The sequence below is a fragment of the Rhodococcus sp. PAMC28707 genome (genome assembly GCF_004795915.1).
Lineage (GTDB): Bacteria > Actinomycetota > Actinomycetes > Mycobacteriales > Mycobacteriaceae > Rhodococcoides.
Genome location: NZ_CP039253.1, coordinates 57,672 through 173,014, shown reverse-complemented (window position 1 = coordinate 173,014; position 115,343 = coordinate 57,672). Strand labels below are relative to the sequence as shown.

The 115,343-nt window shown below is 62.1% G+C and carries 101 protein-coding genes and 1 tRNA gene (2 of these 102 cut by a window edge); 63 read left to right on the top strand and 39 right to left on the bottom strand.

Annotated elements, in window-relative coordinates; translation table 11 throughout:
* The 9 genes from carB to E5720_RS00685 all read left to right on the top strand — a co-directional run.
* On the top strand, window positions 1–1,734 hold the 3' portion of the coding sequence (gene carB, locus E5720_RS00725) for a carbamoyl-phosphate synthase large subunit (RefSeq protein ID WP_136169079.1). 1,632 nt of this gene lie to the left of the window's left edge; 1,734 of the gene's 3,366 nt are visible here — the last part of the coding sequence; the start codon falls outside the window, past its left edge; its stop codon occupies window positions 1,732–1,734.
* On the top strand, window positions 1,731–2,555 hold the full coding sequence (gene pyrF / locus E5720_RS00720) for an orotidine-5'-phosphate decarboxylase (RefSeq protein ID WP_136169078.1): 825 nt from the start codon (window positions 1,731–1,733) through the stop codon (window positions 2,553–2,555). The genes carB and pyrF overlap by 4 nt, the downstream gene beginning before the upstream one ends.
* Window positions 2,556–2,709: 154 nt before the next feature.
* Entirely contained in the window at window positions 2,710–3,030 is a 321-nt protein-coding gene (gene mihF, locus E5720_RS00715; RefSeq protein WP_084348990.1) for an integration host factor, actinobacterial type, read from the top strand.
* A 30-nt stretch (window positions 3,031–3,060) separates the two neighbouring features.
* Window positions 3,061–3,657 (top strand): guanylate kinase, encoded by a 597-nt coding sequence (gene gmk / locus E5720_RS00710; protein WP_136169077.1) that lies wholly within the window; start codon window positions 3,061–3,063, stop codon window positions 3,655–3,657.
* Window positions 3,658–3,794: 137 nt separating this feature from the next.
* Window positions 3,795–4,100, top strand: a complete 306-nt coding sequence (gene rpoZ, locus E5720_RS00705) for a DNA-directed RNA polymerase subunit omega (protein ID WP_084348816.1) — start codon at window positions 3,795–3,797, stop codon at window positions 4,098–4,100.
* A 24-nt stretch (window positions 4,101–4,124) separates the two neighbouring features.
* Window positions 4,125–5,366, top strand: coding sequence for a bifunctional phosphopantothenoylcysteine decarboxylase/phosphopantothenate--cysteine ligase CoaBC (coaBC, locus tag E5720_RS00700; RefSeq protein WP_136169076.1), 1,242 nt, complete (start codon window positions 4,125–4,127; stop codon window positions 5,364–5,366).
* Window positions 5,367–5,559: 193 nt separating this feature from the next.
* A complete protein-coding gene (gene metK, locus E5720_RS00695; RefSeq protein ID WP_136169075.1) occupies window positions 5,560–6,774 on the top strand; it encodes a methionine adenosyltransferase in 1,215 nt (404 codons plus the stop codon).
* 48 nt (window positions 6,775–6,822) lie between these two features.
* Window positions 6,823–8,847: a primosomal protein N' gene (locus E5720_RS00690; protein ID WP_210729927.1), complete on the top strand. Its 2,025-nt coding sequence runs from the start codon at window positions 6,823–6,825 to the stop codon at window positions 8,845–8,847.
* Window positions 8,848–8,968: 121 nt separating this feature from the next.
* Window positions 8,969–9,820, top strand: coding sequence for a cyclase family protein (locus E5720_RS00685; protein ID WP_136169074.1), 852 nt, complete (start codon window positions 8,969–8,971; stop codon window positions 9,818–9,820).
* On the opposite strand, the gene E5720_RS00680 is transcribed toward E5720_RS00685, so the two are convergent.
* Window positions 9,736–11,550 carry a GGDEF domain-containing protein gene (locus tag E5720_RS00680; protein WP_247596113.1) on the bottom strand — a complete coding sequence of 605 codons (1,815 nt, stop codon included), beginning with the start codon at window positions 11,548–11,550 and terminating at the stop codon, window positions 9,736–9,738. The genes E5720_RS00685 and E5720_RS00680 overlap by 85 nt on opposite strands.
* Before the next feature lie 268 nt (window positions 11,551–11,818).
* Here E5720_RS00680 and fmt point away from each other — a divergent pair, with 268 nt between their 5' ends.
* The 19 genes from fmt to E5720_RS21545 all read left to right on the top strand — a co-directional run bounded on the left by fmt (window position 11,819) and on the right by E5720_RS21545 (window position 31,356).
* On the top strand, window positions 11,819–12,742 hold the full coding sequence (gene fmt, locus E5720_RS00675; RefSeq protein ID WP_168708256.1) for a methionyl-tRNA formyltransferase: 924 nt from the start codon (window positions 11,819–11,821) through the stop codon (window positions 12,740–12,742).
* Entirely contained in the window at window positions 12,739–14,274 is a 1,536-nt protein-coding gene (locus E5720_RS00670) for a transcription antitermination factor NusB (protein WP_136169073.1), read from the top strand. The genes fmt and E5720_RS00670 overlap by 4 nt, the downstream gene beginning before the upstream one ends.
* Before the next feature lie 67 nt (window positions 14,275–14,341).
* On the top strand, window positions 14,342–14,725 hold the full coding sequence (locus E5720_RS00665; RefSeq protein WP_136169072.1) for an MmcQ/YjbR family DNA-binding protein: 384 nt from the start codon (window positions 14,342–14,344) through the stop codon (window positions 14,723–14,725).
* Window positions 14,726–14,735: 10 nt separating this feature from the next.
* Window positions 14,736–15,416 carry a ribulose-phosphate 3-epimerase gene (gene rpe / locus E5720_RS00660; RefSeq protein ID WP_136169071.1) on the top strand — a complete coding sequence of 227 codons (681 nt, stop codon included), beginning with the start codon at window positions 14,736–14,738 and terminating at the stop codon, window positions 15,414–15,416.
* Between the two features lie 11 nt (window positions 15,417–15,427).
* A complete protein-coding gene (ribD, locus tag E5720_RS00655) occupies window positions 15,428–16,456 on the top strand; it encodes a bifunctional diaminohydroxyphosphoribosylaminopyrimidine deaminase/5-amino-6-(5-phosphoribosylamino)uracil reductase RibD (RefSeq protein ID WP_136172330.1) in 1,029 nt (342 codons plus the stop codon).
* Between the two features lie 73 nt (window positions 16,457–16,529).
* Window positions 16,530–17,141 carry a riboflavin synthase gene (locus E5720_RS00650; RefSeq protein ID WP_136169070.1) on the top strand — a complete coding sequence of 204 codons (612 nt, stop codon included), beginning with the start codon at window positions 16,530–16,532 and terminating at the stop codon, window positions 17,139–17,141.
* Window positions 17,142–17,211: 70 nt separating this feature from the next.
* Window positions 17,212–18,465: a bifunctional 3,4-dihydroxy-2-butanone-4-phosphate synthase/GTP cyclohydrolase II gene (locus E5720_RS00645; RefSeq protein ID WP_136169069.1), complete on the top strand. Its 1,254-nt coding sequence runs from the start codon at window positions 17,212–17,214 to the stop codon at window positions 18,463–18,465.
* Complete coding sequence (gene ribH / locus E5720_RS00640) at window positions 18,462–18,959, top strand: 6,7-dimethyl-8-ribityllumazine synthase (RefSeq protein ID WP_136169068.1); 498 nt, start codon at window positions 18,462–18,464, stop codon at window positions 18,957–18,959. The genes E5720_RS00645 and ribH overlap by 4 nt, the downstream gene beginning before the upstream one ends.
* Window positions 18,956–19,423, top strand: a complete 468-nt coding sequence (locus E5720_RS00635) for a PH domain-containing protein (protein WP_136169067.1) — start codon at window positions 18,956–18,958, stop codon at window positions 19,421–19,423. Before ribH ends, E5720_RS00635 begins: the two co-directional genes overlap by 4 nt.
* 51 nt (window positions 19,424–19,474) lie before the next feature.
* A complete protein-coding gene (gene uvrC / locus E5720_RS00630; protein ID WP_210729926.1) occupies window positions 19,475–21,583 on the top strand; it encodes an excinuclease ABC subunit UvrC in 2,109 nt (702 codons plus the stop codon).
* Window positions 21,584–21,650: 67 nt separating this feature from the next.
* Entirely contained in the window at window positions 21,651–22,517 is an 867-nt protein-coding gene (gene rapZ / locus E5720_RS00625) for an RNase adapter RapZ (protein WP_247596265.1), read from the top strand.
* Window positions 22,514–23,539, top strand: coding sequence for a uridine diphosphate-N-acetylglucosamine-binding protein YvcK (yvcK, locus tag E5720_RS00620; protein WP_136169066.1), 1,026 nt, complete (start codon window positions 22,514–22,516; stop codon window positions 23,537–23,539). Before rapZ ends, yvcK begins: the two co-directional genes overlap by 4 nt.
* Complete coding sequence (whiA, locus tag E5720_RS00615; protein ID WP_084348827.1) at window positions 23,530–24,513, top strand: DNA-binding protein WhiA; 984 nt, start codon at window positions 23,530–23,532, stop codon at window positions 24,511–24,513. Before yvcK ends, whiA begins: the two co-directional genes overlap by 10 nt.
* 189 nt (window positions 24,514–24,702) lie before the next feature.
* Window positions 24,703–25,722 (top strand): type I glyceraldehyde-3-phosphate dehydrogenase, encoded by a 1,020-nt coding sequence (gap, locus tag E5720_RS00610; RefSeq protein ID WP_136169065.1) that lies wholly within the window; start codon window positions 24,703–24,705, stop codon window positions 25,720–25,722.
* 5 nt (window positions 25,723–25,727) lie between these two features.
* Entirely contained in the window at window positions 25,728–26,939 is a 1,212-nt protein-coding gene (locus E5720_RS00605; protein ID WP_136169064.1) for a phosphoglycerate kinase, read from the top strand.
* A 3-nt stretch (window positions 26,940–26,942) separates the two neighbouring features.
* On the top strand, window positions 26,943–27,728 hold the full coding sequence (gene tpiA, locus E5720_RS00600) for a triose-phosphate isomerase (RefSeq protein ID WP_136169063.1): 786 nt from the start codon (window positions 26,943–26,945) through the stop codon (window positions 27,726–27,728).
* Between the two features lie 183 nt (window positions 27,729–27,911).
* A complete protein-coding gene (gene secG, locus E5720_RS00595; RefSeq protein WP_084348831.1) occupies window positions 27,912–28,145 on the top strand; it encodes a preprotein translocase subunit SecG in 234 nt (77 codons plus the stop codon).
* 70 nt (window positions 28,146–28,215) lie between these two features.
* Window positions 28,216–31,038 (top strand): phosphoenolpyruvate carboxylase, encoded by a 2,823-nt coding sequence (ppc, locus tag E5720_RS00590; protein ID WP_136169062.1) that lies wholly within the window; start codon window positions 28,216–28,218, stop codon window positions 31,036–31,038.
* A 144-nt stretch (window positions 31,039–31,182) separates the two neighbouring features.
* Window positions 31,183–31,356 carry a hypothetical protein gene (locus E5720_RS21545; RefSeq protein WP_168708255.1) on the top strand — a complete coding sequence of 58 codons (174 nt, stop codon included), beginning with the start codon at window positions 31,183–31,185 and terminating at the stop codon, window positions 31,354–31,356.
* A gap of 32 nt (window positions 31,357–31,388) precedes the next feature.
* On the opposite strand, the gene pgl is transcribed toward E5720_RS21545, so the two are convergent.
* Genes pgl through tkt form a run of 5 tightly spaced genes read right to left on the bottom strand, consistent with a single transcriptional unit; the run spans window position 31,389 to window position 37,819 of the window.
* A complete protein-coding gene (gene pgl, locus E5720_RS00585; RefSeq protein ID WP_136169061.1) occupies window positions 31,389–32,135 on the bottom strand; it encodes a 6-phosphogluconolactonase in 747 nt (248 codons plus the stop codon).
* A complete protein-coding gene (gene opcA, locus E5720_RS00580) occupies window positions 32,128–33,036 on the bottom strand; it encodes a glucose-6-phosphate dehydrogenase assembly protein OpcA (protein WP_348769853.1) in 909 nt (302 codons plus the stop codon). The genes pgl and opcA overlap by 8 nt, the downstream gene beginning before the upstream one ends.
* Window positions 33,033–34,589, bottom strand: coding sequence for a glucose-6-phosphate dehydrogenase (zwf, locus tag E5720_RS00575; protein ID WP_136169059.1), 1,557 nt, complete (start codon window positions 34,587–34,589; stop codon window positions 33,033–33,035). Before zwf ends, opcA begins: the two co-directional genes overlap by 4 nt.
* 3 nt (window positions 34,590–34,592) lie before the next feature.
* Entirely contained in the window at window positions 34,593–35,717 is a 1,125-nt protein-coding gene (tal, locus tag E5720_RS00570) for a transaldolase (RefSeq protein WP_136169058.1), read from the bottom strand.
* Window positions 35,718–35,722: 5 nt separating this feature from the next.
* Window positions 35,723–37,819, bottom strand: coding sequence for a transketolase (tkt, locus tag E5720_RS00565; RefSeq protein ID WP_136169057.1), 2,097 nt, complete (start codon window positions 37,817–37,819; stop codon window positions 35,723–35,725).
* A gap of 319 nt (window positions 37,820–38,138) precedes the next feature.
* On the opposite strand from tkt, the gene E5720_RS00560 reads away from it, so the two are divergent.
* Window positions 38,139–39,161 (top strand): heme o synthase, encoded by a 1,023-nt coding sequence (locus E5720_RS00560; RefSeq protein ID WP_136169056.1) that lies wholly within the window; start codon window positions 38,139–38,141, stop codon window positions 39,159–39,161.
* Window positions 39,162–39,309: 148 nt separating this feature from the next.
* Complete coding sequence (locus E5720_RS00555; RefSeq protein WP_136169055.1) at window positions 39,310–39,705, top strand: hypothetical protein; 396 nt, start codon at window positions 39,310–39,312, stop codon at window positions 39,703–39,705.
* A 96-nt stretch (window positions 39,706–39,801) separates the two neighbouring features.
* On the opposite strand, the gene E5720_RS00550 is transcribed toward E5720_RS00555, so the two are convergent.
* The 4 genes from E5720_RS00550 to mptB all read right to left on the bottom strand — a co-directional run bounded on the left by E5720_RS00550 (window position 39,802) and on the right by mptB (window position 44,274).
* Window positions 39,802–40,800 (bottom strand): heme A synthase, encoded by a 999-nt coding sequence (locus tag E5720_RS00550; protein ID WP_136172328.1) that lies wholly within the window; start codon window positions 40,798–40,800, stop codon window positions 39,802–39,804.
* Between the two features lie 80 nt (window positions 40,801–40,880).
* Window positions 40,881–41,681, bottom strand: coding sequence for an ABC transporter permease (locus tag E5720_RS00545; protein WP_136169054.1), 801 nt, complete (start codon window positions 41,679–41,681; stop codon window positions 40,881–40,883).
* Window positions 41,678–42,622, bottom strand: coding sequence for an ABC transporter ATP-binding protein (locus E5720_RS00540; RefSeq protein WP_136169053.1), 945 nt, complete (start codon window positions 42,620–42,622; stop codon window positions 41,678–41,680). Before E5720_RS00540 ends, E5720_RS00545 begins: the two co-directional genes overlap by 4 nt.
* Window positions 42,619–44,274, bottom strand: a complete 1,656-nt coding sequence (mptB, locus tag E5720_RS00535) for a polyprenol phosphomannose-dependent alpha 1,6 mannosyltransferase MptB (protein WP_247596264.1) — start codon at window positions 44,272–44,274, stop codon at window positions 42,619–42,621. Before mptB ends, E5720_RS00540 begins: the two co-directional genes overlap by 4 nt.
* A gap of 282 nt (window positions 44,275–44,556) precedes the next feature.
* Between mptB and E5720_RS00530 the strand changes: the two genes are divergently transcribed.
* From E5720_RS00530 to E5720_RS00500, 7 genes are read left to right on the top strand one after another with little or no spacing between them, the layout of a single operon-like run.
* A complete protein-coding gene (locus tag E5720_RS00530; protein ID WP_247596263.1) occupies window positions 44,557–45,333 on the top strand; it encodes a metalloregulator ArsR/SmtB family transcription factor in 777 nt (258 codons plus the stop codon).
* The gene (sufB, locus tag E5720_RS00525; protein WP_084348843.1) at window positions 45,330–46,793 is read left to right on the top strand and encodes a Fe-S cluster assembly protein SufB; all 1,464 of its coding nucleotides are present in this window, start codon (window positions 45,330–45,332) and stop codon (window positions 46,791–46,793) included. Before E5720_RS00530 ends, sufB begins: the two co-directional genes overlap by 4 nt.
* 36 nt (window positions 46,794–46,829) lie before the next feature.
* A complete protein-coding gene (gene sufD / locus E5720_RS00520; RefSeq protein ID WP_136172326.1) occupies window positions 46,830–48,017 on the top strand; it encodes a Fe-S cluster assembly protein SufD in 1,188 nt (395 codons plus the stop codon).
* A 42-nt stretch (window positions 48,018–48,059) separates the two neighbouring features.
* Window positions 48,060–48,836, top strand: coding sequence for a Fe-S cluster assembly ATPase SufC (sufC, locus tag E5720_RS00515; RefSeq protein WP_136169051.1), 777 nt, complete (start codon window positions 48,060–48,062; stop codon window positions 48,834–48,836).
* Window positions 48,837–48,838: 2 nt separating this feature from the next.
* Window positions 48,839–50,113: a cysteine desulfurase gene (locus E5720_RS00510; RefSeq protein ID WP_136169050.1), complete on the top strand. Its 1,275-nt coding sequence runs from the start codon at window positions 48,839–48,841 to the stop codon at window positions 50,111–50,113.
* A 1-nt stretch (window position 50,114) separates the two neighbouring features.
* Window positions 50,115–50,591 carry a Fe-S cluster assembly sulfur transfer protein SufU gene (sufU, locus tag E5720_RS00505; protein ID WP_136169049.1) on the top strand — a complete coding sequence of 159 codons (477 nt, stop codon included), beginning with the start codon at window positions 50,115–50,117 and terminating at the stop codon, window positions 50,589–50,591.
* Window positions 50,588–51,028, top strand: coding sequence for a metal-sulfur cluster assembly factor (locus E5720_RS00500; RefSeq protein WP_247596112.1), 441 nt, complete (start codon window positions 50,588–50,590; stop codon window positions 51,026–51,028). The genes sufU and E5720_RS00500 overlap by 4 nt, the downstream gene beginning before the upstream one ends.
* A gap of 136 nt (window positions 51,029–51,164) precedes the next feature.
* Here the strand turns inward: E5720_RS00500 and E5720_RS00495 are convergent, their stop codons facing one another.
* From E5720_RS00495 to E5720_RS00485, 3 genes are read right to left on the bottom strand one after another with little or no spacing between them, the layout of a single operon-like run.
* Window positions 51,165–52,148, bottom strand: a complete 984-nt coding sequence (locus tag E5720_RS00495) for a Ku protein (protein ID WP_136169048.1) — start codon at window positions 52,146–52,148, stop codon at window positions 51,165–51,167.
* 45 nt (window positions 52,149–52,193) lie between these two features.
* The gene (locus E5720_RS00490; protein ID WP_136169047.1) at window positions 52,194–53,360 is read right to left on the bottom strand and encodes a lycopene cyclase family protein; all 1,167 of its coding nucleotides are present in this window, start codon (window positions 53,358–53,360) and stop codon (window positions 52,194–52,196) included.
* Window positions 53,357–54,148 carry an SDR family oxidoreductase gene (locus tag E5720_RS00485; RefSeq protein ID WP_136169046.1) on the bottom strand — a complete coding sequence of 264 codons (792 nt, stop codon included), beginning with the start codon at window positions 54,146–54,148 and terminating at the stop codon, window positions 53,357–53,359. Before E5720_RS00485 ends, E5720_RS00490 begins: the two co-directional genes overlap by 4 nt.
* A gap of 207 nt (window positions 54,149–54,355) precedes the next feature.
* Here E5720_RS00485 and E5720_RS00480 point away from each other — a divergent pair, with 207 nt between their 5' ends.
* Entirely contained in the window at window positions 54,356–55,987 is a 1,632-nt protein-coding gene (locus E5720_RS00480) for an ABC-F family ATP-binding cassette domain-containing protein (RefSeq protein ID WP_084348849.1), read from the top strand.
* Window positions 55,988–56,080: 93 nt separating this feature from the next.
* Window positions 56,081–56,341, top strand: a complete 261-nt coding sequence (locus E5720_RS00475) for a helix-turn-helix domain-containing protein (RefSeq protein WP_136169045.1) — start codon at window positions 56,081–56,083, stop codon at window positions 56,339–56,341.
* 12 nt (window positions 56,342–56,353) lie between these two features.
* Here E5720_RS00475 and E5720_RS00470 read toward each other — a convergent pair whose 3' ends face one another.
* Together E5720_RS00470 and acnA are read right to left on the bottom strand one after the other, a co-directional pair.
* Entirely contained in the window at window positions 56,354–56,926 is a 573-nt protein-coding gene (locus E5720_RS00470) for a TetR/AcrR family transcriptional regulator (RefSeq protein WP_084349004.1), read from the bottom strand.
* A 156-nt stretch (window positions 56,927–57,082) separates the two neighbouring features.
* Complete coding sequence (gene acnA / locus E5720_RS00465) at window positions 57,083–59,893, bottom strand: aconitate hydratase AcnA (RefSeq protein ID WP_136169044.1); 2,811 nt, start codon at window positions 59,891–59,893, stop codon at window positions 57,083–57,085.
* A gap of 350 nt (window positions 59,894–60,243) precedes the next feature.
* Here acnA and E5720_RS00460 point away from each other — a divergent pair, with 350 nt between their 5' ends.
* The 8 genes from E5720_RS00460 (at window position 60,244) to E5720_RS00425 (ending at window position 69,125) form a co-directional block, all read left to right on the top strand.
* Window positions 60,244–60,834 carry a DUF6676 family protein gene (locus tag E5720_RS00460; RefSeq protein ID WP_247596111.1) on the top strand — a complete coding sequence of 197 codons (591 nt, stop codon included), beginning with the start codon at window positions 60,244–60,246 and terminating at the stop codon, window positions 60,832–60,834.
* Window positions 60,835–61,311: 477 nt separating this feature from the next.
* Window positions 61,312–62,784 (top strand): NlpC/P60 family protein, encoded by a 1,473-nt coding sequence (locus E5720_RS00455; RefSeq protein WP_210729923.1) that lies wholly within the window; start codon window positions 61,312–61,314, stop codon window positions 62,782–62,784.
* 158 nt (window positions 62,785–62,942) lie between these two features.
* The gene (locus E5720_RS00450; RefSeq protein WP_247596110.1) at window positions 62,943–64,280 is read left to right on the top strand and encodes an AAA family ATPase; all 1,338 of its coding nucleotides are present in this window, start codon (window positions 62,943–62,945) and stop codon (window positions 64,278–64,280) included.
* The gene (locus E5720_RS00445; protein ID WP_136169042.1) at window positions 64,277–65,269 is read left to right on the top strand and encodes a DUF58 domain-containing protein; all 993 of its coding nucleotides are present in this window, start codon (window positions 64,277–64,279) and stop codon (window positions 65,267–65,269) included. The genes E5720_RS00450 and E5720_RS00445 overlap by 4 nt, the downstream gene beginning before the upstream one ends.
* A complete protein-coding gene (locus E5720_RS00440) occupies window positions 65,266–66,258 on the top strand; it encodes a VWA domain-containing protein (protein WP_136169041.1) in 993 nt (330 codons plus the stop codon). The genes E5720_RS00445 and E5720_RS00440 overlap by 4 nt, the downstream gene beginning before the upstream one ends.
* 66 nt (window positions 66,259–66,324) lie before the next feature.
* Window positions 66,325–67,047 (top strand): 3-oxoacyl-ACP reductase FabG1, encoded by a 723-nt coding sequence (gene fabG1 / locus E5720_RS00435; protein ID WP_136169040.1) that lies wholly within the window; start codon window positions 66,325–66,327, stop codon window positions 67,045–67,047.
* 72 nt (window positions 67,048–67,119) lie between these two features.
* Window positions 67,120–67,944, top strand: a complete 825-nt coding sequence (gene inhA / locus E5720_RS00430) for an NADH-dependent enoyl-ACP reductase InhA (protein WP_136169039.1) — start codon at window positions 67,120–67,122, stop codon at window positions 67,942–67,944.
* A 113-nt stretch (window positions 67,945–68,057) separates the two neighbouring features.
* Window positions 68,058–69,125: a ferrochelatase gene (locus E5720_RS00425; protein ID WP_136169038.1), complete on the top strand. Its 1,068-nt coding sequence runs from the start codon at window positions 68,058–68,060 to the stop codon at window positions 69,123–69,125.
* Here E5720_RS00425 and E5720_RS00420 read toward each other — a convergent pair.
* The gene (locus E5720_RS00420; RefSeq protein WP_210729922.1) at window positions 69,122–69,943 is read right to left on the bottom strand and encodes a hypothetical protein; all 822 of its coding nucleotides are present in this window, start codon (window positions 69,941–69,943) and stop codon (window positions 69,122–69,124) included. The two genes, E5720_RS00425 and E5720_RS00420, sit on opposite strands and share 4 nt — an antisense overlap.
* A gap of 75 nt (window positions 69,944–70,018) precedes the next feature.
* On the opposite strand from E5720_RS00420, the gene E5720_RS00410 reads away from it, so the two are divergent.
* The 3 genes from E5720_RS00410 to E5720_RS00400 are packed head-to-tail and all read left to right on the top strand — an operon-like array spanning window position 70,019 to window position 72,498.
* Window positions 70,019–70,828, top strand: coding sequence for a DUF3097 domain-containing protein (locus E5720_RS00410; RefSeq protein WP_136172323.1), 810 nt, complete (start codon window positions 70,019–70,021; stop codon window positions 70,826–70,828).
* Between the two features lie 41 nt (window positions 70,829–70,869).
* A complete protein-coding gene (locus E5720_RS00405) occupies window positions 70,870–71,301 on the top strand; it encodes an NfeD family protein (RefSeq protein WP_136172322.1) in 432 nt (143 codons plus the stop codon).
* Between the two features lie 3 nt (window positions 71,302–71,304).
* Complete coding sequence (locus tag E5720_RS00400; RefSeq protein WP_136169035.1) at window positions 71,305–72,498, top strand: SPFH domain-containing protein; 1,194 nt, start codon at window positions 71,305–71,307, stop codon at window positions 72,496–72,498.
* A gap of 84 nt (window positions 72,499–72,582) precedes the next feature.
* Here E5720_RS00400 and E5720_RS00395 read toward each other — a convergent pair whose 3' ends face one another.
* From E5720_RS00395 to E5720_RS00385, 3 genes are all read right to left on the bottom strand, one after another.
* A complete protein-coding gene (locus E5720_RS00395) occupies window positions 72,583–73,101 on the bottom strand; it encodes a hypothetical protein (RefSeq protein ID WP_136169034.1) in 519 nt (172 codons plus the stop codon).
* Between the two features lie 58 nt (window positions 73,102–73,159).
* Window positions 73,160–73,765, bottom strand: coding sequence for a hypothetical protein (locus tag E5720_RS00390; protein ID WP_136169033.1), 606 nt, complete (start codon window positions 73,763–73,765; stop codon window positions 73,160–73,162).
* Between the two features lie 64 nt (window positions 73,766–73,829).
* The gene (locus tag E5720_RS00385; protein ID WP_136169032.1) at window positions 73,830–74,516 is read right to left on the bottom strand and encodes a TVP38/TMEM64 family protein; all 687 of its coding nucleotides are present in this window, start codon (window positions 74,514–74,516) and stop codon (window positions 73,830–73,832) included.
* A gap of 165 nt (window positions 74,517–74,681) precedes the next feature.
* Here E5720_RS00385 and mutA point away from each other — a divergent pair, with 165 nt between their 5' ends.
* The 3 genes from mutA to meaB are packed head-to-tail and all read left to right on the top strand — an operon-like array spanning window position 74,682 to window position 79,886.
* Window positions 74,682–76,556: a methylmalonyl-CoA mutase small subunit gene (mutA, locus tag E5720_RS00380; RefSeq protein WP_136169031.1), complete on the top strand. Its 1,875-nt coding sequence runs from the start codon at window positions 74,682–74,684 to the stop codon at window positions 76,554–76,556.
* 3 nt (window positions 76,557–76,559) lie between these two features.
* Window positions 76,560–78,848, top strand: coding sequence for a methylmalonyl-CoA mutase (scpA, locus tag E5720_RS00375; protein ID WP_136169030.1), 2,289 nt, complete (start codon window positions 76,560–76,562; stop codon window positions 78,846–78,848).
* A 15-nt stretch (window positions 78,849–78,863) separates the two neighbouring features.
* Window positions 78,864–79,886 (top strand): methylmalonyl Co-A mutase-associated GTPase MeaB, encoded by a 1,023-nt coding sequence (gene meaB / locus E5720_RS00370; RefSeq protein ID WP_136169029.1) that lies wholly within the window; start codon window positions 78,864–78,866, stop codon window positions 79,884–79,886.
* A gap of 49 nt (window positions 79,887–79,935) precedes the next feature.
* On the opposite strand, the gene E5720_RS00365 is transcribed toward meaB, so the two are convergent.
* The 7 genes from E5720_RS00365 to E5720_RS00335 form a co-directional block, all read right to left on the bottom strand.
* Window positions 79,936–80,967, bottom strand: a complete 1,032-nt coding sequence (locus E5720_RS00365; protein ID WP_136169028.1) for a nucleoside hydrolase — start codon at window positions 80,965–80,967, stop codon at window positions 79,936–79,938.
* Window positions 80,964–82,358: a CoA transferase gene (locus E5720_RS00360; RefSeq protein ID WP_247596109.1), complete on the bottom strand. Its 1,395-nt coding sequence runs from the start codon at window positions 82,356–82,358 to the stop codon at window positions 80,964–80,966. Before E5720_RS00360 ends, E5720_RS00365 begins: the two co-directional genes overlap by 4 nt.
* Complete coding sequence (locus E5720_RS00355) at window positions 82,355–83,626, bottom strand: saccharopine dehydrogenase NADP-binding domain-containing protein (RefSeq protein WP_136169027.1); 1,272 nt, start codon at window positions 83,624–83,626, stop codon at window positions 82,355–82,357. The genes E5720_RS00360 and E5720_RS00355 overlap by 4 nt, the downstream gene beginning before the upstream one ends.
* Window positions 83,627–83,681: 55 nt before the next feature.
* Entirely contained in the window at window positions 83,682–84,056 is a 375-nt protein-coding gene (locus E5720_RS00350) for a DUF2784 domain-containing protein (protein WP_136169026.1), read from the bottom strand.
* Between the two features lie 25 nt (window positions 84,057–84,081).
* Window positions 84,082–85,578, bottom strand: coding sequence for a glutamate-cysteine ligase family protein (locus E5720_RS00345; RefSeq protein ID WP_136169025.1), 1,497 nt, complete (start codon window positions 85,576–85,578; stop codon window positions 84,082–84,084).
* A 121-nt stretch (window positions 85,579–85,699) separates the two neighbouring features.
* Window positions 85,700–87,217 (bottom strand): SDR family NAD(P)-dependent oxidoreductase, encoded by a 1,518-nt coding sequence (locus E5720_RS00340; protein WP_247596108.1) that lies wholly within the window; start codon window positions 87,215–87,217, stop codon window positions 85,700–85,702.
* Window positions 87,218–87,341: 124 nt separating this feature from the next.
* Window positions 87,342–87,430, bottom strand: a tRNA-Leu gene (locus E5720_RS00335).
* A 155-nt stretch (window positions 87,431–87,585) separates the two neighbouring features.
* Between E5720_RS00335 and E5720_RS00330 the strand changes: the two genes are divergently transcribed.
* The 3 genes from E5720_RS00330 (at window position 87,586) to E5720_RS00320 (ending at window position 90,394) form a co-directional block, all read left to right on the top strand.
* A complete protein-coding gene (locus E5720_RS00330; protein WP_136169023.1) occupies window positions 87,586–88,947 on the top strand; it encodes a M20/M25/M40 family metallo-hydrolase in 1,362 nt (453 codons plus the stop codon).
* Between the two features lie 17 nt (window positions 88,948–88,964).
* Window positions 88,965–89,495: a YbhB/YbcL family Raf kinase inhibitor-like protein gene (locus E5720_RS00325; protein WP_136169022.1), complete on the top strand. Its 531-nt coding sequence runs from the start codon at window positions 88,965–88,967 to the stop codon at window positions 89,493–89,495.
* A gap of 230 nt (window positions 89,496–89,725) precedes the next feature.
* Complete coding sequence (locus E5720_RS00320; protein WP_136169021.1) at window positions 89,726–90,394, top strand: rhomboid-like protein; 669 nt, start codon at window positions 89,726–89,728, stop codon at window positions 90,392–90,394.
* A 112-nt stretch (window positions 90,395–90,506) separates the two neighbouring features.
* On the opposite strand, the gene E5720_RS00315 is transcribed toward E5720_RS00320, so the two are convergent.
* Genes E5720_RS00315 through E5720_RS00305 form a run of 3 tightly spaced genes read right to left on the bottom strand, consistent with a single transcriptional unit; the run spans window position 90,507 to window position 92,926 of the window.
* On the bottom strand, window positions 90,507–91,580 hold the full coding sequence (locus E5720_RS00315; protein ID WP_136172320.1) for a quinone-dependent dihydroorotate dehydrogenase: 1,074 nt from the start codon (window positions 91,578–91,580) through the stop codon (window positions 90,507–90,509).
* A 41-nt stretch (window positions 91,581–91,621) separates the two neighbouring features.
* Window positions 91,622–91,870 (bottom strand): DUF5703 family protein, encoded by a 249-nt coding sequence (locus E5720_RS00310; RefSeq protein WP_136169020.1) that lies wholly within the window; start codon window positions 91,868–91,870, stop codon window positions 91,622–91,624.
* Between the two features lie 30 nt (window positions 91,871–91,900).
* Entirely contained in the window at window positions 91,901–92,926 is a 1,026-nt protein-coding gene (locus E5720_RS00305) for a hypothetical protein (RefSeq protein WP_136169019.1), read from the bottom strand.
* A 315-nt stretch (window positions 92,927–93,241) separates the two neighbouring features.
* On the opposite strand from E5720_RS00305, the gene E5720_RS00300 reads away from it, so the two are divergent.
* Window positions 93,242–93,595, top strand: a complete 354-nt coding sequence (locus E5720_RS00300) for a hypothetical protein (protein WP_136172319.1) — start codon at window positions 93,242–93,244, stop codon at window positions 93,593–93,595.
* A gap of 8 nt (window positions 93,596–93,603) precedes the next feature.
* Here the strand turns inward: E5720_RS00300 and E5720_RS00295 are convergent, their stop codons facing one another.
* On the bottom strand, window positions 93,604–94,536 hold the full coding sequence (locus E5720_RS00295) for an aldo/keto reductase (RefSeq protein ID WP_136169018.1): 933 nt from the start codon (window positions 94,534–94,536) through the stop codon (window positions 93,604–93,606).
* A gap of 214 nt (window positions 94,537–94,750) precedes the next feature.
* Here E5720_RS00295 and E5720_RS00290 point away from each other — a divergent pair, with 214 nt between their 5' ends.
* From E5720_RS00290 to mshC, 5 genes are all read left to right on the top strand, one after another.
* On the top strand, window positions 94,751–95,593 hold the full coding sequence (locus E5720_RS00290) for an undecaprenyl-diphosphate phosphatase (RefSeq protein WP_210729998.1): 843 nt from the start codon (window positions 94,751–94,753) through the stop codon (window positions 95,591–95,593).
* Window positions 95,594–95,620: 27 nt separating this feature from the next.
* A complete protein-coding gene (locus E5720_RS00285) occupies window positions 95,621–96,310 on the top strand; it encodes a histidine phosphatase family protein (RefSeq protein ID WP_136169016.1) in 690 nt (229 codons plus the stop codon).
* A gap of 71 nt (window positions 96,311–96,381) precedes the next feature.
* A complete protein-coding gene (locus tag E5720_RS00280) occupies window positions 96,382–96,975 on the top strand; it encodes a DUF3090 domain-containing protein (protein WP_136169015.1) in 594 nt (197 codons plus the stop codon).
* A gap of 35 nt (window positions 96,976–97,010) precedes the next feature.
* Window positions 97,011–97,805, top strand: coding sequence for an SCO1664 family protein (locus tag E5720_RS00275; RefSeq protein WP_168708402.1), 795 nt, complete (start codon window positions 97,011–97,013; stop codon window positions 97,803–97,805).
* Window positions 97,806–97,829: 24 nt separating this feature from the next.
* Window positions 97,830–99,071, top strand: coding sequence for a cysteine--1-D-myo-inosityl 2-amino-2-deoxy-alpha-D-glucopyranoside ligase (gene mshC / locus E5720_RS00270; protein ID WP_136169013.1), 1,242 nt, complete (start codon window positions 97,830–97,832; stop codon window positions 99,069–99,071).
* A gap of 66 nt (window positions 99,072–99,137) precedes the next feature.
* Here mshC and E5720_RS00265 read toward each other — a convergent pair whose 3' ends face one another.
* The 9 genes from E5720_RS00265 to E5720_RS00225 all read right to left on the bottom strand — a co-directional run bounded on the left by E5720_RS00265 (window position 99,138) and on the right by E5720_RS00225 (window position 112,860).
* Entirely contained in the window at window positions 99,138–100,367 is a 1,230-nt protein-coding gene (locus E5720_RS00265; RefSeq protein WP_136169012.1) for a DUF2399 domain-containing protein, read from the bottom strand.
* The gene (locus tag E5720_RS00260; RefSeq protein ID WP_136169011.1) at window positions 100,357–104,538 is read right to left on the bottom strand and encodes a TIGR02680 family protein; all 4,182 of its coding nucleotides are present in this window, start codon (window positions 104,536–104,538) and stop codon (window positions 100,357–100,359) included. Before E5720_RS00260 ends, E5720_RS00265 begins: the two co-directional genes overlap by 11 nt.
* The gene (locus tag E5720_RS00255; RefSeq protein WP_136169010.1) at window positions 104,539–105,951 is read right to left on the bottom strand and encodes a DUF2398 family protein; all 1,413 of its coding nucleotides are present in this window, start codon (window positions 105,949–105,951) and stop codon (window positions 104,539–104,541) included.
* Entirely contained in the window at window positions 105,948–107,423 is a 1,476-nt protein-coding gene (locus E5720_RS00250) for a TIGR02677 family protein (protein WP_348769852.1), read from the bottom strand. Before E5720_RS00250 ends, E5720_RS00255 begins: the two co-directional genes overlap by 4 nt.
* A gap of 533 nt (window positions 107,424–107,956) precedes the next feature.
* Window positions 107,957–108,511, bottom strand: a complete 555-nt coding sequence (locus E5720_RS00245; RefSeq protein WP_247596105.1) for a hypothetical protein — start codon at window positions 108,509–108,511, stop codon at window positions 107,957–107,959.
* A gap of 130 nt (window positions 108,512–108,641) precedes the next feature.
* A complete protein-coding gene (locus E5720_RS00240; protein WP_136169008.1) occupies window positions 108,642–108,941 on the bottom strand; it encodes a nitrite reductase (NAD(P)H) small subunit in 300 nt (99 codons plus the stop codon).
* On the bottom strand, window positions 108,938–111,451 hold the full coding sequence (gene nirB, locus E5720_RS00235; RefSeq protein WP_247596104.1) for a nitrite reductase large subunit NirB: 2,514 nt from the start codon (window positions 111,449–111,451) through the stop codon (window positions 108,938–108,940). Before nirB ends, E5720_RS00240 begins: the two co-directional genes overlap by 4 nt.
* On the bottom strand, window positions 111,451–111,798 hold the full coding sequence (locus E5720_RS00230) for a molybdopterin oxidoreductase (protein ID WP_136169007.1): 348 nt from the start codon (window positions 111,796–111,798) through the stop codon (window positions 111,451–111,453). The genes nirB and E5720_RS00230 overlap by 1 nt, the downstream gene beginning before the upstream one ends.
* A gap of 147 nt (window positions 111,799–111,945) precedes the next feature.
* Window positions 111,946–112,860 (bottom strand): PAC2 family protein, encoded by a 915-nt coding sequence (locus E5720_RS00225; RefSeq protein ID WP_136172316.1) that lies wholly within the window; start codon window positions 112,858–112,860, stop codon window positions 111,946–111,948.
* A 172-nt stretch (window positions 112,861–113,032) separates the two neighbouring features.
* On the opposite strand from E5720_RS00225, the gene metH reads away from it, so the two are divergent.
* On the top strand, window positions 113,033–115,343 hold the 5' portion of the coding sequence (metH, locus tag E5720_RS00220; RefSeq protein ID WP_136169006.1) for a methionine synthase. Its footprint extends 1,259 nt past the window's final position; 2,311 of the gene's 3,570 nt are visible here — the first part of the coding sequence; it begins with the start codon at window positions 113,033–113,035; the stop codon falls past the right edge of the window.

The following is a 115,343-nucleotide window of genomic DNA, read 5'->3' as shown; positions in this document are numbered from 1 at the left end:
GCCGCTGAATTCGAAGCGAAGACGCCCTACCACTACGGCACCTACGAACTCGATCCCGAAGCCGAGTCCGAGGTCACCGAGCAACGCGAACGCGACAAGGTCCTCATCCTCGGATCGGGACCCAACCGCATCGGCCAGGGAATCGAATTCGACTACTCGTGTGTCCACGCGGCGCAGACACTGTCCGAAGCCGGGTACGAGACGGTCATGATCAACTGCAACCCCGAAACCGTCTCCACCGACTACGACACGGCCGACCGTCTGTACTTCGAACCGCTCACGTTCGAGGACGTACTCGAGGTCTACCGAGCCGAGGCACAGTCGGGCACGGTAGCGGGCGTCATCGTTCAGCTCGGTGGCCAGACGCCACTAGGCCTGGCGAAACGGCTGAAAGCAGCGGGCGTTCCGATCGTCGGCACCAGCCCGGAAGCAATCGACCTCGCGGAAGACCGCGGTGAATTCGGCCGCGTCCTGAACGAAGCCGGTTTGCCCGCACCGAAATTCGGTACTGCAACGACCTTCGACGGCGCGCGCGATATTGCCGCTCGCATCGGATATCCCGTGCTCGTACGTCCCTCGTACGTTCTCGGTGGGCGCGGGATGGAAATCGTCTACGACGAGCCGTCACTGGCCGGGTACATCGAGCGAGCAACCGAGATCTCGCACGACAGACCTGTTCTCGTCGACCGTTTCCTCGAAGATGCCGTCGAAATCGACGTCGACGCACTGTGCGACGGCACCGAGGTGTACCTCGGTGGGGTAATGGAACACATAGAGGAAGCCGGTATCCACTCCGGCGACTCGGCCTGTGCGCTTCCACCGATCACGCTCGGACGAGCCGATATCGAGAACGTTCGTCGCTCGACCGAACTCCTCGCGAAGGGGATCGGCGTCAAGGGCCTTCTCAACGTTCAGTACGCACTCAAGGACGACATTCTGTATGTCCTCGAAGCGAACCCGCGTGCCAGCCGCACCGTGCCGTTCGTCTCGAAGGCGACGGCAGTGCAACTCGCGAAAGCATGTGCGCGGGTCATGATGGGCGAGTCGATCGCCGATCTACGCGCCAGCGGCATGCTTCCTGCGGTTGGTGACGGCGGGACCACACCGCTCGATGCACCTATCGCCGTCAAGGAAGCGGTGTTGCCGTTCAACCGATTCCGCCGCGCCGACGGCACCGGCGTCGACACTCTGCTGAGTCCGGAGATGAAGTCCACCGGCGAGGTGATGGGAATCGACGCTGATTTCGGCACTGCGTTCGCCAAGAGTCAGACAGCGGCGTACGGATCGCTTCCACTATCGGGCGCTGTTTTCGTATCGGTCGCCAACAAGGACAAGCGTTCCTTGATCTTTCCCGTCAAACGTCTTGCCGACCTGGGGTTCACGATTCTGGCCACCGAGGGAACCGCAGAGGTCCTGCGGCGCAACGGGATCACCTGCGAGCAGGTGTACAAGCAGTCCGGCGAGGAAGTCCCGGAAGGAAAAACGACGATCGTCGCTCGCATACTCGCCGGCGACATCGCGATGGTGATCAACACGCCCTACGGCAATTCGGGTCCGCGCGTCGACGGGTACGAAATCCGGAGTGCGGCCGTGGCGCAGAACATCCCGTGCATCACGACGGTCCAGGGTGCATCGGCAGCAGTGCAAGGCATCGAAGCCTCCATCGCAGGCGGCATCGGAGTTCGCTCGCTTCAGGATCTGCACGCCGCGATGGCCGGACGCGGTCAGGCATGACCGTCGGCGGGTGGTTGGATCGACTCCGCACCGCGACCGCCTCGCGGGGTCGACTCTGTGTCGGCATCGACCCGCATCCGGCACTGCTCGACGCGTGGGGTCTGCCCAGGAACGCCGACGGGCTGGAGACATTCGCGGAGATATGCGTCGAGGCCTTCGTCGGTGAGATCGCCGTCGTGAAGCCCCAAGTCGCATTCTTCGAGGCCTACGGCAGCGCAGGCTTTGCGGTGTTGGAACGCACGATCACGGTGTTGCGGGACGCCGGCACGATGGTGATCGCCGACGCGAAGCGTGGGGATATCGGTACCACCATGCGCGCGTATGCGCAGACATGGTTGGGGGAGGGGAGCCCTTTGTCTTCGGATGCGGTAACGGTATCGCCGTATCTGGGATTCGACTCCTTGACCGAGACGTTCGAGGTGGCTTCGGCTCACGGGAGAGGCGTCTTCGTTCTCGCTCGGACATCGAATCCCGAAGGCTCTTCGGTGCAGTTGGCCGAAAGCAACGAACGATCGGTTGCGCAAGCGATCGTCGACGGATCACGAACTGTCGGTCGTGACGGTCTCGGCACGGTGGGCCTCGTCGTCGGTGCCACCCGAGATCACGGTCTGGACCTCGAGGGCTTCGATGGACCGATTCTCGCACCGGGTCTCGGTGCTCAGGGCGCCGAGGTCGGCGATTTGCGGCATATCTTCGGGGATTGCCTACAGCTGCTGCTGCCCAGTTCGTCCCGCGGAGTGCTTGCTGCCGGGCCGACGGTCGGCGCCCTCCAAGACGCCGCTCGAACGCTGCGCGATGAGATCGAGACTGCATTGGCTTAGCTCACCGGCCGAAAGCGCTCGGCAAAGGGGGTGGGTTCGCGAACTCCGTCGAGCGTGGGTACCGTCGCTGTCGTTGCAGGTTACCGCTGGTATGCCGCAGCCAAGTGCAAGCAAGACCCCTGCACTGTTCACCTTTCGATGTGACGGAGGAAACGTGGCCCTTCCCCAGTTGACCGCAGAGCAGCGAGCAGCCGCTTTGGAGAAGGCGGCCTTCGCCCGTAAAACAAGAGCCGAGCTCAAAGAGCGTCTCAAGCGAGGCGGCACCGACCTGCAGCAAGTGTTGAAGGATGCCGAAACCGACGAGATTCTCGGCAAGATGAAGGTGTCGGCACTTTTGGAAGCACTTCCCAAGGTCGGCAAGGTCAAGGCCCAGGAATTGATGACCGAGTTGGAGATTGCACCGACTCGTCGTCTACGTGGTCTCGGTGACCGACAGCGCAAGGCGCTGTTGACGAAGTTCGATTTCGAAGCCTGAGAGGTCCGACCAGTGGCGGGAGTATCGACCGTGTCCGACAGTGACGCGTCACCGAGTGGGAGGGGTCGGCTCATCGTGTTGTCCGGTCCCTCCGGCGTCGGTAAGTCCAGCGTCGTTCGAGTTGTACGACGGACACTGCCCGAGTTGTGGTTCAGCGTTTCCGTAACCACCCGGGCGCCGCGACCCGGCGAGGTCGACGGCGAGGACTATCACTTCGTGACTGCCGACGAGTTCGATCGCATGGTCGAGGCAGACGAATTACTCGAGTGGGCGAGTGTGCACGGTGGTCTGCACCGCTCCGGCACGCCGGCCGCCCCCGTAGAGGAGGCCTTGGAGCGAGGACATCCGGTGCTGCTCGAACTCGATCTCGCCGGTGCACGTGCCGTCCGGGTGTCCAAGCCCGAAGCTCTGTTGGTGTTCATGGCACCACCTACCTGGGAAGATCTCGTGCAGCGCCTGACGTCCAGGGCGACCGAAGAATCGGATGCTACCGAGCGGCGACTTCAGACCGCACGGGTCGAATTGGCGGCACAGAACGAGTTCGACACGATCATTGTCAATGCCGATGTCGACCATTCGTGCGATGAGTTGGTATCCTTGTTGGTCGGTAGGTCTTCGGTCGGTTGATTCTGGCGTATTCCGGGCGATGTAGAGCCGATTTTTGCCAGCTTCAGCAGTCTTGCACTACCAGCAGTGTGGCTTCGACCAGCAGACAGCACCAGCATTTTTCGCAGCAGTACCGATGCACTTTCAGGAGATCAATAGTGAGCAGCACTTCAGCGGCCGTGTCCGATTTCGACGGATCCAGCGTTCTGCCGGCCTACGACACGCCGCTCGGCATCACGAATCCCCCCATCGACGAACTTCTGGCGCGCACGTCGTCGAAGTACGCTCTCGTGATCTATGCGGCCAAGCGGGCCCGTCAGATCAACGATTACTACAACCAGCTCGGCGACGGCATCCTCGAGTACGTCGGCCCCTTGGTCGAGCCGGGTCTGCAGGAGAAGCCGCTCTCGATCGCACTCCGGGAGATCCATGCCGATCTCCTCGAGCATTCCGAAGGCGAATAAGAACCGCTGGTAAGGAAGCAGCCGTTGCGCGTAGTCATCGGAGTAGGTGGCGGGATCGCCGCCTACAAGAGCTGTTCCCTCATTCGCAGCTTCACCGAGGGTGGACATCACGTTCGGGTGATCCCCACGGAGTCGGCGCTCGAGTTCGTGGGGCGGGCAACATTCGAAGCGCTGTCCGGTAACCCGGTTCACACCGGAGTCTTTTCCGACGTGCCCGAGGTTCCCCATGTTCGGTTGGGGCAGGAGGCCGACCTCGTGGTCGTCGCGCCTGCCACGGCAGACCTGCTGGCTCGGATCGCAGGCGGGCGGGCGGACGATCTCCTGACCGCCACACTCCTGACCGCGCGTTGCCCAGTTGTTCTCGCACCGGCAATGCACACCGAGATGTGGGAGCACCCGGCGACGGTTGCCAACGTCGCCACCGTGCGTGGTCGCGGTGTCACCGTCGTCGAACCTGCGTCCGGTCGTCTGACGGGCCGCGATACCGGAGCGGGTCGCCTTCCGGAACCGTCCGAGATTTTTGCGCTTGCGATGCTGCTGGCCGAGCGATCGGATGCACTCCCGCAAGATCTGTCCGGTCGCCGAGTCGTCGTGACCGCCGGTGGAACCCGCGAACCGTTGGACCCCGTCCGATTCCTGGGCAACCGAAGTTCGGGTAAGCAGGGATATGCGTTGGCCCGAGTGGCAGCTCAACGTGGCGCCGACGTCACCCTGATCGCTGGTTTCACCACCGAACTTCCAGATCCCGCAGCTGTGGACGTCGTGCATGTGAAGACGGCGCGGCAGATGCAGGAGGCGGTGCGCAAATTCGCCCCTGATTCCGACGTGATCGTGATGGCGGCGGCTGTCGCCGACTTCCGTCCGGCAACGATCGCCGCAAGCAAGATCAAGAAGGGTGCCGACGAACCGGATTCGATCCCGCTGGTTCGAAACGACGACATCTTGGCAGGACTGGTCGAGTCGCGTCGTAACGGGGACATTGCACAAGCCACTGTGATCGTAGGGTTTGCTGCCGAGACCGGTGACGAGCAGGGAGACGTACTCACCTATGCGCGAGCGAAGCTCGAACGTAAGGGATGCGATCTGCTCGTCGTCAACGCGGTAGGGGAGGGAAAAGCGTTCGAGGTCGACGACAACGACGGATGGCTGTTGGGATCCGATGGTTCGGAATCGGCGCTCGGAGAGGGTTCGAAAGCTTTGCTTGCGAGCCGCGTCGTCGACGCAGTTGTCGGCATGCTCGCGATCCAGCCTTCGGATCACCGGTGATTCGAAGGGTGCACAGCACGCACCCGCCCGACTAAAGTGACGTGCGCTTCGTGTCGGAATCTGGCTCGGGGCGTCGAACCCATAGTTGTAGTTCAGAGTGTTTCACCAGGTATGTGCTCGAATCGAATGAATGTGATGGCCGACAGGGAGTAATGCTCCTGGCCGGCCGAAAGTACGCGTCGAGAGGAAATCCGTGAGCAAGTCCGGCAGTCGGCTCTTCACCAGTGAGTCCGTGACAGAGGGTCACCCAGACAAAATTTGTGATGCGATCAGCGACTCGATCCTCGATGCACTTCTCACCGAGGATCCTCGTGCACGCGTGGCAGTGGAGACGTTGGTCACGACCGGCCAGGTCCATGTCGCCGGTGAAGTGAATACCACTGCCTATGCAGACATTCCGAGGATCGTCCGCGAGAAGGTCCTCGAGATCGGCTACGACTCCTCTGCCAAAGGCTTCGACGGCAATTCGTGTGGCGTGAACGTTGCGATCGGTGCTCAGTCTCCGGAAATCGCCCAGGGAGTCGATAATTCACACGAGTCGCGAGTCGAAGGACTCTCCGATGACGAGATCGACCGCCAGGGTGCAGGCGACCAAGGGCTGATGTTCGGGTACGCCAATACCGATACCCCAGAGTTGATGCCGCTTCCGATCGCGTTGGCGCACCGCCTCGCTCGTCGATTGACAGAGGTTCGCAAGAACGGCACTCTGCCGTACCTGCGTCCGGATGGTAAGACTCAGGTCACCATCGAATACGACGGTGATCAGGCAGTACGACTGGACACGGTCGTGGTCTCCACCCAGCACGCGGCCGATATCGACCTGGACAATCTGCTGACGCCGGATATCCGCGACCAGGTCCTCAGTGCCGTGCTCGCAGATCTGAACATCCCCACACTCGACACTTCCAACATCAGACTGCTCGTCAATCCCACCGGCAAGTTCGTTCTCGGCGGACCGATGGGTGATGCTGGGCTGACCGGCCGCAAGATCATCGTCGACACCTATGGCGGCATGGCCCGTCATGGCGGCGGCGCCTTCTCCGGTAAAGATCCGTCCAAGGTCGACCGTAGCGCCGCCTACGCGATGCGATGGGTTGCGAAGAATGCTGTGGCTGCCGGACTTGCCGATCGCATCGAGGTCCAGGTTGCGTACGCAATCGGTAAATCGGCGCCGGTCGGTCTGTTCGTCGAGACCTTCGGAACCGAAAAGACCGACCCCGTGCGGATTCAGGCTGCGATCGCCGAGGTGTTCGATCTACGCCCCGGTGCGATCATTCGTGACCTCGATCTGCTTCGTCCGATCTATGCACCGACCGCCGCATACGGTCACTTCGGCCGAACGGACATTTCGCTGCCGTGGGAGTCGATCGATCGTGCCGACAAGCTGCGCGCTGCCGCCGGTCTTTGATATCGGCTTCGGGTACCTCGAGGGAGAGCAGTTCACGGACGGAGTGAGGTGAGCGGCGCAGCGAGAACGGCAGCCGAGGAGCGTCCCATCGCGCGGGTGCTGCCGCTGCTGCCGCTCGCTCACCTCGACCGGGAATTCGACTATCTCGTACCGGCCGAATTCGCCGATAGTGCTCAACCAGGGGTACGGGTTCGAATTCGGTTCGCCGGGAGGCTGGTCGACGGATACATCGTCGAGCGTGTCGAGTCCAGCGATCACACGGGAAAGCTAGGCTGGCTCGACCGTGTCGTCTCTCCCGAGAGGGTCCTGACGCCCGAGATCAGCGCGCTGGTCACTGCCGTCGCCGCGAGATATGCCGGGACGAGAGCCGATGTCCTGCGTCTTGCTGTTCCGCCGCGACACGCCAAGGTCGAAGGGGAGCCTTCTGACGACATGCCGGTCATCGTTGCTCCGGCGATCGATTCGAGTGCGTGGGCGTCGTACACCCACGGCGAGGCTTTCCTCGATGCACTGCGGGCATCGAGGAGTCCGCGGGCGATCTGGCAGGCACTTCCGGGTGAGGATTGGGCTCATCGTATTGCCGAACTCGCCACGGTCACAGCGGCGAGTGGGCGAAGTGTGGTGGTGGTGGTGCCGGATCAACGCGACTTGGATCGCGTAGCGTCGGCCTGCGAGGCGGTGGCCGGCTCGGACGCGGTGATCGCATTGTCCGCAGGTCTCGGACCTGCCAAACGCTACCGACGCTGGTTGGCGGCACTACGACGCGATGTGTCGATCGTCGTCGGCACCAGGAGCGCGGTGTTCGCTCCCGCACGAAATTTGGGTTTGCTGCTCATGTGGGATGACGGTGACGATGGTTACGCTGAACCTCGATCGCCCTATTCACATGCACGGGAGGTGGCGCTGTTGCGGGCGCACGAATGCGGATGTGCGGTCGTATTGGCTGGGCATGCCAGAACTGCCGAGGCCGAGGCGCTCGTGGATTCCGGTTGGGCACACGATCTTCTCGCGCCCCGGGAAGTGGTCCGGGCGCGGCAACCACACGTTATCGCGCTGGCGGACAGTGATCATGCGTTGGCCAGAGACCCGGGGGCACGTGCAGCGCGCTTGCCTGCCATCGCATTCGATGCGGCACGAACAGCATTGGCCGCGAATCTTGCTGTGCTGGTTCAAGTGCCACGCGGCGGGTACGTTCCATCGCTGGCCTGCGGCAAGTGTCGAAATCCCGCGAGATGCCGTCGCTGCAACGGACCGTTGTCATTGCCGTCTGCTCCGGGAGCGGACGGCGCAGGCAGCCCCACCTGCAGTTGGTGCGGCGTCGCCGATACCAACCATCGCTGCACCGTCTGCGGGTCTCGAACCCTGCGGGCAGTTGTCATCGGTGCACATCGAACAGCGGAAGAGTTGGGACGCGCATTTCCTGGCGTGCCGGTCCACACCTCCGGGGGATCATCGGTGCTCGACTCCGTCGCTTCCGGACCGAGGCTGGTCATATCCACTGTGGGAGCCGAACCGACCACGCCCGGTGGGTTCGGTGCTGCTCTACTGCTCGACGGGTGGGCATTGCTCGGCCGCGCCGATTTGCGTGCAGCAGAGGAGACACTTCGCCGATGGATGACGGCCGCAGCTTTGGTTCGGCCCGGTAGCGAGAACGGCCGAGTGGTCGTGGTCGCGGAATCGGAGATTCCGACGGTGCAGGCACTGGTGCGCTGGGATCCGGTCGGGCACGCGCGAAGTCAGCTGGAGGAGCGCATTGAGGTGCGGTTCCCGCCGGCGGTCCATGTTGCGGCGATCGATGGGACGACGGCATCGATCACTGCGCTCGTCGAAGCGGCTGGGCTGGCGGAGGAGGTGGAGGTACTCGGGCCGGTGGATCTCCCTGATGGTCAGCGTGCTCCGGCCGGCGGGGGAGAAGAGGTCCTGCCGGGCGATGTACAACGACTATTGCTTCGGGTGCCCCGTAACGCCGGTGGGGCCCTTGCCCGTTCACTCACAGAGGCGCAGGCCGCCAGGAGTGCCAGGAAGAGTACGTCTTCGATTCGAGTCCAGATCGATCCCATCAGAATCGGTTGAGTAGTCGGTGCGGGAGTGCGACGTCGAGCGCATAGAGTCTGTCTCCTACGGCATTGGGCCAAGTTCTTACGACACTGAGCAAGGGGCAGTTCGGGCCCTGGGACAAGCGAAGGTTCATTCGATGAAAAGACGACAGCTGATTCGACGCGTGGCAACAGGTTTGGCAGTAGTTGCGGGCGCACGTTTGGCGGGTCCCACGCTTGCGCAGGCGGCGCCGGGAACGGGTTCGGCAGATCTTCCCGGGTTCGGGATCCCCTTGGATCGCTTGCTGAAGATCGTCTCGCTTTCCCACGTCAACGACCCGGCCACGACACCGATATTCCCAGGTGATCCCGAGTTCGTTCTGGAGACTGCCGCCACCGTAGCCGAAGACGGGTTCTACATCCAGAACGTCAGAGAAGGCGAACACACGGGTTCACATTGGGGCGCACCGGCTCACTTCCAAGAAGGCGGGCTCACCGCAGACCAACTCGCGCCGGAAGATCTGTTCCTGCCTGCAGTGAAAATAGATGTTCGTGAGAAGTCGGCCGCGAATGCAGATTACGCAGTCACGGTCGCAGACCTTCAGGAATGGGAGACGGTCAACGGCCGTATCCCGTCAGGCGCTGCAGTCCTGTTATGGACCGGGTGGGATGAGCGGTGGGGCTCGGATACGTACGCCAACGCCGATGCGCAGGGTGTGAGCCATCAGCCCGGCTTCTCTGCGGACGCCGCGCAATGGCTCATCGATACGGGCCGACTTGCTGATCGAGGAGCGTTGGGAACCGATACGTTCGGTCCTGATCTCGGCAACGACGAGACCTATCCGGTATCGGTCAAACTGTACGACCGGCGCAGAATCAGTTTGGAAAATCTCACCAACCTGGGTTCTTTGCCGAGCACCGGGGCTCATGTTCTGGTCGGAGGTCCGATCAACCGAGCCGGGTCGGGTTCACCCGCAACGATTTTCGGACTGATCCCGAGGCTTCCCTGATTACCTGAACAGAACGAAATCCGCTGGATGTCAGGGCTGCGGTGGTTCGGCCACCAGTCGAATGCCGCAGCCGTATCGTCCAGGTTGTACACCATCCGCAGAGCGCCGTCGCAATCGTAGGTGAAGACCCCCGCCTTACCGCTCTTCTTTGCCTCGTACATGGCCCGATCCGCACTACGAACCACGGTATCTGCCGTCACGTCGCCGTCGAAAACGTTCAACTCGACCACTCCCACGCTTGCGCCGATCGACACTGTGTAGCCCTCGATTTTTTGCGGCTTACGAAGTGCGTCGACAATCTCTTTCGCGGCGCGGCACCCGGCGTCGATACCCGCGGGAATCAGTACGGTGAATTCGTCGCCTCCGAATCGGGCGACGATGCCCCCATGTTCGCCGCCGTCGACCGCGTCCGCCAACCGATTCGAAAGAATCTCGAGCAAGCGGTCTCCGGCACCGTGGCCGAGGCGATCGTTGATGGCCTTGAAGTTGTCCAAGTCGATCAAGAGCAACACGCCAAGTCGTCCGCTCGTGTTGTGGAGGTCGATCACTGTGCTCAGGTGCTCGTCGAATGCGGATCGGTTGAGCAGGCCGGTCAATCCGTCGTGATGTGCTCGGAAGCTGAGCTCCGCCTGCGCTTCGGACAATCGTCGTAGGAGTGTGTCGTTTTGCAGCAATGTCATTACCTGACGGGCCAGCGAGAGCACCACCACGGCGAAGAACAGTGCGAGCACCACGGTATCGACGGAACCATGGGCCGCCCATTGCGCGCCGAGAAACGTGCCGATCAGCGCGATCAACGCGTAGGGGAGCAATAGTTGCGTTCGATCACTGGCCAACGAAACGAGCGAAGACCGGGGCGATGTGGACCGAGTGCTCGGTCGACCATTCGAATGTTCGATCCGAACCGTACCGTCGGGGCGTCTACCTGTAGGGACGGACGCGGCGAGAGCAACCAGAACGGGTCCTGCGATGAAGCCTGCGTCGGCAACCAACGGCATCTCCTCGGCGCCGATGGCGACGAGGTAGGCATACAGACTGTCCGAGGTTGCCACGCACACGAGTCCGGCGCCGAGCAGCGACAGTTGTGCGCGGTAACGGCGAGGAACGTCAGCGACCACAGCGAGTAGAGCGACCATGACGACAAGTACGAGGTCGGTGATCGGGTACATCGATGCGACGAGAAATCGCAAGGAATTCGTTTCCTCGGATCGTACGACGTGTCCCAACGCGGTGGACCATGACAGTACGAACAGTGAGCCGACGATCACCATGCCGTCGAGCACCGAGGTGATCCAAGCATGAGTGGGGCCGACCGCGGCGCGGCGCGGCGACTGTCCGACGACCGCGAGGAGTGCTGAGACAGAGAAGATCGGAAGCAGAAAGAATCCGATGTCTGCATACGACGGCGACGGCAGTGCCGTGTGAAGAACTGAACGGTACAGAGCCCACGTCATCATCCCTGCCGACCAGCAGGCCATACCCGCAGCCATCAGAACCCGCCACCTTCGCTCGGCTCCGGTGCGATGCCTGGCCGTGTACCAACAGATCGAAGCGGCTGCGGTGCCACAGATCAGTTGTGCGAGGTCGTCCAGGACGACGGAGAGGTCTTTCGGCAGAATTCCGGATGAGACGATGGCGACTACGGCTGCAACGACAGCGAGGTAAGCCGCTGTTCGTCGGAGCACCGAGTATTCGGACTCGGCCGAGGCCGGGGGGCTGGTGATGGCCAAGCTCCCTCCTCTCGTCCGCGGGTTTCTCGGTCCGACCCGGCGACATCGAGATGGTCGAGTCGACGCTCGCTTGCCCGACCAGGCTAGCGGGTGATCGCGGGCGAGTTGTCTTCTCGGGCCGAACGGTGCCGAGTACGTGAAGTCCCGCGCTATAACGATGCAAGACCGACCGGCGCAGGATCGGCGGTTTGTCGGGAAGTGAGCAGATGGTCCCTAGAATAGGGAGTTCGTCGTAAGAGTCGTATTGCCTATTCGTGGGAGCCCACTGGTGCGTGTTGTGTTTGCAGGGACGCCTGAACCGGCGGTTCCTTCGCTGGAACGTCTGATCGCTTCGGACAAGCACGAGGTGATAGCGGTAGTCACCCGACCCGATGCAGCGGCGGGCCGTGGACGCAAACAGGTTCGCTCGCCGATCGGTGTTCTGGCCGACTCACACGGCATCCCGGTCCTGACGCCCACGAACCCCTCTGATCCTGAGTTTCTCGACGCATTGGCGGCATTGGAGCCCGATGTCTGCCCCGTCGTGGCCTACGGCGCCTTACTGCCTCGGCCGGTGTTGAACATTCCCCGATTCGGTTGGATAAACCTTCACTTCTCGCTGCTCCCTGCGTGGCGCGGCGCCGCCCCCGTGCAGGCAGCTATCGCCGCCGGTGACGACGTCACAGGTGCGTCGACCTTTCTGCTCGAGGAAGGGATGGACACGGGGCCGATACTCGGTGTCGTAACCGAAGTGGTTCGGCCGTCGGACACCGCAGGCGAGCTGCTCTCCAGGCTCGCGATCAGCGGCGCGGAGCTGTTGGAAGCCACCTTGGATGCCATCGATGCGGGGGAAGCGTCCGCGCTGCCGCAAAGCGTGGATGGCGTCTCGTACGCCAAGAAGGTGACCGTCGATGCTGCTCGCATCGACTGGACGCGTTCGGCAGCAGCAGTCGAGCGTCAGATCCGAGCAGTCACGCCCAACCCCGGCGCATGGACGACGGTAGGCGATATTCGTATGAAGGTCCTCCCAGTGACCGTGTCGACCGAGAGAATGGAACCCGGACACATCGTTGTACGAAAGGACGGTGTGTACGTAGGTACTGCAAGCACAGCCGTCGTCCTCGGTGACATAGTGCCGCAGGGCAAGAAGCCGATGAAGGCACTCGACTGGGCTCGTGGAGCCCGGCTTACGGAAACGGCAGTGGCGCAATGAGTTCGGAAGACAAGTCCAGTCGCGGCAACGCGGGAGGCGGCCGAAACGAACACGGTGGCCGTCCAGGTAAGCGTCGGCCGACATCTACGGAGTCGTCCGGCACCAACGGTGCGTCCCGACGACCGCAGGGGACATCGCGCGGCGCGGGCACCAACCGGCCTCCGCGGGGAAACGGTCCAGCCGCTGCCGGTGCGGTCGACGCTGCCCGTCTGGCGGCTCGCGACGTTCTCAAAGCCGTTCGGGAGCGCGATGCCTATGCCAACTTGGTCTTGCCTGGCCTGCTACGCGAGCGCAAACTCGATACCCGAGACGCAGCCTTGGCAACCGAACTCGCCTACGGAGCGTCCCGTGCCCGCGGGCTGCTCGACGCCGTCATCGAGAGTGGCTCGGGCCGGTCCATCGCCGATATCGACGGGGGATTGCTCGATATTCTGCGGCTCGGGGCGTATCAACTACTCCGCACCAGAGTTGCACCGCACGCTGCAGTAGCCACTTCCGTCGATTTCGCGCGAGCGGAGTTCGGCAGCGGCAAAGCCGGCTTCGTCAATGCTGTGCTGCGACGAGTCTCGGAGAAGACCGAAGCGCAATGGGTGGAGGAGCTGAGTCCATCCGTAGAACAGGATCCTGTCGGACACTTGGCATTCGAATACGCACATCCCAAGTGGATCGCCCAGGCGTTCGCCGACGCGCTCGGAGCCGACGCCGGTGAACTAGCGGCCGTTCTGGCCGCAGACGATGCGCGTCCTGCCGTGCATCTCGTGGCGCGTCCGGGTGAGATCTCGGCGGAGGAACTGGCTCTCGTCACCGGTGGCGAAGAAGGTCCGTATTCGCCGTACGCGGTACACCTCGACGGCGGGGATCCGGGCAAGCTCGACGCAGTTCGCGAGGGTCTGGCAGGAGTCCAGGACGAAGGTAGTCAGCTTGTTGCCAGGGCGCTGACGCTGGCGCCGCTCGAAGGTCCGGACGGCGGTCGATGGCTCGACCTGTGCGCTGGGCCAGGAGGCAAGGCCGCGCTGCTCGGTGCGCTCGCCGAAATCGACGGTGCACGGGTCGACGCAGTGGAACCGACTCCTCATCGCGCCGAACTGGTCCGAAAGACCACCGCATCACTGCCTGTCACCGTCCACGTCGTCGACGGCCGAGACTCCGGCCTCGACCCCGGATTCGATCGTGTTCTCGTCGACGCCCCCTGCACCGGACTCGGCGCGCTGCGTCGCCGTCCGGAAGCACGGTGGCGTCGCTCACCCAAGGATGTTGCGGCACTGGTCACTCTGCAGAGGGAGCTTCTCGCATCGGCGATCTCACTCGTGCGGCCGGGCGGCGTCGTCGTCTACTCCACGTGTTCGCCGCATCTGTCGGAAACGACCGCTGTCGTCGCCGATGCTGTGCGGCGCCACGGCGTCGAGCAACTGGACACGCGGGAGTTGCTTCCGGATGTTCCTCTGATCGGCGACGGACCCTCGGTGCAGCTATGGCCACACCGTCACGGTACCGACGCGATGTTCATGGCCGCGCTGCGCAAACCGCTCTGACTGGACGGACCGTCCGGTACGTATTCGTCCAAGCGCCGCTGCGATCAGCGGAGGAGACTTATGAACCATGAACATCGGTACTGGTGGTGGTAGCGCCGAAGACGGCGCTACCACGTGGACGAGCGTCGTCGAATTCGCGGAGACGCTGCCGAAAGTGGCGCTCTCGACGTCGTACGGAACTCCTGCCTTGAAGGTTGCCGGCAAGTTGTTCGCCAGGCTGCGCACCGAGGCGGAAGGTGGGCTGCTTCTGGTGTGCCGCCTGGACGAGAAACAAGCGCTTCTCTCCGGCGGGAGTCCGGCGTTCTATACGACCCCGCACTATGACGGGTACGGCTACATCATCGTCGATCTCGATCTTCTCGACCGCGACGAACTGCGGGAGATGATCGTCGCCGCGTGGCGCGACAAGGCAACCCCGACTGCGAGAAAGCAGTACGACGGTACCGACTAGGATCAGTGGTGTGGCAGCTCCGATGATCGCACCGTCCATTCTTTCCGCCGACTTCGCTCGTTTGGGTGAAGAGGCCAATGCAGTAAAGGGCTCCGACTGGTTGCACGTCGATGTCATGGACGCCCATTTCGTACCCAATCTGACACTGGGGCTACCGGTGGTTCAATCGTTGTCGAAGGCCACCGACATTCCGTTGGACTGCCATCTGATGATCGAGGATCCGGCTCGCTGGGCGCCGTCGTACGCCGAGGCGGGTGCCTACAACGTCACGTTTCATGCTGAGGCAACCGACGATCCGATCGCGGTGGCCAAAGACATTCGTGCGGCGGGTGGGAAAGCCGGCCTGGCCGTCAAGCCCGGTACACCCATCGAGCCGTACCTCGAGATCCTCCGTTCGTTCGACACGCTTCTCGTCATGAGCGTGGAGCCTGGATTCGGCGGGCAGTCGTTCATGCCCGAGGTGCTGAGCAAGGCCGGGATCGTCCGATCGCTCGTCGATTCGGGTGAGCTGAAGCTGATCGTCGAAATTGACGGAGGGATCAACGTCGACACGATCGAGCAGGCCGCGGCGGCCGGGATCGACTGCTTCGTTGCAGGCTCGGCGGTCTATGGCACTTCGGATCCAGCAGGCGCGGTCCGTGGCCTACGCGCGCAAGCAGCCCGGGCCTCGAAGCACCTGTCGAACGGATGAGTGTCGCCCGGATGGCTGGTGGCGGTTCCATCTCCATCGACGAGGCGATGCGTATGGCCGTCGGTCACGCCGAGGCAGTCAGAGGCCGAACGAGCCCGAATCCACCCGTGGGTGCGATCATTCTCGATGTCGACGGCGTAGTCGTCGGCGTGGGGTCGACCCAACCTCCGGGTGGTCCACATGCCGAGGTCGTCGCGTTGCGGGAAGCAGGCGAGAAGGCGCGCGGGGGCACTGCGGTGGTCACGTTGGAGCCGTGCAATCACACTGGCAGAACTGGTCCGTGCTCGCGGGCACTCATCGAAGCCGGCATCGCCAAAGTGGTGTTCGCCGTTGCCGATCCCACTCCGTTGGCACAGGGCGGCGCCGACACGTTGATCGAAGCGGGCATGCTCGTAGAGTCGGGAACAGGTGCCGAGACTGTGGCCAAGGGGCCACTGCGTGCGTGGTTACACAAGCAGCGGACCGGCCGTCCACACGTGACCCTGAAGTACGCCGCAAGTCTGGACGGCCGAAGTGCTGCGGCCGACGGCTCCAGTCAGTGGATCACGGGTCCGGCAGCACGTGCCCACGTCCACGAGCAACGATCCACCCTCGACGCCATCGTCGTCGGTACCGGCACGGTAGTGGCCGATGATCCGAGACTGACCGCTCGGTTGCCCGACGGCACCGACTCGCCGCATCAGCCCACACGAGTCGTCGTGGGACTTCGGGAGACAGCCCCTACTGCGCAGGTCCGAAGCTCCGATGCTCCGACCGTGTTCGTGCGGAGCCGCGAGCCGGCCGAGGTGATGCATGCGCTGGCCGAGCACACCGAAGTACTGATCGAAGGTGGACCGACTCTGGCTGGCGCGTTTCTGGCGGCGGGGCTGGTCGACAGAATCGTGGCCTATATCGCTCCGGTCGTGCTGGGATCCGGCGCGGCGGCGGTGGAGAATGCAGGTGTCGGAACAATCACCGACGCCTTGAGGTTTTCTATCGAGAGTGTGCATCCGATCGGAGCCGACATTTTTCTCAGCGCCGTTCCGAACCGACACGCCTGAACCGCACATGCACGCATAGTCCGCTGTAGTAGCGGAACGACAAAGAGATCGACCGGACAGGAGTGAGTACCAAGTGTTCACCGGAATCGTCGAGGAACTCGGCGAGATAATCGGCAGGGAAGACCTTGTCGACTCGGCCCGCTTCACGGTCAAGGGGCCGATCGTGACCTCGGACGCAGGTCACGGCGACTCCATCGCAGTGAACGGGGTATGCCTGACCGTCGTGGATGTGCTGGCGGAAGGCGCATTCACCGCTGATGTCATGCAGGAGACACTCGACAGGTCGTCGTTGCAGCGGCTCGAGGTGGGCAGCCGAGTCAACTTGGAACGTGCCATGGCGATGGGCAAGCGCCTCGGTGGGCACCTGGTACAGGGGCACGTAGACGGGACCGGAACGGTCGTTCATCGTTCGCCGTCGGAGAACTGGACCGTGGTGCGCGTATCGATGCCCACGTCGGTCGCTCGCTATGTTGTGGAAAAGGGCTCGATCACAGTCGACGGAGTGTCGTTGACCGTCTCGGCGCTCGGCAAGGACGAAGGCGGCGAGCACTGGTTCGAGATCTCGTTGATCCCGACCACTCTCGACTTGACGACGTTGGGAAGTGCCGAGGTCGGCGCCCCCGTCAATCTGGAAGTGGACGTCATCGCCAAGTATGTGGAGCGCCTGCAGACCGTAGGCGCCTAGAAAGTACGCTCGAAGGTGCACCCGCACCCTCGGATGCATGGTGGGGTATGACAAGTATGGAGCGCAGGACGTGACAAGGTTCGACAGTATCGAGCGTGCGGTCGCTGACATCGCCGCGGGCAAAGCAGTTGTGGTAGTCGATGACGAGGATCGCGAGAACGAAGGCGATCTCATCTTCGCCGCCGAGAAGGCGACGCCCGAACTCGTCGCGTTCATGGTGCGGTACACCTCCGGATATCTGTGTGTGCCGCTCGCCGGTGAGGACTGTGATCGACTCGGGCTGCCGCCGATGTTCGCCACCAACCAGGACAAACACGGCACTGCCTACACTGTGACCGTCGATGCGCGCGAGGGCATCGGTACCGGCATCTCCGCATCCGATCGTGCAGCGACCATGCGGTTGTTGGCAGACCCGGACACAGGTGCCAACGACTTCACACGCCCTGGTCACGTCGTACCGCTCCGCGCGAAGGAGGGCGGCGTTCTGCGTCGCCCCGGACACACCGAAGCTGCCGTCGACCTCGCACGCATGGCCGATCTGCGGCCGGCGGGCGTCATCTGCGAAATCGTCAGCCAGAAGGACGAGGGCGCGATGGCCCAAACCGACGAACTGCGGGTCTTTGCAGACGAACACAACCTGGCTCTGATCTCTATTGCCGACCTCATCGCGTGGCGCCGTAAGCACGAGAAGCACGTGGTCCGCGTCGCCGACGCACGCATCCCGACCAAACACGGGACGTACCGTGCAGTCGGGTACCAGAGTGTGTACGACGAGGTCGAGCATGTCGCGCTCGTTCGGGGCGATATCGCAGGCCCGGACGGCGACGGAAGCGACGTTCTCGTTCGCGTTCACTCGGAGTGCCTCACCGGCGACGTGTTCGGATCGCTCCGATGTGATTGTGGACCCCAGCTCGATGCTGCGATGGACATGATCGCCGCAGAAGGTCGAGGCGTCGTACTCTACATGCGCGGTCACGAGGGTCGCGGCATCGGTTTGCTGCACAAGTTGCAGGCCTACCAGCTGCAGGACGCAGGTTCGGACACCGTCGACGCAAACCTGCAGTTGGGCCTCCCCGCCGATTCCAGGGATTACGGGATCGGGGCACAAATTCTTGTGGACCTCGGAATCTCGTCCATGCGGTTGCTCACCAACAATCCGGCGAAGCGAGTCGGGTTGGATGGGTACGGGCTCCACGTGACAGAGCGGGTTCCGATGCCGCTCCGTGCGAATGCCGAGAATCTGACATATCTCCGCACCAAACGAGACCGCATGGGACACGACCTTGTCGGTTTGGACGAGTACGAAGCAGGGACCAATCGATGAGCGGCGGCGGCGAACCCGAACTGCAGCTCTCCGGTGCAGGTGACCTGAAGCTGGCGATCGTTGCGGGCCAGTGGCACAAGACGATTTCCGAGGCGCTGCTGGCAGGTGCCAAGCGGAAGGCCGAAGAAGTCGGTATCACCGACGTCACCGTGGTGCGTGTCGCCGGTGCGATCGAACTTCCGGTAGTTGCCCAGGCTCTGGCCAAATCACACGACGCAGTGGTCGCGCTCGGGGTGGTCATCCGTGGTGGTACTCCGCATTTCGAGTACGTCTGCGACGCGGTCACCGCAGGTCTGACTCGGGTTTCGCTCGACGAGAGCACGCCCGTCACCAACGGAGTGCTCACCACGAACGACGAAGCACAGGCACTCGATCGGGCAGGACTCCCAGAATCGAAAGAGGACAAGGGTGCCCAGGCGGTGGCAGCTGCTGTCGACACCGCGCTGACACTCAAGCACCTGCGTCAGCCGTGGACCGACGAGGCGTTCCGATGACCGACGAAGCTCGTTGGGAACTCGAGGTTCGTTCGATCAAGTCCGCCCGGTTCGCGATAGCAGCGGCGGTCGTGCTGCTGGTGTCGCACACCACCGTGGCGATTCTTCTGCGCGTATCGCCAACCGGGGTCTTTTTTCGCACTGCCGATCAGCTTGCACTCGCCGGAATCGGTGTCCTGCTCGCCGGGATCGCGTTGTTGCTGACACGACCGCGCGTGCGAGTCGGTAAAGAAGGCGTCGCCGTTCGCAACATTCTGTCCGAGCGCTTGATCGAATGGGATCTGGTGCGCGGGCTGTCGTTTCCCGACGGCGCAATGTGGGCTCGAGTGGACATCCCCGACGACGAGTTCATCCCGGTGATGGCAATTCAGTCCAACGATCGAGGCCACGCCGTCGATGCGGTGCGGGCGTTCCGTTCGCTCGAAGCCAAGTACACGGGTGCCGACAGGGTGACGGAAGAGTGAGCGAGCAGCGCTGGGCCTGGTTCGTCGGTAGCTGCGACTAGCCTGGGATACGTGTCCGATCCAGCTACGTACCGCCCTGCAACCGGAACTATTCCGGTCGAGCCCGGTGTGTACAAATTTCGTGATCCGCATGGACGCGTCATCTATGTCGGAAAGGCAAAAAGCCTCCGCAGTCGCCTGAACTCGTATTTCGCCGACGTCGCCTCTCTTCATCCCCGCACCCGACAGATGGTGACCACCGCGGCCTCGGTCGAGTGGACCGTCGTGACGACCGAGGTCGAGGCACTCCAGCTCGAATACAACTGGATCAAAGAGTTCGATCCTCGGTTCAATGTTCGCTATCGCGACGACAAGAGCTATCCGATGCTCGCGGTCACGATGAACGAAGAGTATCCACGCCTGTTCGTCTACCGGGGCCCACGACGCAAGGGTGTGCGGTATTTCGGTCCATACGCCCATGCCTGGGCCATCCGGGAAACCCTCGATCTACTGTTGCGGGTATTTCCAGCACGTACCTGTTCGGCCGGAGTGTTCAAGAGGCACAAGCAGATCGGTCGACCTTGCCTGCTCGGGTACATCGACAAGTGCTCGGCACCGTGTGTGGGTCGTGTATCGGCGGACGAGCATCGCACGATCGTCGAAGACTTCTGCGACTTTCTGTCCGGTAAGACCGACAGACTGGTTCGTCAGCTCGAGAAGCAGATGCAGATAGCGTCGGACGATCTGGACTTCGAAACCGCTGCCCGATTGCGCGACGACGTCGGCGCACTGCGTCGCGCGCTCGAGAAGCAGGCGGTCGTGCTCGGTGACGGCACTGATGCCGATCTCGTCGCCTTCGCCACCGATGCACTCGAGGCCGCGGTGCAGGTATTTCACGTTCGCGGCGGGCGTGTGCGAGGCCAGCGCGGCTGGGTCGTGGAGAAGGCAGGCGAGGTGATCGAGCAGCAGGCCGCCGATCAGTCCGACCTACCGGCATTGGTCGAGCAATTTCTCACCCAGTTCTACGGTGAGCAGGCAGCGTTGTCGTCACACGTGCCGGGCAACCGAGACAGTCAGAACGACGACGGCAGTGCCAACGCTGTTCCGCGTGAGGTTCTCGTACCGGTGTTACCCGCCAACGCAGCCGAAGTGCAGCTGTGGCTCAGCTCGCTTCGCGGATCCAATGTGACGCTTCGGGTACCGCAACGTGGGGACAAGAAGGCCCTCGCCGAGACGGTGGAGCGCAACGCAAAGGAAGCGCTTGCGCAACACAAACTCAAGCGTGCAGGCGATTTCACCTCGCGATCTGCCGCCTTGCAAGGAATTCAGGAGGCACTGGATCTGGATTCGGCGCCGCTTCGTATCGAGTGCATCGATATCTCCCACGTGCAAGGGACCGATGTCGTCGCGTCGTTGGTGGTGTTCGAGGACGGGCTTCCACGCAAGAGCGACTATCGGCACTATTCCATCAAGGAAGCGGCTGGAGACGGGCATTCCGACGACGTGGCGAGTATTGCGGAGGTGACGCGCCGTAGGTTCCTGCGTCACAGCTCCGATGCGAGCGGAGCTGGTTCCGGTGGAGATCTCGCGCCCGAGGCGGCGCTCGACCCGCAGACCGGGCGGCCGCGGCGGTTTGCGTACCCTCCTAATCTTTTCGTTGTCGACGGCGGCGCACCTCAGGTCGCTGCAGCGGCCGAGGTTCTCGACGAGCTGGGTATAACCGATGTGGCTGTCGTCGGCTTGGCGAAGCGACTCGAAGAAGTGTGGGTGCCGGGCGAGGTGGACCCGGTCATTTTGCCGCGTACCAGCGAGTCTTTGTATTTGCTGCAACGCGTGCGAGACGAGGCGCACCGGTTCGCGATCACCTTCCATCGCAGTAAGCGATCCAGACGCATGACCGCATCGGCTCTCGACTCGGTCAAAGGACTGGGGGAGAGTCGGCGAAACGCACTCGTGGGGCACTTCGGTTCGGTCGCGAAACTCAAAGAAGCGACCGTTGCCGACATCATCGAGGTGCCCGGTATCGGTGAGATGACAGCCAAAGCTGTGCTCACGGCACTCAGCGGCGAAACGGCTTCCGACGCGCCCGGCGTCGAGGTGGGGGATGATGTCCCCGGTGGCGGCGCGTTCGATGGGGGCGAACGCAGTCGTCAGGAAGCAACTTCGACAGGGCAGGCATGACGTGAGTGAACCCGATATCCAGCATGCCACCGACCAGCCGGACAAATCGGTCGGTCGAGGTGACGGCATCGAAGTGGCGCTCGTCACCGGGTTGTCCGGTGCAGGGCTTCGGACGGCTGCAAAAGTTCTCGAAGATCTCGGTTGGTACGTCGCCGACAATCTTCCACCCGAGTTGATATCGCAGATGGTCGATCTCGGTCTCGAGTCGGAACCGCGGATCGATCGACTTGCGTTGGTGATGGATGTTCGAAGTCGATTGTTCACGGGCGACCTCGACTGGGTGGTGCGAGAACTCGATTCCAAGGGCGTCCGCAATCGTGTGCTGTTCCTCGACGCCACCGATGCCGCCCTGATTCAAAGATTCGAATCGAATCGTCGCAGTCATCCGCTGCAGAACGACGGTCAGGACGGCACCCTCACCGAGGGCATCGCGGCGGAGCGGATTCGGTTGGCGCAGGTAAAAGCTGCCGCCGACGTCTCCATCGACACGACTTCTCTGTCCGTGCATCAACTGCGGCGGAAGATCGAGACGGCCTTCAGCGGTGTCGACGCAGATCTGATCGGTGTGACCGTTCAGTCGTTCGGGTTCAAGTACGGACTACCCATGGACGCTGATGTGGTCTGCGACGTACGGTTCCTCCCCAACCCGCATTGGATTCCAGAACTACGCGAGCACACCGGTCGTAACCCCGCAGTGAGCGAATATGTCCTGAGTCAGGACGGCGCGCAGGACTATCTTCAGACGTTCCATCACCTGTTGCAGCTGACGGTGTCCGGCTATCGGCGAGAGGGTAAGCAGTACATGACGGTGGCGGTGGGTTGCACGGGCGGCAAACATCGAAGCGTGGCGATGTCGGAGGCGTTGGCGATACTTCTGGGTCGGCACGATGATCTGTCGGTGCGAGTTCAGCATCGCGATGCGGGCCGCGAATGAGTGCGAAAGACGGCGGCGCTGTCGGGTCTTCGCTGAAGATCGTGGCTCTCGGTGGGGGACATGGCCTGTACGCGACGCTCAGTGCCGCACGCAGACTGGCGTCGGATGTGACCGCGGTGGTCACCGTGGCCGATGACGGCGGTTCCTCTGGTCGACTTCGCGCCGAACTGGGCGTACTGCCGCCAGGGGATCTACGCATGGCGCTCGCTGCTCTGGCTGCCGAGGATCCGCGAACTCAGCGATGGGCGGAGGTCCTCCAGCACAGGTTCGGTGGTTCCGGCGCGCTGGCGGGACACTCGGTCGGGAACTTGATCCTTGCCGGGCTCACCGAAGTTCTCGGTGATCCGGTGTCGGCATTGGAAGAGATCGGATCACTGCTCGGCATCGAGGGACAAGTGGTGCCGATGGCACTGGTGCCGCTCGACATAGAAGCCGACGTGTCAGGTCTCGAGGACGATCCGCGTGTGAGCAGGGTCATTCGTGGTCAGGTCGCTGTCGCCACCACCCCAGGCAAAGTGAGAAGGGTGCGGCTGACGCCACCCGGTCCGCCGGCGACGCCCGAGGCGATAGCGGCAATCGAGGCGGCCGACCTTGTTGTACTCGGGCCGGGGTCGTGGTTCTCGAGTGTCATTCCCCATGTCTTGGTTCCAGATCTGCTGACGGCGCTGGAGACGACAGCAGCGCAGAAGGTTCTGATTCTGAACCTGGCACCGGAACTCGGCGAGACCACAGGATTCTCTGCCGAGCGTCATCTGCACGTACTCTCCCAACACGCACCTGATTTCTCCGTGGACTACGTCGTGGTGGATTCGGCCTTCGTCCCGGACGGCGCGGAACGCGACCACGTAGCTCGGGCTGCCGCAAGGCTCGGGGCCGACGTCATGTACGTAGACGTCGCCGAATCAGGAACTCACGCGCATCATTTCGGCAAGTTGGCTGCTGCCCTCGGTAGCATCGTCTCTTCGCGGGACGAGGCACCGATGGGTTCCGCACGCAGAGAGGGGAACACTTCGTGGCCATGACAGCGGAGGTGAAGGACGAGCTGAGCAGGCTCGCTATTACCCAGGTGAGCTGCAGGCGAGCCGAAGTATCGGCCCTGCTGCGATTCGCCGGTGGGCTTCACATCGTTGCAGGAAGAGTCGTCGTGGAAGCGGAGGTCGATCTCGGATCGATCGCTCGGCGTCTGCGACGCGAAATTTTCGAACTCTACGGCTACTCGTCCGACGTCCACGTACTGAGTGCCGGTGGTCTGCGTAAGACCTCGCGCTACGTCGTCCGGGTTGCCAAGGACGGCGAGGCGTTGGCCAGACAAACTGGACTGCTCGATATGCGGGGCCGTCCCGTCCGAGGTCTCCCAGCACAGGTTGTCGGCGGAACGATCGGCGATGCAGAAGCTGCTTGGCGGGGTGCGTTCCTCGCCCATGGGTCACTTACCGAGCCGGGTCGTTCCTCGGCGCTCGAGATCAGTTGCCCAGGACCCGAAGCGGCGTTGGCTTTGGTCGGCGCTGCCAGGCGCCTCGGTGTCGCAGCAAAGGCACGCGAAGTTCGCGGTACCGACCGAGTCGTCGTTCGTGACGGTGAAGCGATCGGCGCACTCTTGACCCGGATGGGCGCTCAGGACACCCGGTTGGTGTGGGAAGAGCGTCGGATGCGCAGGGAAGTGCGTGCCACCGCAAACCGTCTTGCGAACTTCGACGACGCCAACCTCCGGAGATCGGCTCGAGCTGCCGTCGCAGCTGCGGCCCGGGTAGAGCGAGCCTTGAACATTCTCGGGGACGAGGTGCCGGACCATCTGGCAGACGCAGGTGCTCTCCGTGTACAGCATCGCCAGGCGTCGCTGGAAGAACTCGGTCAGCTCGCCGATCCGCCGATGACGAAGGACGCCGTCGCCGGACGAATTCGTCGACTGTTGTCGATGGCGGACCGTAAAGCCAAGGACACCGGTATTCCGGACACCGAGTCGGCCGTCACCGCGGAATTACTCGACGAGGCCTGAACGGTCCGGTGCTGGGTGTCGCGCGCGTAAGCGGTGCCCGCACACTAGGGTGGAATCTGCGCGTGCGGAAGTTCGCATGCGCAGACCACGAAGAACCGGTACAACAGCACCGGTTCGAAGACATCGTTCGACAACATCGTTCGACAACATCGGTGCAACAACACCGATTCAACAACTTAGGAGCCAATAGTGACGATCCGGGTAGGCGTTAACGGTTTCGGCCGTATCGGACGTAACTTCTTCAGGGCGGTAGATGCGCAGAAGGCTTTGGGCACAACCGATATCGAGATCGTCGCCGTCAATGACCTCACGGACAACGCGAGCCTCGCTCACCTCCTGAAGTACGACTCCATCCTTGGGCGCTTGCCTCACGAGGTGAGCCTGGAGGGTGACGACACGATCGTTGTCGGGAACCAGAAGATCAAGGTTCTGTCGCTGCGCGAGGGACCTTCGGCGCTCCCATGGGGCGATCTGGGTGTCGACGTGGTCGTGGAGTCCACCGGTATCTTCACCGACGCTGCCAAGGCAAAGGGACACCTCGACGCAGGCGCGAAGAAGGTCATCATCTCCGCTCCCGCCAAGGGTGAGGACATCACGATCGTCATGGGCGTCAACGACGACAAGTACGACGGCAGCCAGAACATCATCTCCAACGCGTCGTGCACCACCAACTGCCTCGGCCCCATTGCGAAGGTTCTCGACGACAACTTCGGCATCGTCAAGGGCCTCATGACGACCATCCACGCGTACACACAGGACCAGAACCTGCAGGACGGTCCGCATTCGGACCTCCGTCGCGCACGCGCGGCCGCTCTGAACGTCGTTCCGACCGGTACCGGCGCAGCGAAGGCCATCGGCCTGGTCCTCCCGCAGTTGCTCGGCAAGCTCGACGGCTACGCGCTGCGGGTTCCGATCCCGACCGGCTCGGTCACCGACCTCACCGCGCACCTCGCCAAGAAGGCGAGCGTCGAGGAAATCAACGAGGCAATGCGTGTTGCAGCAGAGGGACCGCTCAAGGGCATCCTGAAGTACAACACCGACCCGATCGTCTCCTCGGACATCGTCACCGACCCGCACTCGAGCATCTTCGACGCACCGCTGACGAAGGTCATCGACGACCAGGTCAAGATCGTCTCCTGGTACGACAACGAGTGGGGCTACTCCAACCGCCTCGTCGACCTCATCGGACTCGTCGGAAAGTCTCTCTGATCAACATGGCCGTCAAGACACTGCAGGACCTGCTATCGGCCGGCGTGTCCGGCCGCGCAGTGCTCGTGCGCGCCGACTTCAACGTTCCGATCGAGAACGGTGTCATCACCGATCCCGGTCGGATCGTTGCGTCGCTGCCCACGCTGAAAGCGCTGCTCGACGCCGATGCGAAGCTGATCATCACAGCGCACCTCGGTCGACCCGACGGCAAACCGGAGGCAAAGTATTCGCTGGCTCCGGTCGCGGCGAAGCTGGGTGAGCTGCTCGAGCGCCATGTTCAACTCGCGGGCGACGTAGTCGGCCAGGACGCACAGGCACGTGCCGAGGGTTTGACGGACGGCGATGTACTCCTGCTGGAGAACATCCGCTTCGACCCGCGTGAAACCAGCAAGGACGACGCCGAGCGCGCTAGCTTGGCTGCCGAACTGGTTGCATTGACCGATGGCGAGGGCGCTTTCGTATCCGACGGGTTCGGGGTGGTTCATCGCAAGCAGGCTTCGGTTTTCGATGTTGCCGCACTCTTGCCGTCGTATGCGGGGAATCTGGTGGCCACCGAGGTCGAGGTCTTGAAGACACTGACCGAGACCCCGAAACGCCCGTACGCAGTGGTCCTGGGTGGTTCGAAGGTGACGGACAAGCTCGCGGTGATCGAGGCACTTGCACCGAAGGTCGACACTCTGGTGATCGGCGGGGGCATGTGCTTCACATTCCTTGCTGCTCAGGGTGTTTCGGTAGGCACCTCGCTTCTGCAGGAGGACATGATCGAGACCTGCAAGGACCTGCTCGAGCGATTCGGAGACGTCATCCATCTTCCCAAGGATGTCGTCGTCGCTGATTCGTTCTCTGCTTCTGCCGAATCGAAGATCGTTCAGTCCTACGAGATTCCGGACGGTTGGATGGGGCTCGATATCGGACCTGAGTCGGTGGAACGCTTCGGAGCGGTCCTACGCGCGGCCAAGACAGTGTTCTGGAACGGTCCGATGGGCGTGTTCGAGTTCGAGAAGTTTGCAGCCGGGACCAAGGGCTTGGCCGAGGCAATCGGATCGGCTACTGCCAACGGCGCGTTCAGCGTCGTCGGCGGTGGTGATTCCGCTGCAGCCGTTCGTGCCCTCGGGTTGCCGGACGATGGTTTTTCGCACATCTCGACCGGGGGTGGCGCGTCCCTGGAGTACCTCGAGGGTAAGCACCTTCCCGGACTCGCAGCGTTGGAGGTCTGACTCGTGTCACGCAAGCCGCTCATCGCGGGCAACTGGAAAATGAATCTGAACCACCTCGAAGCGATTTCGCTGGTGCAGAAGATCGCTTTCTCTTTGCCGGCAAAGTACTTCGACAAGGTCGATGTGACGGTCATTCCGCCGTTCACCGACATCCGCAGCGTGCAGACTCTGATCGAGGGTGACAAGCTTCTGCTCACCTTCGGCGCGCAGGACGTCTCGGCGCACGACTCGGGTGCGTACACAGGCGAAATCAGCGGTTCGATGCTGGCGAAGCTGGGTGTCACCTTTGTGGTCGTCGGTCATTCCGAGCGTCGTACGCTACACAGTGAGGACGACGCGACGGTGTTGGCCAAGACCAAGGCTGCGCTGAAGAACGGGCTCACCCCGATCGTCTGCATCGGAGAGGGCTTGAACATCAGGGAGGCCGGTGAGCACGTGTCGTACAACGTCAAGCAACTGCGCGGCTCGCTGAGTGGATTGTCTGCCGAGGACATCTCGAAGGTTGTCATCGCCTACGAGCCGGTCTGGGCCATCGGTACAGGTCGAGTGGCCAGCGCGTCCGATGCTCAGGAAGTGTGCGGCGCGATCCGTGAGGAACTGAGGACCCTGGCTTCCGACGAAGTTGCCGCGGTGGTTCGTGTTCTCTACGGAGGTTCGGTCAACGCCAAGAACGTCGGCGAGATCGTCGGACAGGTCGATGTCGATGGGGCACTCGTCGGTGGGGCCTCACTCAAGGCCGATGAATTTGCCACGCTGTCGGCCATCGCCGCCGGTGGGCCTCTTCCCTGATCCAGAGGTTTTTTTACCTCGCGCCTCGGTTTTCAGGCAAGAGAGTACGAACGTTCGACGGGCAGTTGACGCGATCGTGACAGATTCGAACAGTTCGGACACCGTGCTCTTCGGGCACGGTGTCCGAACCTGTTCGTAAGGCAGGTAAGCTGCCAAAGGCATCCAATCGATTTTGAGGTGGACATGGATCTGTTTCTGGATATCCTGCTGGTTATCACCAGTCTGGCGTTGATTTTGTTGATCCTGCTGCATCGCGGCAAGGGCGGCGGTCTGTCCAGTCTGTTCGGTGGCGGCGTCCAGTCGAGCTTGTCCAGCTCGACTGTGGTCGAGAAGAATCTCGATCGTTTGACGATTTTCACCGGAGTGGTGTGGCTCATCGCGATTCTCGGAATCGGTCTGGAGATCAAGTACTCCTGATATTCGGCTGACTGCGGTATCGATCCGGTCTTGGGCTGCGCTCGCGGCTCGACTCGGCGATACTGAGGGAATGAGCGAATCCTCCTTCGAGTCGGTCGGTTCACCCGCATTCGTTACACCGACCACTCAGGGCCGTGAGTTGACCGAGCCCCTCCGTGAGGACATCCGCTATCTCGGTGGAATCCTCGGAGACATCATCCGCGAACACGAAGGCTCTGACGTGTTCGATCTCGTCGAACGAGCGCGGCTCGCTTCTTTTGCTGTTCGCCGATCCGAGGTGGAGCGCGAGGATTCTGCCGGCTTTTATGCCGATGCCGATGTAGCCCAAGCGATTCCATTGATTCGAGCGTTCAGTCACTTCTCGCTCCTTGCAAATCTCGCGGAAGACTTACACCGCGAGCGGCGTCGCGCCATCCACGTCGACAGAAACGATCCGCCGCAGGCCAGCAGTCTCGATGCAACGTGGCTCGCGCTCGATGCAGCGGGCCTCACGCAGTCGCAGGTGACCGAAGCGCTGGCGGACGCATTGGTCTCGCCGGTGATCACCGCGCATCCCACCGAGACCCGTCGACGTACCGTATTCGACGTCCAGGCGAGAATCACCGACCTCATGCGTCGGCGCCAGGTCGTCTCGACGGCCAAGGCCTCGAGTTCCGCGCAGGAATTGACTTCCATCGACACCCAGATCCGACGTCAAGTACTGACCCTGTGGGAAACAGCTCTGATTCGTCTGTCGCGCTTGCGTATTCAAGACGAGATCGAAGTCGGTCTTCGCTATTTCGAATCCTCGTTGTTCGATGTCATCCCCGCGCTGAACGCCGATGTGCGGAGCGCACTTCGGCTCCGGTGGCCGGACAGCAATCTGCTGGCGCGACCCATCCTGCGTCCTGGTTCGTGGATCGGTGGAGATCGGGACGGAAATCCGAACGTCACCGCAGAGGTGGTACATACCGCCACGCACCAAGCCGGGTACGTCGCCTTTGCGTACTACTTGGACGAATTGGTCTCCCTCGAGAAGGAACTGTCGATGTCTGCCAGGCTGGTGGCCGTCACCGAGGACCTGCTCACCCTCGCTTCCAACTCCCGTGAGCCGGATGATCGTCGGTCCGATGAGCCGTATCGAGTGGCCATAGCAGGTATTCGAGCACGACTGTCGGCCACGGCGGCCGCGGTCCTCGACTCGGTACCGGTCTCGACGCTCGATCGTGGGGCGGCGCCGTATCCTCGGCCACAGGACGTTCTCGACGATTTGGACACGGTCGATCGTGCTTTGCGTGCAGACGGTGACGCACTGATTGCCGATGATCGCCTTCGTAAGTTGCGGCAGTCCGTCGAGACATTCGGCTTTCACCTGCAAGCGTTGGACATGCGACAGAATTCCGAAACTCACGAAGTTGTGGTCGCCGAGCTTCTCGCATGGGCCGGCGTACACCAGGACTACCTGTCACTCGACGAGGCGGACCGAGTGGCAGTACTCTCTCGTGAACTGACGACCCGGCGTCCATTGATCGGTCCGACCGCAGAGCTCAGCGAGCTCGCGACGAAGGAACTGGGCATCGTTCGAGCTGCCAAGGAAGCGATCGATCATCTGGGTCCCGACACGATCCAGAACTACATCATCAGCATGTGCGAGTCCGTCAGCGACATGCTCGAGGCAGCCTTGTTGCTCAAGGAGGCGGGAATCTTCGACCCCGGAGTCGACGGGTCGGCACCGACGTCGTCCGTGGGCGTCGTGCCGTTGTTCGAGACAATCGAGGACCTGCAACAGGGCGCGGCGACGTTGATCGCCACTCTCGAAGTTCCCGTGTATCGAGCGTTGATCGCTGGTCGCGGTATGAACCAAGAAGTGATGCTGGGTTACTCGGACTCCAACAAGGACGGCGGATATCTGGCCGCCAACTGGGCGCTGTATCGAGCTGAACTCGATCTACTCGAGGCGTCGCGCAAGACTGGGGTCAGGTTGCGGCTCTTCCATGGCCGCGGAGGCACTATCGGCCGCGGTGGTGGCCCGAGCTACGACGCGATACTGGCGCAGCCGCCGGGGGTCGTCCAGGGCTCACTTCGACTGACCGAGCAGGGCGAGATCATCGCCGCTAAGTATGCCGAGCCTTCCAGGGCTCGGCGGAATCTGGAATCGCTCGTAGCAGGAACGCTCGAGTCGACGTTGTTGGATGTCGAGGGCCTGGGCGAGGATGCGGAGCCTGCCTACGCAGTACTCGACGATCTAGCCGAGCGAGCGCGTGCGGCATACGGCCGACTGGTCCATGACGAGCCCGGATTCGTCGAGTACTTCCGGATGGCGACGCCGGTAGCGGAGGTCGGTGAGTTGAACATCGGTAGCCGTCCAGCATCCCGTAAGCCGACCAACTCGGTGAGCGACCTCCGCGCGATCCCGTGGGTCATGTCGTGGAGTCAGTGTCGAGTCATGCTTCCGGGCTGGTACGGAACGGGAACTGCGATAGAAGAGTGGGTGGGCGGGGACGAGGACAAATTTGCTTCTCTCACCGATCTGTATCGGACATGGCCGTTCTTCCAGACCGTGTTGTCCAACCTTGCCCAGGTGATGGCCAAGTCGGACTTGGGTATTGCCGCGCGCTACGCAGAGCTCGTCCCGGATCGGGAGCTACGCGGACGGATCTTCGGCATGATCGAGGTCGAGCACGCTAAGACGGTGCGTATGTATCTGCGGATCACCGGTCACACTCGACTGCTCGAGGACAACCCTGCGTTGGAGCGCTCGGTTCACAACAGGTTCCCGTATCTCGAACCGCTGAACCAGATGCAGGTGGAAATGTTGCGCAGGTTCCGCGCCGGCGATACGGATGAACGCGTCAAACGCGGAATTCTGTTGACGATGAACGGTCTCGCCACCGCACTTCGCAACAGCGGCTGAGGTTTCGTTCGCCCGGGGCTCGAGCGGTCCCGGGCGGCGAGCGGTTCGGCACGATCGAACGAATAGGGGCGTCGGTGGAACCGGTCCCGTTGTCGGCGCGTCATAAGAGGTAGGGGGACGGGACCGCGGACCAAGGAGGCAGAAATGTCACAATGCAGAGAAAGCATCGAATCATGGCGCGACGGAAGGGCTTACCGCTCGGTCGGGCACGGGGGACGTCGAGTCCAGATGCCGGCAAGGCAAACCCCGATCAGCCAGACCCCGGTCGACACCGAACAGGCTCTCGAATCCGGCACGCACGGCGCCGAACCTGTCTGAGATGACAAGGATCGGCGCCGTCTAGAGTGCCTTCAGTCGGTGGCAAGTCCCGATGCTGCATCCGCGTCGAGGAACCATACGGTCGAGGTAGAGCCGAGCGCGCCGGCAGACGGTATGTCGACTGGGTCGGCGCCACCTACGGCAGCGGATACCGCTTGGGCCTTCGCGGCACCGGACACCAGCAACCACACATGCTTGGCACGTTGAATTGCCGGTAGTGTCAACGTGATTCGAACCGGCGGTGGCTTGGGGGAGTCCTCGACGGCAACGACGTAGTGAGTCTTCTCGCGCACTGCATCGGTGTGCGGGAAGAGCGAATTGATGTGGCCCTCACCTCCCATGCCGAGCAGATGGATGTCGAACGCAGGAGTATGGTCCCCCTCCGAATGCGACGCCAGAATCTGGGCATAGCTCACGGCGGCGAGTCGTGCATCGCTCCCGTGCGGCCCGTCGGACGCGGCCATCGGGAACACACGGTCCGGATGAACCGGGACGTGGTCGAGCAGAGCGTTCCTGGCTTGCACTTCGTTGCGCTCCGAATCGCCCGATGGAAGGAAGCGTTCGTCACCGAAGTAGACGTCCACTTGCGACCAGTCGATTGCGCCGGAGTCCTCTCGCAGGGCTTCGAGCAGTGCGATTCCGGTGCCGCCCCCCGTCAGTACGACCGAGGCAGACCCACGATCGGCCTGGGCGGCGACAACCACTTCGACGAACCGGGACCGCGCAGCGTCGACCAGTGCTTGCGCGTCCAGGAATTGCAGAACCGAAGTCTCACTCATAGCTCACCTTGGACAGCCCTTTCAATGCGAGTTCATAGATTTCATCGGTATCGAGTCGGCGCAGTTCTTCGGCAAGGCACTCGCGAGTCTCACGGCGCGCGAGTGCGACCTCGGCGTCGGGTTGACCTGTTCTCGACAGCGTTGCCGTCTTTCCGGTCTGGGGTCGGACGATGCTGATCGCGCTGTTCTCGCGTTTCAGTTCGACTTTCAGTTCACCGGTCCTGCGGTGCACGGGTACCTCGAGTTTCGCTGCGAGCCACCCGGCGAGGATGTCGAGTGCGGGCTCCTCTGCGAGGCCGGAAACAGTGACGTCCACGACCTTCTCGTGTGGAGCCTGATCCAGCGCGGTGGCGAGCAACCCACGCCAGTAGGTGACTCGACTCCACGACAGATCCGAGTCGCCCTGGGAGTAACTCTCGAGCCGTGACTTGATCGTCGACGTCGGATCCGGTGACTTCGTGGCATCGGTAATTCGCCGAATTGCCAACTTGCCCAACGGATCTTGCGCGGGGATCCTGGGCGCTTCGTTCGGCCACCAGACTACGATCGGGGTGTCCGGCAACAGAAAAGGAATGACGACACTGTGCTCGTGCTCGGCAAGTTCACCGTGCAGCGTGAGCACCACTACCTCGGATGCTCCCGCATCGCCACCCACTCGAATCTGGGCATCCAGCCCGGATTCGGCAGAGCGGTCTCCTCGAATGAGGACGATGACGCGACACGGATGCTCTCGGCTCGCTTCATTGGCTGCCTCGATGGCAGTCTCGGCTTGCGCGCCGTCACGGCTGGCGACGATGAGCGTGAGCACCCGTCCGATGGTGACAGCGCCACCGGACTCACGAAGCTCGACCAGCTTCTTGCCCACCGCCCTCGTCGTCGTGGCGGGGATATCGACGATCACGGCCTTCTCCATTCGCGTCCGGTACGGTGCATCATTTCGTCGCCCGATGTCGGACCCCACGTACCCGCTTCGTACGGCTCGGCCGTTCCACCCGCTGCCCAGAAGTCGAGAATCGGATCCAGAATCTGCCACGAAAGCTCGACCTCGGCGTTGACCGGGAACAGTGACGGCTCACCGAGCAGCACATCGAGGATGAGCCGCTCGTAGGCCTCCGGTGATGATTCCGTGAACGCCTGGCCGTAGCTGAAGTCCATGCTGACGTCCCGAACCTGCATGCTCGAGCCAGGCACCTTGGACCCGAAACGCATCGTCACACCCTCATCGGGTTGAACTCTGATGACGAGTGCATTCTGACCGAGTTCTTCTGTCATGGTCTCGTCGAAAGGAAGATGCGGCGCACGTTTGAACACCATCGCAATTTCGGTAACCCGGCGACCGAGAGCCTTACCTGTCCTGAGATAGAAAGGAACTCCACCCCATCGACGCGTGTCGACCTCGAGCGTGATTGCGGCGTAGGTCTCGGTATTGGACTCGGTGTCGAAACCTTCTTCTTCTTTCAGGCCCTTCACCTTTTGACTGCCCTGCCAGCCCGCGCTGTATTGCCCGCGCGCCGAAGTCTGGGCCAGTGGTTCCGCCAGTTTCGTTGCCGAGAGAACTTTGATCTTCTCCGACTGTAATTCGGTGGGACTGAAACTGACCGGTTCCTCCATGGCAGTGATGGCCAACAGTTGCAGCAGGTGATTCTGGATCACGTCACGTGCTGCGCCGATGCCGTCGTAATAGCCGGCCCGCCCACCGAGGCCGATGTCCTCGGCCATCGTAATCTGGACGTGATCGACGTAGTGCGCGTTCCAGATCGGGTCGAACAACTGGTTCGCGAATCGCAGCGCCAGTATGTTCTGGACTGTTTCCTTGCCGAGATAGTGGTCGATGCGGAAGACGGTGTCTTCGGGGAACACTCGGTTCACGACGGCGTTCAGTTCCTTGGCGCTCGCCAGATCGTGGCCGAAAGGCTTCTCGATAACGACGCGACGCCACTTGTCGTCCGTGCTCTGCGCCAACCCGGATCGCGAAAGTTGTTCGAGCACAACCGGAAACGCGCTGGGAGGAACCGAAAGATAGAAGGCGTGGTTCCCGGCGGTTCCACGTGTTGCATCCAGTTCGCCCAGCGTGCGGGCCAATTCGTCGAAGGCGGCGTCGTCGTCGAAGGAACCCTGTACGAATCGGAATCCTTCGGCGAGTGTGTTCCACACTTCTTCGATGAAGGGCGTTCGTGCGTGATCGCGAACTGCATCGTGCACGATCTTCGCGAAATCTTCGTTGCCCCACTCGCGACGAGCGAAGCCGACCAAAGCGAAACCGGGGGGGAGTAGCCCCCGGTTCGCCAGGTCGTACACCGCAGGCATTAGCTTCTTTCGAGCGAGATCGCCAGTGACGCCGAATATCACCAGGCTGCACGGGCCGGCGATACGAGGAAGGCGTTTATCGCGAGGATCGCGAAGTGGGTTGTGCCACTCCGCATTGCTCTTCGGGTCGGTGTCTGCGGTGGCCACGTATCAGCTCTTCTGGCCCGCTTGGCGAAGCTGCTCACCGGTGGCTTCGAGCAGTTCGTTCCACGATGCCTCGAACTTTTCGACGCCCTCGTTCTCGAGGGTGAGGAATACGTCCGAAATATCGATCCCGATGGCGGAAAGCTTGTCGAACACTTCCTGGGATTCGGGACCCTTACCGGAAATAGTGTCGCCGGTGACCTCACCATGATCGGCGACCGCATCCATGGTCTTTTCCGGCATCGTGTTCACAGTGTTGGGGGAGACCAGATCGGTGACGTACAAGGTGTCCGGGTATGCCGGATTCTTGACCCCGGTCGACGCCCACAGTGGACGCTGCGGGCGTGCGCCGGACCCAGCGAGATCGTGGAACCGTGAGCCCACCTCGAACGCCTGCTGGTAGGCCACGTACGCGAGCCGCGCATTGGCCAGCGCGGCCTTGCCTTCGAGTTCCTTCGCGGCAGGGGTGCCGATCTTGTTCAGGCGCGCATCGATCTCGGTGTCGACGCGAGAGACGAAGAACGACGCGACCGAGTGGATCTTCGACAGGTCGTGCCCTGCCGCGCGAGCAGCTTCGAGACCTTCGAGGTATGCGCCGATGACCAGTTCGTAGCGTTCGACGGAGAAGATCAGCGTCACGTTGACGCTGATGCCTTCACCGATGACCTTGGCGATGGCAGGGATACCTGCCTCGGTTGCCGGGATCTTGATCAGGACGTTCGGCCGGTCGACGATCTTCCACAGTTCGACCGCCTGAGCGACCGTCTTCTCGGTGTCGTGTGCCAGGCGCGGATCTACCTCGATGGACACGCGTCCGTCGACTCCGTCGGTCGCTTCGAAGACCGGAGTGAAGATGTCGCACGCGTTCCGTACGTCGTCTGTGGTGACGGTGCGGATGGTGGCGTCGACATCGGCACCACGTTCGGCCAGTTCGGTCACCTGAGCGTCGTAGGCGTTGCCCTTGCTGAGAGCTGCTTGGAAGATCGACGGATTGGTCGTCACGCCGACGACACTCTTGCTGTCGATCAGTTCCTGCAGGTTGCCCGAGGAGATACGGTCACGCGACAGGTCGTCGAGCCATACCGATACTCCAGCGGCTGAGAGAGCGGCGAGATTCTTGTTCTGGGTCATGTCTGTCATCCCTTCACGTTGGTGATCGAACGCTGCGCGGCGGCGGTGACGGCCTCGGCTGTGAATCCGTACTCGCGGAACAGTGTTTTGGCGTCCGCCGACTCGCCGTAGTGTTCGAGCGAAACGATCTCCCCGAACCCTCCGACGATCTTGTACCACGGCATTGCGATTCCGGCCTCGACCGAGACGCGGGCTTTGACCGTGGGTGGAATCACCTGGTCGCGGTAGTTCTGGTCCTGGCTTTCGAACCACTCGACACACGGCATCGATACGACGCGAGCGGCTATCGACTGCTCTGCGAGCAGCTTCTGGGCCTCTACTGCGTACTGGAGTTCCGAGCCGGTACCGATCAGGATGACGTCGGGTGCGGTCGGGGAGTCCGACAGAATGTAACCGCCCTTGGACACACCCTCGTAGCTGGTTCCCGCCAGGACCGGGATGCCCTGACGCGTCAGTGCCAGCCCCACCGGGCCACTACTGCTCGACTTGGCCAGCACGGCCTGCCATGCGAAGGCTGTCTCGTTGGCATCACCTGGGCGGACCACCGAGAGATTCGGAATTGCGCGGAGAGCAGCGAGATGCTCGACCGGTTGGTGGGTCGGGCCGTCCTCGCCGAGACCGATGGAGTCGTGTGTCCACACGTAGATGGGATCGATGTCCATCAGCGACGCCAACCGAACGGCGGGGCGCATGTAGTCACTGAACTGCATGAACGTGCCGCCGTAGGCGCGCGTCGGTCCGTGCATGACGATGCCGCTCAGAATGGCGCCCATGGCATGCTCGCGGATACCGAAGTGCAGGGTCCTACCGTATGGCTCTGCATCCCAGTCGTCGGTGGAGATCGAGGTGGGGCCGAACGACTTGGCACCCTTGATGGTGGTGTTGTTGCTGCCCGCGAGGTCTGCCGATCCGCCCCACAGTTCCGGGAGAACGGGTCCTACCGCGTTGAGAACCTCGCCTGAGGCCGCTCGGGTGGCGATGGCTTTGCTGCCGGGCTCCCAGGTCGGGAGGACATCGGTCCATCCTTCTGGGAGGGTCCCTTGGGTGAGACGGTCGAGCAACTTCTTGCGCTCGGGCTCACGCGCTGCCCAGGCGTCGAATTCGATGTTCCACTCTTCGTGCGCCTTGCGGCCGCGTTCCTGGAGGGTGCGTGTATGCGCGATGACCTCGTCGGTCACCTCGAACGTCTTCTCCGGGTCGAAACCGAGAGCCTTCTTGACCTTCACGATCTCTTCTTCGCCGAGCGCCGCACCGTGAACGGCGCCGGTGTTCATCATCGTCGGCGCGGGGAAGCCGATGATGGTGCGCAGAACGATGATCGACGGCTTGTCGGTCACCGCCTTGGCTGCCTCGATGGCTGTCTCTATCGCCGTGACGTTCTCGCCGCCCTCGACGACCTGGACGTGCCACCCGTACGCCTCGTAGCGTGCTGCGGTGTCTTCCGACAATGCGATATCGGTAGAATGCTCTATCGAAATCTTGTTGTCGTCGTAGAAGAGAACGAGGTTGCCGAGCTGCTGCGTACCGGCAAGTGAGGATGCCTCGGAGGTGATTCCTTCTTCGATGTCGCCATCGGAAGCGATGACGTAGATGAAGTGGTCGAACGGACTTGCGCCGAGCGCAGGTTCAGGATCGAACAATCCCCGCTCACGTCGCGACGCCATGGACATGCCGACAGCCGACGCCAGTCCCTGACCGAGCGGACCGGTGGTGATCTCGACGCCGTCGGTGTGCCGGAACTCGGGGTGGCCGGGTGTCTTCGACCCAAATGTGCGTAGGGACTCGATGTCGATCAGTTCGAGTCCGAATCCGCCGAGGTAGAGCTGCAAGTACAGCGTCAGGCTCGAATGGCCGCAGGACAACACGAAGCGGTCGCGACCGATCCAGTGTGTGTCGGTCGGATCGTGGCGCATGGTCCGCTGGAACAGCGTGTACGCGAGTGGCGCGAGACTCATCGCCGTCCCGGGGTGACCGTTTCCGACCTTTTGAACCGCGTCCGCAGCGAGGACTCTGACGGTATCGACCGCCCTGGTGTCCAGGTCCGTCCAGTCGCTGGGGTGGTGCGCCGTGGTGAGGACGTCAATATCGTCTGTGGTCGACACGAGCAGAGATCTCCTGACATTCGTATAATTGAGGCCGACGTGCATTCGATCATGGTTCGATCGAGATGCCGCCGAGCACCAGCCTAGTTCCGCGGCAGCTCATTGTCGTGTCTTCCCCCCGTCGGGCTCTGCTGCATTCGCTGCCCGGGCCTGACGCAGTTACCCGGCAGGGGATATGTTTCTCACTTTGGGGGCCTGCGAATTGGAGCCGCGATGCTCGGCGTCTACCATCGCCTGTAGTAGTACGTAGGTAATCGCCGACTGTGATCACCGCGCGTACGCATGACCATGTGTGTTCGAGCCTGTGCAAGGAGACGTAGTGCGAATTGGGCAGCAGTCCGGCGGCCACGGATTCGCAAGCGGTCCCAGCAATCCAGAGGACAACGACCTCGGTACCGACGCTGGAAGCGAAGCCGCTCCGAGTCGTCCCACTTCGGCCCCCCGTCGGGCTTTGGCATTGTTCATGGCCTATGTCGCCCTGACCAAGCCTCGAGTGATCGAACTGCTGCTGGTGACGACGATTCCGGCGATGTTGCTTGCCGACCGTGGTCATGTTCAGCCCATGCTGATCCTCACCACGCTGTTCGGCGGAATGCTTGCGGCCGCCAGTGCGAACAGTCTGAACATGGTCGCTGATGCAGACATCGACAAGATCATGGCTCGCACTGCCAAGAGGCCTCTTGCTCGTGGAGCGATGCCGGTGTCGCACGCCTTCGTGTTCGGGGTCAGCCTCGGCGTCATCTCGTTCTTCTGGTTGTGGGCAACCACCAACCTGCTCAGCGGCATCCTTGCCGTGGTCACGATTTGTTTCTACATCTTCGTCTACACCCTGGTCCTCAAACGCCGGACATCGCAGAATGTGGTGTGGGGCGGCGCCGCTGGCTGCATGCCCGTCATGATCGGCTGGTCGGCTGTCACCGGCACGATCGGCTGGCAGGCCGTCGTGATGTTCCTCGTCATCTTTCTCTGGACCCCCCCGCACACGTGGGCTCTGATGCTCCGTTACAAGGAGGACTACCAGGCTGCAAACGTTCCGATGTTGCCGGCGGTGGCATCCGAGCAGAAGGTGACGAAGCACATCGTCTTGTACGCGTGGGCGACTGTTGCTGCGACGTTGGCACTCACGCCCGGATCCGGCGTCATCTACGCCGTGATCGCCGTGGCGGCCGGCGCTTGGTTCCTTATCGTGGCCCATCGTCTTTACGCAGGTGTCCGGGCGGGAACTCCGGTCAAGCCGATGAAGCTTTTCATTCTCTCGAACGAATATCTGGCACTGGTTTTCTGTGGCCTGGCAGTGGACTCCGTCGTCGGCTGGGACACGCTCGCTCAACTGTTGTCCTGAGTTCGAACCCCGTGTGTTCTGTTGACGCACAACTGCCGCGGCATGTTCGGACAATCGGTTGCGTGGGATTCGATTGCCGACACGCGTGGATGGCGCCCGGTGCGGACCTGTCTGTTCTATCCCTGTTACCCAGCGGTATTGTCGAACCATGGCAACCGAAGCAAAGAACTCGCCCGTCGAGGATTCGACCTCCGAGAACAAGTCCGGTCCGACAATCGATGTGCCTGCTGGTGCGTTGTCTGCCGTCCGATCCTTCGTCGGCGAACACGGTGGTTCGGGCAAAGTCGTCATTCAGCCGGTCGGACGGGCCGGAACACGTGTGACGATGGTCGGCTCGGACGGCGTACTGGGCGACCAGGTAGTGGAGAGCCCGGCAGTCGCGCGTGCGTTGGTCGAGGCCGCCGGCAATCTGACCGAGTCGGAGTGGGACCGCGAACTCGTCAGTTCTGTCAACCCTGCACCAGGTCATTACCGGAAAATGGCCGGGTGGGTCGCACGTCAGACACGCTTTCCCAAGGCCAGAAACGCGTCGATGGAAAAATAGTTCGGAGAAGGCGGAACCGTTCACCGATCGGGTGCGTCAAAGAAAGCAGGAGAGGTAGTCGGTCGTCTGAGGGGGAGTCCGACCACCTCTCCTCTTCTATTCGTTGATGGTGGCTGCTCTCTGGGCGGCGGGCAGCTTGTCGGCCGCCGCGTCATCGAGGGAACTGCGGGTACGACAGGCCGCCCAGACCGCGGCAGTAGCAGCAGTGCACGCGCCTGCGCCTGCCACGTGGATTGCAACCAGGACAGCCGGCACGTCTGTGAAGTACTGGACGACTCCCACCACAGCCTGTGCCACAACGATGCCGACCAGTACCTTCAACCGGAATTTGATCGTCAGCGGGGCCTTCACCGCATAGAGTGCGAAACCCAGTCCGACCAGAAGGGCCAAGTACCCCACGAGCAGCTGAGCGTGCAGATGCACAAGGGTCACGATCTCGACTCCGAGGCGCGGCACAGGTTCGTCGATACTCTTGTCGCCCGCGTGCGGGCCCGCACCGGTCACCATCGTCCCAGCTACCAGGACGCCTCCCAACACGATCGCAGACAAGCCGGTCAGCAACCGCAGCGGTTCGGGGACTGTGGGGACAGAAGGTCCGGCAGGGTCGGGGTCGGCGACTTTGAAGTACAGCAGCGTTGCGAGCCAGACCATGATCATGGACAAGACGAGGTGTACGGCGACCGTCCACCACAGCAGCCCTGTCAGCACAGTCAAGCCGCCGACCACTGCTTGTACGACGGTTCCGAGTGGCATGAGCCAGGCAAAAAGAATTACTTCCCGACGCCGACGGGCACGTGTGACCGCGAGAACTATCAACGCTGCAACAAGTACCACGGCGAAGGTCAACAATCGGTTGCCGAACTCGACTGCCTGGTGCAGAACAGGAACTTCCGAGACGCCGACCGGCGTGAAACTGCCTGGGAAGCACTGCGGCCACGTCGGGCAACCGAGTCCCGACGCCGTCACCCGCACGATGGCTCCGGTGACGGCGATTCCGCCCTGAGTCAGAATGACGATGAATGCCACGATTTTCTGCACCCGCAGGGTAGGCACAGGTAGCAGGTCCACGACGCGGAGAAACGCTCGATACAGCACTATGTGATCGTAAACGGCTGTCAACTACAGAGCGTCGTTGACCCCATGCTGTAGGCCCGGCACGATGCCGGGATTGCACCTCACGTGAACTTGAAGGTGCGGACCGAGAGCCAAGCGCAGCCTGCTGCCCAGGCAGCGAGCACCGAAACGCCGAACCAGTCCCAAGATCCATCGACTGCCTGTCCCAATGCCTCTGCAAGCGCGCCGGACGGAACCAATCGGGCGATGGTGTGCAGTACCGTCGGCATGTCCTCGGAGAGAACGACCAGGCTGCCGATTCCCAGCATGACGAACCACAAGACGTTTGCCAAAGCCAGGACGATGTCGGCTCGGAGTGTGCCTCCGAGCAGCAGCCCCATGGTGGCGAATGTCACCGTGCCGAGTGCGATCACCATTGCTCCGAGTGCCAGCCCGACAATGTCGGGACGCCAACCCAGCGCCACCGCGATAGAGCCGAGAACCACGGTCTGCAGAATCACCACCATCACCACTGCGATGCTCTTACCGCCGATGATTCCCCACCGGGGTAGTGCCGTTGCACCGAGACGTTTGAGTGCGCCGTAGCGGCGGTCGAAGCCGACGGCAATTGCCTGGCCTGTGAAGGCGGTGGACATGATCGCCACCATCATCACGGCAGGGACGACCTGGTCTACCGGATGGTCGCCCATCGCCCCCAGTGGCAGCAATGTGAGCCCGACCAAAAGCGTGATCGGAATGAACATCGTCAGGAGCAACTGCTCGCCGTTGCGTAGCAACAGTTTGAGCTCGAGAACCGACTGTGCAGTGAGCATCGCAACGGCCGTGTTGGGGGTCGGATTGGGACTGAACAATCCTACGTCGAATCGGTTGTCCGGACGACGGTCGCTGCCGTGGATCGTCATCTTCTCAACTCTTTTCCGGTCAGCTCCAGGAAGACGTCTTCCAGGCGGCGCTGGTCCACCTGAAGTTCGGTAGCCAACACATCTTGTCGAGCACACCAGGAGGTGACGATGACAAGGATTCCGGGTTCGATGACGCCCACGACGACATAAGAGCCTGGCCCTTCTTCGTGAGTGCTGTATTCGGTCGGTAGCACCTCGGAGAGCGAGGTCAGATCGAGTCCAGCCGGCGCACTGAATCGCAGTCTCCCCTCTGCACCCTGTTTGGTCAGCTCGGAAGCGGTACCGGAGGCGACGATCTTGCCGTGGTCGATGATTACCAGTTCGTCGGCGAGCTGTTCTGCTTCGTCCATCAGGTGGGTTGTGAGCAGCACGCTCACTCCATCCCGACGCAGTGCGTCGATCAATTCCCACACGAGTAGTCGAGCCTGGGCATCGAGTCCTGCGGTCGGTTCGTCCAGAAATACGAGTTCGGGGCGGCCCACGATGGCGCACGCGAGGGCGAGCCGTTGTTGTTGCCCCCCGGACAGGCGTCGATAGGGTGTCTTCACGGCACGGTCGAGTCCCAGGCAGTCCAGAAGCCAGTCAGGGTCCAACGGGTTTGCGGAATAGGACGCAACCAGGCGGAGCATCTCGCCCGCTTTCGAGCCCGGATACGCGCCGCCACCCTGCAGCATGACCCCGATGCGTGGTCTGAGCTGTGCTGATTGTGCAATGGGATCGAGTCCGAGAACCCGAACGGACCCGGACTCCGGTGAGACGAATCCTTCACACATCTCGACCGTCGTTGTCTTTCCTGCTCCATTCGGGCCGAGGAGCGCGAGAACTTGGCCCCTCTCGACGGTGATGTCGAGTCCGTCGACGGCGGCGACACCGTCGTACGACTTTCGTACACCCGTGAGCTGCACTGCAGGATGCGTCGAATTCGACGCGCTAACGATCACGAGGATCCAGCGTATGCCCCGGCGGCAGTGGGGTGTGCCGACGGTCCGAGGTTCGACTGCCAGGGCAGTCGTTTACGGGTGACGAAGAACATGAGACCGACGGTCAGAATCGTCATGACGGCGGCCTGAACGATTTGAAACGGCAAATACTCGCTCCCGTTGGGCATCAAGATGACGCTGACTATGGAAGAGAACACAATTGCCGGAACGCGGAACGCCGGCCGGGTCGCCCATGCGGCCAGGGGTATCACGGCCCACAACAGGTACCACGGCTGGACGACGGGGAACAGCAGAACGAGAGCGCCGAGTGCGACACCGAGTGCGCCCACCGGATGCAACCGGCCCTTCAGTACGGCTACGAGCATACGAAGAGCAACGAATGCGGCGACGGCCGCTGCAATCGGTCGAGTGAGGCCGAGCACCGCAGTGGTGTGGTCGCCCAGTCCGAGCAATACACCGACGAATCCGGTCCCGATTCCCAGGATCGTGGGAATCGACATCCAACTCCTCACCACGCTGGCGGTGTCGAGAGTGTTGATCCAGCCGAAGCCCAGGCCGCTACCCAGGCTGACTCCGACATGCACCACGACGGTGACAAGCCCAAGGACTGCTGCCGCGCTCAGTACCGCTCGCATCGTCCCGCCCCACCTTCGGGCCAATGCCATCCCGACGAAACCGAGCGCGAGCAAGGACGGAATTTTCACGGTCGACGACAGTGCAATCAAGGCAGAACCGGAGAGCAGGAGAAGCAAGGACGATCCGCGAATCGGATGACTGGGCTCGATTGCTCGTAGTGCGATCTCCACCCCGGCGAGCATGAGACCGATCATCAGCGCTTCGTTGTGTATGCCTGCGACCAGATGGAAGAGCAAGAGTGGGTTGGCGGCACCGAGCCACAGTGCACTGACCGCCGCGACGCCGCATCGGCGCGCCAACCGGGGAAGTGCCCACACGATCATCGCAACTCCTGCGAGCGCGAGAAGTCGATGCAGGAAGATCCCGGCAACGATGTTCTCGCCGGTCAACCACGTGATGCCGCGACCCATCCACAAGAACAGCGGACCGTATGGCGCGGGGGTTTCGCGCCAGATGTTCGGCACGGTCCGGGTGAGGACGTTGTCGACGCCGAGGGCCCCGGCCGGCCCGATCTCGTACGGGTCGAGTCCCCGCGCGGTGATCTCGCTCTGTGCCAAGTAGGAGTAGACGTCTTTGCTGAACATCGGTGGTGCCACGCACAGTGGCAAGATCCACAGCAGCAGCGTGCGGTCCAACTGTGATCTGCTCAGTCTTCTCGGAACAGTTCCGTCGCGTAGACGCCCGACTGCGAATCGCCCGAGCAGGAGCCAGGCGAGGACCACCATGACGGTGCCCGTCATGGTGATGGTCAGCGCGGAGGTGGCCATCCGCGAGGGAAGACTCAGAATGCGAACACCGACGATCGGGTTCTGCAGAACAGGTTGGGCGCCTGCCCCGAGTGCACCGATCGCCATCAGTATCGAACCCACTGCGCCGAATCGCCGGACTCCGCGGAGCTGTGCCGTCTCGGTCTTGTTCAGGCCGGGTGCCTCGGCCTCGTCGCCGTGCAACGCAGCGACGGTCGATGCGGGCCGATCGCTATCGAGTCCGACCAATTTGCGAAGAGGGTCGACGATGCGAAGTTGCACGCCGGAATTTTCGGCGGTTTGCTTCTCGGCTGGGGTCGTCGACACGAGTGGCAGCGTAACTGTGACTCTGCACAGCCCGTTGATCGCAGTCGATCCGGCGGAGATTCGGCAGCGAGTGAAGACCGCGCCGGTATTCCCTGGTAATGCCTCTGGTGAAGTAGGGCACCCTTGGTGGACCATCCTGGCTAATTCCGTCACACTGGTGTTGTGAAATCATCAGCGAGTACGACGCATGGGGGAGAGCGCGCACGTCGCGGCACCACCTCCACGGTGACGGGTTCAGCTGTTGTCGGTCACGAAGGCCAGACGCGGGGAGCTGTTGTCACCCTACTTCTCGAAGAGGGCCCGATCACCGCCTCCGATATCGGTACCCGTCTTGGCCTCAGCGCTGCTGGGGTAAGACGGCATCTCGAAGCACTGATCGACAACGGTGAGGCGCGAATAGCGTCCTCTGCCGTCGTCACTCAACGAGGCCGCGGAAGACCGGCCAAGTATTTCCAGTTGACGGCAGTCGGTCGCAGCAGGCTTGGACACACCTACGACGATCTTGCAGGCGCAGCAATGCGTCAGCTACGCAAGATCGGCGGGGACCGGGCGATCGAGACCTTCGCACGCCAGCGGGTCGAAGCCATCGTGGCCGACGTCGAGCCGGCGGTGGGAAGTCACCCTGTGGATGTGGAAGAAGCAGCGGTCCGGATCGCCGACGCGTTCACAGCTGCTGGATTTGCCGCGACTACTCGTCAGGTAGGCAATGGCGTGCAGATCTGTCAACACCACTGCCCCGTCTCGCATGTGGCGTCCGAGTTTCCTGAGCTGTGCGACGCCGAGCGGCAAGCCTTCTCCGATCTGCTCGGAACTCATGTGCAACGTTTGGCGACCATCGCGAACGGCGACTGTGCCTGCACTACGCATGTTCCGTTGACCGGTCGCAACCGCCCCGAAATTTCGAAGAAGTCGAACTCGATGCCCCACCCCGTTTCATCCATAACTTCCGGTGCTCAGCCCAGTACCGGAGATCGCACAAGCCCCCGGAAGGAGCTCGCATGACCGTCACACCAGACCAGGTGACACCCGTTGCGCCGCTGACCCCCGTTGCTCCTCTTACTCAGGACGAGACGATTGCGTCGCTGGGCACCTACGGTTTCGGTTGGTCGGACTCCGACGTCGCCGGAGCCAGCGCCAAGCGTGGACTGTCCGAGTTGGTGGTGCGTGACATCTCGGCGAAGAAGAGCGAGCCCGAGTGGATGCTGGAGTCGCGTCTGAAGGCACTGAAGACGTTCGACCGTAAGCCCATGCCCAACTGGGGTGCGGACCTCGAAGGTATCCACTTCGACAACATCAAGTACTTCGTTCGCTCCAGCGAGAAGCAGGCCGCGACCTGGGAAGATCTTCCCGAGGACATCAAGAATACCTACGACAAGCTGGGTATCCCAGAGGCCGAGAAGCAGCGCCTCGTCTCGGGCGTAGCCGCGCAATACGAGTCCGAGGTCGTCTATCACTCGATCCGCGAGGACCTGGAAGCGCAAGGCGTGCTCTTCCTCGACACCGACACCGCGCTCAAGGAACAGCCTGAGCTCTTCCGCGAGTACTTCGGCACGGTCATCCCCGCAGGGGACAACAAGTTTTCCGCGCTGAATGCCGCGGTCTGGTCGGGTGGATCCTTCATCTACATCCCGCCGGGCGTCCACGTGGACATCCCGCTGCAGGCCTACTTCCGGATCAATACCGAGAACATGGGGCAGTTCGAGCGCACTCTGATCATCGTCGACGAAGGTGCCTATGTGCACTACGTCGAGGGCTGCACTGCGCCCATCTACAAGTCGGACTCGTTGCACTCGGCCGTCGTGGAGATCATCGTCAAGAAGGGTGGTCGCTGCCGTTACACGACTATCCAGAACTGGTCCAACAATGTCTACAACCTGGTGACCAAGCGCGCGAAGGCAGAAGCAGGCGCCACGATGGAGTGGGTCGACGGCAACATCGGCTCCAAGGTCACCATGAAATACCCCGCTGTATGGATGACGGGGGAGTACGCCAAGGGTGAGGTCCTGTCCGTGGCGTTTGCCGGTCCCGACCAGCACCAGGACACTGGCTCGAAGATGCTGCACCTCGCGCCGCACACTTCGTCGAATATCGTGAGCAAGTCCGTCGCTCGCGGCGGTGGACGGACTTCGTACCGAGGATTGGTCAAGATCAACAAGGGCGCCTATGGTTCCCGCTCGACCGTCAAGTGCGACGCACTACTGGTCGACAATATCTCGCGCTCGGATACATATCCCTACGTCGACATCCGCGAGGACGACGTGTCCATGGGCCATGAGGCGACAGTCTCGAAGGTCAGTGACGACCAACTGTTCTACCTGATGAGCCGAGGCCTCACCGAGGACGAAGCGATGGCGATGGTGGTGCGCGGATTCGTCGAACCGATCGCGCGTGAGCTTCCCATGGAATATGCCCTCGAGCTGAACCGGCTCATCGAGCTCCAGATGGAAGGGTCGGTCGGATAAGTGACTAATCCGAATACAGAAGAGTCGCTCACCGGAGTGCAAGGCGCCGTAGCGTCGGAGAATCCAACGGCCGAGGACAAGTCGGTCATCGTTGCGAACAAGGGTGCCCAGTTCACCTCGTACGATGTCAACGCTTTCGAGGTCCCCTCCAGCCGCGACGAGCTGTGGAGATTCACACCGATTCGTCGACTCAAGGGACTGCACGACGGATCTGCGGTGGCGACCGCTGGGGCCGACGTTCTCGTGCGGGCACCCGAGAATGTGACCGTGGAGACCGTCGGCCGTGACGATGCACGTATCGGTGTCGCCGGCGTTCCCGCCGATCGCATTGCTGCGCAAGCATTCTCGGCGTTCACCGAGGCCACGATCGTTTCGGTGGCGTCCGAGAACGAGGTCTCCGAGCCTGTGCAGATCACGGTCACGGGGCCTGGCGTCGACGCTGTGTCATACGGACACCTGCAGATTCGGCTCGACAAGTTCGCCAAGGCGACGGTGGTGATCGACCAGGTCGGGTCGGGCACATACGCGGAGAATATCGAGTTCGTCATCGGTGACGGCGCCAACCTTTCTGTCGTACTGATCCAGGAATGGGAGTCCGATGCAGTGCACGTCGGAGCCCACCACGCTCGGCTCGGCCGTGACGCGACACTGAGGCACTTCAACGTCAGTCTCGGTGGCGACCTGGTTCGCATCAGCCCGACCGTGCATTACGACGCTCCCGGCGGCGATGCAAACCTGCTCGGCGTCTACTTCGCCGATGCGGGTCAGCATCTGGAGCAGCGTCTGCTCGTCGATCATTCAGCGCCGCGTTGCAAGTCGAACGTCATGTACAAGGGTGCCCTTCAGGGCGAGGTCGGTGTCGGCAAGCACGATGCACACACCGTATGGATCGGCGACGTTCTGATCCGTGCTGAAGCAGAGGGAACCGAAACCTTCGAATTGAACCGCAACCTGGTTCTCACAGACGGTGCGCGCGCCGATTCGGTACCGAATCTCGAAATCGAAACGGGCGAGATCGTCGGCGCAGGCCATGCCAGTGCGACCGGCAGGTTCGACGACGAACAGCTTTTCTACCTCCGGTCCAGAGGAATCTCCGAGGAAGTGGCTCGTCGACTTGTCGTACGCGGCTTCTTCCACGAGGTCATCGACAAGATTCCGGTCCCCGCGGTTCGTGAACGACTCGATGCTGCGATCGAGGCCGAATTGGCCCTCGTCGGCTCGTAAATTCCGGCTCCCGTACTTCTCGACATTCGTAAGGAAAATTTCATGTCCACGCTCGAAATCCGCGACCTGCACGTCAGCGTCGCAAACTCCGATACCACCGCAGAGCCCATCAACATCCTCAAGGGTGTGAACCTGACCGTGAAGTCCGGTGAAACACACGCGATCATGGGCCCCAACGGATCCGGCAAATCGACGTTGTCCTACGCCATCGCCGGTCACCCGAAGTACGCAGTGACCTCGGGCACCATCACGCTCGACGGCGAAGACGTGCTCGCGATGACCGTCGACGAGCGGGCTCGCGCAGGTTTGTTCCTCGCGATGCAGTACCCGGTCGAGGTTCCCGGAGTGTCGATGTCGAACTTCCTCCGCACTGCTGCGACGGCGGTCCGAGGTGAGGCTCCGAAGCTTCGGCACTGGGTCAAGGAAGCCAAGACTGCGCTCTCCGAACTCGAAATCGATCCGGCTTTCCTCGAGCGGAACGTCAACGAAGGCTTCTCCGGTGGTGAGAAGAAGCGCCATGAGATCTTGCAGCTCGGAATGCTGAAGCCCAAGATCGCCATCCTCGACGAGACAGACTCCGGTCTCGACGTCGATGCGCTTCGAGTCGTTTCGGAGGGTGTCAACAAGTACAAGGAACGGGAGAACGGCGGCGTTCTGCTGATCACGCACTACACGCGGATTCTTCGCTACATCAAACCCGACTACGTTCACGTGTTCGTCGATGGCGAGATCGTGAAGTCCGGTGGAGCCGAGTTGGCAGACGAGCTGGAGGCCGACGGCTACACCGCTTTCACTCAGCCTGCGACCACAGGAGCGTAAGTATGGCTGCACCAGCAGCACTGTCGAACAGCGCATTGGATGTCAGCTCGATCCGTGCCGATTTTCCGATCCTTTCGCGTACGGTTCGCGACGGTAAGCCGTTGGTGTACCTGGACTCGGGCGCGACCTCTCAGCGCCCGGTCCAGGTTCTCGACGCAGAACGTAATTTTCTGCTGACGTGCAACGCCGCGGTCCATCGTGGCGCACATCAGCTCGCTGAAGAAGCGACCGATGCGTACGAGGGCGCCCGCGCCGCCATTGCGTCGTTCGTCGGTGCGGATGCCGATGAACTCGTGTTCACCAAGAACGCCACCGAGGCTCTCAATCTGGTCACCTATGTTCTCGGAGACGATCGATTCGATCGCCACGTCGGACCTGGCGACGAAATCGTGATCACGGAACTCGAGCATCATGCCAACCTCGTGCCCTGGCAGGAACTGGCCAGACGAACCGGTGCCACGCTGCGGTGGTTCGGGGTGACCGACGAGGGACGGGTCGATCTCGATTCCCTGCAGCTCACAGACGCAGTCAAGGTTGTCGCGTTCACTCATCAGTCGAACGTGACGGGCGCGGTGTCACCTGTTGCCGAGCTCGTTCGACGGGCTCGTGAGGTCGGGGCGCTCGTCGTGCTCGACGCATGCCAGTCCGTGCCTCACATGAGCGTTGACTTTCATGCACTCGATGTCGACTATGCGGCGTTCTCGGGTCACAAGATGCTGGCGCCGTCGGGCGTCGGCGTGTTGTACGGCAAGGCAGAACTCCTCGATGCGATGCCGCCATTCGTGACAGGCGGTTCGATGATCGAGACTGTGACGATGGAGAAGACCACCTACGCGCCGCCGCCTCAGCGGTTCGAGGCGGGCGTACCGATGGCTTCTCAGGTGGTCGGCCTCGGCGCAGCGGTCGCATATCTCGAGTCCATCGGCATGGACGCAATTGCGACGCACGAGCACGTACTCGTCGGCGCGACACTCGACATGCTTGCGAAAATCGAGGGTGTTCGAGTGATCGGACCGACCGAGAACATCGATCGAGGGTCAGCAGTGTCGTTCGTCGTCGAGGGCGTCCACGCACACGATCTCGGTCAGATTCTCGATGATGACGGTGTTGCTGTTCGGGTGGGACACCATTGCGCGTGGCCGTTGCACCGTCGTTTCGGTGTCGCAGCCACCGCGAGGGCGTCGTTTGCTCTGTACAACACGCTCGACGAAGTCGAAGCGCTCGGTTTCGCAATCGAGCACGCCCAGAGATTCTTCGGGACCAAGGGTGCTGCCTGATATGCGTATGGAACAGATGTATCAAGAGGTCATTCTCGACCACTACAAATATCCGCACGGGCGCGGTCTTCGCGAGCCGTTCGGAGCCGAGGTCCACCATGTGAACCCGACTTGCGGCGACGAGGTGACATTGCGGGTGAACATCGATGATGGCGGCATTGTTACTGATGTGTCCTACGACGGTCAGGGCTGTTCGATCAGTCAGGCTGCGACTTCGGTCCTGACGGATCAGGTCGTCGGACTACCTGTCGAGCAAGCGTTGAGAGTCGTGGATGCCTTCAGTGAAATGGTCGGCAGCAGGGGTACCGTGGATGGCGACGAGGAAGTCATCGGTGATGGAATCGCGTTCGTCGGAGTGTCCAAATATCCGGCCCGCGTCAAGTGTGCGCTGCTCGGATGGATGGCTTTCAAGGATGCGGTTGTTCGAATAGTAGAAGAGACTCCCGCAGTACCCGCACGATCCGGAGGACAAGTATGACCCAGACACAGACAACCGATTCGCAGGACGGTGGCACTGTCGCCCCGGAGACCGACTTGGCGGGGTCGGCCGTGGCCGAGTCGTCGCCTACGACGGTGCCTGCAGCGCTTACCCCGGATGAGATCAAGGTTCTCGAAGACCTCGAAGAGGCAATGCGCGATGTGGTCGACCCCGAGTTGGGGATCAACGTCGTCGACCTCGGTCTGGTATACGACATCAATATCGATGCCGACGACATCGTCACGGTCGACATGACGCTGACTTCGGCTGCGTGCCCGCTGACAGACGTCATCGAGGATCAGGCACGTGGCGCGCTTGTACGAAGTGGTCTGTGCGCCGACCTGAAGATCAATTGGGTGTGGATGCCGCCTTGGGGACCGGACAAGATCACCGACGACGGACGTGAGCAGCTCAGGGCCCTCGGCTTTACCGTGTAACCTTGCCTAGCGAGGGGTAGCGACGCGTAGGTTCACCAGTACGGTCAGTAATTCCTGGACGTTCTGGTGAACCTACCGGTACTCGAAGGTGTCCTAGTCGACGAAGCTGCAGGGTTATGTTTGATGCAGGTTCGTTCTACGCGCCTTTTCGAGCCGGCGTCGACTTCGATGACTTGTCGGCGGCAGTCTGTTTTGCCGCCACAGCTTTTTTTCCGGGTGCTGTCTTTGCAGTCGTCTTCTTCTGCTGAGTTTTCTTCTCCGACGCATCCTTCTCCGACGCATCCTTGTTAGCGGCCGTCTTGGTATTGGACGACGAGTGTGCCGTCTTGGCGTTCTTGCCCGCGGCTTCCACACTGCGTTGGAGGGCAGCCACCAAATCGACGACCTCGGCGTCTTCGCCATCGCTGGAGGTCTCGTCCTCGACCCGGACGACTTTCTCGCCGCCGTTTTCGATCGTATCGTCGATCAGCTTGCGTAGTTCGATTTGATAATCGTCGGTGTATTCCGTGGGATCGAAATCTGTCGACATGCTCTCCACCAGCGAGGTGGCCATCTTGACTTCCTGAGGCCGTGCTTCGGGTGCGTCGTCCAGCGAGGGGAACTCCGCGGCCCGCACCTCGTCTGGCCACAGCAATGTCTGGATGACGAGAGTGTTGTCGCGAACCCGCAATGCGGCCAGTCGTGTCTTTTGCCGCAAGGTGAAATGGACCAGCGCGGTGCGTTCTGTATCCAGGAGTGTCTGTCGCAACAGCACATATGCTTTCGGCGACGAAGAGTCGGGCTCGAGGAAATAGCTCTTGTCGTACAGGATGGGATCGATTTGTTCGGTGGGCACGAATTCCAGGACCGGGATCTCATGTCTTTCGGCGGAAGGAAGCTTGTCGAAGTCTTCGTCCGTCAGGATGACGCGTTCACCGTCGGGCGAGTCGTACGCCTTGTCGATGTCGGCAAATTGCACCGATTTTCCGCATTCGGAGCAGACGCGATCATATTTGATCCGACCGCCGTCTTTCGCGTGCACTTGATGGAACCGAATGTCGTGTGTCTCCGTCGCTGAGTACACCTTCACCGGAACATTGACGAGCCCGAAGGCGATAGATCCCTTCCATATGGAACGCATGCGGTTCATGATTCACGAGGCAAGGGTGTCGTGTCGAGAGTTGCGTTATCGAGTCGAAAGGTCGTGGCCGTTTCCCCGCCGCGGAGTCATTACCGTTCGCGCTATCGCCATGCGAGCTCGTGGTGGCAGCGTCGGAAACATTCGCATCATGGCGTTGATCGTTGCGAGTGGATCCGCTCGGTTGGACAAGTAAGCGGTCTGCTGGGCGACCGGAAGCTCGAAGAAACTGGCGAAGAAGTGGGGGATCAGTTCGGGTTCGAGGTTCAGAGCAGTCCGAAGCCCGAGGTTGCGTAGACGTTGGACCGCCCAAACTGAAAGGGGGCGAACGGAATTGCCGGTGCGGAGTGTCGCTACAACGGTGTCGGCCGCGGCCAGTGATGCTGCGACGCTGTAGCCGGTGGCCGGGTGCATGAGACTGGATCGCGCACCGAATCGCACAGCGCCGCGTTCACCTCGCAGGTGCGTCGGCGGTTGTACCGGGAACCGGACACGTTCGATCGGCTCGGTGCCCGTCGGGCGGGCGCCGCGGTTGCGTAATCGTTTCGCGAGGCGATCTCGTAGGACATCGAGACCCAGCGGCGGACTTCCGACAAGGCAGGTCTCTTCGAGCAAAATTCGATCGTCGTCGAGCGGGACCGCATACAAAAAGCTCGGTACCTCCTGCGGTGACGTGCCGTTGTCGTATCGCCAGTCCATGAACCAAGCATTGGTGTCCTCGAGAAGTTCAACGCCGGCAGAGCGATCGACGATGATGCCGTATGCCGTCTGTTCGGCAAGACCAACCACGCCGGCAGATCCGCGCGCGTCGACGATCGTGCGTCCGGTGACCGTTCTCCCGTCGGCGAGACGAACAGCGTCCTTGGTCACCGATAGTGCTGTTCCCCGGAGCACCCGAGCCGATCCTTCGCTGAGCACCTGTTGCAGCGCAGCGGTGTCGAGGACGCAGTACGTCCGATCGATCGTGTGACGTCGGACAGTCCAGGCCGCCGGGCGAGCGATGGTCGACGCGACGGCTGTGGCGGGGAGCCAGTGGGGAAGCTCGTCCGACCAGGCTGAATATGTCGGGGTCCAGCGCCTGTTCGGATGAGGATCGATGGCTACGACGTCGACGCCAGCGGCGGATGCTCGATGTGAGAGGGCGCGACCCGCCGGGCCGAGCCCGACTACAACGAGGTCCGCCGCGACGTCTTCGGACGGCGTTGAATCGTTCACAGTCCGCCGGTGGCCAGCAATCCGCCATCCACTCGGACAGTTTCGCCGGTGATCCAGGACGATGCGTCGGACACGAGAAAGCCCACGAGGCTTGCGACATCTTCCGGAGATCCGAGCCGCTTCATCGGATATGCCGCGGCAGCTTGCTCCTCGCCTCCAGCCACCAGTGCCTCGGCGAACTTCGTCTTCACCACGCCCGGTGCGACCGCGTTCACTCGGATCGATGGTCCTAGCTGCCACGCGAGTTCTTCGGTCAAGCGGATCAGGGCGGCTTTGGACGCGCCGTACGCAGCGATCACGCCCGTCGAGCGTAGGCCCGCGACGCTCGCGACGTTCACCACCGCGCCACCGTGCGCTCCCATCCAGGCTCGGTAGGCCTCCTGGATGTACCCCAGTGTGGCGACGACATTGGTGTCGAAGATTTTTTTGACGCCGTCGAGATCGGCGTCCATCAGCGAACCGTAGACAGGATTGATACCGGTGTTGTTGATCAGGATGTCGAGCGAACCGAATACCTCGATCGTCTTGTCCACCGAGTCGCGACGAGAGTCGGCATCACTGGCGTTTCCTGCAATGGCAAGGACCCTGTCGGTTCCGCTACCTGTGGCTTCGCCGAGTTGGCGGGCCGCTTCGGCCAGCGGTTCAGGTTTGCGAGCGGTGATCGTTACTCGTGCGCCTCGAGCAAGCAATTCGGCGGCGATTGCCTTGCCGATTCCTCGGCTGGCACCGGTGACGAGGGCAACCTTGCCTGTCAGATCCTGTTCTCGGGCTGTGTTTGCGGCGGTCATGAATCAAGACGTTACCGGTGTCACTGCTCGGACGGTCGGTAGCACGGCCCCCAAGGGGTTAAAATGAGAGGTTCATGGGCCATGAGTGGTTTCAGGGCCAGGCCCAGCGCACCTTCGACGAGTCATCGTTCGCTACCGCCTGCGACTCGACCGCTCGTGAAAACGGCCAGACGCCGAACTTCGCCCGCTATAGCTAGGAGCACCCGCGTGATTACCGCCACCGACTTGGAAGTTCGTGCCGGTGTCCGCACGTTGCTGTCGACTCAAGGACCAGCACTTCGCGTACAAGGCGGAGATCGTATCGGGTTGGTCGGCCGTAACGGAGCCGGCAAGACCACGACGCTGAGGATCCTTGCGGGTGAGGGCGAGCCCTACGCGGGCACCGTCGTTCGTACAGGCGATCTCGGATACTTGCCACAGGATCCGAAAGAGGGCGACCTCGATGTGCTTGCCAGGGATCGAGTTCTCTCCGCGCGCGGACTCGACACTTTATTGCATCAAATGGAGAAGCAGCAGGCGTTGATGGCCGAGGTCGCCGACGAGGCGCTTCTGGACAAGGCGGTCCGCAAGTACGGCGAGCTCGAGGAGCGATTCGCATCGCTGGGCGGCTACGAAGCCGAGAGCGAAGCAGCGCGAATCTGTAACAGCCTGGGACTTGCCGATCGCATCCTCGCGCAAGCACTGCGCACACTGTCCGGTGGCCAACGTCGGCGCGTGGAGCTGGCGCGCATTCTGTTCGCGGCCTCCGACGGGAGCGGCGGACGGTCCGACACGACACTGCTGCTCGACGAACCCACCAACCACCTCGATGCAGACTCCATCACCTGGCTCCGGGGATTCCTGCAAAATCACGATGGCGGACTGATCGTGATCAGCCACGACGTCGACCTTCTGAGTGACGTAGTCAACCGCGTGTGGTTCCTCGATGCGGTACGCGGCGAAGCCGATGTCTACAACATGAACTGGAAAAAGTACATCGATGCTCGGGCAACCGACGAGCAGCGCAGGCGGCGTGAGCGTGCCAATGCGGAGAAGAAGGCAGGCGCATTGCGCGTGCAGGCCGCGAAGATGGGCGCGAAAGCCACGAAAGCTGTTGCCGCGCAGAACATGGCAAAGCGTGCTGACAAGCTCATGGCAAACCTCGACGCCGAGCGAGTCTCGGACAAGGTTGCGCATATCCGCTTCCCTGAGCCTGCACCCTGCGGAAAGACCCCCCTCATGGCGAAGAACCTCACCAAGATGTACGGGTCGTTGGAAATCTTCGCCGGAGTCGATCTGGCCATCGACCGCGGCAGCCGCGTCGTAGTGCTCGGACTCAACGGTGCGGGCAAGACAACCTTGCTCCGGATCCTGGCGGGTACCGAAAAGTCCGACGCAGGTGAGATCCTCGCCGGCCACGGGCTACGCGTCGGATACTTCGCACAGGAGCACGACACACTCGACGATCGCGCGTCGGTGTGGGAGAACATTCGCCATGCGGCTCCGGACACGGGGGAGCAGGAGTTGCGCTCGCTGCTGGGGGCGTTCATGTTCACCGGACCACAGCTGGAACAGCCGGCAGGCACGCTGTCGGGCGGCGAGAAGACCAGGCTTGCACTTGCCGGGCTTGTGTCCTCTGCTGCCAACGTCTTGCTTCTCGACGAGCCTACGAACAACCTCGACCCGATTTCACGTGAACAGGTGCTCGATGCTCTGCGCAGTTACAAGGGAGCCGTCGTGCTGGTCACTCACGACCCCGGTGCGGCCGAAGCCCTGTCACCCGAGCGAGTCATCTTGCTGCCCGACGGCAACGAGGACCACTGGTCACAGGACTATCTGGAACTGATTCAGCTGGCCTGATCGGCGGTTTTCTCGTGGTCGGAGTGGGGATTCCTCTACCCTGGATGTGCGGGGGTGTTCGGTGAGTGAAGTGTCGCTGACTGGAGGAACGCCATGCCACCACAACCGGCCCGAGGGTCCTGCGCCGAATCCGAGGGTCCGCCTATCGGTAAAGGCGTACGTATCATCGGCGACTCGCGAGAGAGGCTGCGTGCCTCACTGCAGGAGCAGTACTCCGCAGGCGCCAGCATTCGTAGTCTCGCTCACGATCTCGGCAGATCCTATGGATTCGTGCACAAGATCCTGGCCGAATCGGGTGTCGCGTTACGTTCGAGGGGCGGCCCTAATCGTAAGAAGTCACATCGCGCCGATTAGCTGTACATCAAGCTAAGCGCTGTCGGGCCTGCGAACCGATGCTTCGACAAGGTCCAGTACCGCCGAGAGGTTGGGGCCCCCCTGACCGGAGGCGATGCGAGCGACAAGACCGTCGAGCACGAGATCGAGATAATCGTGCATCACATCCTTCGGGACGTCCTCGCGCAGTTTGCCTGCCGTTTTCTGACGTTCCAGCCGGGCAAGGGTTGCATCGGTGAGTTCCGAGGATTTCTCCGCCCAGCTCTTCCTGAACTCCGGGTCGGTGCGTAAGCGCCTCGCTATTTCCAGCCGAGTACCCAGCCACTCGAACCGATCGGGTTGCTCGAGAATGTCCCGCATGACCTGAACCAGGCCTTGACGAGCAGCCACTTCTGCCATCCGCCGAGCATCTTCCTGCGCGAGCGCGAGAAACAGCCCGTCCTTGTCCTTGAAGTGGTGAAAGATCGCGCCTCTGGACAGGCCAGTCGTCTCCTCGAGGCGGCGGACCGTCGCACCTTCGTAGCCGAATTCACCGAAGCAACGTCGTGCGCCGTCGAGAATCTCACTACGCCGTGCTGCCAAATGGTCCTCGCTGACCTTCGGCACACTGCCTCCTTCATCGGCTGATACGTGTTCCCGCCTTCAGCGCAGAACGCGCACGCCCACTGTCTGTTCGAGCCTGAACCGTGCTCGAAGTGGTCGTGCGCGTTCTGCGTGCTCACTGGTCGAGTTCACTCACCAGCGCTGAGCCCAAAGAAGTGCCTAGCCTCTGATCATATTGCGGAGGACGTACTGCAAGATTCCGCCGTTGCGGTAGTAGTCCGCCTCACCGGGGGTGTCGATACGCACCACGGCGTCGAATTCGACCTTCGTGCCGTCGGTCTTCGTCGCAGTGACAGCCATCGTCTTGGGTGTGACACCCTCGTTCAGCTTCTCGACGCCGACGATATCGAATGTCTCGGTACCGTCGAGCTTCAGCGATGCTGCGCTCTCGCCAACCGGGAACTGAAGCGGAACAACGCCCATCCCGATGAGGTTGGAGCGGTGAATACGCTCGAAGGACTCCGTGATGACGGCCTTCACGCCGAGCAGGCTGGTGCCCTTGGCTGCCCAGTCACGTGAGGAGCCGCTACCGTATTCCTTGCCACCGAGGACCACGAGCGGAATTCCCGCAGCCTGGTAGTTCTGCGAAGCGTCGTAGATGAACGCCTGCGGTCCATCTTCCAGGGTGAAGTCACGGGTGTAACCGCCCGAGACGTCATCGAGGAGCTGGTTCTTCAGGCGGATGTTCGCGAACGTTCCACGAATCATGACCTCGTGGTTGCCCCGGCGCGAACCCAGCGAGTTGTAGTCCTTGCGCTCGACGCCATGCGAGTCCAAGTACTGGGCAGCAGGCGTTCCGGCCTTGATCGGGCCGGCCGGGCTGATGTGGTCGGTGGTGACCGAATCTCCCAGCAGTGCGAGGACGCGAGCGCCCTTGATGTCCTTGACCGGCTCCGGATCCATCGTCATACCGTCGAAGTACGGAGGCTTGCGCACATAAGTGGACTTCTCGTCCCACGCGAACGTGTCGCCCTCGGGGGTCGAGAGGTTCTGCCAGCGACTGTCTCCGTCGAAGATCGTCTTGTACGACTTGCGGAACATGTCCTGGCTGATGGACGACTTGATCGTGTCGTCGATCTCCTGTGCGGACGGCCAGATGTCCTTCAAGTAGACCGGCTTGCCGTCGTGGTCGTTTCCGAGCGAATCGGTCTCGAAGTCGAAGTCCATCGTGCCGGCGAGGCCGTATGCGATGACGAGCGGCGGAGACGCCAAGTAGTTCATCTTGACGTCGGGGGAGATTCGGCCTTCGAAGTTTCGGTTACCGGAGAGCACTGCAGTGACCGAAAGGTCGTTGTCGTTGATCGCTTTCGAGATCGGCTCTGCGAGCGGACCGGTGTTGCCGATGCAGGTTGTGCATCCGTAGCCACCGAGGTAGTAGCCGAGCTTCTCGAGGTAAGGCCACAGACCGGCCTTCTCGTAGTAGTCGGTGACTACCTGCGAGCCGGGCGCCATGTTGGTCTTGACCCATGGCTTGGTGGTCAAGCCCTTGTCGACGGCGTTGCGTGCGAGCAGTGCAGCGCCGAGCATGACCGACGGGTTCGAGGTGTTGGTGCACGAGGTGATGCCTGCGACGACGACCGCGCCATGGTCGAGTACGAACTCGGCGCCCTCTTCGGACTTGACGGTGATCGGCTTGCTCGGACGACCGTCGGAGCCGTATGCGGCGGACTGGACGGCGACGGCTGCGTCCTCGGTGAAGGACAGGGAAGCGGGGTCGCTCGCCGGGAAGGACTCGTTGAGTGCCTCGTCGAGCTTGCTGTCACCTTCGTGTGCGGCGTGGCTCTCATCGACGTAGTTGTGGATGTCCCTGCGGAACGCAGGCTTGGACTCCGACAACAGGATTCGGTCCTGCGGGCGCTTCGGTCCGGCAATGGACGGAACGACGGTGTTGAGGTCGAGCTCGATGTACTCGGAGTAGACGGGCTCGTTCTCCGGGTCGTGCCACATGCCCTGTTCCTTGGCGTACGCCTCGACGAGCGCCAGTTGCTCGTCGCTGCGGCCGGTCAGGCGCAGGTAGTTGATGGTCTCTTCGTCGATCGGGAAGATCGCCGCGGTGGAGCCGAACTCGGGGCTCATGTTGCCCAGCGTTGCTCGGTTGGCCAGAGGTACTTCTGCGACGCCCTTGCCGTAGAACTCCACGAACTTGCCGACGACGCCGTGCTTACGGAGCATTTCGGTCGCGGTGAGGACGACGTCGGTCGCGGTCACGCCGGGCTGAATCTCGCCGGAGAGCTTGAAGCCGACGACGCGGGGGATGAGCATCGAGACGGGCTGGCCGAGCATTGCTGCCTCGGCTTCGATCCCGCCGACGCCCCAACCCAACACGCCCAGGCCGTTGACCATCGTGGTGTGTGAATCGGTGCCGACGCAGGTATCGGGATACGCCTGGCCGTTGCGGGTCATGACGGTCGGTGCCAGGTACTCGATATTGACCTGGTGCACGATACCCATGCCGGGGGGAACGACCTTGAAGTCGTCGAATGCGCCCTGTCCCCAGCGAAGGAACTGGTAGCGCTCGCCGTTGCGCTCGTACTCGAGGTCGACGTTGCGCTCGAGGGCGTCGGCGCGGCCGAATACGTCGAGAATCACCGAGTGGTCGATGACCATGTCGGCAGGAGAGAGCGGGTTGACCTTGCTCGGGTCGCCGCCCAGTGTGGTCACGGCTTCGCGCATGGTGGCCAGGTCGACGATGCATGGCACGCCGGTGAAGTCCTGCATGATGACACGAGCTGGGGTGAACTGGATTTCGATGCTCGGGTCCGCGGACGGATCCCACGAAGCGATCGAACGGATATGGTCGGCGGTGATGTTGGCACCGTCCTCGGTGCGAAGGAGGTTCTCCGCGAGGACTTTCAGTGCATATGGCAACTTTTCGGCACCGGGCAAGGCCGACAGTCGGAAGATCTCGTAGGAGTTCTTTCCGACCTCGAGGGTGCCCTTTGCACCGAATGAGTTATTACTAGCGGTCACTTCAGCTCCACTCGTCTATGAGGCACACCGCCGACGGGGCTGTGTCGACGGTTGAAGCGAGACCTTCTACGCGACCGAGCGGTGCGCCGAACGCCTCGTTGTAAGTCTAACAGTACGCTTGTCCTGTGAAACCCTGAGGGCAGGCCTGATGGTGCGTCGGCGTGCCCCGCACCGACAATCCTCACGCAGTGGCACTACCTTCGCAATGCAGGGCAACCTCATTTCGGGCGATGCGGTGAGTGTCCAATGCGGTCCCGACAGGTGTCGGTGACGTAGGGTTCGGACGGTCCGCTCGTACTCTTCGGTAACGACCGCCACCCACCGACTCCGCTATTGCAACTGGACGAGAGATGCCTGATCCGATTCTTGCTGTTGTCCCGCTGGCCGCCGAAGTCCCGCCCGGCACCGACATCGATTCGATCGTGGCCGACATCGCCGAGTCCGGTGTCAGTGCGCCTTCTGCACTTCGGAGCGATCTGCAGGCCGTAGTCCAGCGCGCAGAAGAGCACGGAGTCGATCTCGGCATCGTGGTCATGGAAAGGGACCCCGTTCACGATTCTCAGTTGCGTGATCTCGCGACGGCGGTCGGAACCCAGGACGGCGGCACAATCCTTGTCTTGAGTCCAGGTCAGGTGGGGTCCTTCTCTGACGCGGTGAGTCGAGTCACGCTCGAGGCTGGGCAAGATCGCACCTACACGGGCAATCCCGTCATCGGAGCCGACAACTTCGTCGACTCACTGGTCGGCCCGCAGACTCCGTGGGGTTTGATTACGGGTTTGATCCTGGTGCTCGTGACGGCGGCGGCAGCAGTAACTGCAGTTGCGAAGATCCGGCGCCATAAAGCGCGGAGTATCTCGACGTCGGAGCCCCGCGAGACGGAGCGGCTTACGCCGGATTCCGAACCGAGCAACACTTCTGGCGAGTCTGCCACCGACCGCTGAATATCGATTCTGCTGGAGACCGCAGAAACGAACGCCCCGACCTTCTGGTCGGGGCGTTCTTCGTCTCTCGGAAAAAGTCGAAAAAACTGTTTCGCGTATATACCGAGTTCAGGGTATTTGCGCTGGTCGAATTACATATGTGTTCTTAGAGGCTGGAGTTTCTTTAGTGTGCAAAGTGTCGTACGGTGCCATTGGCACTGCTGGGGAAGGAGTGTCGCAGAGGGCAGAGGTCTATCCGAGTTACCTCGGGTGACGCCTGCTTCGGGTGGGACCGACGTGGTTTACACCTGTGCTGATGCTGCGTGCTTCCTCCCTGCCCGGTGAGCGTGATTTCCAGCACCCGATGTGGGTGCCGGGTCCTCTCTTCCGGCGTCGACGATCGATAGAACGTCGCGAGCGCCGGACCAGAGGGAGACAACTTTGAGGCGACGAGCATTCCGCGGAACACGCAGCTGCGCGTTCTCCAACACGGCGAGAATGTTCGTTGGGGCCGGAATTGTTGTTGCGTTGATCAGCGGTGCGTCCAGCACGGCTCTCGCTGTTCCGCCGCCGCCGCCCAATCCATCCGACTCCGACCTTGCCGCCGCGGGATCCGCGGTAGAGCAACAGCTCGGTGCCGTGGGTTCGTTGATCAACCAAGTCGCGTCTGCAAACCAACAGCTTGCCCAGCTCGATGCCGATGTGGCGATCAAACGCGAGGACGTCAACAAGGCCCTCGTCGACCTTCAGAATGCTCGGGACGCCGCTGACGTAGCTGCCCAACTCGTGGTCTTTGCTCAGCAGGCTCTCACCGATGCAGGTGTTCAAATCCAGGCGGCACAGCAGAAGTTCAACAACTTCGCCGTGTCGAGTTACACCCAGGGCACAGGTGTCGCCTCGGTGTCCTCTTTCCTCGGATCGAGTGGACCGGACGACGTTCTGGACCGTGCACAGGTGCTGAAGGTTCTGTCGAACAGCCAGAACGCTGTGCTCGACGGTCTTCAGCGGGCCAGGACCGAACAGGCCAACCGTGACTCCGCGGCTCGCGAGTCCAAACAGCGAGCCGATGCCGCAGCCTCGACAGCAGAGTCCAAGAAGGCAGATGCCGAGGAAGCGATAGCGACAGCCCGCGCCGCGTTGCAAGCCCAGGCAGAACAGAAGGCTGCGATCGAGAGCGAGCGCGACTCCGCGCAGAGTCAGCTCGATTCCGCACGATCGAACGTGGCAGGACTTGCCGATCAGCGCGTCGCATACTCGACCTGGGAGTCACAGAAGGCAGCCGAGGATGCGGCGATTGCCGCGGCGGCGGCAGCAGCGAAGCAAGCGGCAGTTCAAGCCGCGGCGAGGGTTGCAGCGAACCAGGCTGCAAGTGCGGCTGCGGCGGCCGCAGCAGCAGGTCAACGATCCCACACCGATATCGACGAGGATCTGGACTCTGTCGTCAGCGACTCCACCGGCGGCGACTCTGCCGACAGCACGGGCACCACGACAACCACGACACCGAAGAAGCCGCGAAGCTCAGGTCAATCGAATCCGTCTCTCACCGGCAGTGCAGCAATCGAACTCGCCATAGACCGCGGAATGTCTCAGCTGGGCGTCCCGTATTCCTGGGGTGGCGGCAACGAGAACGGACCGACGAAAGGTATCCGGGACGGTGGAGTGGCCGATAGCTACGGCGACTACAACAAGGTCGGCTTCGACTGCTCCGGATTGATGATCTACGCATTCGGGGGACTCGGCATCTCGCTGCCTCACTACACGGGCTATCAGTACACGGCAGGCAAACAGGTCCCGTCCTCCAATATGAAGCGAGGGGACATGATCTTTTATGGACCGAACGCCAGTCAGCACGTTGCGTTGTATCTGGGCGACGGGAAGATGCTCGAAGCCCCTCAATCCGGTGACATCGTGAAGGTTTCATCCGTTCGATACGACGGTATGACGCCGTATGCAGTACGTATGGTGTCCTGACAGAGTTCTTCGGGGGCCACTCGGTAGGCTCGCCCCACAGGAGACATCGGTAGCCTTGGGGGGCGGCCCCACGGCGCAAGTAGTCATCGACTGAAATAGTCGATGGTCGATACCGAACGTGCCCGAGAAGTGATTCGAGTGAAAGCGGTGAATTCTTGGTGACATCACGTGACGGCGCCGAATCGAACGGTAGCGTCTCGCAGGACAGCGGGTCGAACGGCAGCATGACCAAGGGCGGCGTTTCGGGCGGGAATGGATCGGGCCGCACCGATGCAGCGGGGCTCGCACATGATGTGCAGATCCTCGAGAAGGCCGTGTACGAGGTCAAGCGGGTGATCGTCGGCCAGGATCGATTGGTCGAAAGGATCCTCGTAGGGCTTCTTGCACGCGGTCACGTACTCCTCGAAGGAGTGCCTGGAGTGGCGAAGACCCTTGCCGTGGAAACTTTCGCCAAGGTTGTCGGTGGAACGTTCTCTCGCGTTCAATTCACGCCCGACCTGGTGCCCACCGACCTGATCGGTACCCGCATCTACCGGCAGGGTCGCGAAGAATTCGACACCGAACTAGGCCCGGTCGTTGCCAACTTCGTGCTGGCCGACGAGATCAACCGCGCGCCCGCCAAAGTGCAGTCCGCGTTGCTGGAAGTTATGGCGGAGCGGCAAGTGTCCATCGGTGGTCACACGTTCCCGATGCCCGACCCATTTCTTGTCATGGCGACACAGAACCCGATCGAGAACGAAGGTGTCTATCCCCTTCCGGAAGCTCAGCGTGACCGGTTCTTGTTCAAGATCGTCGTCGACTACCCCTCGGTCGAGGAAGAACGCGAAATCGTCTACCGGATGGGCACCGCTGTCCCGACGCCGAAGCAGATCCTCGATCCAGAGGAGCTGGTGCGGCTCCAAAACGTCGCGAGTTCGGTATTCGTTCATCACGCACTCGTCGACTACGTCGTCCGCGTCATCGCTGCGACGAGAACGCCGGAACAACTTGGCCTCGATGACGTTGCAAGTTGGATCGCCTACGGTGCGTCGCCGCGAGCAACTCTCGGAATCATCGCGGCATCGCGGGCCCTTGCTCTGGTGCGAGGACGTGACTACGTGGTGCCGCAGGACGTGCTCGAAGTGATCCCCGACGTTCTCCGTCACCGACTCGTCCTGTCCTACGACGCACTCGCCGACGAGGTGACTCCGGAAGATGTCATCACTCGGGTATTGCAGGCGGTGGGGCTTCCCCAGGTGGCCCCTCAAGCAATCGGTTCGCAGCAGGCCCCTCAAACGCCGTTCTTCCCGCAGCAACCGACGACCCAAGGCGCGGCTTCGCAGCGTCCCCCGCAACAGGGAATGCCGCAGCAAGGAACGCCTCAGCAGGGGGTAGCGCAGCAGGGTGTACCGCAGCAGGGATACAACCCAGGCGTGCAACAAGGACAGCCCGGTCCAGCGCCGTCCCTGGACAAATCCGCGGGGAGTTCCCCAGCCGTGGGTAGCCAGCAGCAGTGAGCGGGGCACTTGCCCGCGGGACGGGTCCAACACCCGACTCGCGGCCCCCGTCGTTCCGGAGCGGTGAACTACGTGACCCCACACTCGCTGCTGCGTTGCGCACCTTGGAGTTGACAGTCCGCCGTCGTCTCGACGGGGTGTTGCACGGCGACCATCTCGGATTGATTCCGGGACCTGGTTCCGAGCCCGGTGACGCGCGGGAGTACCAGCCTGGCGACGATGTCCGACAGATGGACTGGTCGGTGACTGCTCGGACGACTCATCCACACGTTCGTCAGTCTGTTGCCGATCGCGAGTTGGAAACATGGATGGTCGTCGATCTGTCGGCCAGTCTCGATTTCGGTACGACGGGATGCGAGAAGCGAGATCTGGCTGTCGCGGCAGCCGCCGCAATCACGCACTTGACCAGCGGTGGAGGTAATCGCATCGGTGCTGTGGTTGCTACTGGGGCACAGACGACTCGGATCCCGGCCAGGGGTGGCCGAATCCACACGCAGACGTTGCTGCGGACCATCGCGACGATGCCCAGTGCCGCCGACGGTGTGCGCGGAAATCTTCGTGAGGCAATCGAGGCGCTCCGCCGCCCCCAACGCAGGCGGGGGATGGCAGTGGTGATCAGTGATTTTCTCGGGCCGATCGATTGGGAGCGATCTCTGCGAGCGATCTCTGCACGACACGATGTGTTGGCAGTGGAAGTACTCGATCCTCGGGACCTCGAACTGCCAGATGTCGGGGATGTGGTCCTACACGACCCCGAAACCGGTCGCACCCGTGAATTCAGCACGACGCCGCAGTTGCGTGCCGATTTCGCTGAAGCCGCCGCGTCTCATCGCGAGGACGTCGAGCGTGCGCTTCGTCGATGTGGCGCTCCGCGCTTGACACTTCGAACCGACGGCGACTGGATAGCGGACGTCGTCCGCTTCGTTTCTTCACGCCGACACACTCTCGGCTCCAGCGCAGTCAATTCGGCTCGGGCAGGTCGCCGGTGAGTCTGTCCGAGTTCACCTCACCGTGGTGGCTGCTGTTCGTGCTCGTCGTTGTCGGTTTGGTCGTCGGCTACGTATTGGCGCAGCGACGGCGTCACAAACACACTTTGCGGTTCTCGAACATGGAGCTGTTGGAGAAAGTAGCGCCGACGCGGCCGGGTTACTGGCGCCACGTGCCGACTGCGCTGATCCTGGCCGGTCTGCTCGTGCTGACAATTGCATTGGCGGGCCCGACTGCTGATCAAAAAGTGCCGCGAAACCGGGCGACGGTGATACTCGTGATCGACGTGTCGTTGTCGATGGAGGCAACGGACGTCGAACCGTCTCGGCTGGCTGCTGCACAGGAGGCAGGAAAGTCGTTCGCCGAAGGGTTGACTCCAGGTATCAACCTTGGACTCGTCGCTTTCGCTGGAACGGCGTCGGTGCTCGTATCTCCGACCGCCAATCGAGAAGCGACCAAGGCGGCCATCGACAAACTGCAATTGAGCGAACGCACGGCCACTGGCGAGGCTATTTTCACCTCGCTGCAGTCGATCGACACGCTGGGAGCCGTTCTCGGTGGCGGCGATGCGGCCCCGCCCGCTCGAATCGTCTTGTTGTCCGATGGCAAGCAGACCGTCCCGGAGAGCCCTGACGATCCGCGGGGTGGATACACTGCCGCGCGCGCCGCGAAGGACAAGAACGTACCGATTTCCACAATCTCGTTCGGAACGAGTTATGGGACAGTCGATATCGAAGACGAGTCGGGAGTCGAGCGGGTTCCGGTTCCAGTCGATGATCCGTCCTTGCGGGAGATTGCCGATCTTTCCGGTGGGAGCTTCTTCACTGCGTCCTCACTCGAAGAACTGCGCGCGGTGTACGACACGCTGGAGGAGCAGATCGGGTTCGAGACCACCCGTGGAGATGCCAGCCGTCCGTGGTTGATTCTCGGAGTCGTACTCACCGCATTGGGTTTGGGCACGGCTTTGGTTCTTCGGCAACGATTGCCCTGATTCGCTGTTATTACTCACCAGTAAGTTTCGCTTTGTCATTCCGGGACGAACAGATAGGTTGCAGGCATGTCCAAACCAGACTTCATTGCTCGATCGGTACTTGTCACCGGAGGGAACCGAGGTATCGGTCTGTCCATCGCTCAGAGACTTGCGGAGGACGGCCACAAGGTAGCCGTGACGCATCGTGGTTCCGGGGTGCCCGACGGCCTGTTCGGGGTTGTCTGTGACGTCACCGATTCCGAGTCGATCGACGCCGCCTTCAAGGAGGTCGAAGCGAAGCACGGACCGGTCGAGGTTCTGGTGTCGAACGCCGGCATCACCGACGACACCCTGATCATGAGAATGAGCGAGGATCAGTTCTCACGCGTGATCGACGCGAACCTGACCGGCGCCTTCCGAGTCGCCAAGCGCGCCAGCCGCTCGATGCTCCGTGCCCGTTACGGCCGCTTCATTTTCATCGGATCCGTCGTGGCTCTGGCAGGAACTCCCGGACAAGCCAACTATGCGGCGTCGAAGGCCGGCGTCATCGGGCTTGCTCGGTCGCTCACTCGTGAGCTGGGGTCCCGGTCGATCACGGCGAATGTCGTCGCTCCCGGCTTCATCGACACGGAGATGACTCAGGCATTGGACGAGAAGTACCAAGAGATGGCTGTCAGCGCTATCCCGCTTGGTCGCAAGGGTAAGACGGACGAGGTTGCCGGCGTCGTCAGTTGGCTTGCCTCCGAGGATGCCGCGTACGTCTCGGGCGCGGTCATTCCCGTCGACGGTGGTCTCGGCATGGGCCACTGATCGCTCGGACATCCAAGTTTTCGCAACTGGTAGACCTCTTTTCTCATTTCGATTCGATCGGTAAGGAAGAACATGGGCGGACTGCTCGAAGGAAAGACAATTCTCATCACCGGCATCATCACTGATGCCTCCATTGCGTTCCACGCCGCAGCCATGGCGCAGGAGCAAGGCGCGAAGGTCATCATCACGGGGTTCGATCGGCTTCGGTTGATCGATCGCATCGCACAGCGCCTGCCGAAGGAAGTGCCCCCCGCGATCGAACTCGACGCCACCAACGAGGAGCACCTGTCGGCGCTCGCCGATCGTATTCGTGAAGTAGCCCCCGAAGGCATCGACGGCGTCTTGCATTCGATCGCTTTTGCGCCTCGCACACTCATGGGCCCGGGTGCGTTGCCGTTCCTCGAGGGGCCCGGTCCCGACGCGGCGCGTGCATTCGAAATCTCCGCGTGGAGTTACGCGTCGCTGGCGCGGGCTGTTCTGCCTGTCATGAACGAGGGCGGTTCCATCGTCGGGATGGACTTCGATCCGCGTACCTCGATGCCGTACTACAACTGGATGGGCGTGGCAAAGGCTGCACTCGAGTCGGTCAACCGGTACGTGGCTCGTGAAGTAGGCGCCGCGAAGAAGATCAGGTCCAATCTGGTTGCTGCTGGGCCGATCAAGACCCTTGCTGCCAAGGCCATCGCCGGAACGGCTACCGGCGACGCCACCAAGATGAATCAGCTCAACGATTACTGGTCCGGATCGGCGCCGATCGGCTGGGACGTAGACAACCCGACCGTGGTCGCCAAGTCGATCGTGGCGTTGCTGTCGGATTGGTTGCCAGGAACGACCGGCTCGATCGTGTACGTCGACGGCGGCGCCAGCCACAACACCTGGTTGCCCGACGACATGTAGTCCGCCTCGCCTCATGTGAGCATCGACGAGTGGGGGCCTACCAGATGGTGGATCGATGCTTGCATGAGGCGACCTGAGCGAACCTGTTGTCTTCGAGCGCGCACAATGGGGACATGACCGAGTCTGCGGGTTTCGATGCGATCCTGGTTCTTTCCTTCGGCGGCCCGGAGGAGCCTGCACATGTTCGGCCGTTTCTGGAAAATGTGACGCGCGGGCGTGGGGTTCCGCCCGAGCGACTCGACGAGGTAGTCGAGCACTACATGCACTTCGGCGGTGTGTCGCCGATAAATGCGCTCAATCGCGACATCATCTCCGCTCTGGAAGCTGAATTCGCCACGGCCGGTGTCGACCTGCCGATCTATTTCGGTAACAGGAACTGGCATCCGATGGTCGAGGACACCCTCGCGCAGATGCAATCGGACGGTATCGAACGCGCGCTGGTGTTTCCGACGTCGGCGTGGGGTGGTTACTCGGGTTGTCGCCAGTACCACGAGGATGTGGCCAGAGCCAGGGAAGCTGTCGGTTCCGACGCACCCGACCTGGTGAAGATCAGGCAGTACTACGACCATCCCTTACTGATCGCCGCTTTCGCCGATTCGATTACGGCCGCGATGGATTCGCTGTCTCCCGAGAATCGCTCGAAGGCGAGATTGGTGTTCACAGCACATTCGATTCCGAGCGCTGCCGACGCTAATGCCGGGCCCCCGGCCGACGGCGGCCACCTCTACAGCAGGCAGGTGGCGGAAGCGTCCAGGCTCGCTGCGGCAGCCGTCGGTGTGGACGACTACGACCTCGTCTGGCAGTCGCGGTCAGGTCCGCCGCAGGTGCCATGGCTGGAACCGGACATCTGCGACCATTTGGATGCACTGTCGGACAAGGGCGTAGAAGCGGTAGTCGTTTGTCCGGTGGGATTCGTCTCCGATCACCTCGAAGTCGTCTGGGACCTCGACACCGAGGCCGAGGAAAAGGCCACGGAGCTCAATATGGCTTTCGCGCGGGCCTCGACACCGGGAACCGATCCTCGGTTCGCGCAGATGATCCTCGAACTCGTCGAAGAGCACCTCAGCCACGCGACGCCGCGTGGAATCGGAAGTGTCCCGAAGTACGGCTCGACACTCAACGGCAGTCGATGCGCAATTCGATGCTGCGAGCAGCCCGTTCGCCCAACACGGCCCAGCTAGCGGCCTGGCGCCCTGGATTCGATACTCGTGGAGAGTGCTATCGCACGAGCTTTCCTCACCGCAGCCCACAACGGTCTGATCAAATCCTCACGTGCTGCCGCTCCGAGTGCCGTGGCGGGCTCGGTCGGGGAAGAGTGTTGCGCCACCGAAAGAATGGCTGCCACTCGATCTGCCGACTCGAGCACTCGAAGTGCCCGGTCCGACATTTCCGACGGATAGCGGTGTCGGCCGAGATCGGCGAGTTCGGCGGAGATACGTGTTCGGGGGTCTCCCAGTTCGGTTCGCGTCGGTAGTGATTGAAGCGAGCCGAGGGCTTCGGCAGCGCCACGAACCGCTTCACGCATGGCGTATTCGGCTTCCCCGAGCGTGAAGTCGCGCATCGCACGCGGCGGCAGGACGATCGAGAACACCGTCCATCGGAGGACGTCCGGCCCCTCTACAGTCGGTACGAGTCCCAGTCCTCGGGTCTCGGGATCGCCGACCAGAACGGCTTCTCCGGTCTGAATGGCCAGGCGCCCGAACATGCTCTTCGGTGACACGTTCGACGTGGCACCAGGATGGGGGAGGAGGAGTTCGATTGCGGGGTTGGTGCGGTCACTCGGTACCTGAGCGCGAATGAGGGTCAGTAGGCCTGCCACGCCCTCGTCGCGAGGACTCGGCCATGGCAGCCCGGTCTCGAGCGCCGTTTCTTGGTCGCCGGCAACTGCCAGATGCATCGGTGCCCACTCCGCCATCGAATCGATCACGTTGTCGGGCGCACTGAATCCGGCCAGCCACGAGCTGGCCCATACGGCAAGGCTTGCACTTGGAGAACTCACGACTTCCAAGCATAGGTCGGCGTGGCGACGCGCGCTCGGGCGTGGGGGTGGCTACCGTTGTCGGCCGTGACGAACATGTACGGCGAAGACATACTTTCAGGACACAGCCGCATGCGAAAGGTGCCTGTCCCGCAGGTGCCGGCCGAGCGCGGACTCGTCGTCGAGGACTCGGCTACCGGCTATTGCGGTGCGGTGGTCGGGTTCGAGCGCACATACGACGGTGATTTCGTACGCCTGGAGGATTCAGCTCGCACGACGCGGTTGTTCGCATTGCGCGAAGCGGCATTTCTGATCGATGGCAAGCGCGTCACCCTCGTGCGTGCGACGGCTTCTCCGAAGAAGGCCGAGTCGACGCGATCGGCTTCCGGCTCTACCAAGGTCGAGGGTTTGCGTGCTCGTACCGCTCGTGCCAGCCGGATCTGGGTCGAGGGCGTGCACGACGCTGCCCTGGTGGAAAGTGTGTGGGGCCACGACCTCCGGGTAGAGGGTGTCGTTGTAGAGCACTTGGAGGGGCTGGACAATCTGGGTGAGCGCCTGGCCGAATTCGAACCAGGCCCTGGCCGGCGAGTAGGTGTCCTGGTCGACCACCTCGTCACGGGATCCAAGGAGTCGAAATTGACTGCCTCGCTCGGCCCGCATGTACTTGTCACCGGTCACCCGTACATCGACGTGTGGGAAGCAGTACGGCCGAAAGCGGTTGGAATCAGCGCTTGGCCGAAGATTCCTCGCGGTCAGGATTGGAAGACGGGAATCTGTCGCGAGCTCGGGTGGGGAACTCCGAAGGAGGGCTGGCGACATGTGTATTCGTCGGTCTCGACGTTCCGAGATCTCGAAGCCCCACTGATCGGAGCGGTCGAACAGCTGGTCGACTTCGTAACGGAGTGAGTGCCGCCGCCCGGTGTCCGATTTCTGGTTAGATGGAAGTTGTGGCGGCGATAATTTGGTTCATCGCAGGAATCGCACTCGCGGCAGCCGAGGCGCTGACGGGAGATTTCTTTCTGCTCATGATCGCCGGTGGTGCTCTTGCCACCGCCGGCATTTCGGCCGTCACGGACTTCCCGGTGTGGGCCGATGCCGTCGTGTTCGGACTCGTGTCCTTGGTGCTGGTTCTGGGTGTGCGGCCGATGCTGTTGCGACGCTTCGCCGCTCCGCCTGCGCTCGCCACGAATGCAGCTGCGTTGTCGGGAAAGAGTGCGATCGTGCTCGAACAGGTTTCGGCACACGAGGGTCAGGTAAAGCTCGGCGGCGAGGTGTGGACTGCGCGTCCTCTCGACGAATCCGAGGTCTACGCACCGGGAGTGACTGTGACCGTGATGGAGATAGACGGCGCTACTGCCGTCGTGTGGAGGGGACCGTAGTTAATGGCAGCATTGATCGTTCTCGGCGTCATCGTTCTACTCGTCGTCATACTCGTGGCCAAATCCGTATCGATTATTCCGCAGGCCGAGGCCGCAGTTATCGAGAGGCTCGGGCGTTATGTTCGCACCGTTTCCGGGCAGCTGACCTTCCTCGTACCGTTCGTCGACCGGATTCGAGCGAAGGTGGACCTGCGAGAGCGCGTCGTGTCGTTCCCGCCGCAACCGGTGATCACCAAGGACAACCTGACGGTTTCGATCGACACCGTTGTGTATTTCCAGGTGACCAATCCGCAGTCCGCGGTCTATGAAATCAACAATTACATCGTGGGTGTCGAGCAGTTGACCACTACGACGCTGCGTAACGTCGTCGGTGGCATGACGCTGGAAGAAACTCTGACGTCTCGTGATCAGATCAACGGCCAACTGCGCGTCGTTCTCGACGAGGCGACAGGTCGATGGGGACTGCGGGTCGCACGCGTGGAACTGAAGAGTATCGATCCACCTCCGTCGATCCAAGAGTCGATGGAGAAGCAGATGAAGGCGGACCGCGAGAAGCGGGCCACCATTCTTACGGCAGAAGGCCATCGCGAGTCCGCGATCAAGACCGCGGAGGGCGACAAGCAGAGCCGTATTCTTGCTGCCGAGGGCGGCAAACAGGCCTCGATCCTCACAGCTGAAGGTGAGCGTCAGTCTCGCATTCTGCGGGCAGAAGGTGACAGGGCCGCGAAGTATCTGCAGGCTCAAGGTCAGGCAAAAGCAATCGAGAAGGTATTTGCGGCCATCAAGGCGGGAAAGCCGACTCCGGAACTACTTGCCTACCAGTACATGCAGACCCTTCCCCAGATGGCGCAGGGCGACGCCAACAAGGTCTGGATGATCCCGAGCGACTTCGGCGATGCGTTGAAAGGTTTCGCCAAGACTCTCGGGACACCAGGCGAGGACGGCGTTTTCCGTTACGAGCCGAGCTCGAGTAGCGGCGACGAGCCCAAGGCTGCAGACGATTCCGACGAGGTTGCCGAGTGGTTCGAAACGAAAACGGATCCCGCAGTGGCCCAGGCGGTCGCTGCGGCCGAGGCGGTTGCCCGGACGCCGGTCGATACCTCGTTGGCGCCTGACCCCAGTCTGACCAAGGGCACGGAAGTCGGACAACTTGCTGCACCGCAGTCCGATACGGCTCCGCCGGCAGAGCCGAACTAGGCCCGCCCAGACTCATCAGGCTCGAATCATCCCTCGGCACGTCACTTTGTGACGGCCGAGGGATGAGGTGTATCTGCCCACAGTTCAGGTGGCGAGTGCCTGTCCGACGCCACAGACGGCAACCGCCCACATGACGCTGGTGAAGGTTCCGATGATGAACTGCTCGGACGCCGCGGACGCCTGGGATCCTTGTAGCTCGGGATATCGGGCAAGACCTTTCACCGCCAGAACGATTGCGATTCCCTCGGGCCATCCGGCCAGAATGGATGCCGCGACCGCAGTGCGCTCGAGCATTCCGATTGTGCGCCCGCCGTGTAGTGGTTCTACGGGCGTGTCCGGGTTCGGTGTCCCGTCTCGTCGCGCCAAGCGGAAGACTTCGGCGACTATCGGCGACCCACCCGCCACGGCCGCCAGAACGGTGACGACGTAGGTAGCGGCCAGGGCGAATCCTCGGGCCGGATCGGTGGTCGTCCCGACCGCTGCCGCCGATACCAACAACGTGAGAGATAGTGCGGCAGGCGCCCAACGCGGAACCGAGGCTCTCGCCTGGAAGACAGAGGCTGTTGCCGACAGCCCCAGAAGTATCAGAGTCACCGCGATCATGAATTCCCCCTATGTATTCCGTGCAGTGTTGCCGAGAGCACTCGATCGGACCGGAGATTCAGTGGTTTTCGGTGGTGACGTCGAGTTCGGTGAGTAGTCGCTCGGCGAGGGCGCGTCCGCTCGCCTCGATACTCCACCGAGCTACCGACAACCGTTGAGACATGGCCTGCTTGGTGATCCGGAGAGTCTCCGCCGCGCTTTTTTGCGTATGGCCGCGGGCCATCAGGTCTGTCGCCTCATGCCCTTGTTCTGTTCTATCGGTGATGAGTAGTGCGATCAGCGTCAATGCGGTCTCGGCATCTCGGCATGGCGTAACGAGATTTGGATTCGCAGCCGTGACGGCGACGGCAGCGGGCGCGTTCTTGGCACGGGTGACCGCGTCACGCGCTGCCTCGAAAGCTGGGCCCCGCCCTGCCCGTGTCGTGTCGGGCAGTGGCTCTTCGACCTGTCCGATGCCGATGCCGACGCTCCACGTTCCCAGTCTGACCAGTGTGAGCGCGAGGTCCACGACAGTGTGCGCGTCGGTTGCCACTGCCTGGATTTCATCGCCTGCCGTACGTTCGAAACCTCGAAGAAGGGGAGCGTGGCGAGTTAGTTCCAGCACTGATTCGACTCTGTCGACATCGCGTCGACTTCGACGTTGATCCACTGTCATAACGAACATACGTCAAGTCTAGAGGGTTGATTTTTCCTAGTCAACGAATAAGGCTTGATTAGACGAAGTAAAGCTACAAGAGTTTACTTGTGGGTTTCGGAATTCGCCTTCGAAGCCGAGACGACGCCGACAGACGCCAATCGATGTAGAGGCCGATCACCCCGGCAGCAATACACACACCGGAGAGCGCGAGCAGCAGCGGATTCGTGTGTCCGCCGATAGCGTCACCGAGGACGACGATGCCCACCGTTCCCGGCACCATGCCTACCGCAGTGGCCACAGCGAACGGTACGAGTCGAATCGAAGAAACTCCACAGCAGTAGTTGACGACCGAAAACGGAACCGGCGCGATCAACCGGAGAGATCCCACCGCCAGCCATCCGCGCCGAATCAGACTGTCGTCGATCGCGCGAACGGCAGGATGTGTCATCCTCGCGGCGAACCACTCCCGACCGATTATCCGAACGAGTAACAGTGCAAGAACGGCACTGAGGGTCGACGCACCCACCGCGACAGCGATGCCGGTGATCGGGCCGAACAGAACTCCGGCAGTGAGAGTGAACAGTGTTCGCGGCACAGGCGGAATGGTCACGATCGCGTGGACGAGAAAGAACACGAGCGGAAAGACGGGCCCGATCGACAGCGCCCAGTGCCGAAGCTGATCTGCCGACAGATGAGGTGCCGATACCGCTGCCGCTGCCAGAGTTGCGAGAAGAACCACGATGCCGATCAACCGTGGGTCTCGCAATCGCCTCGTCACGATCAACGAGCCTACCTGCGTCGAAGCGTTTAGCGCCGCGACCAAACGACCTCCGATTCGAACATGAGGTGATCCTCACGATACTGTCGGAGAGATCGGTTTTCACATCGCAAAAGTCGCTATTGTCGACCGACTCTCGTCGATCGAGTTGAGGGAGCAGTCATCGTGCCCATTGCTTCACAAGAAGACGCCTCACGCACTGCGTATGCAGCCTGGCAGAAGGCAGTTGCCGGAGTTCTGGCGAAGTCGCGCAGAGTCGACGTCGCAGATCTGCCCGAGGATCCTGAGCGTCTCCTCGAGACGACGACCTACGACGGGGTGACGATCTCGCCTCTCTACGGTCCTCGTGACGAGCACCCCGAGAACACACTCCCCGGGGTGTTCCCCTTCGTACGTGGACGGGATGCGGCCCGTGACGTCAACGCTGGGTGGAAGGTCAGTGCCAGGTTCGGTGTCGGGGAGTCGGACGCAGCGAAGGTCAACCGGTCGATACTGGACGGGCTGAACAACGGTGTGAGCGCACTCTGGCTCCGCGTCGGCGACAGTGATCTGCCGGTAGCTTCGATCGCCGAAGCAGTCGACGGCGTCCTGCTCGATCTCGCACCGTTGGTCGTGGACGCCGGCAACGCTACCGAAGCAGCCGCACACGCAGTGTTCGAAATGCTGGACCGGACCACCGCCGAGAATCCGGAAGCGGTGGACATTCGGTTGGGTGGTGCCACTCTCACCTCGCAGTTCTCAGGGGCTACCGGACCCGAACTTCGGACGCTCGTGGACCTGGCCGCACAGTCGGCTGCCCGCGCCGAGACCGTTCGCGCGATCACCGTCGACGGCACCGTGTTCCACAACGCCGGAGCCGGCGACGCACAGGAACTCGGCGCATCGGTTGCTGCCGGACTCGAATATCTCCGTGCACTGACGTCGAGTGGACTTTCGATCGGAGATGCCCTCGGGCAACTGGAGTTTCGCTTTGCAGCGACCGACGACCAGTTCCAGACGATCGCGAAGTTCCGCGCGGCACGCGTGTTGTGGTCACGCGTCGCACAGGTGTCCGGTGCGCCCGACGCCGGCGGCGCTCCGCAACACGCGGTCACATCCGAAGCGATGATGTCGCAGCGCGATCCATGGGTCAACATGCTTCGCACCACGTTGGCGGCCTTCGGTGCGGGTATCGGCGGAGCCGACGCGATCACTGTCCTTCCGTTCGATGTGGCGCTGGAGGGGGGAGCCGCCGGGGTTTCGAAGACTTTCGCGGCGCGAATCGCAAGAAATACGCAGCTGCTGCTCCTCGAGGAGTCTCATCTCGGACGCGTTCTCGACCCGGGTGCCGGCTCTTGGTACATCGAGCAGCTCACCGATGACATCGCCGAGAAGGCATGGGCTTTCACCCAGAAGATCGAAGCCGACGGTGGCTATCGTGCTGCACTCGAGTCCGGGACGCTCTCGTCGTCCATCGAGGAGACCAAAGCCGCTCGTGATTCCGATGTCGCTCATCGCCGGACGCCGCTCACGGGTGTCAACGAGTTCCCCAACCTCGCTGAGGCTCCGCTTCCGTCGGTAGGCCCGAAGCAGGCGGGTACAGCGCCGCGGGTTGCCCGGTACGGAGCTGCGTTCGAAGCTCTACGTGACCGCTCGGATGCATATCTCGCCGAGCACGATGCGCGGCCACTGGCGCTGCTCGTGCCGCTCGGGTCGGTAGCCGAGCACAATGTACGAACGACTTTCGCTGCGAACCTATTGGCTTCGGGCGGAATCGAGTCGCAGAATCCAGGACCGTTGACCGAGTCGAGTATCGCCGAAGCCGTACGCACGGCGGGCGCTCGTATCGCGGTCGTGTGCGGCACCGACAAGCGATACACCGACGAGGCCTCGTCCGCGGTGAGCGCGCTCCGCGCGGCTGGAATCGAACGGGTACTTCTCGCCGGGCCCGAAAAGCTGTTCACCGATATCACCGGCCAAGGTCGGCCGGACGATTTCTTGACCGCCAAGGTCGATGCCATCGCAGTTCTGTCCGATCTCCTCACCAATCTGGGGGCCTGAGAAATGACCACCAACGAAGCCGAACCACGGGTAACTCATGTCGTCGGTAGTTTTGCCGATGTTCCACTGAAGGATCCGCAGTCGCCGACCCCGTCCGCGCCCACTGCCGAAGAAGCGTCGGAGCACATTGCGGCGGGTGCGAAGGCCAATAACTACACCGCTGAGCAGGTTGTGTGGTCCACTCCCGAAGGCATCGACGTCAAGCCTGTGTTCACCAAGGCCGATCGCGATGCCGCCGAAGCCGAGGGCTACCCGCTCGACAGCTATCCGGGCACGCCACCGTTCATTCGTGGGCCCTACCCGACGATGTACGTCAACCAGCCTTGGACGATTCGTCAGTACGCCGGATTCTCCACTGCAGCGGAATCGAATGCGTTCTATCGGCGAAATCTCGCGGCTGGTCAGAAGGGTCTGTCGGTTGCGTTCGATCTGGCGACCCACCGCGGGTACGACTCGGATCATCCGCGCGTGCAAGGCGATGTGGGTATGGCCGGTGTAGCGATCGATTCGATCTACGATATGCGGCAGTTGTTCGACGGTATCGATCTCGGCAGCGTCTCGGTATCGATGACGATGAACGGTGCCGTGCTGCCCATCCTCGCGCTGTACGTCGCTGCGGCCGAGGAGCAGGGCGTCGGGCCGGAGAAACTTGCCGGGACCATTCAGAACGACATCCTCAAAGAGTTCATGGTCCGTAACACCTATATCTATCCGCCGAAACCGTCGATGCGGATCATCTCGGACATCTTCGCGTATTCGAGTGCGAACATGCCGAAGTACAACTCGATCTCGATCTCGGGCTATCACATCCAAGAAGCCGGTGCGACAGCCGATCTCGAATTGGCGTACACCCTTGCCGACGGCGTCGAGTACATCCGCGCAGGACTGGCCGCGGGAATGGACATCGATACGTTCGCGCCTCGACTTTCCTTCTTCTGGGCCATCGGGATGAACTTCTTCATGGAGGTTGCCAAGCTGCGTGCAGGCCGGTTGCTGTGGGCAGAGTTGGTGGCGAAATTCGAGCCGAAGAGCGCCAAATCGTTGTCGCTGCGTACACATTCGCAGACCTCAGGGTGGTCTCTGACTGCCCAGGACGTGTTCAACAACGTCGCACGCACGTGTGTGGAGGCGATGGCCGCAACCCAGGGGCACACGCAGTCGCTACACACCAACGCACTCGACGAAGCATTGGCGCTGCCTACCGACTTCTCCGCTCGAATCGCCCGTAACACGCAGTTGCTGATTCAGCAGGAGTCGAACACGGTACGACCGATCGACCCGTGGGGCGGCTCTCACTACGTCGAATGGCTCACTCACCAGCTCGCGAACCGCGCACGGGCACACATCGCCGAGGTCGAAGCCGCAGGCGGAATGGCGCAGGCCATCGGCGAAGGCATTCCGAAGTTGCGGATCGAGGAAGCAGCTGCACGAACCCAGGCTCGTATCGACTCCGGTCGCCAGCCGCTCGTCGGCGTCAACAAGTACGTGCCGGATGAGCCCGACACCATCGAGGTTCTCAAGGTCGAGAACTCGAAGGTCCGCAAAGAACAGATCGACAAACTCGAGCGCCTGCGTGCGGAAAGAAACACCGAAGAGGTGGAGGCAGCGCTGGCGAACCTGACGCGTGCAGCGGCGTCCGACGAGCCCGGTATGGAAAACAACCTGCTGAATCTGGCGATCGACGCTGCCCGCAAGATGGCTACGGTCGGAGAGATTTCCGACGCACTCGAGAAGGTTTACGGGCGGCACCAGGCCGAAATCCGGACAATCAGTGGTGTGTACCGCGACGAAGCAGGAAAGTCCGAGAACCTGATCAGGGCGACAGAGTTGGTGGAGAAGTTCTCCGAGGACGAAGGTCGACGTCCCCGCGTTCTGGTGTGCAAGATGGGCCAGGACGGCCACGATCGTGGTCAGAAGGTCATTGCGACCGCGTTCGCCGACATCGGATTCGACGTCGACGTCGGACCGCTGTTCCAGACTCCTGAAGAGGTTGCTCGGCAGGCGGCCGACAACGACGTACACGTCGTCGGTGTGTCCTCGCTCGCAGCCGGCCATTTGACGTTGGTGCCTGCACTCAGGGAAGCACTTGCGGCAGTCGATCGGCCCGACATCATGATCGTCGTCGGTGGCGTCATCCCGCCCGGCGACTTCGAGGAGTTGTATGCCGCAGGCGCTGCCGCGATCTTCCCGCCGGGGACGGTCATCGCCGACGCCGCGATCGGACTTGTCCAGAAGATCTCGGAACAGCTCGGTCACGGAAACGGGCCGGAGCCGCACGAGGCGACGGCGTGATCGCGACGTACTCACATGAGTAGCTCGATCAGAACGCCGCTGAATATCGATATCGACGCGGTGGCGAAGTCGGTCCTCGCCAACGATCGTTCCGGGCTTGCTCGGGCGATCACGTTGGTCGAGTCGACGCGAGCGGATCATCGCGACCTTGCACAGCAACTGCTTCTGCAACTGCTGCCCAAAGCCGGTGGCGCACATCGCGTCGGCATCACTGGAGTACCGGGGGTAGGGAAGTCGACGTTCATCGACGCACTCGGCATGCGGTTGATCGAACAGGGTCATCGGGTCGCGGTCTTGGCCGTCGATCCCTCGTCTACCCGTACAGGTGGGTCGATTCTGGGCGACAAGACCCGGATGGCTCGGTTGTCGGTGGAGAAGGATGCCTACATTCGGCCCTCGCCGACGTCGGGCACTCTCGGGGGAGTGACGCGAGCTACCCGCGAGACCATTGTTCTACTCGAGGCTGCTGGATTCGACGTCATCCTCGTCGAAACAGTCGGGGTAGGGCAGTCGGAGGTGTCGGTTGCCAACATGGTGGACTGCTTCGCGTTCTTGACTCTCGCCCGGACTGGAGATCAGTTGCAGGGCATCAAGAAAGGCGTCCTCGAGCTGGCCGATCTGGTGGCTGTGAACAAGGCCGACGGCAAACACATCATGGAGGCCAAGAGCGCGGCCAGGGAGTTGGCAGGCGCGCTTCGGATGATCTATCCGCACGATGCGATCTGGAAGCCACCGGTTCTCACTATCAGCGCGATCGAGGGGACCGGGCTCGACGAATTCTGGAACACCGTTCTGAGGCATCGACAGGTGCTCACCGACGCCGGTGAATTCGCCGAAAAGCGTCGACGCCAGCAGGTCGACTGGATGTGGACGATGGTCAACGATCAGATGCTGCGCCGAATCGCACAGAATCCTGCGGTGAAAGCTATTCGCGTCGGGGTCGAAGAGCGTGTTCGCGACGGGTCTTTGACCGCGGCATTGGCAGCTCAGGAGTTGCTCGACACCTTCGATGCTGCCGCGCCGCCCTCGTGGACGTAGTTCGACCGTGAACATCCTGTACCCCTGACCGTGCCGAGGAATCGGTAGCTCAGGGGTACAGGCGTGCGGCCATCGCTCCGATGCGGTCGATCAGGTCGTCGAAGAAGGCTTCCGGGTCTGTCGTCGATGCGATGGCTGCGTTGAGCGGACGGCCCCACATTCCCCTCCAGTCCGCAACCGTTGTTCCGCGGGTGAGGGTTCCGTCCAGTTCGATATCCACGGTGGCTGTTCGCAGAGTCACGATCGCGGGATTCAGTGCTACGGCAGCGACGAACGGATCGTGCATGTGCGCCAGGAATCCTTGGTCGTGATCGCGATGAAACTCCATGTAGAAGCGGACTGCATCGGAAAAGTGGCGCACGACCGCGTTGGACGCGGTGGATCTGATGTCGGATCCATCTGTCTCCGAAATGATCTCGCGCGGTGTACTTCCCGCGCGTTCGGCCAAACGCGCGATGTGGTGGGGGAGCATTTCGATGGTTTCGGTGATGTCGAGTGGACACACGATGGGAAGACGTGCCTCTGGAAGGCCGGAGAATGCCGCGAACACTTCCGATGCTGCCTCCGGATCGACTGCGATATTCCATTCGCTTGTCGGTGTCGTGTTACCGGGGTGCTGAAAAGCCCCACCCATCAACACGAGTCGCTTCAACAAGCGCGGAAGGTCTGGATCGATTCGAACAGCCTGTGCGAGATTGGTCAACGGCCCGGTGACCAATCCGACGATCTCGCCTGGACGTTCGCGTACCAGTTCCACCCAGGCAGTTGCTGCATCACGATTCGACAGTGAGCGATCGGAAACCGGAAGCTCGGCGTACCCGACTCCGCGTGGGCCGTGCGTTTCTTCGGTTGTCATGAGCGGGGATACCAGCGGCACCTGTGCACCCAGCGTCACCTCGATGTCGGTTGCTTTGCACAGGTCGAGCCACGCCAGGTTGTTTGCAGCCACCTGGTTCACCGAGACGTTGCCCGCGGTGGATGCGATCGACAGGATCTCGGCCTCGGGGCTGGCCAACAGGTAGAGAAGAGCCAAGGAGTCGTCGATTCCGGTGTCGACGTCGACGATCAGCGGAGTAGTCATGCGGAAGTAGGTCCTCGGTCGTCGTCGAAGCTCGGGGCGTGCGAACCGAGCGGGTGTGCTGGAAACGGGTAGTCGCTGTAGTCCGCGAGCGCAGGCAATGCGGTCGTCGTGGATCCATGCGTGACGGTGGAGTCCGGTCCGGGTAAGGACGCAGCTTCGGGGTGTTCGGTCCGACCTCTTGCCGAGGTGAACCAGGACGCGGTTCGCGCCAGTGACACCGATACATCGCAGCCTGATTCCGACGTGCGTGTTGCGGTGAGTGCATCCACGATACCCGCGGCCAGAAGGTAACCACTGGCATGATCGAGTGCCTGCGCGGGCAAGGCGCCAGGATCTTTCTCGGATCCCTCGATCACCGCTATCCCGCTCGCGGCCTGGACGATGCTGTCGAAGCCACGCTGGAGCCATGCACTGTTCTGCCGAGCACCGTGCCCCCAGGCCGACACCGATCCACACACGATCCCCGGCCGAAACGAGCTGGGTAGGAAGCCGAGGTTCTCGATGGCGCCCGGTCGGTAGCCTGAGAGAAAGACATCGGACTGGGCGCACAATTGTCGCGCCGTATTCAATCCTTCGGCAGTTTTCATGTCGAGTAGCGCGCTACGTTTGCCTTGGCCGTTTTCCATGTGTTGCCACCCGATCTCGGGTAGGTCGGGTGGGTCGATGCGCAGCACACTCGCGCCGAGAAGCGCAAGCGCGCGCGATGCAACGGGTCCTGCAATCACGCGGGTCGAGTCGAGTACCCGAAGTCCGCGTAGTGGATATTGTTGTGTCGCCGCGGAATCGGAGCGCGGTGCTGCATCGGATCGAAGACTGGATCGAACGAGAGGCTCGGAGGAAATTGCTGCCCCTACCTCGTGTTCGGCCCACTCCTGCTCGGTGCGGACCCGGACCGCTATCGCACCGGCGCGTGCGCATCTGCGCTCGATGATGTCGCTGTCGAGCGATCCGATGCGCGTGCGAGCTAGGTCGACTGTTGCTGTTTCGTCGAGGCCGATCGCCCGCAACAGCGCACGTCGATGGTGCGGATAGTTGGCGTGCGTGCGCACCCAGCCGTCCGCGCATTCGAAGAACCCGGAGAGTTCGGCAAAGGCGTGTATCGGCTTACCGCCTTCTCGATACATGCGGTCACCGCTGAAGGACGCGGAAATGCGATCGGGGCTGAGTTTCCACGCAGTGGTATCGAGTCCCACGCTTCGCCGATACCGATCCACCGATGACGCGAACGCTGCGACAGCACCGGATGCGAGTGCGCGTACCGGCAATACAGCCGACAGTCGATCGCCCCACGGCGCCGTCACGAACTCGCTGTAGGCGCCGGACACCCCCACCGATTTCTCGTACGCTCGCACGAGATCGGTGTGGGCATCGAACCCGTCGGCTCCGGTCACTCCTTGCGAGCCCAGATTTCCAGGCCCGCATTCTTGAGGCGAGTTACCAGTGCATCACCGATGCCCGTTGCCGGAGTGAGTACTCCAGCAGCCTCGGGCAGGCTGTCCCGGTTGTGGACAAGAGCGAGCGCTGACTCGCTGAGCATCACCGCGGTGGCCTTGTAGCCTGGATCGCCGTCGGCCTTCACTCGCGAGCGGTATCGAGCACCGGACGTCGTGGTCGTGTACACGTCCACCGTGAAGTGACCGTTCTCCTGGGCCTGGGTGCTCGGACCCTTGCCTGGCTCGGGCAAGATGCGGTCGAGAAGTTTGCCGGGCAGAACGGTCATTCCTACCAATGCGGCGCCGAGCCCGACGGAGACTGCGCCGGCAATGACGGGAGACGCGAACGAGGTGCCGACGTTCATCACCTCACGGTAGCGAAACTGCTTGCCGTAAGCCCAATCTCGAAGAGCATTGCTTCGCCGGACGACGCGGGTGTTGTACGACGCCATGAAGAACGGCGCTTTCCACCCTCGAACGCTGGGGGAGATGTGGGTGCCGTTGACGACCTGGGCATCGAGTTGCCGACCGAAGTCTGTCTCGCGGCTACGGTCCGGACTCAGAGAATAGGGGCGAGCGGCAAGCCTGCGAAGTTTGCCGTCTTTCTTCATCGCGGTGAGTTGCGTTCGAAGCGAGTCGACGGTGCCGCCGCTGACGCCGCCGCGCATGGAGGAGACGACGAGGGTGGTGTCGGTCAGTTCGCCGGCGCCATCGGCGGCAACTGCTGAGTGCAGAACGTGGACACCGATATCGGAGGGTATCGAGTCGAATCCACAGGAATGGACGATGCGGGCGCCGGACTTCTGGGCGATCTCGTGGTTTTTGTCGATACTTTGGCGAGCGAAGAGAACTTCGCCGGTGAGATCGACGTAGTCGGTGCCGGCGACCGCGCATGCGGCAGCGAGCGGCAGTCCGAACTTGGCATAGGGGCCGACGGTAGTGAGCACGACACGAGTGGATTCAGCGAGCGCGCGGAGTGCCTCGTCGTCCGCAGCGTCGGCCTCGACGATGGGCCATTGCGCCGCAGCGGCGGGGAGAGAGCGCCGAACCGCCTCGATACGGGAAGTGGACCGGCCGGCTAGGGCTACCACCGTGCCTTTCGGCGCGTGGCGGGCCAGATAGTCGGCAGTAAGACGTCCGACAAAGCCCGTTGCGCCGTAGACGACTATGTCGTAGCGGCGGGATTTTTCAGCAGTCTCGGCGGGTTCGGGAACACTCGAAGTCATGTACTCGACAGTAACGTGGATCACGGCAAGAGTCGACGACGCCCACCGTCCTCGATCAGGTCGCGCTGAAGTGCCGCTTCCGCGATCGGAGCACCGCAAATCCTGCCCACGAGATGGCGACGGTGCAGATTGCCGCAAACCGAATCACGCCGAGCATGCTTTCGGGGTAGAGGACCCCGGTGAGGTAGTAATCGATGAAACCGGTGGACGGCAGCGCTGATTCGCCGCCGCGCACTCGGGCCCAGCTTTCGAGTTGGGTCAGCGGGCAGTCGACGCCGATCACTATCGAGACGAACCCCCACGCCACTGCGGCGCCGTGCAGCCAGATCGTGCGTCGATAGCGCCATGCGAGAAAACCGCCCGCGACGACATACACGACGAACGCGAGGTGCGCCACTACCGTGATGTCGGCCAGCGCCCGGAACATCATGAACCGATCCTATGCCCCCACCGGGTCAGAAAGACCAGGTGTGGACCGGTTCGCCTTCGTTCATCAACGTCATGTAGTCACCGAGCATCCCGGCCAACGCGGACTCTCGGTCCTCTCCGGCACGCTCGCGCGCCGCTACCGCCTCGCGTTGCCAGACCGAGCCCGAACGTCGAGCCAAGCAGCGGCCCTCGATTATGCCGAGATACTTCTCGCGCACGGCGACATCCACGCCGTAAGATGCGAGCCCGGCATCGGCCATCGGCAGTAGCCGTCGAAGGACCAATTCCTGTGGGCTCACCGAGCCTACTTCCGGCCAGTAGAGCCGAGAATCGAATCCGCCTCTAGCGGCTGAATGCAAGTTTTCTTCTGCTGCATCGAACGACATCTGCGACCACAGTGGCCTATCGGCGTCTGCGAGCGAGCGGACGGTCCCGTAGTAGAAGGCGGCATCGGCGAGCGTGTCCACGATCGACGGACCGGCGGGTAGCACCCGGTTCTCGAGTCGAATGTGGTGACCGCCGGACGAGCGATCGTAGATGGGCCGATTCCAGCGGTAGACGGTTCCGTTGTGCATGCGCAACTCGGACAGGTCTGGTGTCACTCCTTCCGCCAACGCTGCCAATGGATCCTCGTCGCTGCAGACGGGCAGCAGCGCTGGAAAGTATCGTGAGTTCTCCTCGAACAGGTCGAAGATCGAGGTAATCCATCGTTCACCGAACCAGACCCTCGGCCGTACTCCTTGATTCACCAATTCCTTCGGCCTGGTGTCGGTTGCCTGCTCGAACAACGGGATACGCGTCTCGTGCCACAGTGCGCGGCCGGCAAGGAACGGTGAATTGGCCGCGAGAGCCACCTGTACGCCGGCGAGCGCCTGCGCGGAATTCCAATGCGAGGCGAATCCCTCCGGGGCAACCTGTAGGTGGAGTTGCACCGACGTGCAGGCCGCCTCGGGCAGGATCGTGTCCGTGATTGTCGACAGCTTCTCGGCAGAATCCGCGCCGGGTAGTCGGACCCCGAGGATATCGAGTTCGATATCCTCGCCGCGAGCTGCAAAGATTTGTTGGTTGAGCAGGTCGTACCTGGGGTTCGCCGACAACCAGCGATGCTCGAAGTGATTCTCGGTCAACGTCGGCAGCATTCCGATCATCGCGAGTCTGCTACCCGACGCCCGTGCACGCTCGTCAGCAGCATTGAGCGAAGTCCGAAGATCTCGTTCGAGATCTTCGATGCTGCTGCCGCGCAACGGTCGTGGTTCGACATTGATCTCGATGTTGAACTGGCCGAGTTCCGTCTGATAGTCCGGGTCGGCAATCGCGTCGAGGACGGTCGCGTTGGCCATCGCAGGTGCCATGGCGTCGTCGACGAGATTGAGTTCGATCTCCATCCCTATTTGCGGCTGTCCTACCTCGAATGTCTGCTCCGCGAGCATGGTCGCGAGTGCGTCGAGGCAGTCCTGAACCTTCTGTCGGAACCGATGACGGTCCTGCCTGGTGAACTTCTGCTGTTCGACGTCGTCGCCCATACCCCAACCGCCTATCCGTCACCACGCCCGAGACCCGATCTTCGCAAACCGGTATTCCCTCGAGTGTCCCAGCACAAACGTGCGAGGGCCGATCATGGCGGCTGCTGCCCAGGGCGCGACATCACCAGGGTGAGGGGCCGTAGTCCTTGAGGAACTGGCCGTACAGATCGATACCCGACTCGCCTTGCACGATGGGGTCGTAGACACGCGCCGCACCGTCGACAAGATCGAGTGGCGCGTGGAATCCTTCGTCCGCCAACCGCATCTTCGTCGGGTGGGGTCGTTCGTCGGTGATCCAACCGGTATCGACGGCACTCATCAGGATTCCGTGATCGAGCATTTCCTTGGCGCTCGTTCGGGTGAGCATATTGAGCGCGGCCTTGGCCATGTTGGTGTGCGGGTGTCCGGGACCCTTGTACGCCCGACCGAACTGTCCCTCCATCGCGGAGACGTTCACGATGTACTTGCGGCGTGCAGTCGAGGTTTCCATGGCTGCGCGCAGGCGGGAGACCAGAATGAACGGTGCCACCGAATTGCATAGCTGAACTTCGAGCAGTTCCACCGGATCGACTTGCTCGACGGTGTGTATCCAACTGTTCGTATCTGCCAGGTCCGGCACGAGTCCACCGGCGTCGATAGCGATACCTTGCTCGATTCGATCGGCGCTCGCCGATCCCGCAACCAGCGCAAGAGATGCGACGGCCTCGGCGGTGAGGGATTCACGACCGCCCGCCGTTATGGCGGTCTCCGGCAGCGAACTCGCCAGCGACGCGGGATGCGCGTCACTCGTCGTGCCGAACTTCGTCACTTCCGGCCGGGATCCTGCTGGGATGTAGTCCAGTGACAGCGGCGTCGACTCGCCGTCTGCGAGCGCACTGTATGCCCCTATCGAGCGTTTGACCGTTTGAGCTGCGTTGTTGATCAGGATGTCGAGCGGTCCATGAGCGGCCACCGAATCTGCAAGAGCGACAACCTGAGCCGGGTCACGCAGATCGATTCCGACGATGCGGAGCCGGTGGAGCCACTTGTCACTGTCCGGCATCGCCGCGAATCTGCGGACGGCATCATTGGGGAAACGCGTCGTGATCGTCGTATGCGCGCCGTCCCGCAGCAGTCGCAGCGCGATGTACATACCGATCTTTGCTCGCCCACCGGTGAGAAGCGCGGTGCGCCCGGTCAGATCGGTAGTGGCATTACGTTTGCTCCGATTCAGCGCTGCGCAGTCCGGGCAAAGCTGATGATAGAACGAGTCGACCAGCGTGTAACGCTGTTTACAGATGTAGCACGGCCGGGGGCGAATCAACGTACCTGCGAATTCGGTTTCGGTCCGCGAGGTCAGCGATATGCCCGCGGTTTCGTCGTCGATACGATCCGGTGACCCGGTGGCGGTCGCCTCGACAACTGCCCGATCCGCATCCGACTTGGCCGTACGTGCAGCGACACGGCGTGCCCGTTTCAGGTCCTTGAACAGTTGCCCCGAGGCGCGTTGCACAACAATCGAATCGGGATGTTCCTTATCCAGCGACCCAGCCTGGGCGAGGACACGAAGGCAGATTGCGAGATCGGCCGGCTCGATCCCCGAGCATTCGGGCGACGAGCCGAGCATCTCCGAATCGACAACAGTGTCCCCGTCGACCATCCGTCTTCCTCTCCTTGCTACGTGCGAAAACGACATAGGCCCCGATTCCGGGGAATCGGGGCCTATGTCGTCTGTCTCAACGCAGAACTTCTGGAACATATACACAAGATCTTGTGCAATTCCCTGGTGTCCGAGGGGGGACTTGAACCCCCACGTCCGTTAATAGGACACTAGCACCTCAAGCTAGCGCGTCTGCCATTCCGCCACTCGGACCAGTTGTGCACTGCAATTACCAGCGACACGGTGTACACATCTTGTTCGCACGCCTGCTCGCTGCTTGCTGGACAAAGATATACGACGGGTGGCCTATCGCCCAAATCCCCACGTCAGTTCACCCATAGCCCTGGTCCGGGTGGTAGGAACGTGGGGTGTCTTCCGCCGATCATCCCCATCCCGACCCTGTCCCGACGACCGCGCTCGACGAGGTTGTCGACCTCGTCAGCGCATTGATCAGATTCGACACCTCCAACACCGGCGAACTCGAAACGACCAAGGGTGAGAAGAAGTGCGCCGAGTGGGTGGCGCAGAAACTTCACGAGGTCGGTTACGAGACCGAGTACGTCGAATCCGGTGCCCCCGGCCGTGGGAATGTATTCGCGATGTTGCCGGGTGCGGACCAGAGCCGCGGCACTTTGTTGATCCACGGGCATCTCGACGTCGTCCCGGCAGAGCCTGCGGACTGGAGCGTGCATCCGTTCTCCGGCGCTGTCGAAGACGGGTACGTGTGGGGTCGCGGCGCGATCGATATGAAAGACATGGTCGGGATGGCGCTGGCGCTGGCGCGACAATTCAAATCGAACGGCACTGTTCCACCACGCAATATTCTTTTCGCCTTCCTTGCCGACGAAGAGAACGGTGGCAAGTACGGCTCGCAGTGGCTCGTCGAGCATCGTCCCGACTTGTTCGAGGGTGTCACCGAAGCCGTCGGCGAGGTCGGGGGTTTCTCTTTGACCGTCGCCAGGCCGGACGGCACCGAGAAGCGGCTGTACATGGTCGAGACGGCAGAGAAGGGTCTCGGCTGGATGAAACTGACTGCGAAGGCGCGAGCCGGACACGGGTCGTTTCTGCACGAAGAGAATGCGGTGACCTATCTGGCCGAAGCTGTGGCCAAGCTCGGCAACCACACATTCCCGTTGGTGATCTCCGATTCCGTTGCTGAGTTCCTCGCAGCGGTGGCCGAGGAAACCGGACTCGATTTCGACCCGAAGAGCCCGGATCTCGACGGCACTTTGCTCAAGCTCGGCAGCATCGCGCGGATCGTGGGCGCGACGCTGCGAGATACCGCCAACCCGACGATGCTCCAGGCCGGATACAAGGCGAACGTGATTCCGCAGACCGCCGAGGCGATGATCGATTGCAGGGTGGTCCCCGGGCGTCAGGCTGCGTTCGAGCGGGAAGTGGACGAACTGATCGGGCCCAACGTCGAACGCGAGTGGGTTACCAAGCTCGACTCCTACGAGACGACATTCGACGGGCACCTCGTCGACGCTATGAACGACGCGATACTTGCACACGACGAGAACGGACGTACGGTTCCGTACATGCTGTCTGGTGGCACGGATGCAAAGGCTTTCGCGCGCTTGGGTATTCGATGCTTCGGCTTCGCGCCGCTGAAATTGCCGCCCGAGCTCGACTTCGCAGCCCTGTTTCACGGCGTGGACGAAAGGGTACCGGTGAGTTCACTGGAGTTCGGTACACAGGTGTTGGAACACTTTCTGCTTCACAGCTGAATCGAAAGGATCTTTTGATGGCGTACAACCCTTACGACGCACTTCCCGCACTGCCTTCCTTCGAACTCACCTCGGAGGATGTGGAGGACGGTGGAACTCTCGGTAGCCAGCAGTTGAGTGGAATCATGGGTGCCGGCGGCTACGACAATTCGCCGCAACTGTCCTGGTCCGGGTTCCCCGAGGGCACCAAGAGTTTCGCACTCACCGTCTTCGACCCGGACGCACCGACGGCCTCGGGTTTCTGGCACTGGGCGGTAGCGAACATCCCAGTCGACACGACTTCGCTCGTCGTCGGTGCCGGTGACGACGGCGGTACGGGTGTGCCCGGTGCTGCTGTCACGTTGAAGAACGATGCGGGTCTGTTTCGATACATCGGTGCGGCACCTCCAGCGGGTCATGGACCGCACCGCTACTTCTTCGTGGTCCATGCGGTCGACGTCGAGCGACTGGAAGTGGACGAGACAGCAACGCCGGCGTTTCTCGGTTTCAACCTGTTTTCGCACGCGATCGGACGAGCCGTCCTGACGGGTGTGTACGAGGCTCGATGAGGCCCTCGAGGGATGGAGACGGTCAGTCTTCATCCCTGCTGGGTGAGGACGGATCCTGCAGAGGCTGCAAGGTTGGCGTAGTCGGGAGTAGTCCCGAGTTCGGTGCGACCGCACGGAAGCATTCACCCGGCGGCGAATGGGAGTCGTTATGTTCGACAGCGTTCAGCGTAGGTTTCCGCCGATCGCAGATGATCGTCCGCTCGAGCTGACGCAGTAGTCGAGGCCCGTCGATGGATGGATCGGTTTCCTCGCGCCCTCGGAGGTATGTGCGTGCTGCCGGATTCTATGTCCGCCGGGCGCCGGGCACCTTCGTCTGGCTAGCGATTCTGCTGGCGACGTCGGTAACGATGAGGTATTTGTCGCCGGACACTCTCGATGTGTTGTTGGGCAATCGGTCCACCAACCTGCATCACCTTGCCCAAGACCCGGTTCGGGTTCTGGTCTCGAGCGCGTTCTGGCTCGAGGGTGGCGGATGGCTTACCTACTTTGTCCTGTACAACGTTTTTCATGTGCCGGCGGAGCGGTGGCTGGGGACCCTGCGCTGGTTGTCCGTCGTCGTTGTCGCCCACGTCGGCGCTACCTATGTGAGCGAAGGAGTGCTGTACTGGGCGATCCGACACGGCTATACACCCGGGTCGGCGGTCGACACACTCGACGTAGGTGTCAGCTACGGACTCGCAGGAGTGATAGCGGTACTGACCTACCGGATCGCCCTCCCTTGGCGGTACTTGTATATCGCTGGCGTATTGGTTTTCTATGCAGTTCCGCTGTCCGTCGATTTGAACTTCACCGCGGTCGGTCACTTCACTGCGGTGGTTCTGGGACTGTGCTGCTACCCGCTCACCAGATCACGCGGCGGCGTTTGGTCACCGATCGAGGCCGTTCGACGCGTGAGCTGACGCATGGTTGCACGCGTAGCAGAAAGACCGTCCAAGCCCCGACCGGTGACTGTCCCACTCGGATACGTCCGTGCCATCAGGAGCGTCGCATGTCACGACCCTGTCCGCCGTGTCAGCTGCTGCGGTGGTCCGATCCGACCGCGTCCGACAGTGACGTAAACCCGTGCGCTCTCAATCGGAGGGCAATGCCTTTGTTGATTCGACGCATCCAGAACGGGCCCCCGTAGATGAAACCGGTGTAACCCTGGATCAGTGACGCGCCCGAGGTGATGCGCTCCCACGCTTGATCCACCGACTCGATCCCACCGACCGAGATGAGGGCAATGCGTGTCCCCACTCGGGCGTACAGCCTTCGCAGAACCACGAGCGAGCGGTCTGCCAACGGTGCCCCCGACAATCCGCCGGCGCCGACCGCCTCGACTTCTTCGGCCGAAGTGCACAGCCCCGACCTGTCGATCGTCGTATTGGTCGCGACGATACCGTCCAGTCCCAACTCGACAGCAAGGTCGGCGATGGCGTCTATGTCCTCATCGGACAGATCGGGTGCGATCTTCACCAGGATGGGAACCGTGACGACACTTTGCACCGCCTCGAGGATGGGACGTAGAGACGCGACAGCCTGAAGATCCCGCAAGCCCGGTGTGTTCGGTGAGCTGACGTTCACCACCAAGAAGTCGGACAGCGGCCCGAGAAGCGTTGCGCTTGTGGTGTAGTCGGCAGCAGCGTCGGCGGGGAGCGTGACCTTGGTCTTCCCGATGTTCGCGCCGATCGGTACACCGCCTCGGCGGTTCCTCAGTACGTTGGCGGCGTTGCCGGCGCCGTGGTTGTTGAAGCCCATTCGGTTGATCAGAGCGCGGTCCGCAGGCAGCCGGAAGAGCCTGGGAGTCGGATTACCGGGCTGGGGTTGTGCGGTGACCGTGCCTACCTCGGCGAACCCGAAGCCCAGTGGCCCCCAGGCATCCACGCCGTCGGCGTTCTTGTCGAAGCCTGCAGCAAGACCGAGCGGACTGGGGAAGTTCACCCCGAAAACTGTGCTTCGAAGTAGTGGATCGTCGACCACGAATACCTGCGATAGAAGCTTCCTCGTCGGAGCAAAGGAGGTCAGCGTGCGCATGGTCGCGAACGCGAGATGGTGAATCCGCTCCGGCTGCAGCAAAAACATCAACCGAAGCAGTGCGCTGTACAAGGTCTGGCCCACGGTTCTTCTTTCCGTCTTCGTTCTTTGTCTCATATTCCAGGATCGGGTATGTGCTGGGCAGTTTTCTTTCGCTTGAGCAGCACCCGCCGACTTCCATCGGTGTAAACGCGCAAGCGGGAGAGTTCCCAACCGCCGAACTCGGCCTGAATGGCAAGCCTCATCGAGGCCGCCACCCGTGTGACATCTGGGGGCAGGCGGAGTGGAACGTATTCCCACTCCTCGGACGTCAAGTCCCACTCTCGCGGGAAGCGTCCGCTCCCGTACCGATTCTTCGACACCGTGGGTTATCGCCTCGACTCTCGTTGCCTTTACCGGCCGTCGCCAACCGCTATGCGCTGCAATCCTTCCCCGGCGGCCGACCCCACGAGCAAGTCGCCCGTCGCGGCGTCGATTGCGAGGGAATCCGGCTGCCTTACGGTCGGGAACCTGGAAACCTCGACAGGAATTCCCGTGTCGAGCGTGTATCCGACAACTTCGTTGATGGCGGGCACGCTGATCCAGACGACGTCCGACTGGTTGTCGTAGGTGACTGCCCATGGCTGAGCATCGACTGGAAAGCGCTGACGCAACAACAAGTCGTCCGAGGAGAACACGAGCAGTTCTTCTCCGGTGGCATCCGTCACCAGGATTCGTCCGAACCGGTCGGTGGCCAGCTCGGCTGCGCCCTCACCGGCGCGGAGAGCGATGCCGAGTGAACCTTTGTCGATGTCGACGACGGTGACCGAGGTCTGATCGCGATCCAGAGCAGTAAGTCCGTACATGGTCGAGGCGAGCGCGTCGACCGAGGTCAAACCATTTATGGTCTGCGATTCGGTCCCGTCTTGCTCGAGAATATGAACCGAACCACGATCATCTCCTACAGCTGTTCTGCCGTCCTCGAGAACAGCGGCACTGAGTAGATTCGCCTCGACTTTCGTCGAGGTGACCTTCGAGTCACCTATATCGACGCGGGTGAGGCTTCCGTTCATCGGGAGTACGACGGTGCCGTCCCCGGGCGCCACTATGGCGGCTGCCTCGCCCTTTAGCGCTATCGTTCGAGGTTCGGCACGGCTGTCGGATGTATCGAACACCAACAGGTTCGAAAAACTATCGTCGAGCGCGAGAACGCTGCGCGTGGCATTGTCGAAAGTGGTGAAGTGGATCCCGGATGGAGACGCGGTGATGCTTCCTGCTGGGGTAGTCGAGGTTTCAGGAGAGCTGACCCCGGCCAAGGGTTCGACGCTTACCGGATCGGGTTCGTCGGCTCCGTCACCCGAACAACCGGCCGCCAACAAGATCGTCGAGGTTGCCGCGACCGCGGCGAGAGTTCGCCACCGCAAACGTCTGTCTCTCATGGGAATGCCTGCTCCTGGATACTGTGATCGTGTGTCTGAAGGGTGCCATGGTGTGGCGTAGTGGAACAAAGTGTCGAGTCCACCCTGCCTGATGGGTCGGAAGTCGACACTCCCGGACTACCCGAGTGCGGTCGAGGCGAGGTGGCGGTACCGTGTTTTCATAGAAAAGAACGAGGAGTCGAGATGGTAACTACCGAGGATTTCAGTCGACCGGACGGTTCTCATCGCTCGGTTACAGCTGGTAGCCATGTTGGTTCTGGTAGGACAGCGACCTCTTGTGACCCTGGTTACCTAGTTGCTTGTGGATCGGCGAGACTGTCGGACGCGTCAGGATTCGCCATCGAACAAATCACCGTCGGGGCACACGCAAATGGATTCGGTCGAAACCTGGACGGCCGACAGTTCGCGTTTCGAGTGCACAAGTCCACGCTGTACGTCGAAATATATCGCGACGATCTGCGCGAGCTGGTCCCGAGCAAGTCGGACGTCATCGCCGTCGTGGAGCAGTCGGCCACCGAAATCGATTTGACCGATCAGCGCAGTATCGTCGCCGCCGTCCGCGACGCGGTGACAGTTGCAAACGAGCTGAGCACGAGCCCACGGTCGTTTCTGCGGCGCGTCGGGTCGATCCTCGACCGGATCCTGACGCGGAAAAACGTGACGGCGTAGGCACGCGGTCAGCTACTGACGTCGTCCAACGCCGAAGTGATTGCCGCAGGCAACTCGAGGTCTTCCGCGACGAGTACCCCGGTCAATTGCGCGAGGTCCCTGGCTCCGACTATCGCCGAGCTCACACCCGGGCGATCGCGTGCCCAGGCCAAGGCCACTGCCAGAGGTGAAGTTTGCAGGCCACTTGCGGCCATGACGGCCGCATCGACGACGTTGACGGCAGCGTCGGTGAGGTAACCGGCAAGCGATCCTGCGTGGAGATCGTCGGCACCTCGCGAGTCCGCCGGCGTGCCATTTCGGTATTTTCCGGTCAGTACTCCGCCGGCCAAAGGGACGGCAGCGAGGATGCCGACACCGTGATGACGCGCGGCCGGCAGCAGTTCGTCCTCGATCCCGCGAGCAAGAAGCGAATACTCGGCCTGCGTGGCGACGATGCGGCCTGCGCTCGCGGCTCCAGCCGCAGTCGCGAGTTGCCAGCCGAGATAGCCACGTGCTCCGACATAGCGGACTTTTCCGCTCGATACGGCGTAGTCCAAGGTGGACGCGATCTCGTCCACGGGCGTGCTCGCATCCCACGCCGCCACCTGCCACAGATCGAGGTAGTCGGTACCCAAATCACGCAGCGTCGCATCGAGTTGGCCGAGTAGTGCGCGCCGAGAGCAGTCGATGCGGTAGTGGCCGCTCGCGGTTTCGATACCGGCTGCACTGCTCACGATGAGGTTCGAGCGCGGGACCACGTCGTCGAGGACCTCCGCGAGCACTCGTTGCGCTCGTCCATCCCCGTATACGGGTGAGGTGTCGACCAGTGTTCCCCCGGCGTCGGCGAAGGCAGCGAGTTGGGCAGCCGCGTCGTCACCGTCGGTGCCGCTGCCCCATCCGAGCGTGCCGAGCCCGATCCTCGACACGCGCAGGCCACTGGAGCCGACTGATCGCTGCTTCATAGTTTTCAACATTCCTTGTCGATTGTGATGGTGTCGGTTTTCTGAGTCGATCACGAAAACGGCGCCAGGTGAGCAGAGTAGTGCGCCGGTGGCGGCGGTGCGAGTGTCGGTCGATCCGGGCGAGCCGCGCCAGGTACCGTCGGGCCGTGAATTGCGCACCTTTCCTCAGCCGAACCCCTCTGCTCTCGTCGACCTTCGGGGAGGTTCGAGGATGATCGGTGAGTCCATGAGTTGGCTTCAGGCAGTCATCCTCGGCGCAGTTCAGGGGTTGACCGAGTTCCTACCGATATCGTCGTCAGGACACCTACGAATCGTCTCGAGCGTCTTTTTCGGGTCCGATGCAGGAGCTTCGTTCACAGCTGTCACACAACTCGGAACCGAAGCGGCGGTGCTCGTGTTTTTCTGGCGCGACATCGTGAGAATCGTCAAGGCATGGTTCCGCGGCATACTCGACAAGGCTGCGCGCGACCTCGACTATCGGCTCGGTTGGTACGTGATCATTGCCACCATCCCGATCGGGCTGTTGGGGATCCTGTTCAAAGACCAGATCCGAACCGGGGCCCGCAACTTGTGGCTCATCGCAACGATGCTCATCGTGTTCGCCATCGTCATCGCAGTCGCCGAGTTCCTCGGTTCCAAGAAGCGACCACTCGACAAGATCACTACACGGGACGGGCTCGTGATGGGTGCCGCGCAATGTCTGGCGTTGATTCCCGGGGTGTCGCGGTCGGGCGCCACTACAAGTGCAGGCCTGTTCATGGGCCTCGAACGCGAAGCAGCCGTGCGGTTCTCGTTCCTGCTCGCCATACCGGCTGTGACTGCGTCCGGCCTGTTCTCGCTGCCCGATGCATTCGAGCCGGCCGGTGAAGGTCTCAACGCCTCCGGCCCACAGTTGCTGGTCGCGACCATCGTCGCGTTCGCACTCGGCTACGCCTCGATCGCATGGCTGCTGAAGTTCGTTGCGAATCACTCGCTGTACTGGTTCGTCGGTTATCGCATCGTGCTCGGCATCGGCGTGATGGCGCTGCTGTCTGCGGGCGTGGTGTCGGCCACCTGATTCGTCAGACGCCCTAGGCTGGGTTCCATGACGGTGATCTTGCTGCGGCACGGCCGCTCGACGGCGAATACTGCGGGCGCTCTGGCAGGGCGGTCGTCCGGGGTCGCACTCGACGAACGCGGACTGGAACAGGCCGCTCATGTTGCGGAGAGATTGGGCGGGCTCCCGGTCGAGGAGATCGTGCACTCACCGCTGCAGCGGTGTGAGCAAACGGTGGCACCTCTTGCCGCCCGGCGCGGTCTGACTCCGACGGTCGACGAACGGCTGATCGAGGTCGATTACGGGTCGTGGACGGGAAAATCGATCAAGGATCTAGTGAAGGAACCGCTGTGGAAGGTGGTCCAGCAACACCCGTCCGCAGCGGTATTCCCTGGTGGCGAGGGACTGGCTCAGGTGCAGTCGAGGGCAGTCTTCGCAATCCGGGAACACGACGCGCGTCTCGCCGAGGAGTACGGCCGTGACGTCCTCTGGGTGGCGTGCTCACACGGTGACGTCATCAAATCGATCCTCGCCGATGCATTGGGCTGCCACTTGGATTCGTTCCAACGTATCGTCGCCGATCCTGCCTCTGTCAGTGTCGTCCGGTACAGCTCGACCAGGCCGTTCGTGCTTCGGACGAACGACACTGGCCTCGACTTGACCGCGTTGGTACCTGCGGTGCCGACGGCGTCGAGCATGGACTCCGACGCGGTGCCCGGTGGCGGTTCTGGAACGTAGGCCCGGCGATAGCGGATAATGAAGTTCGGGTCCGAGTTTTCGGGTCCGAGAATGTAGCTCCAGGAGGTGCAATGCCACGCGCAATACATGTTTTCCGCACCCCTGATCGTTTTGTCGCGGGAACCGTGGGAGAGCCAGGCGATCGTTCGTTCTTTCTGCAGGCAGTCCACGACGCTCGCGTCGTCTCGGTCGCGCTCGAAAAGCAGCAGGTGCAGGTTCTCGCTGACCGGATAGGTTTGCTGCTGGACGAAGTTCAACGAAGGTTCGGCGCGGAGTTCCCGCCCGAGGAAACCGAACTGGGCGACACGAGTCCGTTGATGACTCCGATCGATACCGAGTTTCGGGTCGGGACCATGGGTCTGGGCTGGGACGCGGATGCGAACGCGGTGGTGGTAGAACTCCTGGCTATCAGTGAGGTCGAGGTCGACGAGTCTGTCGTCCTCGATGACACCGACGAAGGTCCTGATGCAGTCCGGGTCTTCCTGACGCCGCTCGCGGCCCGGGAGTTCGCACTTCGTTCCGAGCGGGTGATCGCTGCCGGCCGTGCGCCGTGCCCCTTGTGTGGTGAGCCGCTGACTCAAGACGGACACACCTGTATTCGATCGAACGGATACAAACGAGACGCCACCTTCGGTTCGGTCGGCGAACTTGGCGAAGAGCTTTGACCGAAGACCGGCCGCCGTTCGCGGGCCGCAAGGTGATGGAAACCGGTGAGTTGACCATCATCGGTCGAGTGGTGTCGGCCAGCAACGCGACGTTGGTCTGCGAGGCAACGGGCACCGGGGATGACGGTGAGACGTCCACGGTTCGGTGCGTCTACAAGCCTGTTCGCGGAGAAGTGCCGCTTTGGGACTTTCCCGATGGGACCTTGGCCGGGCGAGAGATCGCGTCCTACGAGGTGTCGGACTCTTTGGGTTGGAATGTGATTCCGACCACGATTCTTCGGGACGGTCCGTTCGGCCCGGGGATGGTGCAACGGTGGATCGACACGCCGGACCGCGACGGGGAGCACGGCCGCACGTTCGACCTGGTCGATATCTGCAGGCCGGACCTCGTTCCGACCGGATGGATACCGGTCATGCAGGCTTACGACGGCGATGGCGAGGAAGTCTCGCTCATTCATGCCGACGATCCTCGTCTGCAGCGGATGGCTGTGCTGGATGTACTCATCAACAACGCCGACCGGAAGGGCGGCCACGCACTCGAAGGGGTGGACGGATATGTCTACGGCGTCGACCACGGCATTTGTCTGCACTCGCAGAACAAGCTTCGAACGGTGCTGTGGGGTTGGGCCGGCACCGCTATCGACGACGCTGCGATGTCCGACGTCGTCGCTTTCGTAGAGTCGTTCGCCACTGTCGTCGAACCACGAATTCGTGGGCACATCACCGACGAGGAGATCGAGGCCCTGCTCGGCCGAGCCCGTGCGCTCGTGGCACATCCGGTGATGCCGGAGCCGCGATCGAGCAGGCCGATACCGTGGCCCGCCTTCTGAAGCCTCTCCGTTAGGCTCGTCTTCATGCAGTCTTGGTCCGAACCAGCCGTTCCCTCGATCCCCGGCCAGGGGCCTACGCTCCGGCTCTACGACACGGCAGATCGGCAAGTGCGACCGGTCACACCCGGCAAAGTGGCGAAGATGTACGTGTGTGGAATCACCCCGTACGACGCGACGCATCTCGGTCATGCCGCGACATATCTGACGTTCGACCTGGTAAACCGACTGTGGCGCGACGCGGGTCACGAGGTGCATTACGTGCAGAACGTCACCGATGTGGACGACCCACTTTTCGAACGAGCCGACCGCGACGGCGAAAGCTGGATCGACCTGGGTAATCGTGAGATCGCCTTGTTCCGTGAGGACATGGAGGCGCTTCGAGTTCTGCCTCCGCGTGATTACATCGGTGCTGTCGAATCCATCGACGAGGTCATCGACATGGTCGAGAAGCTGGTCGCCTCGGGTGCGGCATATGTCGTCGACGACGCCGAGTATCCCGATGTGTATTTCCGTGCGGACGCCACGCCCGAGTTCGGTTACGAGTCGGGTTACGACCGGGCGACGATGGACAAGTTCTTCGCCGAGCGTGGAGGCGACCCGGACCGAGTAGGCAAAAAGGACTCGATCGATGCTCTCCTGTGGCGTGCAGAGCGCAAGGGTGAGCCGTCGTGGCCGTCTCCGTTCGGTCCTGGCCGGCCGGGCTGGCACATCGAGTGCTCGGCAATTGCGCTCAATCGCATCGGGACCGGTTTCGATGTGCAAGGTGGCGGCAGCGACCTCATCTTCCCGCACCACGAGTTCTCGGCCGCGCACGCCGAAGCTGTATCCGGTGGCGGTCGGTTCGCTCGGCATTATGTGCACACCGGGATGATCGGTCTGGACGGCGAGAAGATGTCGAAGAGTCGCGGCAACCTCGTGTTCGTGTCGAAGCTTCGCGCCGACAATGTCGATTCGGCTGCAGTTCGGTTGGGTCTGTTGTCCGGGCACTACCGTCAGGATCGTCCGTGGACGGACGAAGTTCTCGAACGTGCACATACCCGGTTGGCGTTGTGGCGCAAGGCAGCTGCACTGGGGTCGGCCGCCAGCGCCGACGACGCAGTAGTTCGCCTACGTCAGCACTTGGCCGACGATCTGGACACACCGAGGGCTCTCGATGCACTTGATGCGTGGGCAAGTTTCGCCGTCGAGCGCGGGGGATCGGACACCACCGCTCCCGGTGCATTCGCCGACGCCGTCGACGCACTCCTCGGCGTGCCTTTACGCTGATACGCCTTTCGAACCGGCTGTGATCCCGGGGCGTTTCGGCACCCGGGATCAACCGTCCCCATAGAACTACGCCAGGTCGAGGAGAAGGTCGGGCACGAGACGCTCTTCCATTACCGCGCGGCCCGACTCGTGCATCGCCGCCGCAAGATCAGGATCCCACTCACTCGGCCCCGGATGACCTTTCAACGGTTCGGAATTTCGCGCGTCGAGCGCACGAACATACGACTGCGCATCCATCCGCCACGGGACTGCGTTGTAGCGCGAGCGGGCGCGGGCGGTCATCTGCAGGCCTGGCCAATCGAAGTCGTTGCGCCAGAAAAGTTCGGTGCCTGCCCGCACGCCCGAGAGTAGTTTGTGCAGCGCAGCCGACGGCTGGCCATCGGTGCAGACGAGAGTCGCAGAACGACTTCCCAACGATCGAGCGGCTGCCGCTACGACTGCGACGTTCTCGCACACGTAAATTCGATCTGCGACGTTGGTGAGCGGGCCGCGCGAGGCCATGTCGAGGGTGAGTGGGAACGCAATCCCGGCGTCTGCAGCGTCGTTCAGCCACCGTCCGACGGTATGCGTTTCGTCGACTCGATACCCGAACACCAGAACCCGGCTGGACAGTGCGTCGACCGAGACTCCGGCGGTTTCCCACAGCAGCCGAATGCCGACGGGGTCGACTGGACGGGGTATCCCTTCGCGGAGCGAGAGTGCGTCGAGAACGAGACGTGGGGCACCACCGGAGGACAGCGCCTTGGTGTCCCCGCACGCGTATTCGGCGAGTTCGGTCAACGACAAGCCGTCGACGGGAAGGCACGCCAACACCCGTGCAGCCACCCGTAGGGCGTCGACGGCCACGCGTCCTCCGAGTGTGCCGTCCTGATTCAGCAACGAGGACAACCAATGCTCGGCCCAGTCGTCGTCGGTTGTTTCGGCGAGTAGAGCCCGCGCATCGGCGAGTGCAGTGGCCTTGACCTCGGCCTTGTCGGATGCGATCTGCTTTCTGTCCTGTAGCGGAGCGACGGCGTCGAGAGTTGCGATCAGGCCGATCCCACCGTTTCGTGGGTGGGTAAGCCATTCGTCGAAACGGGCGAGATCGAGTTTCGTAGTCTGGGCGCGGCTGTGCAGGCCGGTACTGGATCGAGAGATTGCACTGCACAATCGCCACAGCTCTGCCGGCTCACCCAGGTGCACGGTGATGTTGCCACCGACCTTCAGGTAGTTCGACTCCAACTTCTTGCGCGCGGCGGCCAAGAGTGCGTCGAGTTCCGGCGTGTTTCGCCATCCGAGTTCTTCGTTACCGGACAAATTCGAGACCGCCTTCGGCGTGAGTGGGCACGCGTCGTGTCAACGGCGAACCCAGAGCGGCGGCTAGATCGGAACCATCGTGTTCGGCGAACAGTTCACCGTTCTCCCAGACGAGTAACGCTGCGCTGACAGTGTTTTCCGCTGTCGAATGCGCGAGGTCGTAGTGCGCACACCCGGGGACATCGGAGTAGGTGATCCACAGATCGTAGCCCGTCATGAACAGATCCAGATCGAACTGCACGCTGAGCCCGAGCAGTTCACTACGACCGTTGTCATCGACGCCGGCAAAGGCTTCGTCGAGTGCCAGCAACCGGGGTGCGTGCGGATCGGCCGAGGACAGCATGACGTGCGCGGCCGCGAACAACGGTAGATGTAGAGACACCGATTGCTCACCGCCGGACAACGCGCTGTGTCGCGCGACCGTCAGGCGATCCTCGGTACCGTCGCCGCGAATGAGCGTGAACGAGAAGACCCGCCAACGGCGGTAGTCGAGCGTGGAGGACAGAATCTCGGGGTATGAACGTTCCGGGTGTGCCGCGCGCGCGATTCTGATCTCGGACGCGAAATGTGCTCGCATGGAGGCGAGGTCGTCCGAATTCAGTCCGGACGCGTCACGATCGAGTAGCTTCGAGATCGCTCGTGCGCCTTCGTCGAGATTGTCCGCGAGGACCCAATGCACACCGATCGTGTTGCCAGAGGACATCTTCCGTCGCTTCATCTCGGAAGACATCTGCGCGATGAGCTCGCGGGCATCGACGGTGCGTTCGTGGATCTGCTGCGCCAAGCCGGTCAACAGCGCATCCTCGAGAATTCGACGCTCGTGTTCGGTGAGCAACGTCTCCTGATTCGACCGCGCGTCACCGATACGGTGAGCGAACTCGCCGACCGAGGTGAATCCTTGCTCGTCCTGCACACGAACGATGGTCAGTCCGTCTGGTGCATCCCACTGCAACCGGTAGTCCTGCCCGGACGACGCCAGCTGTGAGTCGAATTCCTGCAGAGCACCGGTCAACGCAGTCCGCGTGCTCTTGCGGTAGGAGTCGCCGGCCTTGACCGACGCGGTGGCCTCGTCGAGCGCCGAGTGGAGTTGGTGCACCACCGGTGGCAGCACCGAAATCTCGTCATCCGGTGACGAGGCACTCTGAATTCGGTAGAGGATCTGTTCGACAGTGAGCCACGCGGAGTCGGACGAGGGCCAGGAATAGAGCTCGTGCACACCAAGGATGGCGAGTAGATCTTTGCGGGCATACGGGGCGAGGCGTGCTGTGTCGTCGAGAGTCTCGGTGAGTGCGGCGCGCAGACCCTCCTGCGCTGTGTTGCATGCACCTTCGGCCTTACCGATCGCCTCTCCGGCTTCCTTGTCCGCTTTGCGTGCTGCGCGTTGCTCGACCTTGCATGCTTCGATCTTTTCGCGTGCCTTCTCCAGGTCGGCGTTGATCTGTTCGGCGGTGGAGCCGAGTTTCTCGGTGAGAATGTCCAACCGCTGAACCTGTTGGAGATGGTTTTCCTGTGCGATCGCGGACTCCTCGGCCAACTCCTCGGCGAGGCCGGTGGATTCTTCCAATCGGTTCTGTGCTTCGCGTGCCCGCTCGGCTTCGCGAACGTGTTCGCCTCGGCGACGAAGGACGAGACCACCCTGATTCTCGAAGTGTCGGATCGCTGCAGCGAGTGAGTCGATATCCCGTGCACTATGGGGAGTTCGGTGGGCGACCGCGGTACTCCGCAGGTGTCTCTCCTTCGCCGAGAGCTCCGCGATAGCCTGGTCGAGCTCACTGTCCGCGGCCGTGGAACCTGCCTGTGAGGTACGAAGGGCGCCCGCCGACTCGGTGACAGTCTTCTGCGCCTTGACGATTCCGGAGACCTTCGGCAAATTCTTCGCAGCAACCGCGAGGCGGCGCAGGAGTTCGGTAGCCGACTGCTCCTCTTCGCGGGCGGCCGCCAAGGACATGCCGGCTGTTTCGATCGAGGTGTCCAGTTCGGCGAGCCGCGTAGCCCGACGACGCGCACGGGCAGTAGCCCCGATGTATTCCGCATCCGGCTTGACGTGACGTCCCCGTTGAACGCCTTGCCAGTAGCGCCCGTCGATGCAGATCGAGGTCACCGCATTCTTCGATGCGCCAGTTTCCTCCAGCAGTGCGATCGAGGTCAGTACATCGCGCACCACGGCCTCTGGCACGTCTGTTCCAGGTTCGATCTCGAGGACGTCAGCCAGCGTGCGGCCCGTCGGACGCTCGGCTTTCGGTACGCCGACCAGAAATTGGTCCGACTCCATGGACCCGAGAGCGCCGGTCGGCGAGATCCATCCGTCGAGAAGGTTCGCGGCCTGCAATGCGCTTTCGACACCAGCAGCTACAGCAGGTTCCACGCCGTCGGCGAATCGAACGAGTTGCCACAACGGCGCTCCGACAAGCCCGTCACGCGAGGACGTACGAGCTGCGAACGGTGGGGGAGCATCGTCGCGTTGAGCAGTGACGAGGTCATGTTCGGCACGCATCGATGCCAGTTCTTCGGTCAGCGCTGCAGCGGCGGCACCCGCTTGCGTCCGCCGTCCGCGCACGTTCTCGAGGCCCTCGGCCGAAGCCTCAGCAAGGACGGCATCCAGGCTCGGTGCGTCGTCCTCTCCGATGTGAGGTACCGCAGCGTCGAGGGAATCGAATGCGGCGACGGTGATTCCAGCAGCCGAGTACTGGGTCGATTTCTCGGCCCACCAGGACCGGAGTCCCGACGCATACTGCGCACGAGCCAACTCCACGGCAGCTTCGGCTTCGGTGACCGACGCGCGAGCAGCTTCGAGCAATTCTCTTGCCCGAGAGGCGCTTCTGTCTGCACGGGCGCGTTCGGTCATCGCCTTCTCGACGGTGCTGAGCGCTTCGCGGACGGCGCGCACATCACCGTCACGTTCCTCGGCATGACCGCGCAGTGCCGTGCTGAACTGGTCGGTGCGCGCACTGGCCGGCATCGACGCCCACGCGATGCCGGCGTCCTCGGCCGCAATCTGGAGATCGTCCTCGGCGCGTGTCAGTGCGGCGACCGAGTCGCGTACCGAGCTTTCGGCGTCGATGGCCTCGGTGGAACGCTGCGCCAGATCCGCCTGCGCTTTACCGGCACGCTCGGACTGCTGGGCGGCGGAGATCTTCAGCTTCGCTGCCGATTCGGCGAGATCGTCGAGTTGTTGTTTGCCCTCGTAGGCACTCGATCGCTGCAGTGTTTCGCGGTCGGCAAGAGCTTGGTCCAGGCCTCGTTCGGCGTCGTCGAATCGCTTCTCGGCGGCAGCGCGCTCGGACAGCCGGCGTTCCTTCAGCGCCGCGGCCGCGAAGTGCGCCGTGGTTGCATGGGTAACGGACTCGAGTCTGCGGCTGATCTGTTCCACGTCCGAGCGAGCTTGCACTCGAAGGTATTTCGCGTACACGCCGACGAAGGTTGTGGCGGCCTGATCTGCCCGAGTCAAGCCTTCGAGCGCGCGACCGACCTCTTCCATGTCACTGAACGAGCGCGCTGCTTCGAGAACCAGTTGCTCGTCCAGCGGGCGCAGACCATCGGTCAGTGCCTGAGAGAGTCCCTTGGGATCCAGGTTCTTCGCCAGTTGCGGACGACGCAACGTCAAGATCAGATTGATCAATTGGTCGTAACGCTGCGCGCCGAGACCGAACATCCGAGCGTCGATGGCCGCTCGGTAGTCGACCGGCCGGTCGGTCAGCGCGTCGGTGCCGAGTCGATCGCCAAGCTGTTTCTTGGTCAGCGGCCGATCATCGGAACCCAGGAGCGAAAAGTCTACGCCGACACGGCCATCGGCGACAAAGTACCAGCGAGTGACCTTGTCGTTCTGTCGACTTGCGCGCATTCCGATACCGACGGTGACGGACTCGGGATCCTCGCGTGAGCCCCGCCCGAACTCCATCCATACATAGGAGTGCGCGCTCTCCTGACCGCGATAGAGGAGGTTGGACTTCATCGTGCGCTCTTCACCGGCGAACGGGTTCAACCGCCTCGGTTCGATTCGTCCATCGAGCACGAAGGGAAACAGAACCTCGAGCGCTTTGGTCTTTCCAGAACCGTTCGGTCCACGAAGCACGAGGCGACCGTCGGCAAAGGAGAATTCCTGATCGCGGTAGTCCCACAGATTGATGATTCCGGCGCGGGTCGGGCGGAAGCGCTGAGCATGTGCGGTCATCTAGTGCGCCTCGGTTTCCGTGGTGTGAGAATGCGAACTCGGTTCTGTGCCGTCGAATTCTGTGGTCTCGAAGAGAGAATCTTGGGGTACCCGGTCTCGCACACTGATCACCACATCGCGGTAGCGAGCGATGACGGGTAGAACGAGTATCCCGCCGGACATGATGTGCACCAGCCGGAGTCGATGCAGCATGCCGACCGCTCGCTCACCGAGACCGATCGGGTCGGCCTGCCATTGGGCCGCGAACGTGCGTCCGTACCTCTCGACCAGGTCGGAGACCGCGCCGTTCACCCAACTGTTCTCCACGAAAGGGTAGAGCTCGGTAGTAGAGTTTTCACCGGTTCGACCTCGCCCACCGAACTCGGCGAGGTCGTCGAACACCCCACCTCCAGGTATCGCCGAGTCGACCAGGTCGATCAGGTCGCTGTCATACGGAATCGGATGGCGTGGCAATTCGAGGGCATCGGGGTCGATCACCCGGTCCGATATCTCACCGGCCAGAAGCAGCGCGACTTGAGCGATCGTTCCTGTGCTGGGGAATCGGAGGTCCGACATCCGCCCGGATGTATCGATCAACGTGACGCCCTCGGCGCGACGCTCGGCGATCAGACCGGTCAGGAGTTCGACGTCGGCGACTGTCCGTACTGCAGCGAGTGCGGTGCGACCGTCCCGATCGAAATCGTCGAAATAGACGACGGGATGCTCGACCAACGCGCGACGCACCTTTCGGAGAGTCTCATTGGGATCTATCGGCGGCCGGGATTCCTCTTCGCTGTCTTCGGTCTGCTCGTCGGATCCCACGAGCAGACCGGTGACCGACCGGAGGTGCTGCACGGCTCTGGGGGGACGGAACATCGCCACGACCACCGATCGCTCGATGTCGTAGAGAGCCTCACCCGAAGCGGGATTGTTCGCCCAGCCGCCTGCATCACCATCGGCGAGCGAAATTGCGCCCCGCGCGGCCAGCCAGCCGACAGCGTCGACGAACGCGTCTCGGTCCGCAGCGCGGTCGGTCGCAAGCTCCACCCCGTCCACCTGGCCTGCCTCGGCGGCGACGTGGTCGGCGAGTTCGGAGAGCGTGATCTGATTGCCTGCTCGGCCGAGCGCAGCCAAGGCCAACGCCAGGTAGGTGTACCTGCGTCGATCGAAGACGCGGTCCGAGGCGGTTCGGGCAGGCTGGGTCGAATCGAGCGCGTCGAGAACCGGAAACAAGCGGGCTGTCGTTTCGGTGACCTCGAGGCGATAGCCGAACAACTCGAGAAGATCCTCGCGAAGCTCGGTTGCCCATCTACGGAGAAGTGGAAGAGCGATACGGTCCGGGTACGTCGCCGTCACCAGATGGTTCGCCAACGCAACGCGCGCCGCACGTTGATAGGAATCGAGTGCCAGGGAAGGTATTTCGCGTGCTCTCACCGGCGCGTCACATCCGCAACCTCGAGTTGCAGCCGATCCAGATGTAACCGTCCACGCGTCGTCCTGACGACTGTCGATATTTCGGAGTCGGTCAGTGTCAATTTCACACCACTGTCCGAACCCGTCGAGCCGGACGTACGACCACTCACCCGGACCCGGGCAGTGAGCGCCGCATTGAGCAAGCTCAGCAACACTTCGGTCTCCTCCTCGTTCAGCGTCCGGTCGTACACACCAACCGAGGCCAAAGATCGAGCTGCGGCACTGCGAGTGCGTTGCGCGGCGAGCTGCTGTTCACGGAGGCGACGAATTCCGCCATCGTTGCGTTGAACGCGGCCAGGCAGGCCGGGCGACGGCGCGCGACCGGTTTCCGCCAAGGTGCGAGAAATTTCGACGGGAGAGGCTTCCCACCAGGATCGAGATGCGGGAATGATGTCCGCATCCGGGTGGACCATGGACAGATGACGGGGTCTGCCGAGACCGAACACGGCATGGAAGAGTGCGTGCGCACTATCCTTGGTTTCGGTGTTGGCGAACCAACCTGCGAGGTGACGGAGTTGACTCTCGCGGCTCACACCACCTCTGCGCGTCTCGGTTACCCGTCGAAGCAGCGACAACACCGCGGCAATGGCGCTCATCGTGCCTTCACGTAGACGTTCGGACTCACTGAGTTCGGCCTCCGCAGCCACGAACCAATGAGACAGACCCGACCACCGCGCCTGCCAGTCGGCACGACGCTCATCGATGGTCAGGAAGACCCGCTCGTCACTGATTGCGGCACGCTCGATCAGCGTCGAGATGGATGTCGATTCGACGACGGCAATGGCCTCCGCCAACTTCGGGGCGTACCGCGTCAGGTCCGAGCTGAACTCACGCATATGCGTCAGGAGTGCATCTTTGTGGACCAGAAACGATTCGGGTGTGATCTCGGTGGTGCGGACGAGGTCGCCGAGGACCAGATAGAAATGTGCCGCCCGAGTGGCCATTTCGGAAAGGGTCGAGTCGAGTCGGCTGAGCTTGCGGTAGATGCGGTCGCCGTCGGCCTGACGGTTCGCCTCGGCCAATTCGTGCATGTCGGCGAGCAGCTCAGGCAGGACGAGCCGGGACAGTGATGCGTCGTCGAGCCTGGCACCGAGCACGTCCTCGACGGCTCGAAACGCCTTGTAGCCGGCCTGGCTGAATTGGTAGACGTAATGGCGGTTGCGGTATTCGGCCAAGGTGGCCGCGCGTGAGCCGTCGTAGCTGCGCTCGAGAAGCTCCCAGGTATGAAGTTGCTCGAGCAGCGGTGCGATTTCGGCCGGGGTGAGCCTTGCGTCCTCGGGCGCATTCTTGGCCAGCGTGTCCGCAATCTCGGCCGCATGTAGAAGAACGACATAGTTGGCGCGGGCGATGTCGAAGGCACGGAGCACCCAAAGATACTCGTTGTGTTTTTCCGCGACCGTGAATGCAAAGAGTTTGAGGCGATCTTCCTGCAAGAACGCTGCCGCGGCATCGAGCCGTGCGTTGTCGTCTGAATCGCTCACTGGAACAGGGTAGGCGTTGGCCGGGGGGTGAGTGAAATGCGTGCGTCGCGCGTCGAGGGTCCCGCCGCGATCAATACGCATCGTCCCGCCGCCCGTGAACTGATTCGGCCCGAACTACCCACCTCGAAGTGCGGTCGCCGATGAAAATCACCGTTAGAGCCACGCTCCCGCGCCAATGACACAACAGCACCCGAGCAAACATGTTGATTTGCCTTGGACGATGCAGACCTCGTGGGCCGGCCCCGTCTCGCAACTTCGAGCGGTGCGGGCCGAGAGTCGCTAGCTGAGATGCCGATAGATAGGTGGCTGGCCAGATACGGCGGGGTGCTTCCACGACATGGCAGGAACCTCACCGGGCGGAGCCTGTCGTTCGCCGAACGGGAGGAGAATTGAACCATCTCCAGTGTCCGAAATCCCCGCGGCAGATCATCTTGACCAAACGTCACAATTCGTTCGTTATGAAACGTCGGCGAGTTTGTATGGTGCTACCGCAGTGCTTTGCGTGCTTCGGGCCAGAATGCGAAACCAGCAATGGCCAGGCCTCCGGCACCGATAATTGTTATCGCCGCATCGACGCTTTGTCGGCCCTGTTTGGCCCAATAGACGTCTTCAAGATCGAGAAGCAGCGCGAGCTCATCAACGATCAGCGCCGCGCCTACGCCGTAACTCAATGCGGTTACCGGATGTCGCCGGTGCTCCTCCGCACCGCGAATAGCAATCGCACCGACGCCCCCAAGCATTGCTATACCGATGTTGTAATGATGAAAGTGTTTACCGCCCATGCTCATACCGCCACCAGAGGGGCCGTGACCATCCTTGATCCAGTGAGTCAGTGCGCGGACCACGGCGAAGGTAGCGGTGAATGAAGCCCACGACAGCACCGCAGATTGTTGGCCCGGATCCAGGCTTTGCTTCCAGGCGCGGCTCACCCGATTGGCACGCTGATGGCGCAGGTTTCGATGTGCCTCAGCGGCGCCATACGGTCGGGTCGGCACCCCGTCACCCATGGCGTCTGAACTCGAGTCGGCGCGATTGTCCATCTCTCGACCATGCCAGATAAGTTGACGATCTGCGGTGACTCGAGACTATCTAGCTACCCTGGTACCTACCGCACATCATGTTCTACAAGCCGGCCCAGTCGTAAGCCCCACGAAAGAAATGCGGGTGTAGCTACACCTCCACCATGACCTTTCCATCGACGATTACTGCGGGATACGTTCGTACGGAGGTAATTCCGCTCGGACAGGTGCCGTCGTCGAGAGAGAACGCGTATTGATGCATCGGGCACATCACGATCGAGCCGTCGATTTGACCGTCCGCCAATGGCCCACCTTTGTGCGGGCACACCGCGTCCATGGCGCGCACACTCCCATCCTGGAGGAGGAATACCGCTACCTGCCTGCCGTCGACGACGTAGGCGCGGCCCTCACCTGGTGTCAGGTCTTCGACAGGACCTACCGGCACGCTCATCGGACCGGTACCTGGGGGAGCGGGAGGAGCGGCAAGGACGGTGTGAACTGCGCAGGCGACTTGGGTTCGGCCCGGTCCTGCCAGGGGTCCCGGTACCCGTCCACCGATGTTTGCATGCGTTGTTCGAGTCCAGCGACGATTCCGTCACCGTCCTCGACCAGAACTCGTCGAAGCTCGTCCAACCCGACCCGGGGGACCCAGGCATATGTTCGCTCGAGCCACTGCGCCGTCTCTCGGTAGTGCTGGATGAAGATCCCGGCCATCCGCAGAACTTCTTCGCCGCCGACGACAATGGCCAGTAGATCGCCCTTCCTGATGTGGGCACCTGCGGCTCCGCCGACATAGAGCTCCCATTTGTCCTCGCCGACGGACACGACACCGAAGTCCTTGCACAGTGCTTCGGAACAGTTTCGCGGGCATCCGGCGACGGCAAGCTTCAGTTTGCCGGGGGTCTCGAGTCCCTGGAAGCGCTCTTCGAGTGCGATTCCCAGCGCCGTCGAATCGCCGAGGCCGAAGCGGCAGAAGTCGCTGCCGACGCACGTTTTCACGGTTCGCATGCTCTTGCCGTACGCGAACCCGGACGGCATGTCGAGGTCACCCCAGACCTTGGGTAGATCCTCCTTCTTGATTCCGAGCAGGTCTATGCGCTGCCCGCCGGTGACCTTGACCAGCGGAACGTGATATTTGTCGGCGACGTCGGCGATCTTGCGAAGTTGATCCGGGGTAGTGACCCCGCCCTTCATCTGCGGTACGACCGAGAAGGTGCCGTCACGCTGGATGTTGGCGTGGACGCGATCGTTGATGAAGAGCGCACCCCGTTCGTCTACCCAGTCCGGTCCCCAGATCGTTCGCAGCAAAGAGGCGAGTGGCATCTTCGCGCTCGCATCTTCGCGGCCACCTGCAGCGAGTTCGCTGAACACCTGCGACACCGAACGTAGGTCGCGCGCGCGGATGATCTCGATCAAGGCAGGCTTGGCCAACGGGATGGACGGCACATACCAGTCGGCGGCGGGGTCGGGGGCGACCGCGCCTCCGGCAGCGCAGGCCAAGATATCGGCGACGAGGCCTTTGCAGGAACCACACCCCTTACCTGCGCGGGTCTTGGCGGTGACGTCGCTCATCGTCGTGGCACCTGCGTGAACGCAGGCGACGATCTGACCTTTGGTGACGCCGTTGCAATTGCACACCTGGACGTCGTCGGCCAGTTCGGCTGCACCGGTTGCCGCTGTCGGGGTTCCCATGTCGAACAACATGCTGATTCGTTCCTCGGGGAGCGGAACCTTCTCGTCGAACGCCTGCGTCAAAAAGTTCGCTTTGCTGATGTCCCCGAGAAGCGTGGCACCGATGAGTTTGCCGTCGCGGACAACGACGCTCTTGTACGTTCCGCTGCGTGGTTCGTAGAACTGGACGAACTCGTCGTCCTCACGCTCCGGCCCTTTGACGCCCATTGCTGCCACGTCGACACCGGCCACTTTGAGTTTGGTGGTCAGGCGTGAACCATGGTATGCGGCAGAAGGATTCGCATTGGTCAGATGATCGGCGAGGACGACGGCCTGTTCCCAGAGCGGGGCTACGAGGCCGTACACCTCACCGCGATGTTGGCAGCATTCACCCACTGCGAAGATCGACCCCTCGTCCTCGCAGCGCAGTTGATCGTCCACCACGATTCCGCGTTCGATCACCAGTCCGCCCCCGCGTGCGAACTCGACATTGGGACGGATTCCGGCGGTCACGACGATCATGTCGGCGGCAAGTGAGGTGCCGTCGTTGAAGCCCACACCAGCCACTGCGCCCTCGCTGGTACGCAACACCGAAGTTGTGCGTTTGGAGGTGTGCACACCGACGCCGAGTGCTTCGATCTTGTTGCGCAGTACCCGTCCACCGCGTTCGTCCAACTGCTGGTTCATCAGGTGGCCGGGCGAGTGCACGATATCGACGTCCAAGCCTTGCGTTCGAAGACCGTACGCAGCTTCCAATCCGAGCAGTCCGCCGCCGATCACGACCGCAGCGACGTCGTCCTGAGCCTCCGCCATCTGCAACATGCCGTTCGTGTCGGCGATGGTCCGGAATCCGAACACCCCGCGGGCGAGGCGACCGTCGCTCTCACGAAGCCCGTCCATGTTCGGAAAGAACGTGTTGCTACCGGTGGCGATGATCAGGACGTCGTACGCGACAGTTCGACCACTTTCACACACCACGGACTTGGCGAACCGATCCAGCGAGACGGCACGGTCGCCCGCATAGAGCGTGACACCGTTTTCGCGATACCAGCTCATCGGATTGAGGAGCAGATCTTCGTCGTCGATGCCGGCTTCACCGGACAACACGTGCGACAGCATGATCCTGTTGTAGTTGCCGTACGGCTCGTCGCCGATCATCGTGATGTCGAACAGTGTGCTTCCGCCGCGTTTGAGGATCTCCTCGACTGTGCGTGCGCCCGCCATACCGTTCCCGACTACGAGCAACTTCCTCACGCCGGTCTTCCCGCCACCCATCGCGTCTGCACTCATCAGATCAGCACCAGTCCGAAGTCGACGACGACTTCGCCGGTCGTCCCTTCCGGTGCCGCCACGACGAGCTCGAGGACGGAATCCGGATCCACGTCCTCGACGACACGAAGCGCGATGTTGACCCCGCTCTTGGAGCCCATGGGGAACATCCGCATGGGCTGCCCGTCCCTCAGCAAGGTCACGACCACCAGCTCTTCGCTCGAATTGCCGCCACGAAAGTACAGCGATTGAGCGGTAGCCCCGGATGGAACGACGAACCTGGTCGACGGATCTATCGACTCGGGCTTGCTCAGCCCGTGCCCGGTGAACGGGAAGACGCCCTGGAGAAATCGCGGTGTGCTGGCCATGACGCCACGGTGCCGCGTCGGGGTTGCACTCCCGCTGCGTTGACGTTACGTAGGGGTCAGAAAGATCTCACGATGATCGTTCTGCCGCTGTGCGGTTGCGCTCGGGCCTGCAACTGCAACTGCAACTGCGACCCGGACCGAGTTCCGCTACAGCCCGAAGTTCCCGGGCCCCCGACGTCGAAGATAACGCTCGAACTCGGCTGCGATGGCGTCGCCGTCGATCTTCGAGATCGCATCGCTGATGTCCACCTCGGCATCTCCGCGCTCCTCGAGCGTTCGAACGTATTCGCTGATTTCCTCGTCCTCCGCGGTCATTTCGTTGACGGCTTCTTCCCAGTCCTCGGCCTGGGAAGGGAGCTCACCGAGCGGAACTTCGATATCCAGTACATCCTCGACGCGCTGGAGTAACGCCACGGTCGCCTTGGGGTTGGGTGGCTGCGACACGTAGTGCGGCACGGCTGCCCAGAACGAGACGGCCGGAACGCCTGCCTTGACGCATTCGTCCTGTAGGACACCGGTGATGCCCGTCGGCCCCTCGTATCGAGTCTGCTCGAGGTTGAAACGTTCGGCGGCCTCGACGCTGTACGCACTTCCCGTCACCGGTACCGGTCGGGTGTGCGGGGTGTCTGCGAGCAGAGCGCCGAGGATGACCACGGTGTCCACGCCGAGTTGCTCGATGAACTCGAGCAGGTCGTCGCAAAAGCTCCGCCAGCGCATGTTGGGTTCGATACCGCGCAGCAACACGACGTCCCTGCTGCTGCCGGGGGGCGAGCACACCGACAAGCGCGTCGACGGCCACTGTATTTCTCTGGTGACACCCTCGACCTGTCGAATCGTCGGACGGTTCACCTGGTAGTCGTAGTAGTCCTCGGAGTCCAGCTCAGCCAACGGACTGGCATCCCAGATCAATTCCAGATGCTCGACGGCGCCACTCGCTGCGTCCCCCGCGTCGTTCCAGCCCTCGAATGCGGCCACCAGAATCGGGTCGCGCAGCGTGGGAAGCTCCGGCTCGACGTCCGAATTTTCGTCTTCGGAGACGAATAACGATGTGGAATTGGACACAACATCGGAGACGGCTTCGAGCAGCGCTTCTGCAGCGTTGTCTGAATTGTCGCGTTCTGTAACGTCGTTGTCAGCTGGAATATTGCCGTCGCTGTTTCGGGGACTCACCACGACAGCCTACGACCAGCCCGGCCCGTCTTGGGTATCGCTGTGTGACCACTAGGCTGTAGCAATGCCTGCGCTACACAAGACCGGTCTGCTGGAAGCGATTCGTTCGCGCGTTGTCATCGGTGACGGTGCGATGGGGACTATGTTGCAGGACGCCGAATTGACGCTCGACGACTTCATCGGTCTCGAGGGCTGCAACGAGATTCTCAACGACACCCGTCCCGATGTACTTCGTGAGATCCACCGCGCCTACTTCGATGCGGGCGCAGACGCCGTCGAAACCAACACCTTCGGTTGCAACCTTCCGAACCTGGCGGACTACGACATCGAGGATCGGATCCGCGAACTGGCCGAGAAGGGGACACGTCTCGCGCGTGAAACGGCTGACGAGATGGGTCCCGGTCGCGACGGGATGGACCGATTCGTGCTGGGCTCGATGGGCCCGGGTACCAAACTTCCGACGCTGGGTCACGCGCCGTTCGCACGCCTACGTGATGCATATACCGAGGCCGCGCTCGGCATGATCGACGGCGGTGCCGATGCAATTCTCATCGAAACCTGCCAGGACCTGCTTCAGGTCAAAGCGGCAATCATCGGTAGCCAGCACGCGATGGACAAGCTGGGTGCGCGCATTCCGATCATCACGCACGTCACCGTGGAAACCACGGGCACCATGCTCGTCGGAAGTGAGATCGGCGCAGCGCTGACTGCGCTGGAGCCACTCGGTATCGACATGATCGGGCTGAATTGCGCAACTGGACCCGCAGAGATGAGTGAGCATCTTCGGCATCTGTCGAAGCACTCGAGGTTGCCGGTGTCCGTCATGCCGAACGCCGGGCTACCCACTCTGGGAGCCAGGGGAGCCGAATATCCACTGACCGCGCCCGAGTTGGCGATCGCACTGAGCGGCTTCGTCTCCGAATACGGTCTATCGCTGGTCGGCGGGTGCTGCGGAACGACGCCCGAGCACATTCGTCAGGTCGCCGATCTCGTTCACGGCACCCGCCAGGCCGAGCGCACGCCCACCCCGGAACCGGGTGTTTCCTCGCTCTATTCGGCTGTGGCCTTCGAACAGGATTCCAGCATCCTGGTGATCGGCGAGCGTACCAATTCCAACGGTTCCAGGGCATTTCGCGACGCAATGCTCGCCGAGGACTACGAGAAGTGCCTCGACATCGCCAAGGACCAGACTCGCGACGGCGCACACATGCTCGACCTGAACGTCGACTACGTGGGCCGGGACGGGGCCGCTGACATGGCTGCACTCGCCAGTCGTCTTGCAACGGCATCCACGTTGCCGATCATGCTCGACTCCACCGAACCTGCCGTACTGGAAGCCGGACTGGAGCATCTCGGTGGTCGCAGCGCAGTCAACTCGGTCAACTACGAGGACGGAGCAGGCCCGGACTCGCGTTTTCAGAAGATCATGCGGCTCGTCAAGGAGCACGGCGCTGCTGTCGTCGCCCTGACCATCGATGAAGAAGGTCAGGCACGCACCGCCGAGTGGAAGGTCCGCGTCGCCGCACGCCTGATCGAGGACATCACCGGCAACTGGGGTCTTCGTCAGGAAGACATCATCGTCGACACACTCACCTTCCCGATTTCCACTGGGCAGGAAGAAGTACGACGCGATGGAATCGAAACGATCGAGGCCATCCGCCAACTCAAGGAACTCTATCCCCGGGTGCACACCACGCTCGGATTGTCGAACATCTCCTTCGGTTTGAATCCCGCTGCACGGCAGGTCCTCAACTCGGTGTTCCTGCACGAGTGCACCCAGGCCGGGTTGGACACGGCCATCGTGCACGCATCGAAGATTCTGCCGATGAACAAGATCCCCGACGAGCATCGCGAGATTGCACTCGATTTGGTGTACGACCGTCGATCCGAGGGGTACGACCCGCTGCAAAAGCTAATGCAGCTCTTCGAAGGGGTTTCGGCGGCGTCGGCACGCGAGTCTCGTGCCGAAGAACTTGGCCGATTGCCGCTGTTCGAGCGGCTCGAGCGGCGCATCGTCGACGGTGAACGCAACGGACTCGAAGCGGATCTGGATGCGGGAATGAAGGAAAAGCCACCGCTGGCGATCATCAACGAAACGCTCCTGTCGGGCATGAAGACCGTTGGAGTGTTGTTCGGCTCCGGTCAGATGCAGCTGCCGTTCGTGTTGGCGTCCGCTGAGGTGATGAAGGCCGCTGTCGCGTACCTCGAACCCCACATGGAAGCGTCGGACGACGACGGCAAAGGGCGAATCGTCCTCGGCACCGTCAAGGGCGACGTGCACGACATCGGCAAGAACCTCGTCGACATCATTCTCAGCAACAATGGGTACGAGGTCGTCAACCTTGGGATCAAACAGCCGATCGCGACAATTCTGG

What these genes read in the sequence shown, in the direction of transcription:
- E5720_RS00240 (WP_136169008.1), bottom strand. Translation starts at nt 108,941, where the DNA reads ATGAGCGTGCCGGTAGGTCCTGTCGAAGACCTGACACCAGGTGAGGGC.
- E5720_RS00350 (WP_136169026.1), bottom strand. Translation starts at nt 84,056, where the DNA reads ATGATGTTCCGGGCGCTGGCCGACATCACGGTAGTGGCGCACCTCGCG.
- E5720_RS00670 (WP_136169073.1), top strand. Translation starts at nt 12,739, where the DNA reads ATGAGTTCGGAAGACAAGTCCAGTCGCGGCAACGCGGGAGGCGGCCGA.
- yvcK (WP_136169066.1), top strand. Translation starts at nt 22,514, where the DNA reads ATGAGTGCGAAAGACGGCGGCGCTGTCGGGTCTTCGCTGAAGATCGTG.
- E5720_RS00400 (WP_136169035.1), top strand. Translation starts at nt 71,305, where the DNA reads ATGGCAGCATTGATCGTTCTCGGCGTCATCGTTCTACTCGTCGTCATA.
- E5720_RS00635 (WP_136169067.1), top strand. Translation starts at nt 18,956, where the DNA reads ATGACCGACGAAGCTCGTTGGGAACTCGAGGTTCGTTCGATCAAGTCC.
- fabG1 (WP_136169040.1), top strand. Translation starts at nt 66,325, where the DNA reads ATGTCCAAACCAGACTTCATTGCTCGATCGGTACTTGTCACCGGAGGG.
- E5720_RS00485 (WP_136169046.1), bottom strand. Translation starts at nt 54,148, where the DNA reads ATGACCGCCGCAAACACAGCCCGAGAACAGGATCTGACAGGCAAGGTT.
- secG (WP_084348831.1), top strand. Translation starts at nt 27,912, where the DNA reads ATGGATCTGTTTCTGGATATCCTGCTGGTTATCACCAGTCTGGCGTTG.
- nirB (WP_247596104.1), bottom strand. Translation starts at nt 111,451, where the DNA reads ATGAGTGCAGACGCGATGGGTGGCGGGAAGACCGGCGTGAGGAAGTTG.
- E5720_RS00390 (WP_136169033.1), bottom strand. Translation starts at nt 73,765, where the DNA reads ATGTTCGTTATGACAGTGGATCAACGTCGAAGTCGACGCGATGTCGAC.
- sufC (WP_136169051.1), top strand. Translation starts at nt 48,060, where the DNA reads ATGTCCACGCTCGAAATCCGCGACCTGCACGTCAGCGTCGCAAACTCC.
- inhA (WP_136169039.1), top strand. Translation starts at nt 67,120, where the DNA reads ATGGGCGGACTGCTCGAAGGAAAGACAATTCTCATCACCGGCATCATC.
- mshC (WP_136169013.1), top strand. Translation starts at nt 97,830, where the DNA reads ATGCAGTCTTGGTCCGAACCAGCCGTTCCCTCGATCCCCGGCCAGGGG.
- E5720_RS00665 (WP_136169072.1), top strand. Translation starts at nt 14,342, where the DNA reads ATGAACATCGGTACTGGTGGTGGTAGCGCCGAAGACGGCGCTACCACG.
- E5720_RS00285 (WP_136169016.1), top strand. Translation starts at nt 95,621, where the DNA reads ATGACGGTGATCTTGCTGCGGCACGGCCGCTCGACGGCGAATACTGCG.
- E5720_RS00340 (WP_247596108.1), bottom strand. Translation starts at nt 87,217, where the DNA reads ATGGTCGACGGGGACACTGTTGTCGATTCGGAGATGCTCGGCTCGTCG.
- E5720_RS00355 (WP_136169027.1), bottom strand. Translation starts at nt 83,626, where the DNA reads ATGACTTCGAGTGTTCCCGAACCCGCCGAGACTGCTGAAAAATCCCGC.
- E5720_RS00545 (WP_136169054.1), bottom strand. Translation starts at nt 41,681, where the DNA reads ATGACGATCCACGGCAGCGACCGTCGTCCGGACAACCGATTCGACGTA.
- E5720_RS00395 (WP_136169034.1), bottom strand. Translation starts at nt 73,101, where the DNA reads ATGATCGCGGTGACTCTGATACTTCTGGGGCTGTCGGCAACAGCCTCT.
- sufB (WP_084348843.1), top strand. Translation starts at nt 45,330, where the DNA reads ATGACCGTCACACCAGACCAGGTGACACCCGTTGCGCCGCTGACCCCC.
- E5720_RS00495 (WP_136169048.1), bottom strand. Translation starts at nt 52,148, where the DNA reads ATGCGTTCCATATGGAAGGGATCTATCGCCTTCGGGCTCGTCAATGTT.
- ribD (WP_136172330.1), top strand. Translation starts at nt 15,428, where the DNA reads ATGGCTGGTGGCGGTTCCATCTCCATCGACGAGGCGATGCGTATGGCC.
- E5720_RS00365 (WP_136169028.1), bottom strand. Translation starts at nt 80,967, where the DNA reads ATGACTACTCCGCTGATCGTCGACGTCGACACCGGAATCGACGACTCC.
- E5720_RS00455 (WP_210729923.1), top strand. Translation starts at nt 61,312, where the DNA reads ATGTTCGTTGGGGCCGGAATTGTTGTTGCGTTGATCAGCGGTGCGTCC.
- E5720_RS00500 (WP_247596112.1), top strand. Translation starts at nt 50,588, where the DNA reads ATGACCCAGACACAGACAACCGATTCGCAGGACGGTGGCACTGTCGCC.
- E5720_RS00345 (WP_136169025.1), bottom strand. Translation starts at nt 85,578, where the DNA reads ATGGGCGACGACGTCGAACAGCAGAAGTTCACCAGGCAGGACCGTCAT.
- E5720_RS00275 (WP_168708402.1), top strand. Translation starts at nt 97,011, where the DNA reads ATGGAAACCGGTGAGTTGACCATCATCGGTCGAGTGGTGTCGGCCAGC.
- scpA (WP_136169030.1), top strand. Translation starts at nt 76,560, where the DNA reads ATGACCACCAACGAAGCCGAACCACGGGTAACTCATGTCGTCGGTAGT.
- E5720_RS00295 (WP_136169018.1), bottom strand. Translation starts at nt 94,536, where the DNA reads ATGAAGCAGCGATCAGTCGGCTCCAGTGGCCTGCGCGTGTCGAGGATC.
- E5720_RS00605 (WP_136169064.1), top strand. Translation starts at nt 25,728, where the DNA reads ATGGCCGTCAAGACACTGCAGGACCTGCTATCGGCCGGCGTGTCCGGC.
- sufU (WP_136169049.1), top strand. Translation starts at nt 50,115, where the DNA reads ATGCGTATGGAACAGATGTATCAAGAGGTCATTCTCGACCACTACAAA.
- pgl (WP_136169061.1), bottom strand. Translation starts at nt 32,135, where the DNA reads ATGAGTGAGACTTCGGTTCTGCAATTCCTGGACGCGCAAGCACTGGTC.
- E5720_RS00325 (WP_136169022.1), top strand. Translation starts at nt 88,965, where the DNA reads ATGGCGTACAACCCTTACGACGCACTTCCCGCACTGCCTTCCTTCGAA.
- E5720_RS00410 (WP_136172323.1), top strand. Translation starts at nt 70,019, where the DNA reads ATGTACGGCGAAGACATACTTTCAGGACACAGCCGCATGCGAAAGGTG.
- E5720_RS00510 (WP_136169050.1), top strand. Translation starts at nt 48,839, where the DNA reads ATGGCTGCACCAGCAGCACTGTCGAACAGCGCATTGGATGTCAGCTCG.
- E5720_RS21545 (WP_168708255.1), top strand. Translation starts at nt 31,183, where the DNA reads ATGTCACAATGCAGAGAAAGCATCGAATCATGGCGCGACGGAAGGGCT.
- E5720_RS00425 (WP_136169038.1), top strand. Translation starts at nt 68,058, where the DNA reads ATGACCGAGTCTGCGGGTTTCGATGCGATCCTGGTTCTTTCCTTCGGC.
- meaB (WP_136169029.1), top strand. Translation starts at nt 78,864, where the DNA reads ATGAGTAGCTCGATCAGAACGCCGCTGAATATCGATATCGACGCGGTG.
- E5720_RS00685 (WP_136169074.1), top strand. Translation starts at nt 8,969, where the DNA reads ATGAAAAGACGACAGCTGATTCGACGCGTGGCAACAGGTTTGGCAGTA.
- E5720_RS00230 (WP_136169007.1), bottom strand. Translation starts at nt 111,798, where the DNA reads ATGGCCAGCACACCGCGATTTCTCCAGGGCGTCTTCCCGTTCACCGGG.
- ribH (WP_136169068.1), top strand. Translation starts at nt 18,462, where the DNA reads ATGAGCGGCGGCGGCGAACCCGAACTGCAGCTCTCCGGTGCAGGTGAC.
- E5720_RS00320 (WP_136169021.1), top strand. Translation starts at nt 89,726, where the DNA reads ATGGATGGATCGGTTTCCTCGCGCCCTCGGAGGTATGTGCGTGCTGCC.
- E5720_RS00305 (WP_136169019.1), bottom strand. Translation starts at nt 92,926, where the DNA reads ATGAGAGACAGACGTTTGCGGTGGCGAACTCTCGCCGCGGTCGCGGCA.
- E5720_RS00460 (WP_247596111.1), top strand. Translation starts at nt 60,244, where the DNA reads ATGCCTGATCCGATTCTTGCTGTTGTCCCGCTGGCCGCCGAAGTCCCG.
- ppc (WP_136169062.1), top strand. Translation starts at nt 28,216, where the DNA reads ATGAGCGAATCCTCCTTCGAGTCGGTCGGTTCACCCGCATTCGTTACA.
- tal (WP_136169058.1), bottom strand. Translation starts at nt 35,717, where the DNA reads ATGACCCAGAACAAGAATCTCGCCGCTCTCTCAGCCGCTGGAGTATCG.
- E5720_RS00475 (WP_136169045.1), top strand. Translation starts at nt 56,081, where the DNA reads ATGCCACCACAACCGGCCCGAGGGTCCTGCGCCGAATCCGAGGGTCCG.
- pyrF (WP_136169078.1), top strand. Translation starts at nt 1,731, where the DNA reads ATGACCGTCGGCGGGTGGTTGGATCGACTCCGCACCGCGACCGCCTCG.
- E5720_RS00555 (WP_136169055.1), top strand. Translation starts at nt 39,310, where the DNA reads ATGGCAACCGAAGCAAAGAACTCGCCCGTCGAGGATTCGACCTCCGAG.
- E5720_RS00260 (WP_136169011.1), bottom strand. Translation starts at nt 104,538, where the DNA reads ATGACCGCACATGCTCAGCGCTTCCGCCCGACCCGCGCCGGAATCATC.
- E5720_RS00280 (WP_136169015.1), top strand. Translation starts at nt 96,382, where the DNA reads ATGCCACGCGCAATACATGTTTTCCGCACCCCTGATCGTTTTGTCGCG.
- E5720_RS00245 (WP_247596105.1), bottom strand. Translation starts at nt 108,511, where the DNA reads ATGGACAATCGCGCCGACTCGAGTTCAGACGCCATGGGTGACGGGGTG.